Source organism: Pseudoalteromonas sp. CO325X (assembly GCF_004208955.1).
GTDB classification, from domain to species: Bacteria; Pseudomonadota; Gammaproteobacteria; order Enterobacterales; family Alteromonadaceae; genus Pseudoalteromonas; species Pseudoalteromonas ruthenica.
In genome coordinates, this window is the sequence record NZ_SGPG01000004.1 from 1 (window position 1) to 115,343 (window position 115,343).

105 protein-coding genes (1 of these 105 running past the window's edge) are annotated in these 115,343 nt (G+C 48.3%); 55 read left to right on the forward strand and 50 right to left on the reverse strand.

What is annotated here, in order from left to right; translation table 11 throughout:
• The first annotated feature begins 540 nt into the window (after positions 1-540).
• From EXT46_RS01670 to ihfA, 5 genes are all read left to right on the forward strand, one after another.
• Complete coding sequence (locus tag EXT46_RS01670; protein WP_346428451.1) at positions 541-1,587, forward strand: DUF2066 domain-containing protein; 1,047 nt, start codon at positions 541-543, stop codon at positions 1,585-1,587.
• A 6-nt stretch (positions 1,588-1,593) separates the two neighbouring features.
• Positions 1,594-2,295 carry a DnaA regulatory inactivator Hda gene (hda, locus tag EXT46_RS01675; protein WP_026110924.1) on the forward strand — a complete coding sequence of 234 codons (702 nt, stop codon included), beginning with the start codon at positions 1,594-1,596 and terminating at the stop codon, positions 2,293-2,295.
• Between the two features lie 93 nt (positions 2,296-2,388).
• Positions 2,389-3,369 carry a phenylalanine--tRNA ligase subunit alpha gene (pheS, locus tag EXT46_RS01680; RefSeq protein ID WP_022943600.1) on the forward strand — a complete coding sequence of 327 codons (981 nt, stop codon included), beginning with the start codon at positions 2,389-2,391 and terminating at the stop codon, positions 3,367-3,369.
• A gap of 13 nt (positions 3,370-3,382) precedes the next feature.
• The gene (gene pheT, locus EXT46_RS01685; protein WP_130144822.1) at positions 3,383-5,770 is read left to right on the forward strand and encodes a phenylalanine--tRNA ligase subunit beta; all 2,388 of its coding nucleotides are present in this window, start codon (positions 3,383-3,385) and stop codon (positions 5,768-5,770) included.
• Between the two features lie 2 nt (positions 5,771-5,772).
• Positions 5,773-6,072, forward strand: coding sequence for an integration host factor subunit alpha (gene ihfA / locus EXT46_RS01690; protein ID WP_022943602.1), 300 nt, complete (start codon positions 5,773-5,775; stop codon positions 6,070-6,072).
• Positions 6,073-6,118: 46 nt separating this feature from the next.
• On the opposite strand, the gene EXT46_RS01695 is transcribed toward ihfA, so the two are convergent.
• A complete protein-coding gene (locus EXT46_RS01695) occupies positions 6,119-6,913 on the reverse strand; it encodes a DUF2989 domain-containing protein (RefSeq protein ID WP_022943603.1) in 795 nt (264 codons plus the stop codon).
• Between the two features lie 299 nt (positions 6,914-7,212).
• On the opposite strand from EXT46_RS01695, the gene EXT46_RS01700 reads away from it, so the two are divergent.
• The 9 genes from EXT46_RS01700 (at position 7,213) to ccoG (ending at position 18,685) form a co-directional block, all read left to right on the forward strand.
• A complete protein-coding gene (locus tag EXT46_RS01700; RefSeq protein WP_022943604.1) occupies positions 7,213-8,658 on the forward strand; it encodes a glyceraldehyde-3-phosphate dehydrogenase in 1,446 nt (481 codons plus the stop codon).
• A gap of 127 nt (positions 8,659-8,785) precedes the next feature.
• Positions 8,786-9,913: a M14-type cytosolic carboxypeptidase gene (locus EXT46_RS01705; RefSeq protein ID WP_130144824.1), complete on the forward strand. Its 1,128-nt coding sequence runs from the start codon at positions 8,786-8,788 to the stop codon at positions 9,911-9,913.
• Between the two features lie 128 nt (positions 9,914-10,041).
• Positions 10,042-11,709, forward strand: coding sequence for an AGCS family amino acid carrier protein (locus tag EXT46_RS01710; RefSeq protein ID WP_026110926.1), 1,668 nt, complete (start codon positions 10,042-10,044; stop codon positions 11,707-11,709).
• 66 nt (positions 11,710-11,775) lie between these two features.
• Entirely contained in the window at positions 11,776-12,105 is a 330-nt protein-coding gene (locus tag EXT46_RS01715; RefSeq protein WP_022943607.1) for a hypothetical protein, read from the forward strand.
• Positions 12,102-12,383: a DUF1315 family protein gene (locus tag EXT46_RS01720; protein ID WP_022943608.1), complete on the forward strand. Its 282-nt coding sequence runs from the start codon at positions 12,102-12,104 to the stop codon at positions 12,381-12,383. The genes EXT46_RS01715 and EXT46_RS01720 overlap by 4 nt, the downstream gene beginning before the upstream one ends.
• Positions 12,373-15,081 (forward strand): DUF349 domain-containing protein, encoded by a 2,709-nt coding sequence (locus EXT46_RS01725; RefSeq protein ID WP_130144826.1) that lies wholly within the window; start codon positions 12,373-12,375, stop codon positions 15,079-15,081. The genes EXT46_RS01720 and EXT46_RS01725 overlap by 11 nt, the downstream gene beginning before the upstream one ends.
• Positions 15,078-15,641 (forward strand): DUF1439 domain-containing protein, encoded by a 564-nt coding sequence (locus EXT46_RS01730; RefSeq protein ID WP_130144828.1) that lies wholly within the window; start codon positions 15,078-15,080, stop codon positions 15,639-15,641. The genes EXT46_RS01725 and EXT46_RS01730 overlap by 4 nt, the downstream gene beginning before the upstream one ends.
• Before the next feature lie 73 nt (positions 15,642-15,714).
• Positions 15,715-17,142: a sigma 54-interacting transcriptional regulator gene (locus EXT46_RS01735; protein ID WP_130144830.1), complete on the forward strand. Its 1,428-nt coding sequence runs from the start codon at positions 15,715-15,717 to the stop codon at positions 17,140-17,142.
• Positions 17,143-17,305: 163 nt separating this feature from the next.
• Entirely contained in the window at positions 17,306-18,685 is a 1,380-nt protein-coding gene (gene ccoG, locus EXT46_RS01740; RefSeq protein ID WP_130144832.1) for a cytochrome c oxidase accessory protein CcoG, read from the forward strand.
• An 84-nt stretch (positions 18,686-18,769) separates the two neighbouring features.
• Here ccoG and EXT46_RS01745 read toward each other — a convergent pair whose 3' ends face one another.
• Positions 18,770-19,684, reverse strand: coding sequence for a M14 family metallocarboxypeptidase (locus tag EXT46_RS01745; RefSeq protein WP_130144834.1), 915 nt, complete (start codon positions 19,682-19,684; stop codon positions 18,770-18,772).
• Between the two features lie 88 nt (positions 19,685-19,772).
• The gene (locus EXT46_RS01750; protein WP_130144836.1) at positions 19,773-20,192 is read right to left on the reverse strand and encodes a hypothetical protein; all 420 of its coding nucleotides are present in this window, start codon (positions 20,190-20,192) and stop codon (positions 19,773-19,775) included.
• A 184-nt stretch (positions 20,193-20,376) separates the two neighbouring features.
• Here EXT46_RS01750 and EXT46_RS01755 point away from each other — a divergent pair, with 184 nt between their 5' ends.
• From EXT46_RS01755 to EXT46_RS01775, 5 genes are all read left to right on the forward strand, one after another.
• Positions 20,377-20,934 (forward strand): MarR family transcriptional regulator, encoded by a 558-nt coding sequence (locus EXT46_RS01755; RefSeq protein WP_130144838.1) that lies wholly within the window; start codon positions 20,377-20,379, stop codon positions 20,932-20,934.
• 287 nt (positions 20,935-21,221) lie between these two features.
• On the forward strand, positions 21,222-23,381 hold the full coding sequence (locus EXT46_RS01760; protein WP_130144840.1) for a prolyl oligopeptidase family serine peptidase: 2,160 nt from the start codon (positions 21,222-21,224) through the stop codon (positions 23,379-23,381).
• 66 nt (positions 23,382-23,447) lie between these two features.
• Positions 23,448-23,975, forward strand: coding sequence for a GNAT family N-acetyltransferase (locus tag EXT46_RS01765; protein ID WP_130144842.1), 528 nt, complete (start codon positions 23,448-23,450; stop codon positions 23,973-23,975).
• Positions 23,976-24,073: 98 nt separating this feature from the next.
• Positions 24,074-24,637, forward strand: coding sequence for a cytochrome b (locus tag EXT46_RS01770; protein WP_130144844.1), 564 nt, complete (start codon positions 24,074-24,076; stop codon positions 24,635-24,637).
• Positions 24,630-25,208: a YceI family protein gene (locus EXT46_RS01775; RefSeq protein ID WP_130144846.1), complete on the forward strand. Its 579-nt coding sequence runs from the start codon at positions 24,630-24,632 to the stop codon at positions 25,206-25,208. The genes EXT46_RS01770 and EXT46_RS01775 overlap by 8 nt, the downstream gene beginning before the upstream one ends.
• A 10-nt stretch (positions 25,209-25,218) precedes the next feature.
• Here the strand turns inward: EXT46_RS01775 and EXT46_RS01780 are convergent, their stop codons facing one another.
• Positions 25,219-25,914 carry a hypothetical protein gene (locus tag EXT46_RS01780; RefSeq protein ID WP_130144848.1) on the reverse strand — a complete coding sequence of 232 codons (696 nt, stop codon included), beginning with the start codon at positions 25,912-25,914 and terminating at the stop codon, positions 25,219-25,221.
• Between the two features lie 15 nt (positions 25,915-25,929).
• On the reverse strand, positions 25,930-26,115 hold the full coding sequence (locus EXT46_RS01785; protein ID WP_130144850.1) for a hypothetical protein: 186 nt from the start codon (positions 26,113-26,115) through the stop codon (positions 25,930-25,932).
• A 104-nt stretch (positions 26,116-26,219) separates the two neighbouring features.
• Here EXT46_RS01785 and EXT46_RS01790 point away from each other — a divergent pair, with 104 nt between their 5' ends.
• Positions 26,220-26,759, forward strand: coding sequence for a dienelactone hydrolase family protein (locus tag EXT46_RS01790; protein ID WP_165381041.1), 540 nt, complete (start codon positions 26,220-26,222; stop codon positions 26,757-26,759).
• On the opposite strand, the gene EXT46_RS01795 is transcribed toward EXT46_RS01790, so the two are convergent.
• Positions 26,731-27,579 carry a hypothetical protein gene (locus EXT46_RS01795; RefSeq protein WP_130144854.1) on the reverse strand — a complete coding sequence of 283 codons (849 nt, stop codon included), beginning with the start codon at positions 27,577-27,579 and terminating at the stop codon, positions 26,731-26,733. The two genes, EXT46_RS01790 and EXT46_RS01795, sit on opposite strands and share 29 nt — an antisense overlap.
• A 101-nt stretch (positions 27,580-27,680) precedes the next feature.
• Between EXT46_RS01795 and EXT46_RS01800 the strand changes: the two genes are divergently transcribed.
• Positions 27,681-28,880, forward strand: coding sequence for an isocitrate/isopropylmalate family dehydrogenase (locus EXT46_RS01800; protein ID WP_130144856.1), 1,200 nt, complete (start codon positions 27,681-27,683; stop codon positions 28,878-28,880).
• Here EXT46_RS01800 and EXT46_RS01805 read toward each other — a convergent pair.
• Together EXT46_RS01805 and EXT46_RS01810 are read right to left on the reverse strand one after the other, a co-directional pair.
• The gene (locus tag EXT46_RS01805) at positions 28,854-29,243 is read right to left on the reverse strand and encodes a hypothetical protein (RefSeq protein ID WP_130144858.1); all 390 of its coding nucleotides are present in this window, start codon (positions 29,241-29,243) and stop codon (positions 28,854-28,856) included. The two genes, EXT46_RS01800 and EXT46_RS01805, sit on opposite strands and share 27 nt — an antisense overlap.
• Positions 29,244-29,344: 101 nt before the next feature.
• A complete protein-coding gene (locus tag EXT46_RS01810; RefSeq protein ID WP_130144860.1) occupies positions 29,345-30,280 on the reverse strand; it encodes a LysR family transcriptional regulator in 936 nt (311 codons plus the stop codon).
• A 165-nt stretch (positions 30,281-30,445) separates the two neighbouring features.
• Here EXT46_RS01810 and EXT46_RS01815 point away from each other — a divergent pair, with 165 nt between their 5' ends.
• Entirely contained in the window at positions 30,446-30,844 is a 399-nt protein-coding gene (locus EXT46_RS01815; RefSeq protein ID WP_205988197.1) for a hypothetical protein, read from the forward strand.
• Positions 30,845-30,878: 34 nt separating this feature from the next.
• On the opposite strand, the gene EXT46_RS01820 is transcribed toward EXT46_RS01815, so the two are convergent.
• The gene (locus EXT46_RS01820) at positions 30,879-32,123 is read right to left on the reverse strand and encodes a DNA-binding protein (protein ID WP_130144861.1); all 1,245 of its coding nucleotides are present in this window, start codon (positions 32,121-32,123) and stop codon (positions 30,879-30,881) included.
• Positions 32,124-32,298: 175 nt separating this feature from the next.
• Between EXT46_RS01820 and EXT46_RS01825 the strand changes: the two genes are divergently transcribed.
• The gene (locus EXT46_RS01825; RefSeq protein WP_130144863.1) at positions 32,299-33,282 is read left to right on the forward strand and encodes an NAD(P)H-quinone oxidoreductase; all 984 of its coding nucleotides are present in this window, start codon (positions 32,299-32,301) and stop codon (positions 33,280-33,282) included.
• Between the two features lie 48 nt (positions 33,283-33,330).
• Here EXT46_RS01825 and metG read toward each other — a convergent pair whose 3' ends face one another.
• Positions 33,331-35,364: a methionine--tRNA ligase gene (metG, locus tag EXT46_RS01830; protein ID WP_130144865.1), complete on the reverse strand. Its 2,034-nt coding sequence runs from the start codon at positions 35,362-35,364 to the stop codon at positions 33,331-33,333.
• Between the two features lie 172 nt (positions 35,365-35,536).
• Here metG and apbC point away from each other — a divergent pair, with 172 nt between their 5' ends.
• From apbC to EXT46_RS19080, 4 genes are all read left to right on the forward strand, one after another.
• Positions 35,537-36,622, forward strand: coding sequence for an iron-sulfur cluster carrier protein ApbC (gene apbC / locus EXT46_RS01835; protein ID WP_130144867.1), 1,086 nt, complete (start codon positions 35,537-35,539; stop codon positions 36,620-36,622).
• 2 nt (positions 36,623-36,624) lie between these two features.
• Positions 36,625-37,215 carry a dCTP deaminase gene (gene dcd, locus EXT46_RS01840; RefSeq protein ID WP_022943631.1) on the forward strand — a complete coding sequence of 197 codons (591 nt, stop codon included), beginning with the start codon at positions 36,625-36,627 and terminating at the stop codon, positions 37,213-37,215.
• A 90-nt stretch (positions 37,216-37,305) separates the two neighbouring features.
• Positions 37,306-39,144, forward strand: a complete 1,839-nt coding sequence (locus tag EXT46_RS01845; protein WP_130144869.1) for a 7TM diverse intracellular signaling domain-containing protein — start codon at positions 37,306-37,308, stop codon at positions 39,142-39,144.
• 47 nt (positions 39,145-39,191) lie between these two features.
• A complete protein-coding gene (locus tag EXT46_RS19080; protein ID WP_276319713.1) occupies positions 39,192-39,806 on the forward strand; it encodes an EAL domain-containing protein in 615 nt (204 codons plus the stop codon).
• On the opposite strand, the gene EXT46_RS01855 is transcribed toward EXT46_RS19080, so the two are convergent.
• Entirely contained in the window at positions 39,748-40,539 is a 792-nt protein-coding gene (locus EXT46_RS01855) for a CLCA_X family protein (RefSeq protein WP_130144873.1), read from the reverse strand. The two genes, EXT46_RS19080 and EXT46_RS01855, sit on opposite strands and share 59 nt — an antisense overlap.
• Positions 40,536-41,126, reverse strand: coding sequence for a tRNA-uridine aminocarboxypropyltransferase (locus tag EXT46_RS01860; protein ID WP_130144875.1), 591 nt, complete (start codon positions 41,124-41,126; stop codon positions 40,536-40,538). The genes EXT46_RS01855 and EXT46_RS01860 overlap by 4 nt, the downstream gene beginning before the upstream one ends.
• Before the next feature lie 116 nt (positions 41,127-41,242).
• On the opposite strand from EXT46_RS01860, the gene EXT46_RS01865 reads away from it, so the two are divergent.
• The 3 genes from EXT46_RS01865 to EXT46_RS01875 all read left to right on the forward strand — a co-directional run bounded on the left by EXT46_RS01865 (position 41,243) and on the right by EXT46_RS01875 (position 43,908).
• On the forward strand, positions 41,243-41,584 hold the full coding sequence (locus EXT46_RS01865; protein WP_022943635.1) for an Hpt domain-containing protein: 342 nt from the start codon (positions 41,243-41,245) through the stop codon (positions 41,582-41,584).
• 88 nt (positions 41,585-41,672) lie between these two features.
• Positions 41,673-42,890 (forward strand): pyridoxal phosphate-dependent aminotransferase, encoded by a 1,218-nt coding sequence (locus tag EXT46_RS01870; protein WP_022943636.1) that lies wholly within the window; start codon positions 41,673-41,675, stop codon positions 42,888-42,890.
• 127 nt (positions 42,891-43,017) lie between these two features.
• Complete coding sequence (locus EXT46_RS01875; protein WP_165381042.1) at positions 43,018-43,908, forward strand: DMT family transporter; 891 nt, start codon at positions 43,018-43,020, stop codon at positions 43,906-43,908.
• Here EXT46_RS01875 and EXT46_RS01880 read toward each other — a convergent pair.
• The 7 genes from EXT46_RS01880 to EXT46_RS01910 form a co-directional block, all read right to left on the reverse strand.
• On the reverse strand, positions 43,877-44,560 hold the full coding sequence (locus EXT46_RS01880; protein WP_130144879.1) for a M15 family metallopeptidase: 684 nt from the start codon (positions 44,558-44,560) through the stop codon (positions 43,877-43,879). The genes EXT46_RS01875 and EXT46_RS01880 overlap by 32 nt on opposite strands.
• Positions 44,557-45,687: a succinyl-diaminopimelate desuccinylase gene (gene dapE / locus EXT46_RS01885; RefSeq protein WP_205988200.1), complete on the reverse strand. Its 1,131-nt coding sequence runs from the start codon at positions 45,685-45,687 to the stop codon at positions 44,557-44,559. Before dapE ends, EXT46_RS01880 begins: the two co-directional genes overlap by 4 nt.
• On the reverse strand, positions 45,687-46,040 hold the full coding sequence (locus EXT46_RS01890; RefSeq protein WP_130144883.1) for an ArsC family reductase: 354 nt from the start codon (positions 46,038-46,040) through the stop codon (positions 45,687-45,689). Before EXT46_RS01890 ends, dapE begins: the two co-directional genes overlap by 1 nt.
• Before the next feature lie 5 nt (positions 46,041-46,045).
• Entirely contained in the window at positions 46,046-46,540 is a 495-nt protein-coding gene (locus tag EXT46_RS01895; RefSeq protein ID WP_130144885.1) for a PTS glucose transporter subunit IIA, read from the reverse strand.
• Entirely contained in the window at positions 46,537-46,920 is a 384-nt protein-coding gene (locus EXT46_RS01900) for an ACT domain-containing protein (protein ID WP_022943642.1), read from the reverse strand. Before EXT46_RS01900 ends, EXT46_RS01895 begins: the two co-directional genes overlap by 4 nt.
• A 247-nt stretch (positions 46,921-47,167) precedes the next feature.
• Positions 47,168-49,333, reverse strand: coding sequence for a phosphate acetyltransferase (pta, locus tag EXT46_RS01905; protein WP_130144887.1), 2,166 nt, complete (start codon positions 49,331-49,333; stop codon positions 47,168-47,170).
• The gene (locus tag EXT46_RS01910) at positions 49,333-50,535 is read right to left on the reverse strand and encodes an acetate kinase (protein ID WP_130144889.1); all 1,203 of its coding nucleotides are present in this window, start codon (positions 50,533-50,535) and stop codon (positions 49,333-49,335) included. The genes pta and EXT46_RS01910 overlap by 1 nt, the downstream gene beginning before the upstream one ends.
• A gap of 177 nt (positions 50,536-50,712) precedes the next feature.
• Between EXT46_RS01910 and yfbV the strand changes: the two genes are divergently transcribed.
• Positions 50,713-51,159, forward strand: coding sequence for a terminus macrodomain insulation protein YfbV (yfbV, locus tag EXT46_RS01915; RefSeq protein ID WP_022943645.1), 447 nt, complete (start codon positions 50,713-50,715; stop codon positions 51,157-51,159).
• Here yfbV and rlmA read toward each other — a convergent pair.
• From rlmA to xthA, 3 genes are read right to left on the reverse strand one after another with little or no spacing between them, the layout of a single operon-like run.
• On the reverse strand, positions 51,144-51,953 hold the full coding sequence (gene rlmA, locus EXT46_RS01920; protein ID WP_130144891.1) for a 23S rRNA (guanine(745)-N(1))-methyltransferase: 810 nt from the start codon (positions 51,951-51,953) through the stop codon (positions 51,144-51,146). The genes yfbV and rlmA overlap by 16 nt on opposite strands.
• Positions 51,950-52,573 carry an energy-coupling factor ABC transporter permease gene (locus EXT46_RS01925; RefSeq protein WP_130144894.1) on the reverse strand — a complete coding sequence of 208 codons (624 nt, stop codon included), beginning with the start codon at positions 52,571-52,573 and terminating at the stop codon, positions 51,950-51,952. The genes rlmA and EXT46_RS01925 overlap by 4 nt, the downstream gene beginning before the upstream one ends.
• Positions 52,574-52,581: 8 nt before the next feature.
• Entirely contained in the window at positions 52,582-53,385 is an 804-nt protein-coding gene (gene xthA, locus EXT46_RS01930; RefSeq protein WP_130144896.1) for an exodeoxyribonuclease III, read from the reverse strand.
• A 316-nt stretch (positions 53,386-53,701) separates the two neighbouring features.
• On the opposite strand from xthA, the gene EXT46_RS01935 reads away from it, so the two are divergent.
• Entirely contained in the window at positions 53,702-54,139 is a 438-nt protein-coding gene (locus EXT46_RS01935; RefSeq protein ID WP_026110933.1) for a hypothetical protein, read from the forward strand.
• A gap of 114 nt (positions 54,140-54,253) precedes the next feature.
• Here the strand turns inward: EXT46_RS01935 and glsA are convergent, their stop codons facing one another.
• From glsA to EXT46_RS01955, 4 genes are all read right to left on the reverse strand, one after another.
• Positions 54,254-55,261 (reverse strand): glutaminase A, encoded by a 1,008-nt coding sequence (glsA, locus tag EXT46_RS01940; RefSeq protein WP_130144898.1) that lies wholly within the window; start codon positions 55,259-55,261, stop codon positions 54,254-54,256.
• A gap of 141 nt (positions 55,262-55,402) precedes the next feature.
• Positions 55,403-56,791, reverse strand: a complete 1,389-nt coding sequence (locus EXT46_RS01945) for a DcaP family trimeric outer membrane transporter (RefSeq protein ID WP_130144900.1) — start codon at positions 56,789-56,791, stop codon at positions 55,403-55,405.
• 8 nt (positions 56,792-56,799) lie between these two features.
• The gene (locus tag EXT46_RS01950) at positions 56,800-57,891 is read right to left on the reverse strand and encodes a DUF481 domain-containing protein (protein WP_130144902.1); all 1,092 of its coding nucleotides are present in this window, start codon (positions 57,889-57,891) and stop codon (positions 56,800-56,802) included.
• Between the two features lie 90 nt (positions 57,892-57,981).
• Positions 57,982-59,277 carry an anti-phage deoxyguanosine triphosphatase gene (locus EXT46_RS01955; protein ID WP_130144904.1) on the reverse strand — a complete coding sequence of 432 codons (1,296 nt, stop codon included), beginning with the start codon at positions 59,275-59,277 and terminating at the stop codon, positions 57,982-57,984.
• Positions 59,278-59,438: 161 nt separating this feature from the next.
• Here EXT46_RS01955 and EXT46_RS01960 point away from each other — a divergent pair, with 161 nt between their 5' ends.
• A complete protein-coding gene (locus EXT46_RS01960; RefSeq protein WP_130144906.1) occupies positions 59,439-60,254 on the forward strand; it encodes a glucosaminidase domain-containing protein in 816 nt (271 codons plus the stop codon).
• Entirely contained in the window at positions 60,247-60,897 is a 651-nt protein-coding gene (locus EXT46_RS01965; RefSeq protein WP_130144908.1) for a DUF2987 domain-containing protein, read from the forward strand. Before EXT46_RS01960 ends, EXT46_RS01965 begins: the two co-directional genes overlap by 8 nt.
• A 42-nt stretch (positions 60,898-60,939) precedes the next feature.
• On the opposite strand, the gene ttcA is transcribed toward EXT46_RS01965, so the two are convergent.
• The 11 genes from ttcA to ccoN all read right to left on the reverse strand — a co-directional run bounded on the left by ttcA (position 60,940) and on the right by ccoN (position 70,840).
• Positions 60,940-61,851 carry a tRNA 2-thiocytidine(32) synthetase TtcA gene (gene ttcA, locus EXT46_RS01970; RefSeq protein WP_045978666.1) on the reverse strand — a complete coding sequence of 304 codons (912 nt, stop codon included), beginning with the start codon at positions 61,849-61,851 and terminating at the stop codon, positions 60,940-60,942.
• A 121-nt stretch (positions 61,852-61,972) separates the two neighbouring features.
• Positions 61,973-62,896, reverse strand: coding sequence for a universal stress protein UspE (gene uspE, locus EXT46_RS01975; protein WP_045978667.1), 924 nt, complete (start codon positions 62,894-62,896; stop codon positions 61,973-61,975).
• A 103-nt stretch (positions 62,897-62,999) separates the two neighbouring features.
• On the reverse strand, positions 63,000-63,755 hold the full coding sequence (locus tag EXT46_RS01980; RefSeq protein ID WP_022943658.1) for an FNR family transcription factor: 756 nt from the start codon (positions 63,753-63,755) through the stop codon (positions 63,000-63,002).
• Positions 63,756-63,792: 37 nt separating this feature from the next.
• Entirely contained in the window at positions 63,793-64,464 is a 672-nt protein-coding gene (locus EXT46_RS01985; RefSeq protein ID WP_022943659.1) for a sulfite exporter TauE/SafE family protein, read from the reverse strand.
• Entirely contained in the window at positions 64,451-64,624 is a 174-nt protein-coding gene (ccoS, locus tag EXT46_RS01990; RefSeq protein WP_022943660.1) for a cbb3-type cytochrome oxidase assembly protein CcoS, read from the reverse strand. The genes EXT46_RS01985 and ccoS overlap by 14 nt, the downstream gene beginning before the upstream one ends.
• Positions 64,621-67,005, reverse strand: coding sequence for a heavy metal translocating P-type ATPase (locus EXT46_RS01995; RefSeq protein WP_130144910.1), 2,385 nt, complete (start codon positions 67,003-67,005; stop codon positions 64,621-64,623). The genes ccoS and EXT46_RS01995 overlap by 4 nt, the downstream gene beginning before the upstream one ends.
• Positions 67,006-67,497 (reverse strand): FixH family protein, encoded by a 492-nt coding sequence (locus EXT46_RS02000; RefSeq protein ID WP_026110935.1) that lies wholly within the window; start codon positions 67,495-67,497, stop codon positions 67,006-67,008.
• Between the two features lie 122 nt (positions 67,498-67,619).
• On the reverse strand, positions 67,620-68,588 hold the full coding sequence (ccoP, locus tag EXT46_RS02005; RefSeq protein WP_022943663.1) for a cytochrome-c oxidase, cbb3-type subunit III: 969 nt from the start codon (positions 68,586-68,588) through the stop codon (positions 67,620-67,622).
• Entirely contained in the window at positions 68,585-68,770 is a 186-nt protein-coding gene (locus EXT46_RS02010) for a CcoQ/FixQ family Cbb3-type cytochrome c oxidase assembly chaperone (RefSeq protein ID WP_045978669.1), read from the reverse strand. Before EXT46_RS02010 ends, ccoP begins: the two co-directional genes overlap by 4 nt.
• A 5-nt stretch (positions 68,771-68,775) precedes the next feature.
• Complete coding sequence (ccoO, locus tag EXT46_RS02015; protein WP_022943665.1) at positions 68,776-69,396, reverse strand: cytochrome-c oxidase, cbb3-type subunit II; 621 nt, start codon at positions 69,394-69,396, stop codon at positions 68,776-68,778.
• Between the two features lie 10 nt (positions 69,397-69,406).
• Positions 69,407-70,840 carry a cytochrome-c oxidase, cbb3-type subunit I gene (gene ccoN / locus EXT46_RS02020; protein WP_022943666.1) on the reverse strand — a complete coding sequence of 478 codons (1,434 nt, stop codon included), beginning with the start codon at positions 70,838-70,840 and terminating at the stop codon, positions 69,407-69,409.
• A 310-nt stretch (positions 70,841-71,150) separates the two neighbouring features.
• Between ccoN and EXT46_RS02025 the strand changes: the two genes are divergently transcribed.
• The 3 genes from EXT46_RS02025 to EXT46_RS02035 all read left to right on the forward strand — a co-directional run bounded on the left by EXT46_RS02025 (position 71,151) and on the right by EXT46_RS02035 (position 76,437).
• On the forward strand, positions 71,151-71,642 hold the full coding sequence (locus tag EXT46_RS02025) for a hypothetical protein (protein ID WP_130144912.1): 492 nt from the start codon (positions 71,151-71,153) through the stop codon (positions 71,640-71,642).
• A gap of 576 nt (positions 71,643-72,218) precedes the next feature.
• Positions 72,219-74,951, forward strand: coding sequence for a TonB-dependent receptor (locus EXT46_RS02030; protein WP_130144914.1), 2,733 nt, complete (start codon positions 72,219-72,221; stop codon positions 74,949-74,951).
• 112 nt (positions 74,952-75,063) lie between these two features.
• A complete protein-coding gene (locus EXT46_RS02035) occupies positions 75,064-76,437 on the forward strand; it encodes a hypothetical protein (protein ID WP_240701072.1) in 1,374 nt (457 codons plus the stop codon).
• A gap of 12 nt (positions 76,438-76,449) precedes the next feature.
• Here EXT46_RS02035 and EXT46_RS02040 read toward each other — a convergent pair whose 3' ends face one another.
• The 8 genes from EXT46_RS02040 to EXT46_RS02075 form a co-directional block, all read right to left on the reverse strand.
• Positions 76,450-76,701, reverse strand: coding sequence for a hypothetical protein (locus EXT46_RS02040; protein WP_022943670.1), 252 nt, complete (start codon positions 76,699-76,701; stop codon positions 76,450-76,452).
• Positions 76,702-76,720: 19 nt separating this feature from the next.
• Positions 76,721-77,527 (reverse strand): CsiV family protein, encoded by an 807-nt coding sequence (locus EXT46_RS02045; RefSeq protein WP_082079271.1) that lies wholly within the window; start codon positions 77,525-77,527, stop codon positions 76,721-76,723.
• On the reverse strand, positions 77,524-81,000 hold the full coding sequence (mfd, locus tag EXT46_RS02050) for a transcription-repair coupling factor (protein ID WP_130144916.1): 3,477 nt from the start codon (positions 80,998-81,000) through the stop codon (positions 77,524-77,526). Before mfd ends, EXT46_RS02045 begins: the two co-directional genes overlap by 4 nt.
• Before the next feature lie 13 nt (positions 81,001-81,013).
• Entirely contained in the window at positions 81,014-81,913 is a 900-nt protein-coding gene (locus tag EXT46_RS02055) for a carbon-nitrogen hydrolase (protein WP_053911239.1), read from the reverse strand.
• Positions 81,910-82,950 carry an agmatine deiminase family protein gene (locus EXT46_RS02060; protein ID WP_130144918.1) on the reverse strand — a complete coding sequence of 347 codons (1,041 nt, stop codon included), beginning with the start codon at positions 82,948-82,950 and terminating at the stop codon, positions 81,910-81,912. Before EXT46_RS02060 ends, EXT46_RS02055 begins: the two co-directional genes overlap by 4 nt.
• 118 nt (positions 82,951-83,068) lie before the next feature.
• Positions 83,069-83,653 (reverse strand): PilZ domain-containing protein, encoded by a 585-nt coding sequence (locus EXT46_RS02065; protein ID WP_130144920.1) that lies wholly within the window; start codon positions 83,651-83,653, stop codon positions 83,069-83,071.
• Positions 83,654-83,860: 207 nt separating this feature from the next.
• On the reverse strand, positions 83,861-87,034 hold the full coding sequence (locus tag EXT46_RS02070; protein ID WP_130144922.1) for a multidrug efflux RND transporter permease subunit: 3,174 nt from the start codon (positions 87,032-87,034) through the stop codon (positions 83,861-83,863).
• A gap of 8 nt (positions 87,035-87,042) precedes the next feature.
• A complete protein-coding gene (locus EXT46_RS02075) occupies positions 87,043-88,233 on the reverse strand; it encodes an efflux RND transporter periplasmic adaptor subunit (RefSeq protein ID WP_045978677.1) in 1,191 nt (396 codons plus the stop codon).
• 387 nt (positions 88,234-88,620) lie between these two features.
• Here EXT46_RS02075 and EXT46_RS02080 point away from each other — a divergent pair, with 387 nt between their 5' ends.
• On the forward strand, positions 88,621-89,202 hold the full coding sequence (locus EXT46_RS02080) for a TetR/AcrR family transcriptional regulator (RefSeq protein WP_022943758.1): 582 nt from the start codon (positions 88,621-88,623) through the stop codon (positions 89,200-89,202).
• Here EXT46_RS02080 and EXT46_RS02085 read toward each other — a convergent pair.
• Positions 89,189-90,475, reverse strand: a complete 1,287-nt coding sequence (locus EXT46_RS02085; protein ID WP_130144924.1) for a Glu/Leu/Phe/Val dehydrogenase — start codon at positions 90,473-90,475, stop codon at positions 89,189-89,191. The two genes, EXT46_RS02080 and EXT46_RS02085, sit on opposite strands and share 14 nt — an antisense overlap.
• Before the next feature lie 236 nt (positions 90,476-90,711).
• Between EXT46_RS02085 and EXT46_RS02090 the strand changes: the two genes are divergently transcribed.
• From EXT46_RS02090 to EXT46_RS02115, 6 genes are all read left to right on the forward strand, one after another.
• A complete protein-coding gene (locus EXT46_RS02090) occupies positions 90,712-91,143 on the forward strand; it encodes a hypothetical protein (RefSeq protein ID WP_130144927.1) in 432 nt (143 codons plus the stop codon).
• A 76-nt stretch (positions 91,144-91,219) separates the two neighbouring features.
• Positions 91,220-93,049 (forward strand): protein translocase subunit SecD, encoded by a 1,830-nt coding sequence (gene secD, locus EXT46_RS02095; RefSeq protein WP_130144929.1) that lies wholly within the window; start codon positions 91,220-91,222, stop codon positions 93,047-93,049.
• On the forward strand, positions 93,042-93,941 hold the full coding sequence (secF, locus tag EXT46_RS02100; RefSeq protein ID WP_130144931.1) for a protein translocase subunit SecF: 900 nt from the start codon (positions 93,042-93,044) through the stop codon (positions 93,939-93,941). Before secD ends, secF begins: the two co-directional genes overlap by 8 nt.
• 124 nt (positions 93,942-94,065) lie before the next feature.
• Complete coding sequence (locus tag EXT46_RS02105; protein WP_130144933.1) at positions 94,066-95,490, forward strand: alanine/glycine:cation symporter family protein; 1,425 nt, start codon at positions 94,066-94,068, stop codon at positions 95,488-95,490.
• Positions 95,491-95,576: 86 nt separating this feature from the next.
• A complete protein-coding gene (locus EXT46_RS02110; protein WP_130144936.1) occupies positions 95,577-95,894 on the forward strand; it encodes a hypothetical protein in 318 nt (105 codons plus the stop codon).
• 268 nt (positions 95,895-96,162) lie between these two features.
• Positions 96,163-96,603: a nuclear transport factor 2 family protein gene (locus tag EXT46_RS02115; protein WP_130144938.1), complete on the forward strand. Its 441-nt coding sequence runs from the start codon at positions 96,163-96,165 to the stop codon at positions 96,601-96,603.
• Positions 96,604-96,636: 33 nt separating this feature from the next.
• Here the strand turns inward: EXT46_RS02115 and EXT46_RS02120 are convergent, their stop codons facing one another.
• Both EXT46_RS02120 and EXT46_RS02125 read right to left on the reverse strand, forming a co-directional pair.
• Positions 96,637-97,521: a patatin family protein gene (locus EXT46_RS02120; RefSeq protein ID WP_022943766.1), complete on the reverse strand. Its 885-nt coding sequence runs from the start codon at positions 97,519-97,521 to the stop codon at positions 96,637-96,639.
• A 161-nt stretch (positions 97,522-97,682) separates the two neighbouring features.
• The gene (locus tag EXT46_RS02125; RefSeq protein ID WP_130144940.1) at positions 97,683-98,267 is read right to left on the reverse strand and encodes a TetR/AcrR family transcriptional regulator; all 585 of its coding nucleotides are present in this window, start codon (positions 98,265-98,267) and stop codon (positions 97,683-97,685) included.
• A 125-nt stretch (positions 98,268-98,392) separates the two neighbouring features.
• Between EXT46_RS02125 and EXT46_RS02130 the strand changes: the two genes are divergently transcribed.
• Positions 98,393-99,442: an alkene reductase gene (locus EXT46_RS02130; protein ID WP_022943768.1), complete on the forward strand. Its 1,050-nt coding sequence runs from the start codon at positions 98,393-98,395 to the stop codon at positions 99,440-99,442.
• Positions 99,443-99,598: 156 nt separating this feature from the next.
• Here EXT46_RS02130 and EXT46_RS02135 read toward each other — a convergent pair whose 3' ends face one another.
• On the reverse strand, positions 99,599-100,156 hold the full coding sequence (locus EXT46_RS02135) for a DUF6795 domain-containing protein (RefSeq protein ID WP_022943770.1): 558 nt from the start codon (positions 100,154-100,156) through the stop codon (positions 99,599-99,601).
• A gap of 230 nt (positions 100,157-100,386) precedes the next feature.
• On the opposite strand from EXT46_RS02135, the gene recC reads away from it, so the two are divergent.
• The 10 genes from recC to EXT46_RS02185 all read left to right on the forward strand — a co-directional run bounded on the left by recC (position 100,387) and on the right by EXT46_RS02185 (position 113,056).
• Positions 100,387-103,650 (forward strand): exodeoxyribonuclease V subunit gamma, encoded by a 3,264-nt coding sequence (gene recC / locus EXT46_RS02140; protein WP_130144942.1) that lies wholly within the window; start codon positions 100,387-100,389, stop codon positions 103,648-103,650.
• The gene (gene recB, locus EXT46_RS02145) at positions 103,637-107,206 is read left to right on the forward strand and encodes an exodeoxyribonuclease V subunit beta (RefSeq protein ID WP_130144944.1); all 3,570 of its coding nucleotides are present in this window, start codon (positions 103,637-103,639) and stop codon (positions 107,204-107,206) included. Before recC ends, recB begins: the two co-directional genes overlap by 14 nt.
• Positions 107,199-109,031 (forward strand): exodeoxyribonuclease V subunit alpha, encoded by a 1,833-nt coding sequence (gene recD / locus EXT46_RS02150; protein ID WP_130144946.1) that lies wholly within the window; start codon positions 107,199-107,201, stop codon positions 109,029-109,031. Before recB ends, recD begins: the two co-directional genes overlap by 8 nt.
• A gap of 2 nt (positions 109,032-109,033) precedes the next feature.
• A complete protein-coding gene (locus EXT46_RS02155; RefSeq protein ID WP_130144948.1) occupies positions 109,034-109,399 on the forward strand; it encodes a hypothetical protein in 366 nt (121 codons plus the stop codon).
• Positions 109,400-109,457: 58 nt separating this feature from the next.
• Positions 109,458-110,114 carry a DUF2589 domain-containing protein gene (locus EXT46_RS02160; RefSeq protein WP_205988198.1) on the forward strand — a complete coding sequence of 219 codons (657 nt, stop codon included), beginning with the start codon at positions 109,458-109,460 and terminating at the stop codon, positions 110,112-110,114.
• Positions 110,104-110,370, forward strand: coding sequence for a hypothetical protein (locus EXT46_RS02165; RefSeq protein ID WP_130144950.1), 267 nt, complete (start codon positions 110,104-110,106; stop codon positions 110,368-110,370). The genes EXT46_RS02160 and EXT46_RS02165 overlap by 11 nt, the downstream gene beginning before the upstream one ends.
• On the forward strand, positions 110,367-111,011 hold the full coding sequence (locus EXT46_RS02170; RefSeq protein WP_081604450.1) for a DUF2589 domain-containing protein: 645 nt from the start codon (positions 110,367-110,369) through the stop codon (positions 111,009-111,011). Before EXT46_RS02165 ends, EXT46_RS02170 begins: the two co-directional genes overlap by 4 nt.
• Positions 111,012-111,073: 62 nt before the next feature.
• Positions 111,074-111,574, forward strand: coding sequence for an Mpo1-like protein (locus tag EXT46_RS02175; RefSeq protein WP_130144952.1), 501 nt, complete (start codon positions 111,074-111,076; stop codon positions 111,572-111,574).
• Positions 111,571-112,362: an SDR family oxidoreductase gene (locus tag EXT46_RS02180; RefSeq protein ID WP_130144954.1), complete on the forward strand. Its 792-nt coding sequence runs from the start codon at positions 111,571-111,573 to the stop codon at positions 112,360-112,362. Before EXT46_RS02175 ends, EXT46_RS02180 begins: the two co-directional genes overlap by 4 nt.
• Positions 112,363-112,435: 73 nt before the next feature.
• Complete coding sequence (locus EXT46_RS02185) at positions 112,436-113,056, forward strand: TetR family transcriptional regulator (RefSeq protein WP_045978690.1); 621 nt, start codon at positions 112,436-112,438, stop codon at positions 113,054-113,056.
• 27 nt (positions 113,057-113,083) lie between these two features.
• On the opposite strand, the gene EXT46_RS02190 is transcribed toward EXT46_RS02185, so the two are convergent.
• On the reverse strand, positions 113,084-115,343 hold the 3' portion of the coding sequence (locus EXT46_RS02190) for an efflux RND transporter permease subunit (RefSeq protein WP_130144956.1). Its footprint extends 830 nt past the window's final position; 2,260 of the gene's 3,090 nt are visible here — the last part of the coding sequence; the start codon falls outside the window, past its right edge — the gene reads right to left on this strand; its stop codon occupies positions 113,084-113,086.

The window sequence follows — 115,343 nt, forward strand, 5'->3', positions numbered from 1 at the left end:
GCCCATGTGAAAGTAGGTCATCACCAGGCTCCTAATTAGAGAGACCCGTTGCACCAGTGCAGCGGGTTTTTTTATGCCTGTAGAAAAGCGCTCTCCCAAACCGCCTGTAGGCAAGGCTTCAGCCTTGCAGCATCTAGTCAGGATAAATCCTGACCTACAACACAACCAAACAACTAAAAAACCAAATCTGTAGGCAAGGCTTTGAGCCTTGCATACCCCAGTCAGGATAAACCCTGACCTACAACACAGCATCACCGGTCACCACACCTGTAGGCTAGGCTTTTAGCCTTGCAACATCCTAGTCAGGATGAATCCTGACCCACAACACAGCACCACCGGCCACCACACCTGTAGGCAAGGCTTCAGCCTTGCAACATCTAGTCAGGATAAATCCTGACCCACACCACAGGGATACATCAATCACTGTTAATCGCCTATATTCAGGCTCTCTTCATAGCCGTTGTTAATCTTAGCGAACCTTTTGCTTTGTTTTAGTCTTTGCTTTAGGATCAGGGCATTATGATTGAGGTATGAAGCAACGTGATCCGTAATTTATTCCTGCTATGTGCAATGTTTATCGCCTTCTCAAGCCAGGCGATAGAAGTAAAAGGGCTGTACCAGTATCAACAGCCAGTAGATGATAAAACTCGTGCTAGCCGGGTCACGGCAAGTCAGAACGCATTATTAAATGTAGTGATCAAGGTCACGGGTGAGCCTGATGCAACGAACAACCAGGTGGTGCGGGGCGCATTATCTGATATCTCCGATTATATGACTAAATTTGAATACGGCGATAACGAAGGGCAATCATACTTAAACGTGCAATTTGACAGCAACAAGGTCAATACCTTAGTCAGAGAAGCCGGTTTGCCACTGTGGGGCAATCGCCGTCCTTTGGTGGTCATTTGGTTGGCGATTGAAGATGGCTGGCGACGGGAGCTGCTCACTGCTGATACCCACCCGCAAGTCGAGGAGTTACTGTCGGATCGTGCCTCTCGTCGCGGGCTCCCCATTGTTACTCCTTTACTCGACCTTGAAGACAGACAACATGTCGAAGTCACCGACGTCTGGGGAAATTTCAGTGACTCGCTGGACATCGCTTCACAGCGCTATATGGCAGAACGCGTTGTGTCAGCGAGACTCTATAAGGATGAACGCTCCGGAGCGTGGGAGCTCGATTGGCGCTTCACCAATGAAGATCAGTTCGAGGCCACCCGGCACAAGGGCGACAAGCAACAGGTTATTCTCGATATGGTCGACGCTCTAGCCAGTGCCCTTGCCAGTGAGTATGCAATTGATGCGGCTTCTGGTTATGATGCACAGCAGCAGATGCTTAAGCTTTATAACACCACCAGTTTTGTTGATATTGAGTATGCCTTGCGGCGGTTACGTAGCCTAAGTGTGGTCACTGATGCTAACGTCAGTCATGTTGCTAAAAAGTTTATTGAAATAAATGTCAGTCATACTGGCAGTGTTGATGACTTGCGCAAAGCACTGACGCTTGATTCCTATTTTAGTGATTATCGCGACCCAGATAAGTTTTATTACTCCACTAGCAATGACGATCTTGAGTATGCGTGGCAATAACTGATGATGCAGCATTCGCAACTGGCATTGCCTGTTACTTTACCTGATGACGAAACCTACGCCAGTTACTTTGGTGGCGAAGACTCGTTAGAGGTTAATCACTTAAAAGCGGCCTTTGAACACCTGACACAGCAATTTCAATACACCTATTTGTGTGGGTTAGGGGACTCGGGCAAATCGCATTTACTTTATGCTACCTGTATCCATGCCCAAGAGCAGGGCTTGTCCAGTATGCTGCTGTCGTTAAGTGAGGTTCAGCAGTTTGGTGCTCAGGTGTTAGAGGGGCTCGATACTCTCGATGTGGTATGTATCGACGATTTGCACTTAGTCGCCGGTGATGAGGCCTGGGAAAAAGCCTTATTCAACTTTTTTAACCGTTTTAATGAGCCGGGCAAGCTGTTGCTGATTTCCGCCGATTTATTGCCGGACATGCTTAATATTACGCTGCCGGATTTAGAGTCACGGCTGAAATGGGGCACTACCTTACAAATCCGCTCGATGAGCGATGATGATAAGGCTCAAGCATTAACAAATAGAGCGAAAATGCGCGGCTTAGAACTCTCTGATGATTGTGCACGTTTTTTATTGACGCGCTTAAGTCGGGACATGCGCGCACTACTCGATGTATTGGACACACTCGATCATGCCTCTATGGCAGCGCAGCGAAAGCTCACCATTCCGTTTATAAAAGCCACTTTAAAGCTATAGAAAGCACCGCTCAGGGCTAGAATCAGAGCGGCCCTTTGGTTATCATAAGTGGTTAAATAAACACTTTAAATTATCACCCTAGTCAGGTATCCGATGAACTTAGAAGCGATTTTGGCTGACGCCTTAAAGGCGGTTGATTCAGCCAGCGAAATCGCGCACCTAGAAGATGTGCGCGTAAACTACCTTGGAAAGAAAGGTGAAATTACCGGGTTACTGAAAACGCTTGGTAAAATGGCGCCAGAAGAGCGTAAGAGCGCCGGCCAAGTGATTAACCAAGCCAAGCAGCAAGTGACTGAAGCGATCAATGAAAAGCGTGAAGCGCTGAACGCAAAAGCATTAGAGCAGAAGCTGGCAGCAGAAACCATTGATGTCACCTTACCTGGGCGCAATATGGCCAGCGGCGGCATTCATCCCGTTACTCGGACCATCGAACGCATCGAATCTTTCTTCGGGGAGTTGGGTTTTGCGGTGAAGCAAGGGCCCGAGGTGGAAGATGACTTCCACAACTTTGATGCCTTGAACATACCTGCACATCACCCAGCACGCGCGGATCACGATACCTTCTATTTTAATCCCAAGTTGGTATTACGTACGCAAACCAGTGGTGTACAAATACGTACCATGGAAACTGAGCAACCGCCTTTGCGTATTATCTCGCCAGGTCGTGTGTATCGTAACGATTACGATCAAACGCATACACCGATGTTCCATCAGGTTGAAGGTTTGATGGTAGATACAGACGTTAGCTTCACTGAACTCAAGGGCATTTTGCACGATTTTCTTCGTAACTTTTTTGAAGAAGATATGGAAATTCGTTTCCGCCCCTCTTACTTCCCATTCACTGAGCCATCGGCAGAGGTTGATGTTAAAGGTAAAGATGGCAAATGGTTAGAGGTTCTTGGTTGCGGTATGGTGCACCCGAATGTGTTGCGTTCAGTTAATATCGATCCTGAAAAATACACTGGTTTTGCCTTTGGTATGGGGGTAGAGCGCCTTACCATGTTGCGCTATGGCGTTAATGACTTACGCGCATTTTTCGAAAATGATTTGAAATTCCTAAACCAGTTCCGTTAAGAGGTCGTGATAAATGAAATTCAGTGAAAAGTGGTTACGTGAATGGGTGAATCCGGCCATCGATAGCGACGCACTTGCGGAGCAGCTGTCAATGGCGGGACTGGAAGTGGATGCATTAGAACCAGCTGCAGGCCAGTTTAGTGGTGTGGTTGTCGGCGAAGTTGTCGAGTGTGGTCAGCACCCCGATGCCGATAAACTGCGTGTGACGAAAGTAAACGTCGGTGATGATGAGTTACTTGATATTGTGTGCGGCGCACCTAACTGTCGTCAAGGCATCAAAGTGGCAGTGGCGAAGGTCGGCGCGGTATTACCCGGTGATTTTAAAATTAAAAAGGCCAAGCTGCGTGGTCAACCGTCGCATGGCATGTTATGCGCATTTGTAGAGCTAGGTATCAGTGAAGAAGGCGATGGCATTATGGAATTGCCAGCCGATGCGCCCATTGGCACCGATTTACGTGAGTATCTAAGCCTTGATGACCATATTATCGATGTTGATTTAACGCCGAACCGCAGCGATTGTCTGGGTATTAAAGGCTTGGCTCGCGAAGTGGGGGTGCTAAACAACCTGGACGTGAATGAACTGACGATTGCGCCAGTAGCGCCCACCATTGATGATAAAGTCAGCATTGAGCTAGTTAACGAGCAAGGTTGCCCTCGTTACCTTGGTCGCGTAATTAAGGGCATCAATCTTGATGCGCAAACGCCGCTGTGGATGGTTGAGAAATTGCGCCGCAGTGGTATTCGCTCTATTGACCCTGTGGTTGATGTCACTAACTATGTGTTGATTGAGCTGGGCCACCCGATGCATGCGTTTGACTTAGCCGCCATTGACGGTGGTATTAAGGTACGCAGTGCCAATGCCGGTGAACAATTGGTTTTGCTTGATGGCAACACTGCGAAACTCAATGAATCGACGCTAGTGATAGCCGACCATAATAAAGCCTTAGCCATGGCGGGTATCTTTGGTGGTGAGGGCTCTGGGGTCACCGAGAAAACCAGCGATATTTTACTTGAAAGTGCCTTCTTTAACCCTGTCGCTATTGCCGGTCAGGCACGAAGCTATGGGCTGCACACCGACGCTTCGCACCGTTATGAGCGCGGAGTTGATTTTGCGCTGCAACGTGACGCTATGGAACGTGCTACGGCTTTGTTACTTGATATAGTCGGAGGTCAAGCTGGCCCTGTTGTTGAGGCTGTTGCTACAGAGCAGTTACCAAAGGTCACAGCGGTTACTTTACGCCGTGAACGTTTAGACCGTGTGATTGGCTATCATATCGATGATGAAACTGTGACCAATATCCTGCGTCGTTTAGGCCTAGACGTACAATTCAAAAACGGTACTTGGCAGGCCGATGTGCCCAGTTATCGCTTTGATATTCGTATCGAGGAAGACTTAATCGAAGAAGTCGCTCGGGTCTATGGCTACAACAATATTCCTAATGTTGCGCCAATGGCGAAACTTAACATGACAGCTCACAACGAAGCGTCAGTGCCGGTTAAGCGTTTGCGCGATACCTTAGTGACGCGCGGTTATCAAGAAGCCATTACTTATAGCTTTGTTGATCCTAAGGTCCAGGCTGCCATTCATGGCGATGAGCAAGCATTGCATTTACCGCACCCTATTTCAGCCGACATGTCGGTCATGCGTCTGTCGTTGATGCCGGGGTTACTGAATGCCTTGGTGTACAACCAAAATCGTCAGCAATCACGTGTACGCTTGTTTGAGCATGGACTAAAATTCATTGCTGATGAACAAGCTGAAAATGGCGTGCGTCAGCAGGCCGTGTTTGGTGGCATTGTCTCGGGCACAAGTTATGGCGAGCATTGGAATGTACCAAGCCGCGCGGTTGACTTCTATGATGTCAAAGGGGACGTGGAAGCGTTACTGGCGTTATGCAATGACAGTGCGCGCTTTAGTTTCAAAGCACAGCAATGTGATGGTTTGCACCCGGGCCAAAGTGCCGCTATCTTTGTTGATGGGCAGCAGGTCGGTTTTGTTGGTGCTGTGCATCCACAGTTGCAAAAGCAGCTTGGTATTAACGGTGCAGCCTATGTCTTTGAAATTGAAGTAGCCGCAGTGGCTAGCCGTGTTCTTCCAGAAGCTGTAGGAATATCCAAGTTCCCATCGAACCGCCGAGACATCGCGATTTTGGTGGAAGATAAGGTTCATGCTGGTGATGTTTTAGCCACTATAGAAAAAGTTGGCGGAAATCAATTGGTTGACCTAAACTTATTCGATGTGTATAAGGGCAAAGGTATCGAGCCAAATTATAAGAGTTTGGCAATTGCTCTGACACTGCAGGCGGTTGATAGAACGCTCGAAGAGAAAGATATCAACTTAGTTGTCGACAACGTCGTGGCCGCATTGGCCAAAGAGTTTAACGCATCGTTGAGGGACTAGATATGGCGCTTACCAAAGCCGACATAGCTGAACACCTATTTGAGAAGTTGGGGATCAATAAAAAGGATGCCAAAGAACTAGTTGAAGCGTTTTTTGAAGAAATCCGCTCAGCTTTAGAAAATGGGGAGCAAATTAAGCTTTCCGGCTTTGGCAACTTCGATCTTCGTGATAAGAAAGAGCGACCAGGTCGTAACCCCAAAACCGGAGAAGATATTCCTATCTCGGCGCGCCGAGTGGTCACTTTTAGACCCGGACAAAAGCTAAAAACCCGTGTTGAAGTGGGCACTAGCAAATTAAAGTAATAAAAAAGCAGCCTTAAGGCTGCTTTTTACTTTTTATGGGATTTACTTATGAGCGGGGCGAGCGGAATTGTCCGCTCATGATCTGCTCGTAAGTAGTTTGTGCTAAGGTATCTAGGCGCTCTAGGTCATGCCCGTCATCTAAGGCCCTTGCGCGCAAAGGCGCAAAATCAATGTTTTCCACGCCGGCCTGTTTGGCCACCACTGCAAAGGTATACGCCAAATTATACTGTTCTTGCTGATAAAAAATATTGACCAGTGAAGTAAGCACTTCAGGATGGGGCTGTTGTTCAGCACCATTAAGCTCAAGACTACGGTATAAGTGATCCAACGTTTTTTGCGTATCCACTTTCATGTAGTAACTGGCCAGGTAAAACTGTGCATCTCGGCTGTTTTTTACTTTTGTGTCTTCTTGCATCGACAGCAGTTTTTGCAGTGCACTATTATCGTTGTTACGCGACCAGTGAAAATACAGCAGCCCTGGATGATTGCTACCACGGGTTTCATAAAGTAAGCGATTAATTTCTTTTTGTGCCGTGTGATAGCCCTTATAACGTGAGGCGGTCTTTTCTTTAAGCTTTATGTGTTCAATTTTTGAAGCGAGATTGACACATTGGCTGTAGCGTTCAAAGTCTTTTAATAATTGGTATTTTCGCTCCAAAGTCGGCTTTTCATACTCATGAAAGCGACTGATGATCACTTCTGCGCGTTCATGACGGCAGTGACTGTCTGTGTTTAAGTCATTACACATGGCCGGAGTTTGCTCACAGACTTCCCGCACTGTCAGGCTTGAGTCACAGCCGCTCAACGTTGTAACTAAGGCCAAGCCGATAATAAGTCGCATGGTTATTCCTTTTCTTTGTATTAGTGCGCTCACACCATCATGTTATGCGCTGGAATTGACGTTACTTTTCGTCAATGGGTGTAAAACCGCTTTAGTTATTGATTTTATTGTAGCTCAAAGCGTTATAGGGAGACACCTTGTACCCAAGAGTAATGTAGAGGTGGTTATTGCTCGCGCTTTGCATTAGAATATGCCCGCCTGCTAGGAGGTATATTGTCCTTGATCACGCTCTCACTTTGTGATGACACATTCCCTCCTCGGGCTATATCCGTTCAAAACAAATTTCAAAGGCAGAAACAATGACCTCATCTCACGAGCAAGAGTACTTGAACAGCTGGCAAGAACGCCAAGACTACGCTGAAAGTATGCAACCCATCATTGGTAAACTGTATCGCAACCGTGGTATCGAAATTGCCGTTTATGGCCGTCCTCTGGTCAACGCCAGCACCATCGATATTATCAAAGCGCACAAAACCGTGGCGCAATTTGAAGATTCTAAACTACGTCTGCGCGAAAGCTACCCGGTGTTAGAAGCGATCAGCAACATGGAACTTAGCTCTGGCCGTATCGATATTGGTAAATTAGCTTACAGCTTCCTGTATAAAGATGCGGCCAAAGGTCGCTCGTTAGAAGAATTTTTAAAAGACGAGCTTGCAGAAATCACTAATCCAGGTGAGCCAAAAGCACCGCGTGATGTGGTTTTATATGGTTTTGGCCGTATTGGTCGCTTGTTAGCGCGCTTGTTAATCGAAAAGTCAGGCCCGTATGCCGACTTACGTTTACGCGCCATTGTGGTACGTGGTGGTAAAGATGGAGATCTTGAGAAACGTGCTAGCCTATTGCGTCGTGATTCAATTCATGGTCCGTTCAACGGCTCTATCACCGTTGATAATGAGCGTAATGCCATTAAAGCTAACGGCAGCTACATCCAAGTGATTTATGCCAACTCGCCAAGTGAAGTTGATTACACTGCATATGGTATTGAGGATGCGTTAGTTGTCGATAACACTGGTATTTGGAAAGATGAAGCAGGCCTAGGCCAACACCTAGAATCAAAAGGCGCTTCGAAAGTATTATTAACAGCACCGGCAAAAGGCGATATCAAGAACATTGTTTACGGTGTGAACAACCAAGATATCAAACCAGAAGATAAAATTGTGTGTGCTGCAAGCTGTACCACTAATGCCATTACGCCAACGCTAAAAGCCTTAAATGACAAGTTTGGTATTAAAAATGGTCACGTTGAGACCGTACACTCATACACCAACGACCAAAACTTAATTGATAATTACCACAAAGCCGAGCGCCGTGGTCGCGCTGCTGCGCTCAACATGGTTATTACCTCTACTGGTGCGGCGAAAGCTGTATCCAAAGCCTTGCCGGAACTTGAAGGTAAGCTAACCGGTAATGCTATTCGTGTGCCGACACCGAATGTATCAATGGCTATCCTTAACCTTAACTTGGAAAAGGGGACCAGTGTTGAAGAGCTGAATGCCTTCTTACGCGAGACCGCGTTACACTCAGAGCTACGCGATCAAATCGATTACACCGCCTCAACAGAAATCGTCTCTACCGACCTCGTTGGTAGCCGTTACGCCGGTGTGGTGGACTCCCAAGCAACTATCGTTGATGGTGAGCGCGTTGTGCTTTACGTTTGGTATGATAATGAGTTTGGTTACAGCTGTCAGGTTGTGCGTTGTATGCAAGACATGGCTGAAATTGCCCACCCAAGCTTGCCACGCTAATAAAAACCAAGTTAGTTCACAGCCGGTCGCTTTTTAGCGCACCGGCTTTTTTGTTGTTAATTGTTGCTCTGCAGGGGCTGTGCTAGTCTGCGAGCATCACTACTTCTCATGTCTGAAAGGATAAAGTATGAACATCACCAGTAATTTCGATAGTGGTAATATCAAGGTTATCGCCTGTGAATCGCCACTGGATATCCAACTTGAGATTAATAAAGACAATCAGTCCGCGTTTTTTCAATGGTTTCACTTTCGTCTAGAAACCACACCTTTCGTTGAACACTGCTTGCATATTAATAATTTAAAAGAGTCGGCATACCCAGAGGGCTGGGATGGCTACCAAGCCGTTGCGTCCTATGATCGACAAACATGGTTCCGCGTGCCTACGCGTTATGACAACGGCACCCTGATTATCGATTTTGAACCAGAGTGTTCTCAGGTGTTCTTTGCTTATTTTGCTCCTTACAGTTACGAGCGTCATCTTGATTTAATTTATTGGGCGCAAAGTCATGCTATCTGTGATGCTGAAAACCTCGGTACCACCTTGGATGGTCGTGATATGACGGTGTTGCGTATTGGCGAGCCAAGCGATGATAAGAAGGCTATTTGGATCACCGCTCGTCAACACCCGGGTGAAACCATGGCCGAGTGGTTTGTTGAGGGGTTATTGCATAAATTACTCGATGACGAGGACCCTCATGCGGCGAAGCTGCTATCTAAAGCGGTATTCTACATTGTTCCTAATATGAACCCTGATGGCAGCGTGCGTGGTCATCTGCGCACGAATGCTGCTGGTGTTAATCTGAATCGTGAATGGGCCACACCGAGCATGGACCAGAGCCCAGAAGTTTACCTCGTACTAAACAAAATGCGCGAAGTTGGATTGGATATGTATCTCGATATCCACGGTGATGAAGCTCTGCCTTATAACTTTGTTGCTGGCGGCGAGGGGATCCCAAGCTATGACGCTCGCCTCGAGGATTTAGAAAACACCTTTAAAGATGCGCTTTTGACTATAACACCAGAATTCCAAGATGAATTCGGCTATGACAAGGATGCCCCTGGTGAGGCTAACCTAACAGTGGCTTCTTGCGCCGTGGGTGAGGAGTTTAAAGCCTTGGCTTATACCGTAGAGATGCCATTTAAAGACAACGCTAACTTGCCAGATATAGACTACGGCTGGTCAGACAGACGGTCCTATCAGTTTGGGCAAGACACGTTAGCCGCCATTATCGCGGTGGTTGATAAGCTAAGATAACAAAAAGGCGCGTTTAAGCGCCTTTTTTATGCTTCATTTTAATAACAAATGCTTTAACATATTCGCAACCTTGTGAGATGCTGTCATAGTTCGCAGTTAGACATAATAATAAAAGAGGAAATATACCCGTGGATGCCCTAGGAAACTTCTTTGATACCCTCGACTCCATGCTTGGTGGTTCCGTTTGGTTCCCCTATGTATTGCTTGGTGTGGGTTTATTTTTTACGATTTATCTAAAATTCCCTCAGGTTCGCTACTTCAAACATGCCGTGCGCATCGTCTCTGGTAAATATGATAAAAAATCGCACCAGGGTGATACCACGCACTTCCAAGCTCTTTCTACTGCGCTGTCTGGAACAGTGGGCACTGGTAACATCGGTGGTGTTGCTTTGGCCATCTCCATCGGTGGCCCGGCAGCACTGTTTTGGATGTGGATGACGGCATTTTTCGGCATGACCACAAAATTTGTGGAAGTAACGCTATCGCACAAATATCGCGAGAAAACCGAAGATGGCACCATGGCAGGGGGTCCCATGTATTACATGGATAAACGCCTAAACATGAAGTGGTTAGCTATTTTATTTGCCATCGCCACCGTTATTAGCTCCTTTGGTACCGGTAGTCTGCCGCAAATTAATAATATTGCCCAGGGGATGGAAGCCACTTTTGGTTTTGAACCTATGGCCACAGGGGCCGTTCTATCTATCTTACTAGCCTTAGTGATCCTTGGCGGCATTAAACGCATCGCCGCGATTACTTCGAAAATCGTACCGCTAATGGCCGCTGTCTATGTAATTGGCGCGCTCTTGGTCATTTTCTATAACATCGAAAATATAGGCCCTTCGTTTGCTTCGGTATTTACCGAGGCTTTCACAGGCTCAGCCGCTGCCGGTGGTTTCTTGGGTGCCAGCTTTGCTTATGCCTTTAACCGAGGTGTCAACCGAGGTCTGTTTTCAAATGAAGCCGGTCAGGGCTCGGCGCCTATCGCTCACGCGTCAGCCAAAGCCGATGAGCCCGTATCCGAAGGCATGGTGTCAATTTTAGAGCCGTTTATCGACACTATTATCATTTGTACGTTAACCGGTTTAGTGATCTTGTCATCAGGGGTGTGGAACGAGAAATTTGATACACACTTTGAGCGCAGTTCAATGACCGTGCTGCAAGGGAACTACTCAGACCAAAGTGATGAAGACCGTACCGATCTCTACAACTACCTTAACGGTAACGGCAGTGACGTTGCGCCTTACAACGGCACTATCAACGTAATTAACGGCAAAGCTATAAATAAAGATTTCACCATTTTGCACTCACGTTCAGTGGCTGAAGACCTTCGTTTTGGCATTACTGAGCGTCACGTCTACACCGGTGAAGTGGAAGTGAAAGATGGCCAGATAGTCGACGACAGTATCAGTGTGATGGGTAAATCTCTGGTGCACTCCGCCGAGCTGACCACTAAAGCCTTTACGCGCGGCTTCTTGGGCGATAATGGTAAGTATATCGTGTCTATAGGCTTATTGCTGTTTGCCTTCTCCACGGCGATAGCTTGGTCTTACTACGGGGATAGGGCGATGACCTATTTGTTGGGTTCGCGCTCGGTGATGCCGTATCGCGTATTTTATGTTGCCGGTTTCTTTTGGGCGTCATTTGCCGACACCACTTTGGTATGGAAACTTGCCGCCGTAGCCATCGTGGTGATGACCTTGCCGAACTTGTTTGGCATCATGTTACTGCGTAAAGAAATGAAAGACTCCGTAAAAGACTACTGGCAGAAATTGGAAAAAGACAAGAGCAATTAAAACCAGTACAATGAGGCGCCAGAAGGCGCCTTTTTTATGGGCGCGTAGTTGCAAATAGGAGTAAGCATGGCCATCATCTCATGTCCACAGTGCCAAAAGTCGATTTCCGACAAACATCAGTCCTGTCCCCATTGCAATATCGCTCTAGAACAAATGAACGAGCAAGACCAGCGCCGTTTAGCCGCGCGAACTAAACTGCAAAAGCAACAGGGGTTGATGAATCAATCTTTCATTGCTTTGATCTTTTTCCTTGGTGGTTTCTTAGTATTGTATTGGCAGCAGCCCGAGCCTGGCTCATGGCAGCAAAATGCCTGTTACGGCGCTATCGTTCTCGGGTTTATCTGGTATCTAATTAATCGCGTTCGTTTGGTATTTTTGAAAAGAAAGAAGTTATGAATATTGAGCAGTTAGTCCAAGCAATTACTCCGCAAACCTTTGAGCGCCTGCAGTATGGTGCCGCCACTGGTAAATGGCCAGATGGGACACCCCTAAGTGACGAACAAAAACAACAAACGGTGCAGTTGGTCATGTTGTATCAAGCCAAAGTACTTAAAAGCGACGAGCAGTTCACCGTCGGTGAAAATGGTGAGCTAGTACAAAAATCCAAACAAGAACTTAAGAAGCAGTTCAAAGCAGACAATGAGATAGCCAGGTTTAGTGAAAATGATCTTTAAGCAGTTATTCAAACCAAAGTGGAAGCACCCTAATGAGAGCACGCGACTAGGGGCATTGTCTCAGCTCGATAACCAACAACATCATGCTATATTGCAGCAATTGGCCAGCCAAGACCCGAGCAGCAAAGTGCGCTCGGCAGCACTAAAAAAACTCAATGACATCGATTTGTGGTGGCAGGCTTGCCAAAGTGACGCCGAGCCGGGTATTAAGCGCTTGGCCAATCAAAAAGTGGCAGAAGTGCTATTGCATTCACCTCAGGCTTTGTCGAGCGCAGATAAAGAGCGATACTTAGAGCGTTTCGCCAATGAGAAAACGTTAGAGCAACTAGCATTAGCAGAGAAAACCACAGCAACGAAAGTTAAATTAATTAATCGCCTTAATAAACCGCAGCTCACCGAACAGGTGTTCAGAGGTGCAGACGAAGCCTTGCAGCTGCAGTTGTGTCCGTTAGTGATTAATGCCCAGTTAGCAGATAAGTTGGTTAAGCATGCTCAAGGCGAAGCGAAAGCACGGTTGGCACAGGCCATTGAAGAGCAGCAATTAGCAGCGCACATGCCACAACAGGTAGCGCAGCAGAGTAAACTCTTATTGGCGCAGCTGAACGCTTTGCGCGATAAAAACGACTACCAACTGGTCACGACTCAATACACTCAGTTCAGCCATCAGTTTGCTCAACTAGAGACGCAGTGGCTCGATGAAAAATTGCGAGCGCAAAACGATGAGAAATTTGCCGTTTTGAAAAACAAGCTTGAGCGTCATATCGCTATTCTTGGCGAACAATATGAGCGTCAACAGGCGCAACAACAAGCGCAGCAACGCAGTGTGTTGGCATTGGCCAATTTAAGCGCGCTAGCGGAAGAGATCAGCAATGCTATGGCACTGCGTTTCGATGGAAATGAGCAAATTCAAACCGATTGGTTACATGCCAAAGTAGCGCAAGCTGAAGATATGTTACAAAGCCCCGATTTGCAGCCTGGAGCTGAGCTGACTAGTCAGCGCCAAGAGCTCAAGCGTTTATTTAAGCAAGTTGAACAACTTAGTGCTTACGAGCAAGATGTGGAGCAGTTGCGGGGGCAACTAAAGGAATATCAAGCTATGGCTGTTGCTGAAACCTCAGCTCAGCTTGATGCAGCGCTTACGCGTGAGACTGAGCTTGGGAAAGAGATTCAACAGTGTTTGTCGGCCTTACCCAAAGAGCTTGCTGGCGTATGGCGCCAATCATACCAGCAAGCCAAAAAAGCATGGTTTGCGCAGATGCAGCCACTATTAGATACGCAGCAGCAAACCCTTAACCAAGCGCGCAAAAAGGCAAAAGACTTGCGTCGTTTAATTAATCAAGGTCGCTACCGCGTTGCTTTCGGCGTGTTTAATGGTTTAGAGACGCTGTATCAAGAGCTCACTGAGCATTACCGCCAACAAGTCAGTCGAGAATATGAAAGCTTGAAAACAACCTTGAGCGAGGCTGAAGATTGGCACCAGTATGCTGGGCAATCACAGCAAACGCAGTTGCTCGAGGCCGCGCTCGAGCTGGCGCAATCACCTTGTGAAGATGCCAATGAGCGTTTAGCCGCAGTGAAAAAGTTACGTAAAAGCTGGCAACTATTGGGCCCGCACGTAGAGGCGCAAGCCAAGCAAGAGTTTGAACAACAAATCGAAACCGCGTTTGCGCCCTGTCGCGACTATTTTGCTGAGCAGCAGGCACAAAAGGAACAAGCGGTGGCTGAGCGCGAGGCGTTGATTGCGCAGATGCAAACCCTCGATGCTCAAGCACAGCAAGCGGATCATGATATTGTATCTTTAGAAGCCCAATTTAATCAGCTACTAAAGCAGTGGCGCGGCGCTAAACGGTTAGAGAGCAAGCTTTATCATAAGCTCAACAAAGCGTTCAACGAAGCGCAAACGGCGATTGCTGAGCGCGTACAAGATTATTACCAGCATAATGCCAGTGCCAAAGAGGCTCTGCTTGAGCAGGCTCATCAGGCGCAGCAGCAAGATGTGTTTGCCGCCACCCATACATTGAAGGACTTGCAACAACAATGGCAGCAAGTGGGCTTCGCGGGTAAGAGTAAAGAACGTAAATTATGGATAGCGTTTCGACGTATAAATGATGCCGTTTTTGCCCAGCGTGATGAGGCCAAAGAACAGCGCCAGCAGATACATAATGATTTGCTCAATGAGCAACAAACACAGTTAGCGCAACTGCAACAACAACTGAATGCATGTAAGGAAGCTGGGGATTACCAAGAAGTGGTGCATACTGTATCGGCGCTCAATGTAGAGCGGCCGTTGCAGGATATGAAAAAGCAACTACTGGCACAAGCCCAACAGTCGCTACATACACTTCAGGCGGCACAGCGCCATGCGCACTATCGACAGCTACGCAGTGCACTGTCGCAAGGACAGGCGCTTGATAAGCGTTGGTTAAGCGACAGCACGCTAGCATTATCCGCTGAACAATTACTTGTTCGCCTAGAAGTGACAGCTAATATTGACAGTCCATCCAGTGACGCCAGTTTGCGTATGCAAGAGCAAGTGACCATGCTTGATGAAAAGCACCAAGGTGTGGCTTATGGCCTGGATGATTTGCTTATTGCCTGGCTTAACGCCGTTGGGGTTAATGAGCAACATCAATGTCTAGGGGAACAACAACAGCTTAATCGTATTGTTAGCGTGCTCGAAGCCGTGGAGAGTCAATGAAAAAGTTTTTAATCGTCGCCGTTTGGTTACTTAGCTTAGCGGGGTGTGCGTCGCACGCCCCTGTGTCGGTTTATTCGCTCAGTGCAACGCAATTGGAGCAGAACTTGCAATCTAATAGTGAGCGGTTGCAAGGTGAGGTCGAGCTTATGGGCATGCCTATGCGCATGCAAGTGAACGATGTCGGCGTTGATATTGGGCCTAAGCAACACCCTGACAGTGTGCAACTCAATGTTGATAACACTGTATTTGTCCAAGCTTTGGCATTAAAAGTTCCTGTGCGTGTACGCTTGAGTATTGCCGCAAAGCCAGTGTTCAACAATGATGACGACGCGGTTTATCTGCAAGACTTTACCGTTATTAATGCCGACGTTGATGCCATGGGATACCGAGGCAAGTTAGCACCGCTGTCGCAACAGGTGCAAGACATCGTCACGCAAGCACTACGTCAATACCCGGTCTATACCCTCAATAGCCAAGATCCGAAGCAAGCTTTGTTATCGCGCTTTGACCTTGCTCTGGCTGTCAAACCCGGTGAAATTACCCTAACCAGCGGATTATAGTCAGCCGCCTCTGTTTATCTCCTTGCCAAGCGAGTATAGTAACGATATGTCGTTACCTCGCTTGGAATGAGTAATGGAGCAATCACTCAAACACTTTCTTCATGATCCTAGGCTACTGCTTGATGCTGCAGGAGAGGGAATTTATGGCTTTGACCGCGATGGTAATGCGGTCTTTATCAACCCCGCAGCAGAGCGTATGACCGGCTGGCAAGCCAGCGAGCTCCTAGGTCAGCAGATCCACCGTTTTCACCACCATAGCCATGCTGATGGCAGTGATTATCCAGCCTGTGAATGTCCAATCTATCGCACCGTGGTTGACGGCCAACCCCGGACGATTAGCAACGAGGTGTTTTGGCGTAAAGATGGTAGTCAATTCCCAGTGGAATATACCTCCACCCCTATTTATAAAGATCAACAGCTTATTGGTGCTGTGGCGATATTTCGTGACGTATCTCAGCAGCGCAGCACTGAGCAGGCGTTACGCGAAGCACTCTCACGAGTGAATGAGCTTAGCGAACAGTTGCAGGCAGAAAATCGCTACTTACTAGAAGAGATCAATGCGCAGTGGCAAGACAGTGATTTAGTGGGTCAATCGGTAATTTTTCAACAAATGATGCAACAAATTGAGCTGGTGGCTAAAACTGACAGTACGGTACTGATCCTCGGTGAAAATGGCACCGGTAAAGAGCTGATTGCGCGACAGCTACACAATCGCTCCCAGCGTTGCAACGCACCCTTGGTTAAGGTGAACTGTGCGGCTTTTAGTGCGAGCTTAATTGAGTCCGAGTTATTTGGTCATGAGAAAGGTGCGTTTACCGGCGCTCAGCAGCGGCGCAAAGGGCGCTTTGAATTGGCGCATAAAGGCACGTTATTCTTAGATGAGGTCGCAGAGCTGCCGCTAGAGGCGCAAAGCAAGCTGCTGCGAGTATTACAAGAACAAGAGTTCGAGCGGGTCGGGGGGCAGCAAACTCTGAAAGTAGATATTCGCCTTATCGCCGCCACTAACCGCGATTTATGGGCCATGGTTGAACAAGGCAGCTTCCGCATGGACTTGTATTACCGCCTCAATGTCTTTCCGCTGCGGGTGCCAGCGCTGCGCGAGCGCATTGAAGATTTAGAGTTATTAGTGGCGCAGTTACTCAGTAAGCTATCACAGAAGCTGGCCAAGCAATTCACTGGTATCAGTGCGCGCAGCCTTAATCGTCTTAAGTCCTACCACTGGCCGGGCAATGTGCGTGAGCTGCAGAATATTCTCGAACGAGCCGCTATTCTCACGCAAGGCCCAGTTGTGCATATCGATGACATGCAATTATCCGAGGCGACGCGCGAAGAAGGCACAGAGATAAGAACCCTTGATAGTGAGCAGAAGCGCTATATTGAATATGTGTTATCTATGTGCGGTGGACGCATCAATGGTGAAGGTGGAGCCGCGCAACGGCTCGGTTTGGCACCGAGTACACTACGCTCAAAGATGCAAAAATTGGGCGTCTACCGCGAGTAAAAAATAGGCAGGGTGTCGATATATCGACAAGGGTGTCGATATATCGTTATTTTGCGTCCAGGTTCTTTTTTAACTCACTGAAATTTAAAGCTTTTAATGCTTGTTGTTATGGCACAAGACTTGCGAATACCCGCTTGTTCTCAAGCAATGACAAGCAAGTATTATGAAGTTTGATATTAAAGAAGAAGATCTCATCATTAAGCCCTATAAGCAGTCTGGGCCTATTTATGTTCGTGAACAAAAAGGCCGTTACCAACGCATTCGTAGGGTTATGAGTTGGGCATTAATGATTGCCTTTATTGCCCTTCCTTGGATTTCTTACCAAGGCCAGCAGGCGGTGTTGCTGGATGTGGCGCAACAACAATTCCGGATATTCTCTATTACGTTCTTTCCCCAAGATTTTATGATCCTAGCTTGGGTATTTATGGCAGGTGCCTTCGCCTTATTTTTTGTGACTAATTGGCTGGGGCGCGTATGGTGCGGCTATATGTGTCCACAAACGGTGTGGATGTTACTGTTTACCTGGGTCGAGCACCGCATCGAGGGGACCCGCAATCAGCGTATAAAGCTCGACAAACAGCCTTGGGGCTTTAGCAAAGTGATGAAAAAGGCAGCCAAGCATGCAGCTTGGCTGGGCATTGCATTTTTCACCGCAACCACCTTTATGAGCTACTTTATTCCCGCCAAGGAGCTTTATTCACAGTTGCTAGCCTTTACTTGGGGTGGGTTAACCAGCTTTTGGGTGTTTTTATTTGCTTTATGCACCTACGGTAATGCCGGTTGGCTGCGCGAGAAAATGTGTATTTATATGTGTCCTTATTCGCGTTTCCAATCAGTGATGTTTGATAAAGACACCCTGATCGTCAGTTACGACAGTGAACGCGGTGAAACCCGAGGACCGCGCAAGCGTAAAGCTGCACGTGAAGAGCTCGCACTGGGGGATTGTGTTGATTGTAAGCTGTGTGTCGAGGTGTGCCCGGCTGGTATCGATATTCGCAATGGTCTTCAATATGAGTGTATTAACTGTGGTTTATGTATTGATGCCTGCGACCAAACCATGGATAAATTTAACTATCCTCGGGGTCTTATCAGTTACACCAGTGAGCGCCAACAGGAGGGAGGTAAAACCTCTATACTGCGGCTAAAGCTATTGGGCTATGCAGCGATGACGGTGCTGGTATTTGTGGTTATGGCGTGGTGGTTGAGCAGTCGCACACCCTTGGAGGTGTACGTTAGTCGTGATAGGGGCGAGTTGTCGCGTACAGATTATCGAGGCTGGGTTGAGAATCCCTATCGTATCTCGGTGGTCAATAAAACCCAACAGCAGCAAGCGTATCAAATCAGTATTGCTGGCTTAGAAGGGGCGAAGCTGGCGGTGCATGGCGACCTTTCTTTAGCTCCGGGAGAGCAGAAAGAGATCCCCGTGACAGTCAGTATTGATGGCTACGAGCTGGCCAAAAAAGTGAGCACTTTGACGTTTGTTGTTGAGCAAGCGAGCGATCCGAGTACGCAGCAGCGCAAAGAAACACGCTTTTACAAATAAGCACTGTGAGCTACTACGCTCATAAAGGTAAAGAGACAAAAAAAGGGTCACAGAATGTGACCCTTTTTTACGCTGAGTGCCTAATTATAATGCGGCAACAAAGGCAATGGCGCTATTGGCCGCCGCCACTTGGGCATCGATGCAGTTTTGTTCAGTTGCCTGCGGGCTATCTGGGTACACCTCAGTAGTCGTGACGTAAGGCGCTGGCGTTAAGCCCATGCACAAACCTAATTTACGTCCAGCGTATTCAATAACACCCGGTTGCACCAAATCAGCGCCGATAAGCTGGTTATTCTCATCGGCAGGGGCGATATGCGTGACCTTGGCCACGGCATCGATAATCGCGCGCTGAAATGACGCTTGCGGACGCTCGCTGTCGGCGACAAGGTAAAAGCCATCGGGGATATTCCAATTATGGTTTACGATTCCTTCGCGTGCTGCAAGCGCCGGACGAAACTCGGAATTATCGCTGTCAGTGGTTTCGTGCAAATCAATATGCAGCAGAATGTCGCTACTAAAAGGAGCGATAAAGTCTAACAACAACTGCGCTTCAGGCACCGAAGAGCCTTCAAAGAATGAGCGGTTCGGATCATTGGCATCCGGATTCCAGCGGTTAATCGTCTCGTAACCCCAAGGGCTGATGCAGGGCACAACGAGGATATTGAAGTGAGCGCTTTGCGCGGGCTCAACCTGCTTGGCAAAGGCGAGAGCGCCGTGAATACCACTGCTTTCATAGCCGTGCACGCCACCGGTCACTAAGGCAATAGGGCGGCCTTTTTGCCACTGCTTATGCTTCAGTGCGAACAAGGGGTAACTTTGCTCATAGGGTAACTGCCCATACTCAATGATATCCCAGTTGCTGGCTAGTGCCTTAACTTTGGTTACCACTTCATCGGCGTAGCTGCGCTGAACAGTTTGTTGTGCTTGCCATTGTTGACGGTGTTCGCTCGACCATGGTTGTCCAGCGATACCAATTGGATATGTGTGTTGCTCGCTCATAACCCTTCCTTAAACTCTATGGTGATGAGCGCAGCTTAGAGAGGTGTACGTGAAAGTCAACTCTGGCGAGCTGACTTGCACATTCGTGTTAGCTGCCCAGCACCAAGGGATTAAGCTGCTGTTTTACATATCGCAGCGCTTCATCATAACAGCTGAAGATGATATCGCGGGTGTTGCCTTCTAAATGCAGCGATTGACGTACCTTGTCTAGCTGGCTAATGGCAATCGCCGAGTCAATTACAAAGGCCGAAGCTTGACACCCATGAGCACGCATGTGCTTAGCCAGTGCAATCATCTTTTGCTGCGCATCTGGGGTTGCGGCGCTTAAACGCTGAGAGTTGCTAATGTAACCCCAATGGGTCAACGCGTTCTCGTTGATGATTGATTGCAATTGCGATGCGAATGATTCGAGCATGCGGCCATTAATCGCGCCAACAAAAGACGCCGTGACGATTTGTTCTTGCAAGCTGAGCTGATACGAACCATTTGTACCGTTGTAGTTAAACATTCACACTCCTTTTTGAAGAGGCGAGATTTTAATCAATCTACTCGTGATGTAAAGAGGAAAAACGACTATTTTGTCTAAAATTAATACGATTTCTTTGTGGTTTACTCTGGGTTAACATTCACACTTGCGCTATCCCCCATAAATGCTGATAATTTCAGAAAATACAGAAAATAAGGCAGCGCGCATGGAATTGACTGAAAAGATGCAAGCATTCGTCATGCATTGCGGAGAGATGGGAAGCCGCTGGGGGTTTAATCGCACAATAGGGCAAATGTACGCGCTATTGTTACTCAGTGAACAGCCACTCAGTGCGAATGAACTTTCGCAGACGCTTCATATTTCCCGTGGTAACGTCAGTATGGGCATTAAAGAGCTCAATTCGTGGCAGTTGATCGCCACCAAACATAAGCCAGGGGATCGTAAAGAGTACTATCAACCAGCAGGGACGATTTGGCAAATGGCTAATCGCGTGTTTGAGCAGCGCCAAAAACGCGAAATTGACCCAACCTTAAGCCTATTGCGCGATAACCTTCTTGATGAGCCTAATAACCAGGCAGAGCAATACGCCCAGCAGCGTATGCTGGAAATTCATGATTTGTTGGAAATGATCACTCAGTGGGCCGGTGAGCTGCAACGGTTAAGCCCTGAAAAACTCTCAACGTTGATGAAACTGGGAGCGGGGGTTACCAAAATGCTTGATATGCGTGACAAGCTCACTGGTAAATCGACTCCTGAAAGTTAGCTTGGTTGAGTCAGCAGAGGGCAAGGCCGACGTACAGGGTGATTGTTCAAAATTACTCAATGATATAGTTAAATGTCGCTATATAACTAAAAAGTTGAGCAAAAAAGCCAGTTTTGAGTTAATAATAAGTTAACAGACATGCAACCAGCCAGATAGCCAACCTGAATACTCAGGTTGGTTTTCTTTTTTATAGGGCTATTCAACGCGAAACTGTCTCGCTTCGCTGGACAATAGACAGCTAGAGCGCTAATTTAACTTCGATTCTAACAACAAAATACGAAAAAATTATGCTTAAAAAATCTCTCGCAGTTGCGGTATGCATTGCCCTAACGGGATGCAGCGAAAAGCCTGCTTCACAACAGCAAAATGAACAACTAGAACAGCCTGAAAAACAGGTCGCCCAGATAAACTACCCTGACACTCGCAAAGGCGACGTTGTCGATAGTTATTTTGGCGAGCAAGTTGCTGACCCCTATCGTTGGTTAGAAGACGATATGAGCGAAGAGACCGCTAAATGGGTTGAGGCACAAAACCAAGTCACTTTTGACTACCTTGAGCAAATTCCTTACCGAGATGAGCTTAAAGAGCGCCTTAAAGCGCTAATGGATTACGAAAAAGTTAGCGCACCCTTTAAAGAAGGTGACTACACCTACTTTTACAAAAATGACGGCTTGCAAAACCAATATGTACTTTATCGTCAAAAAGCAGAGGGTGAGGCAGAGGTTTTCTTAGACCCTAACACCTTTAGCGAGGATGGCACGACGTCGCTTGCTGGCATTAGCTTTAGTGAGGATGGCTCTTTAGCTGCGTATCAAATCTCAGAGGGTGGCAGTGATTGGCGTAAAGTGATTGTGCTTGATACCGAGAGTAAAAAGCAGCTGGGTGAAACCTTAGTCGATGTTAAGTTCAGCGGTATTTCTTGGTTAGGCAACGACGGCTTTTATTATTCAAGCTATGACAAGCCAGAGGGCAGTGAACTGTCAGCAAAAACAGACCAGCATAAACTGTATTACCACAAGCTAGGTACGGCGCAAAAAGACGATCAACTGATCTTCGGTGGTACCGAGGCGCAAAAGCATCGCTATGTTGGCGCAGCGGTGACTTCGGACGAGCGTTTCTTGGTTATTTCCGCAGCGGTATCTACATCAGGTAATAAGCTCTTTATTAAAGATTTGACAGATGAAAACAGTGAACTGGTCACGGTGATTGATGATATTACCTATGACACCAGTGTCATTGACAACGAAGGTGACAAACTGTTTTTAGTGACCAACAAAGATGCGCCAAACAAGCGTGTGGTTACGGTGGATGCGAAGGACCCAGCTCCTGAAAACTGGCAAGATTTGATCCCTGAAACAGACAATGTACTCAACCTATCAAAGGGCGGCGGTTATTTCTTTGCTCGCTATATGGTCGATGCCATTTCACAAGTTAAACAGTTTGATAAAAGCGGTAAGCTAGTGCGAGAAATCGCGTTACCGGGTGTCGGCACGGCCTCTGGCTTTGGCGGTAAACAAGAGCAACAGACCTTGTATTACACCTTCACTAATTATAAGACTCCGGGCACTATTTTTAGCTTTGATGTACAAAGCGGAGAATCTCAGGTTTATAGAGAGTCAGGTGCTAAATTTGACCCCTCACAGTACGAGTCTAAACAGGTATTCTACACCTCTAAAGACGGCACGAAAGTACCCATGATCATCACCTATAAAAAAGGCACTAAGCTCAACGGTGAGGCGCCTACTATTTTATACGGATATGGTGGCTTTAATATTAGCCTGACGCCGCGCTTTAGCGCCACAACGGCTGCATGGCTTGAGCAGGGCGGAGTATACGCGGTAGCTAATTTACGCGGTGGCGGCGAATACGGTAAAAAATGGCATAAAGCGGGCACCCAGTTAGAAAAACAAAATGTGTTTGATGACTTTATTGCTGCCGCAGAGTTCCTTATCGATAACGACTACACCTCCAGTGAGCGTCTTGCTGTACGTGGCGGTTCAAATGGTGGCTTGTTAGTGGGGGCCGTAATGACCCAGCGCCCTGATTTATTCAAAGTAGCACTCCCAGCGGTTGGTGTTCTTGATATGCTGCGCTACCATACTTTCACCGCAGGTGCGGGATGGGCGTACGACTATGGTACGGCGCAAGATAGCAAAGAAATGTTTAACTACCTAAAAGGCTACTCACCGGTTCACAATGTAAAACCAGGTGTGCACTATCCTGCAACGTTAATTACCACAGGCGATCACGATGATCGTGTGGTTCCAGCGCACTCATACAAGTTCGCTGCAGAGCTTCAAGATAAGCACCAAGGGGAGAATCCAGTGATGATCCGCATTGAAACCAATGCCGGGCATGGCGCTGGCACACCAACCAGTAAAACCATTGAGCAATACGCTGATATTTATGGCTTTACTCTCTACAACCTGGGTATTAAAAAGCTTTAATAACTTATCGCGTTGTACACGTATCGAAGCCGAGCCTAGCGCTCGGCTTTTTTGGAGCACTAGAGCATGTCATTAATGGATTTTCACTCGTCTCGATTGCAACATCAGCCATTGCGAGCAGCACATTGGCCAGTGTTTTATGCCTTACATCAACATCCCGAGGTGATGCGCTATGTCGCGGATATAGGGGATATTGACGAGGTGCAAGAACGCTTTCAACAACGTTTAAACCCTACGAGTACGCAGCCTTGTTGGTATACATGGGCCATCGCAAAGCGAAGCGGTGAGCTTATTGGGGTCACGGGGTTTTATCGTCACAGTGAGCACCTGGCAGAGTTGGGATTTATGCTCCTACCACAATACCAAGGGCAAGGGTTGGGTAGTGAGTCGCTGCATGCGTTGCTTGAGCATGGACACAGTCAGTTTAGTCTGCGCGAATATACAGCCACAGTTACTGCCGGCAACGAGGCGTCACGAGCGCTTTTATTAAAGCAGGGTTTCACTCAGCACTGCCAAGGCTATAACGGCTATTATATCAATGGCGAAGAAGTGGAGGATTGGCTATTTAAGCGCACTTTCAGCGATGGTGAATAAAGTTTTGTGCATTTACGCACACTTAGCATTGCGCCAGCGCCATGTTTTTTTCGCAACGGCTGATTTAAGCTATTAGCAGTTATTAAGGAGAATGAGCGATGTTAAAAAATACTCAATATGGCTATGGATGGATAGCTATATTTCTGCACTGGTTAGTGGCTATAGCTGTGTTCGGGCTGTTTGGATTGGGCTTGTACATGGTTGACTTGAGTTACTACGACAGCTGGTATAAAGGCTCATTGGATTTGCATAAAAGCATCGGGATTACGTTAGCGCTGGTGTTTGCGCTGCGTTTACTGTGGCGTATTACCCAGGTGACTCCGCGTGCGGCTGATCCAACCTTGGTATGGCAAAATCGCCTAGCACACATCGCCCATGGGCTACTCTATGTGTTGTTAGCTGTATTACTGATGACCGGGTATTTAATCTCAACTGCAGATGGGCGCGGTATCGAGGTGTTCTCATTATTCACTGTCCCTTCAATGGGTGAATTCATTGATAATCAAGAGGATATCGCTGGATTAATCCATGAGTATGTGGCTTGGAGCTTAATTATTTTTGCTGCATTACACGCCCTAGCGGCATTAAAACATCACTTTATTAATCGAGATCGCACTTTGACGCGTATGCTCAAAGCGACAAAAGGAGATAATCATGAATAAATCACTTACTAAACTTGCGCTTGGTGCTGCTTTGCTCACATCCAGTTCAGCCGCACTTGCTGCTGATTATGTGATCGATACCAAAGGGGCGCATGCCTTTGTTAACTTTAAAATTCAGCACTTAGGTTATAGTTGGTTATATGGCCGCTTTAATACTTTCTCGGGCGACTTCAGCTATGACGCTGATAAACCTAACGAGTCAAAGATCAATGTGGTAATAGACACCAGCAGTATTGATTCTAACCATGCTGAGCGTGATAAGCACTTGCGTGGTGACGATTTCTTAAATGTTGATGAGCACCCTAAAGCGACTTTCAAAAGCACCGATATCAGCTTTAGCGATGATACTAATGGTAAAGTAACGGGCGAATTTACCCTCAATGGTGTAACCAAAACCATCAGCTTCGATATAGAAAAAATTGGTGAAGGTGATGATCCATGGGGTGGCTACCGCGTCGGCTTTTTAGGGCATACCCAGCTAGCCCTTAAAGACTACAATATTGATTATAACCTCGGACCAGCATCGACTCATGTTGACATCGAGCTATCAATAGAAGGCGTTCGTAAGTAATATTTTCGACTTACTGTGCTTTTAGCCGCGTTTGCAACTGTTGTTGTAAGCGTGGTTTCAATTGTGGTGGCAGCCAGCGCATCATTACTTGCTGGTAGCTATCGGTTGTTGTTATTTTCTCTAATGCGGCGTTGATAATATCAATATGCTCAGATCCCAAGGCGGTATTGCTGCACCCCACGTAGCCGTGACTAATGGCGGCGACCTCGGCGATAGGAAAAATAGCCATTTGCTCTTTCACTCCCATTTTTGATGCCAAGTAGTAATGCTCGCTCGGGTAACCAACGAGCATATCTAGCCGTTCTTTGATCAACATATAAGTCAGGCTGGCGAGTACGTCTTTGCCCGGACGGGTTACTAGGCTGCCGCGTGGACTGTGGTTGATGATGTGGTCAAGTTCTTTGCCATAAGAGCGGTTCATCGGTAACCCTAACCGCAGGCCTTGCTCGGCGAGCAATTGGCTCAGCGATACCGGCTCACCTTCTACCAACCCTAACGTATTAGCAAGCTCCTTACGCATCACCAATGCAGGAGAAAGTCCCACAGTTGAGGCGTTATTAGTGAACAACAGCTTGTCCAGGCGACGCTGGGTTTTGTACAAGGATAAGATACAGTAGGTATTTTGCGGGTTGCTGAGCTCATGGATAGCACGACTGCCTGGGATATGCACATAGTCGAACCGGTAATTAGACAGTTGTTGCTGCAACAGGGCGATGGTTTGCTAATCTCGCCCTTCACCTTGATGTGTATCACTCATAATGTAATAGGGGGCAAAGTCAAACACTAGCCAGCGTATCGTTTGGCGCTCATTTGCTTGTGCTGCGAGTGTGTGCACGAAGGCTAAGAGCAATATAAGTGGATACCGACGCAACATAAAGCTTACTGCATTTATTAATACCTTGTTCATTGAGTGTAGCAGCTTTGTTTATGTTTCAGAATCAAGAACATAAATAAATATAAACTTTATCGTGCTTGCTTTATAATCGTTGTTTGCCTAGCAGGGGCGCGATGATGGCTAAATTACTGTTACTCTCCGATATTTTTTCTAACACGCAGGCGACACAGGCGCTCGCCAAGAGCCTCGATGCGACATTACTATGTGCCAACGACACAGCGTCGCCAGCTACACAGCAACATCAGGCCTATCAGCAGTTCCTTGCAAAAGGTGGCCACGATGAGTATTTGCACCGTGTTATGCAGACCCTTGAGCGCTTTAGGCAGGTTGATGTCATTGGTTTTAGTGCTGGGGCAAGTGCCGCATGGCGCGCGATAAGTCAAAGTCAAAATGTTTCTCGTGCCCTGTTATTTTACCCAACGCAAATAAGGCACCATGTCGATTTAGTGCCAAGCTGTAACACGGACATTATTTTTGCTCGTCATGAAAGTGCATTTGACGTAAAACCGCTGATGGCGAAACTGTCACACCCGCGCATCCATTGCCATCGCAGTGCCTATGAGCATGGCTTTATGAACCCACTTGCATCGAGCTCCAGCGCTCAAGCTCGTGATTACGGCAACGCCCTTATTGCCCAGTGGCGGCGCCGAGGTTAACCTCGTTGATGGTTAAGCGCGCTATTTGGGCATGATTGATAGTAGGAAAGTCACGGCGCAGTCGATAGCGACTATACAAGTTTGAGAACACCCTTGTTCTTGCTATGCCATCAAGGGCACTGATAAATTCTTTGGCGCTGCTGCGTGGGCGAAAGCAGCAGTGATTATAACGGACAATGATATCGCTTAGCCTTAGCTTATGGCGTGCAAGTTCATTTTCTACTTCGATAAAATAGGCCACGCCAGACCAATAAACACGTTGATAGGCTTGGCGTCGCCACATGGTAGCACTGACTTCACTAAGCGGCCCTCGCTGGATGCGTGTGTTAGCTTTACCGCGCGCCAACCCTGCTTGTAGACGGTGTTCGAATTGCCCGCGATTGTATATGCCTGCATGCAGCATAGTGTAGTTTTGCATCAAAGTGGCAAACCCTTCGCTTAACCACCTATCTTCGGCGGGGAGATAGGGCATGTATAAATGCGCCAATTCATGGTAAATAGTCCAGTCTTTGCGTATACGCTTTATATCGGCAAAACGCCCAATTTCGAGCACCACTTGCACCGGTGGCCCGCGCTTTATCTCCCCCCAAGGCACAGCTTCAGTGGTAAACACAGGTTGGCTGATGCTCACGTGAACATGTTTATAATTAAGGGCTCCAAGCTGGTTGTGGGTATTGTCTACTGCGGCATTTACCCACGCTTGTAGCTGTTGTTGGCGCTCATCACTTGCATAGCTTTCGAAGTTCAATTGCCAATGCGTATCTGCACTCGTGCAGGGAGTTAGAAAGGCCAAGACTATGATGGCAACATAAATGCGCATATTAATCCTATGAATGCTAAACAAAGTCACGGTTGATTAGCGAATTGTACTGCTGATTGTTATAACAAGATCTCTGTAAGTTGAACTTTATTACAATCATTATGATGCATAACTTCGAGGTGGGCTATATTGATGGCGATGGTATCGGCCCGGAGATAATGCCGTATGTACGCGCCGTAATTGATCAGGTGATTGCGCATACCTACGATGGTCAGTATGGCATTCACTGGCATTCTTTATTGCTCGGTGAGCAAGCGGCGAGAGAGGGCGATGGCGAATGGTTTCCTCAGGCCACAATTACGCAGCTAAGAGCACTCAAAGTAGCCTTAAAAGGACCGATGAGCAGTGCCATTGGTGGTGGGTTTCGCTCCTTGAACATTGCCTTGCGTGAAGAGCTCGATTTATTTTGTAATATGCGTGTGATTAAAGCACTCGATGGCCTGCCAAGCCCTCTGAAAAACAGTGGCGCTATTGATATGGTGGTCTTTCGTGAGTGCAGTGAGGATAGCTTTGCAAGTATTGAATTGGCCGCTCAAAGCAGTGATGCGTCGCGTTTAATCGAGGTATTGGAGCAGGAGTTAGGTTATTACAAGCTTCGCTTTGCTGATAACTGCGCCTTAGCGATTAAGAACTGCTCGCAAGCCGCGACCGAGCGACTGGTCGCGCAAGCACTCAACTATGCCTTAGCGCATCATCGCACAAAGCTCACTATTGTACATAAGAGTAATGCTTGGCAGCTTACTGAAGGGCAATTCCAACGTTGGGCGCTGGCCTACCTGCAGCAGCATCATGAGGTTACACTAAGCACCTGCAAGCAGTATTATCAGCTACGTAGCAACACTGGCCAAGGTATTGAAGTCGAGTTCATGATGCTCGATCGGGTAATGCAACGCTTACCGCAGTATGCATCAGAGTTTGACGTGTTGGTGTGTAATAATCTCGCAGGGGATTTGATTGCCGACTTAGGGGCGGCGCTGGTCGGAGGGGTAGGCATTATTCCCAGCATTAATTGTAATAACGAGATGGCTATCTTTGAGCCCAGCCATGGTCCATTTCGACGAATCGCAGGCCAGGGTGTTGCCAACCCCTGTGCAACGCTATGGGCGGGTGTGTTATTGCTACAACACTTAGGCCTGGACCAAGCAAGTTCGCAGTTATTTAACGCGCTTAAGCATGTCATCAGCCACTACCCGCAGTTGTTTCAACTCGACACCCGTACTCATAAACTGCCACAGGTGTCCACAGACGAGGTGATCACGGCGATTGAGCAATATCTAAGCCGCAATCGCTCCGCGCAGTAACTGTCGTGCCCGTAAGCGAACCGCATCGTTATTGCCTAATTTCGGTGCCAGCCCTAATTCATCAAGCATGACAAATAAAATGCTTACGGGGACCGGACAGTTGTCTTCATCGAGAATATCTGCAGCACGTGAGTCGACTTGGGCAGCGTTAGGATAGTGCTCGCGCAGGGCATCCAATGTGAGAGTATTATCGCCACAGGCTCGACAATGGCCGCCAAACTCGTCGTTCAGTTGTGCCAGTGCTTGGTAAAATTCTTCAATATGGATGGCATTGCCGCAAGCATCTAACTGAACACGAATAAAGGTATCAAGATCAGCATTAATGTGGATGCAGTCATAGTGGGTGTAGTGTCGTTGTTGCATAGTTGCCTCCGTTATGGCTCATTTTGTCAGCGTCACTATAACTGTATGGGTGAACGTGCTATTTATGAAATGGGTGGTATCCATTATTAGTATTGATGAAATCAATGTGCAAACTTCAGCAGTTGTTGGCGGAGCCAAACATGAGCATTGTTATGATGGACAAGCGGGCTCCAAAGCATGGATACACTGATGGGCACGATGGGAAAGGGCACCGGGCAAATAGCGAGGTTTTGGCTGCTCGTCGCGACGAGATGTTCAGCTAAGCGTTTCGGTAGCGTAGCAATAAGCTGAGAATGTTCGCACAGGCTCGGTATTAAACTATGTTGACGTGCGTACACACGGATATTCCGGTGCTCACCCAGTTGCATGAGCGCCTGGTCAACCCAGCCAAGCTTTTGGGGCTCACGATTTTTGACCAAGGGTTCAGGCCCAAAGCCGCTGCGGTTAAGCCAAATATGTGGTGCTGATAAGTAGTTCTCTAAACAGGTATCCTGTTGTATTGGGTGTGACTGATCGCTCAGGCAACAGTAATTGTCGCGCCACAAGGTTTTTTGATGGAATGAAGACGGTAGACGCATGAAACGGTCTATAGCGATGTCTACCTGACCTTGCTCTAATTCACTGAGAGTGACATCACTGGGATTAACTAAGTCTATGTGGATGTCTGCATAATGACAACAGAGCTCTTTGATCAGGGGAACCAACATCGAACTGACAAGAAATTCATTGGCCATTACTCGGAATGTGTGGCTATTTGTCTTGGCATCAAAAGGCTGCTGTTGTGACGTGATCCCTTGTGCGAGAGCGATGAATTGTTCGAGTTCGGGTTTGAGTGCCAATGCTTTTTGCGTGCAAAGCATGGTGCTGCCGCTGCGTACAAGGAGTGGATCAGCAAATAAGTCACGCAACCGCTTGAGCGCGTTACTCATCGCACTTTGGGTAAGAGCGAGGCGGTTTGCAGCCGCAGACACACTACATTCCTCTATCAACACATTCAAATAGACCAACAAGTTTAAATCAATTTGTCTTAGGTTCATGCTCAGGTCGTACCCCTTATTACTGCTGTTATTTACTCTAGCTTAGCCTGCTTTATATAGCTAACTCACTAGAAAATAACTGCTATTTCCAGCAGTGATAGTGAGCAATTTTCACTTTTACCGACCCTTAAAGGGCCGTATCCTGTAACTAAAAAAGGAAGGTTTATGTTGAAATATATTGTTGGAATTACCTGTGTATTTGTGGCTCATGTCACCGAGGCTCACCCGATAGAGGGGAGCTGGCAATTTGTTAAAGGGGAGTATTACAGTGAGGGGCAGGTGTTCTATGCTGAGGCTCCTGATGTGACTTCAGTAAAAGTCCTAAGTGGCGGCCACTTTAATTACATCACGCAAAAAAATGGCGAATTTCATTATGCCGCTGGTGGGCGGTATGAGATTACAGAAGATGCATTCATAGAGCATGTTGATTATGGCAACATTCCCTCTTTGTTAGGCAAAGAATTGGTTTTTGACTATGAGATAAAAGAGCAGTTATGGCATCACACGCTTTATCAAGAAGGTGAACTGGTAGAGTATGAAGTATGGCAACGAGTTGCTCAGTGAGCACTAAAAAGGCGCTGTAATAGCGCCTTTTATCCTATGCTGACTGGATGGAGTCCATATCATCATCCGAGTTCTTTTTTGCGCTTTCACCGTCTTCCTCAGAACGCAAGCGTTCAAGTTCAGCGTGAGTTTCGGCTAAGCTCAGCTCTAACTCGCCTAGGCGGCTTTGTGCCAAGGTTGCACTTTTAGATAGGCGCTCGAGCGTGGAGCTTGAATTTTGCTTAAGAAAGGTGATTTGTTCTTTCAAGCGTTTATTCTCAGCTACAGTGTCTGCAGACTCGCTGTCCTTAGCCACCAGTTGCTCTTCAAGCTCTTTGATCTTGTGCTGATACTGCTCGTTACTCGCAGTAAGGCGCTCGATGGTAGAGGCAGAGTTGGTTTTTAAGAACCGTACTTGCTCGTGTAACTTCTCATTATCCTGCTTGGCCTGCTCAGCTTCACTTTGAATAGTGCCGAGTTGTTCGCCTTGCTCTTTATTTTGCTCCCGTAACTGACGAATATCTTCGCGTTGGCTAGCTTGGTGCTTGGCGGCTACTGCACTTTGTTCTTTCAGCAGGTTGTTTTCATTTTTCAGCTTATCAACAAGTGGCTGTTGCTCTTCGAGTTGCGCCTGTAATTGGGCAACGCTGGCGTCAAGCTGAGCTTTAAGCTCCTCGAGCTGTTGGTGCTGATGGCTTAACTCATCATGTTGGCGTTGAATTTCATCACGCTCTTGCGCCAAAGCCGCATAGTCGTTGTCAAAATTCTCAATACGCTGTTGCAAGCCTGCAAGTTTCTGCTGATGCTCTTGCTCAGTGTCTTGCGCCTGTTGGTGTAGCTGTTCAATATTCTGTGTTTGTTCAGCCAACTGCGCAGCTTGCTCGTCGAGCTGGCTCTGGCGAGCATCGACCTGCTGTTGGAGTTGTTCATTTTGCTCAGCAAGTTGATCGTAATTTTGTTGTAGATCTTCAAGGCTTTGAATGGCTAATTGCTCAGCCTCACGCATCTCGTCAAGCTGTGCTTGCACGGGCTCGACTTGCGCATCGGCAAAGGCCTGCGTTTGCGCCTTGAAGGCATGGATAAACTGTTCAGAAAACTCGATATCTAAGTCGGTCACTTTGGTAGGCTGTTGACTATCTTGTGGCCGGGCCGAGCGATCCTCGCTACGCCACTGACGGTAATGTTCGAGTACGGTAGCGCGATCTCCATCCACACGCTCGAGCAATGTTGCTAACGTGATTGGTGTACCGGCTTGGTGCAATTCATCGCACACTGCTTTTATTTCACTATATTGTGTCATCAACCTATCCTCCCAACAGACATTTAGGATAGCATTAAAACAGCCAAGAAAAAGTGCTTCTAATAAAAATATCGGAGCTAAAAGATCCTTGGCTGCTCGTAATTACTATTTTAGTTGTAGGTTTGTCCCTTTAAAATTACGTTTACATCATACTACGATCAAACGGTATTACACAATGCTAACAATTGACTTAAACGAAAATAAACAGCTAGTTATAGCGCAAACGCCCACTGTAGCAGCGGCTCGCGGACAAGTGTTAATAAAAGTAAACGCAGCGGGAGTGAATCGCGCCGATCTTTTACAGCGTCAAGGAAAATATCCGCCACCGCCAGGTGATAGTGAGATCCTCGGACTCGAGGTGTGCGGAGAGGTGGTTGCATTGGGTGAGGGCGTAGCGTCGCAATGGTTAGGGCAGCATGTGATGGCGCTTTGCGCGGGTGGGGGATACGGTGAATTTGTAGCAGTCGATGTACGTCATTGTATGGTCAAACCGGCGACATTCTCCAATGCTCAAGGCGCGGCATTTTGTGAGGTGTTTTTAACCGCTTTTGATGCCATTGCACAGTACCCAGAGTTTGGCGCAGAGCACACGGTTTTAGTACATGCTGGTGCGAGCGGTGTGGGCACTGCGGTTATTAGCCTTGCAAAATATTTGCAAGCGCAGGTGGTGGTGACCGTCGGCAGTGATGAAAAGAAACAATTTTGTTTAGCTCATGGCGCAGATAAAGCGATTAATTATCGTCAACACAATTGGCGTGAGGTGATGAAGGCCGAAGGGCTCAGCGCCGATCTCATTATTGATCCTGTTGCCGGTGGGTATTTGAATGACGACTTGTCGGTGCTTAATATGGATGGTCGTATTGTCGTTTTAGCGCTGCTAGGGGGGCGCTATAGTGAGCAATTTGATGGTGCCAAGCTATTGCAAAAGCGAGCTCAGCTGATAGGGTCGACGCTGCGTAATCGTACACCCGATTATAAGGCGAAACTGGTTGATAACCTAAAGCGTACGTTTGGCGATGCATTAAATAGTGGCCACATCGCGCCAGTCATTGATTCTATCTTCCCTTGGGAAGAGGCCATGTCAGCGCATCAAGTTCTAGAAGATAATGCTAATTTAGGCAAAGTGGTGCTTACTCATGAATCGTTAGATGAGCGCTAAAGCAGCCCTAAATTGAAAAGGCCAGCATATGCTGGCCTTTTGGCGGTATTACATAACCCGCATACCGGGTTTGGCGCCATCATGGGGCTCAAGAATATATATATCCTCTTTGCCTGGTCCAGCAGCCAACACCATGCCCTCAGATAGGCCAAAGCGCATTTTTCTTGGCTTAAGGTTTGCGACCATGACCGTGTGCTTGCCAATAAGTTGCTCGGGTGCGTACGCTGATTTTATACCAGCAAAAACCTGACGCTGTGGGCCCCCTAAATCAAGGGTTAGCTTGAGCAACTTGTCAGCACCTTCCACATGCTCTGCATTGGCAATTTTCGCGATGCGTAAGTCCACTTTAGCAAAATCATCAAATTCGATTTCATCGGCAATAGGGTCTTTATCAATCTCACCATTATTGGCATCTGGCGCTGGTGTGGCAGCAGCTGGTGCGAGGCTTTCTTTTGACTGCTCAAGCATGGTGTTCACTTTGTCCATATCGACACGTTGCATTAAGGCTTTAAACTTATTGATCTTATGATCAACCAAAACGGTGTCTACCTTATCCCATGCTAGGTCATCGTTGAGGAAGCTGCTCACTTTTGCGGCCATACCAGGTAGGATAGGGCTTAAGTACGTCATCAGTATGCGGAATAAGTTGATCCCCACACTGCACACATCGTGAGCTTGCTTCGCGGTATTTTCGTCTTTGATTAAGACCCACGGAGCTTGCGCGTCGATGTACTGGTTGGCTTTATCCGCCAGCGCCATGATCAAGCGCACAGCGCGGCCATATTCTCTGGCTTCGTAGTGATCAGCGATGCTTTGGCGTGCAGCGGCAAACTCAGCGATAAGCTCAGCTTCAACGTTATCACTCGAGAGTGTACCGTCGAACTTTTTGGTGATAAACCCGGCGCAGCGGCTCGCTATGTTAACCACCTTACCTACCAAATCAGAATTAACTCGCTGGGCAAAATCTTCGAGATTTAAATCTAAGTCAGTGATGCCACTGCCGAGTTTAGCGGCGAAGTAGTAACGTAGATACTCTGGGTCCAAGTGCTCTAAATAAGTACGCGCTTTAATAAAAGTACCTTTTGACTTAGACATTTTTGCGCCATTGACGGTGACAAAGCCATGAGCAAAGATATTACTTGGTTTTCTGAACCCTGCGCCCTCAAGCATAGCTGGCCAAAATAGGCTGTGGAAATAAATGATGTCCTTACCGATGAAGTGATAGAGTTCGGCGTCTGCGCCTTCTTTCCAGAAAGCATCGAAATCTAAGTCGCTTTTATCACAAAGATTTTTAAAGCTGGCCATGTAACCTATAGGCGCATCCAACCAAACATAGAAATACTTGCCAGGTGCACCGGGGATTTCAAAACCAAAGTAAGGCGCATCACGACTAATATCCCATTGCTGTAGACCATCGGCAAACCATTCATCGAGCTTATTGGCCATCTCTTGTTGAATTGAGCCGGAGTGCAGCCATTGTTTGAGCATGCCCTCAAATTCGGGTAAATCAAAAAAGTAGTGTTCAGAGTCTTTTAGCACTGGAGTGGCGCCGGACATCACCGAGCGCGGTGACTTCAGTTCGGTGGGTGCGTAGGTCGCCCCACAGACATCACAGCTATCACCGTTTTGATCTTCGGCATCACAGCTAGGGCAAGTACCGGTAACAAAACGATCTGGAAGAAAAATACCTTTTTCGGGATCGAACAGTTGTGAGATGGTCCGCTTTTTAATATAGCCCGCATTATCAAGACGGGTATAAATCAATTCACTCAGCGCTTTATTTTCATCTGAGTGCGTGCTGTGGTAATTGTCAAACTCGATGTTAAAGTCAGCAAAGTCACGCTGGCGCTCAACACTGACTTGGGCGACCATTTCCTCAGGGGTAATGCCTTGCTTTTGGGCATTGAGCATAATGGGCGTGCCGTGCGCGTCATCAGCACACACATAGTAGGCGTCATGGCCTTGGGATTTTTGAAAACGGGCCCAGATATCAGTTTGAATATACTCTAACAAATGGCCTAAATGTGTTGGGCCATTGGCGTAAGGCAGGGCGCTTGTTATGAGAATTTTTCTCGTTGCCATAAAGTGCTCATTCCATCTCAGATAGGGTTACTCCCGCTAATATCGGGGCTTATAATGATCATAAGCGTCTCCCGAGTATCAGTGGGGTGAATAGACTGGTGTTAATGCCCCGAATGTTACATAATTTGGCGGCACTTTTCATTACGCTTCGTTAATTATTTATGCAGTTATCATGTTAGGATTTGGTTCAAAAGTGAAATCCGCACTTTTCGGTAGTCACAAGCCAGCAAAATGGCCGTCTCAATATCAACAGTGTTTAGCGTCGTATCGTAGCGCCGCATTTCCAGTCGGGGTTCCCCCAGACGCTATTAGTGGTGACAGTAGCGAGACCCATTGCCATATCAATGCTCCTTTTGCATGTGCTCAAGAGGCAGCGGCGTTGCGTCAGTACATCGCTGAGCATCTTCAACGTGATGTGCGTGTTGACATCGACGTAACACTGCAAGAATCGCCGCGTCTTAAAGCCATTAAGCACATTATTCTCGTGGCCTCTGGCAAAGGTGGGGTTGGCAAGTCGACCTGTGCTGTCAATATGGCGTTGGCGCTTCGCCGAGAGGGATCGAAAGTGGGTATTCTCGATGCCGATATATACGGCCCTTCTATCCCGCTGTTGTTGGGCTTGCAAGGTGAAAAACCTCAGGCTAAGGATGAAAATACTTTGCTGCCATTTGAAGTTCATGGCATCAAAGCACAGTCTATCGGCTTTTTGGTAGACCCCGATGATGCCACCGTCTGGCGCGGGCCGATGGCCTCGCAAGCTCTGTCGCAACTGCTCATGGAAACAGACTGGGGCGAGCTTGACTACTTGTTGGTTGACATGCCTCCAGGTACTGGCGACATTCAATTGACTATGTCACAAAAAGTACCGGCCAGCGCTGCCATTATCGTCACAACACCACAAGACCTAGCCCTTGCCGATGCCCACAAGGGTGTAAAGATGTTTGAAAAAGTGAACGTCCCCATTCTCGGTTTGATAGAAAACATGAGTCAGTTCCAATGCCCGCACTGTGGCGAAACCAGCCACATTTTTGGTGCCGATGGAGCGCAACAGCTGGCACAGCGTTATGGCGTGCCTATATTAGCGCAGCTGCCGCTTGAGATGGGCATTCGTCAATGCTCGGAACAAGGCGCGGACTTGGGTGATGAATATCCTGAGCTAGGCCACTACTTTGCTCATGCGGCGCGTATCAGTGCCAGTGAGCTTTATTACCAACAGGGCGCTAAGCAGCGCGTTGAGATTATTTTTACGGACGACTAACCATGCGTTTATCAGATACCCATATAAAACAGTACTTGGCCGAGCAGCGAATTCAAATTACCCCGACGCCAGGTGAGCAAGCCATCTCTGGCGTCAGCGTTGATTTGCGTTTGGGTAATAAATTTAGAGTATTTCAAGATCATGCCGCCCCGTATGTTGATCTCAGTGGCCCAAAAGCGCAGCTAAACGCGGCTATGGAATCCATTATGAGTGATGAAATCGTGCTGGGTGAAGGAGAAGCCTTTTTCCTTCATCCAGGGGAACTCGCCTTGGCAATCACTTACGAATCGGTGACCTTACCGGCTGATATTGTTGGCTGGCTCGATGGACGGTCATCGCTCGCCCGCTTGGGCTTAATGGTTCATGTGACAGCCCACCGTATCGATCCGGGATGGTCGGGCAATATTGTCCTTGAGTTTTATAATTCAGGCAAGCTGCCGCTGGCGCTGCGCCCGAATATGAAAATTGGTGCCATGAGCTTTGAAACACTCACCAGCCCAGCTGAGAAGCCATATAATGCCCGTGAAGATGCAAAATACAAAGGACAAGACGGTGCCATCGCCAGTCGTATTGGTGATGATGGTCAGCAATAACCCTATGCTGTATTACAAAGTATTTAAATTTCATGGAAAAATCGTGCACCTCTTCCATACTGTACAAGGAAGACGTTGCACGAGGGCTCAATGGTAAAGCTGCATAAACTGAGCGCACATTTGTGGGTCACGGTTATCGTTATGCTGGGATTTTTGGCTCCAGAGCATAGTGGTGCGCTGGCTGATGACCAACAGCATGTCAGCGTCGAGATGATGCAAAGCGAGCAGCCCCTGTCATTAGCTCAGGTAACTCAACAGCCCTTTGTAGGAAGCCGCACGGTAGCGATGGGCGAAGCAATGCTGCTTAATGCGGGAGGGGATTATTGGTTCAAGATTGCTCTGCCTGCTGATAGCTGTCCCAGTGCAAGCTGTTACTTGCGCGCGCAAAACCCCGCCATTTTTAATATCGACTTTTATCTTTTTGATAATGGCCGGTTGCTGAGTCACAGTGCCGCAGGGTCATTGGCTTGGCCACCGGGGCGTGATGTTGGCGCCTCGATGGCCATTAGTGGCGCACAAGACCGTATTGTGTATGTGCACGTGCAAGCGCAGCGCCATGCGCTTTTTGCACTCGAGCATCAAACACAACTCGCATTTAATAAAGAGCAACAGCAGCATTGGTTTGGGTGGTCGTCCTTTTCAGGGTTGATGCTTGGCTTCGTGATCTACTGCGTCGCTGTGTGGCTTGCCTATCGCGCTGGCTACTATGGATTTTTTGCTTTGTACATCGCCAGTAGCAGCATATTTCTACTGGCCCAAGTTGGCATTACTAAATTTTTAACTCCCCAGAGTGTGCACAGCTTTTTGGTTCACTACACGGCGCTTAACGGCGTGATTATATGCATCTCTTTATTACTTTTCTTATCGCGATTACTCAGGCTAGATGAGCGTGCGAAAACCCTGCATAAAGTGTTTATAGGCGCGTTGTGGGTTGGCTGCGTTGCCGCGAGTGTGAGTCCCTTTATGGCGTTGGCTCACCAAGGAGTAATCATGGAGGTGTTGTTTGGTGCAACCCTAGTGTTAGCCATTATTGCTAGTGTCAAATACAGTCCGATGCAGCGCTGGGGCAGGTTATTGGCGTTTAGTTGGCTACCTTTGGCCGCAGTGGTCCTAGCGTTAGCGTTATTTTATCTGCGACCTTATGAAGTGGGTATTTATTTGTACGCCGCGTTTGCCTTTGCCTTAGTATTGAACTGTTTACTGATAGGCTTTGCGATGACGCTGCGAGAGCGTGGGCAAATGATGGCCCATCGCCAGATAGTGTATACAGATTCTGGAACCGCTCTGGCAAATAAGCAGTTACTCAATAAAACCTTGAAGAGCGCTCGTCACGAGGCCATCACGCTGGTTATGTTTAAGCCTCGGGGGTTGGTGCAGTCGCGCGCTAATTTCGGTATTAGTCACGCGGACCGTTACATTAAATCGGTGATCCACCATGTTGAGCACCAACTTGATGGGTTACCGCTATTGGCGCTGGGGCATCAGAATTCTGCTGTGGTGTGTCGCTTTAGTGACGATATTTTTGCTTTAGGGATTTGTGGCACACTGGAGCTCAGCACTATTGAGCAAGTGGTATGCGTGATCAATTCGGTATTTAATGAGGGCGTCGAGATTGATGATACCCATTTGATAGACCAGGTTGACTTTGGGGTTGCGAATTATCCACTTCATGCCCAATCTCATGAGCAATTAGTGCGTTACGCAATGCAAGCTTTATATCGTGACCGGTTACCCGGGCAGTTGTGGCACCTGTACTCTTTGGAAGACAGTATTCGCTCGCAGCGGCGCTTAAGCTTAGCCTCAGATTTAAAAACCGCCATCAGCGATAACCAATTTCGTATTTATTTGCAGCCGCAAATATGTCTGCAAGATCAGAGTGTCTATGGTGCCGAGGTGTTACTGCGTTGGCAACACCCTAAATTGGCTTAATCACCCCCGACCAGTTTATACCCATTGCAGAGTCGGCGGGGCAAATTATGGAAATAACCGAATGGGTGCTAAGTGAATGTATTGCATTGCAGGCTAAACTCCAAGAGTTCGCCCCCAAGCATGTTATATCGATTAATATCTCCGGTCGAGACTTAAGCAATAAGAGTTTGCCGACGCATATTCTCACCTCACTACAAGAGCAACGGGTCGCACCATCGAGCATTATGTTGGAGCTGACAGAGTCGGCGACAATAGGTGGTCAGCGTAACGCTAAAACAGTGTTTGATGAATTCCGGCGCATTGGTGTTAAATTAGCCATTGATGACTTTGGCACCGGCTATTCATCATTGGCATATTTAAGTTACTTAGGCTTTAACGAACTCAAAATCGATAAGCAGTTTGTGCACAATATTGCTGACTCTCCAAAAGATCAGTCAATATGCCAAGCCACCTGCGACCTTGCGCAAAGTCTTCAAGCGATGGTGGTCGCAGAAGGGATTGAGTCACTGAGCGATGCGCAGTACATGCGTAGCTATGGTTGTGACATCGGTCAAGGGTATTATTTTGCTAAACCTATGCCGGTTGCTCAGTACATGCAATGGCTTAGTCAGCATCATGACTTCGGCTTAGGGCTTGACCCAAAATCGCAAAGTAACGGCTGAAATAGGGCGCTAGCAGGCGCGCTTCATCGTCAGTAGGGTAGCCGCCAAGCTTTGCCAACTCACCTTGTTTAGTACCATTGACCAAATACTGGTTTTGCAGCGTATGGCTTTGAATATAATGCTCAAAAGCGCGTGCGCTAAGCTCTTCAGGCATCGCAAAGTAAAGGCGTCCAGCGGAATTATCAAGGTCAATGGCGCGCTTCATGTAATCGGAGCTATGATGCGCGCTGGCATCAAGAAATAAATGCCGGAACAAAGAGTTTAACGCTTGGTTCATGGGGTGTGTATAGATATCTTCGCGCGTCAGCCATAGTTTGCTGGCAAAGGCGAGCCGGCTGACCTGCGAAGTGAACAAAAAGCGGCTAATGTAATGATCAAATGCATGCCACCATTCATGAGCCAATGCACCACAGCCTGCGTTTTTCGCCAATGCCAGGGTCCGGGTGGTACTTTGATAATGGGCTTGGACACCGAGCTGGCCGCCTTGACCGAATGCCAGCGTTAAAGTTTGCCGCAGGCCAATCGCTTCGGGAGGGATGGCTAAAATCTGGGTTAGGTCCGCAAGCGCATCGTACACTAGATTAGCGGCGCGCTGACATTCCTCAGCGCTCACCCAGCGGCCAAGAGATATGGCTCGAAAGCCAAACGTGGCACGCACTTCAGCAAAATCGACATCAACGCCAAAGCGATAATCAGGCCCTCGGCGGTACTTTTTTGCCATTAACTGACTCATGATGAGTACCGCTGACGAACATGCGCAGGCATGTTTTTGAGCTGCTCCTGGACGAACCCAGCCAATAGTTGCTTTAGGGGCTGTGTTGATAGGCCCTCAAGCTGAGCCAAACAATAATTCGTCGCTTCCAACGTCGACAGGCTATCGTCACGGTTTGCTTTACGGATCCGGTACTCGCTTGCAGGTGGCTGCGCGAAAGTCAAACTAGGCAGGGCATGGAGCCAAGGGTTCAACTGCCACAACCGATGTACTTTACTCCAGGTGCCATCGAGTAGAATAATATGCTTGATGGTACCGCGCTGCTCGCTAAGTTGCTCTATGGCGTTTGCTTGCTCACTGGGGTAGACAACCGCAACGCCCTGATCAAGGATGCTTTGCACAGCCAAAAAATCCCCGGGGTTTTCACCGGTACAGACATTAATTCGCTTTAAAGCGAGCTGAAGAAGCGGCGTGGTGCTCTTAGCTTGGCTGAGCTCGTGGGGATGGCGTAAAATCCACACAGTGATGGTATTTTCAACCGCAATAACATATTTACACACGCAGTGAGAGCTTGGGTAGTGACACTGAGTGCACAGATTCCGAGCCATAAATGCCCCATTAAATTGCAAACACCGCTATTGTAATTGCTTTAAGTGCTTGCTCCAAGTTGTCCATTTGCTAATCTCAGCTTATGCTTTAAGAAATAACCTTAGGAATTAGTATCATGGAAATAAAAATAGATGAGAATGCGCTGGTTGCCATGAAAAGTTTATTGGCCGATCAATTTGATGCGACGTTGACCTTTTGCTTTAGTGAATTTACCCGCTTACATGGTGCTTTTTTGCAAAGCTTAGATAGCCAAGATAGTGAAGCGATACGTAACATTCACAGCTTAAAGTCGAATGCGGCGCAATTCGGTGCTATCACCTTAGCAGATACTGCGCGACGTATTGAGCAAGGGTTATCTCAAGGTGAGCGCCAGTCATTACAGCAGGATATTGATAGTTTGGATGAGGTCATCGCCAGTAGCGTCGTGCAAATGAAGCAGTGGCAGCAACAGAGTTGAAATTAATTCATTAATAACCCCCTGTCGCTACTGGTAATTTCCCTTTGGGCCCGATAATCTAACTGAGCATTTCGATTAAGGGGGAAGTATGTCCGAGATACTCAAAAGCCAGAAGTTACAGGGTGTGTGTTACGATATTCGTGGTCCGGTTTTACAAGCCGCAAAGGCCATGGAAGATGAAGGGCAAAAAGTCCTTAAGCTCAATATCGGAAATCCTGCCGCGTTTGGCTTTGACATGCCAGAGGACATGCTCCGAGACATCATCCGTAACCTGAGCTCAGCACAAGGTTATTGCGATTCAAAGGGTTTATACTCGGCGCGTGTAGCCGTATATCAGCATTATCAACAACGCGGCCTACACAACCTTAGTGTTGATAATATCTTTATTGGTAACGGGGTCAGCGAGCTCATCCAAATGGTGACGCAAGCGCTGGTTAACAATGACGATGAAATCCTTATTCCTGCCCCTGATTACCCCTTGTGGAGTGCCTGTGTGACGCTCTCAGGAGGCAAAGCTGTCCATTATCGCTGTGATGAGCAAGCCGATTGGTTTCCTGATATCGACGATATTCGTAGTAAAATCACCAATAAGACCAAGGCGCTGGTATTAATTAACCCCAATAATCCCACCGGGGCTGTGTATAGCAATGCGCTCTTGCATGAACTTATCGCACTCGCTCGCGAGCACAATTTATTACTATTAAGTGATGAGATTTACGAGAAAATCCTATTTGATAATACGCCACATAGCTCTATTGCAGCGTTGTGCGACGATGTCCCGGTGATCACCTTTAATGGCTTGGCGAAAACTTATCGCGCAGCGGGTTTACGTATGGGGTGGATGGTACTAAGCGGGCCCACCAAAAGGATGGCAGACTTAATCAAAGGCCTAGAGATGCTTGCTTCGATGCGCTTATGTGCCAATGTGCCAGCACAAAACGCAATTCAACAAGCGTTAGGGGGCGTGCAATCCATTGATGCGTTAATCGAGCCGGGTGGTCGTTTGTACGAGCAGCGTACTATCGCTTGGCAAGGGTTGAACGATATTGACGGCATTAGTTGTGTCAAACCCAAAGGCGCGTTGTATGGCTTTGCTAAGGTCGATACAAAACGCTTTAATATCACCAATGATGAGACCATGGTGTTAGATTTGCTTACGCAAGAGAAAATTCTGTTGGTGCATGGGCGCGGTTTTAACTGGCCTGAGCCGGATCACTTCCGCATTGTGTTCCTGCCGCACAAAGATGAGTTACGACCAGCGATGGAGCGCATCGGGCGCTTTTTCAGTCGGTATCGGCAAAGCTAGTGGGGGTTATCAAGCCAGCCTATCGTTGGTGTGAAGCACCATTGGGTTTTTAATGCCCTAAGCCGTGAAAAATTTTACCGTTTTTGCCTGTCTGCTACTAAATAATTAAGCACACATGGAAACCACTATGCCCTCACTCTCTCGGTATGCTCCTTGGTTGTATGCGCTGCTGAGCATGCTCGCATTTGCTGCTAATTCCTTACTCAATCGTGAGGCTTTGGCCATGGTGCATATTGATCCGTTGAGCTTTGCCGCCATTCGCACCGTTAGCGGCGCTTTAATGTTAACACTCCTGGTGATGTGCTCTACGGGTCGGCAAGGCCAAAAGAAATCGGTGCGGGCTACAGGGGGCAGTTGGCTCGGGGCAATAAGCTTAACCGTTTACATGTTTGCTTTTTCGATTGCATATATTAGCTTAGATGCTGGCCTAGGCGCCTTGCTACTGTTCAGTGCGGTGCAGTTTTGCATGATCTCTTGGGCCCTGTTACACAAAGAGCGCTTCAGCGCTTTGCAATGGGTGATGCTACTGGTGGCGATGACAGCCTTTTTTATTTTGCTGAGCCCACAGGGCACGGATGTGCATCTAGGGTATAGCGGAATTATGATAGTCGCCGGTGTCGCGTGGGGCAGCTACAGTATACTCGGGCAAGGCCGCAAAGACGCGACCTTGGCAAGTGCAGATAATTTTCAACGTGCGGCAATGCTTTCAGTGCTAATTATGGTTGGAGTGTTGGTATCACAACACACCTTATTTGCTCACCCCAAAGGGCTTGTGCTTGCTTTCGTCTCGGGCGCTATAACGTCAGCGCTCGGGTATGCCTTGTGGTATCGGGTTATCCAGCGCATTAAAGCCAGTCAAGCGGCGGTGATGCAACTCAGCGTACCGCCGCTGGCTATGTTAGGTGGGGCTGTCTTGCTCGGTGAGCGCATTGATGGCACTGCCATGGTCAGTGCCGCCGTATTAGTTGCTGCAATCGGCGTGTTTATTATCGCGCGGCAAAAACAGGGCCAACATTAGTAACAAACTGCGTACACAGGGTATCGAGGTGCGCCATGATTGTCTCATTGCCAGCCACGTCACTGTCGCGCAGGGCATCGGCGATGGTGCTCGGATTCTGCCATGGCAGCAAAATACTGGCGCTGGTTATATGGCTAATGTGCCACGGCTCCGGCGCCACGCCTCCGCGATAACAATCGTAAGGTCGGTAAAAGCCGTACTCGGCCATGTGCTCATCCAACCAATGAGATAACTGAGCAAAAGGCCCTGTGGGTGCATATTCTTGCTGCGTTAATGCCAGCGCATAGTCGTCGCTGACAGCGCCACTGTCCCAGACATCAAAGTCAGTACCAAAATGATGCCGACTGGCACCGGGGAGAGCTGAAAATAACATAATAGCTTGGCATCGTTGCAAAGTATTGAGGTGCGACAACTCAACTACCTGCTCATTGATATCTAATACACTGCGGTGGCCATTAAATTTTGCATTCCAGATAGCAGCTTGGCGTGAGAACGAACGAAACGCCGAGGCTACGCGTAAATCAATACCGTCCTTTGCAGCCCCGCGCTGCAACCGCCTCAAGTCGTGTAGCGCCTCATGGTGGACAGATTGCTGTTGATAACTGACTAAGTGCTCGTCACTTCGCCCTGTGGCACACATCGCTAGATTCATGTGAGTAAACGTTCCAAAATTCCCTCATAAATGAGCGCAAGGTTGTCTAAATCAGCACAACTGACGCATTCGTTCACTTGGTGAATAGTTGCATTACGCGGCCCAAGCTCGACGACTTTTGCCCCTGTGGGGGCGATAAAGCGGCCATCAGAGGTACCGCCGCTGGTTTGCAACTCGGCTTGATAACCCAATTGGCTATGAATTGCCTGTTGGACAGCGTCAATCAGCTCACCCGGCTCAGTGATAAAGGGTTCACCATTGTGCACCCAACTGAGCTCATAGGGGAGCTGGTGTTGTTGTAACAATTGCACAACGCGTTGCTGTAGTTGTGGTGCCGTTACTTCGGTGCTGTAGCGAAAGTTAAATTGCACCTCTAAATCCCCTGGAATTACATTTCCCGCTCCGGTTCCTGCATTGATATTGGAGATTTGCATGCTGGTGGCAGGGAAGTATGCGTTTCCCTCATCCCACTTTTCAGCGCACAAAGCGTCTAGAAAACCAGTGGCGCGATGGACGGGGTTATCGGCTAAATGGGGGTAAGCTACGTGCCCTTGTTTACCTTTCACGGTTAAAAACGCAGTTAATGAGCCACGGCGGCCATTTTTAACGACATCAGCTAGTTTATCTGTGGATGAAGGCTCGCCGACAATACACATGTCTATGTGCTCATTACGTGCTTGCAGTGTGTCGATAACCCGAGTGGTGCCATTAATGAAGGGTCCCTCCTCATCAGAGGTGATAAGAAATGAGATTGAACCTTTATGATTAGGGTGTTTTTTTACGAAACGCTCGGTTGCTACCACCATCGCCGCCAATGACCCTTTCATATCAGCGGCACCGCGCCCGTGTAAATAACCATCGTGCTCTGTGGCCGCAAAGGGTGGGAAATGCCATTGGCTCTCATCGCCGGTAGGTACCACATCGGTGTGCCCGGCAAAGCAGACATTGGGCGACTGATTATTACGTCGTGACCAGGTGTTTAGGGTATCAACAAAAAACATCGGCTCATTGTTAAAGCCCACCTTGGCTAAACGTTCACTGATCACATGCTGGCAACCGGCGTCATCAGGGGTCACCGAGCGCCGGCGCATCAGCTCTTTAGCTAGGTTTATGACATCACTCATAATTAGCTCTTAGCGAACATGTTGTCGTAATCGGCCGCTTTATAGCCAATTAATGCCTGATCGTCAGTGCGTAGAATAGGGCGCTTGATTAATGCTGGATGTTCAACCATTAATGCCATGGCGCTGTCTTTATCAAGCTGCTGTTTTTGCTCATCACTGAGTTGGCGATAGGTGGTGCCTCGTTTATTGACCATGGTTTGCCAGCCAAACAGGGCTTCGAGTTGTGCCACCAGGTCACTGTCGAGACCGTGTTTGCGGTAATCGTGAAATGAATAATCGACGCCCAAACTATCTAAGTGCTTTTTCGCTTTTTTAATGGTGTCGCAATTACTAATGCCGTAAAGAATGATGCTCATGAAATCTACTTCTTGTGATAAATGAATAACAAAGGCTCAGCGCAATGTGCCTGCTTGTGGCTAAATAATATCTCTGCGCTAAAACGTGTTTGGGTCACTATCATAGCGACCCGAGGTGCCGATTTAAACTGGCGTAGGTCAAAGTAAGCGAGTTGCATCCCTTTGCGTACAGGGGTGCAGTTAAGCGCCGATAGTTTTGCCTTGTTCGTCAGCGTGGGCTCATCGCTGTGTAAATGCACTAATATATGCACGCCGTTATTGCTTTTAAAGCGCCATTGTTTGGCACCCATATCAACGCTGAGTAGCTGACCGTCGCAAGGGGCTACCAACTTATGTGAATGCATCTCGATACACACCCCAGCGCCAAGTAAACCATGTGCCATAAGTGCACTGGGCAGGCAATTTAAAGGGTGCACCTGGCCGCTCACAGGAGCACACAGTGTTAGGGTGGGTGAAGGGGGTAACTCAGCTGGCAAGCAAAATTGACTAACTTGGCTCATGAACGAACGGTGTAACCTTCTTTTTTAAGTGTCGACATGGCATTTTTTGCCTGTACGCGTTTAACCAAAATATAGTCTGTATCAAAGGTAGATACAGCAAAAATGGAAATGTTCGCTTGTGCCAACACGCCGGAAATATTAGACAATATACCTGTAAGCGAAAAGCCAAGGGGACCGAGTACTTCAAAGGCCACCCAGCCTGGTTCTTGCTCTAAACTATCAAGCTCAATATCACTGTTGCATACAACGGAAAGCTCTTCAGCTGTTTTGGCAACGAAATAAAACTCGCTTTGGGTAATGGCTTTGGGGATCTCGCTGGTGCTCTCAAAGCTATGAATCGTAAAGTCGTTCGCAAGCAATTGTAGCGTTTGTTTAGCCATAACGATCCCCTTTAAGGTTAAAGTTAACTTATACCGAAAATAACTCGACGGGTCTAGGGACTTTGCTTTTGCTTAGTTAGATTATAAGCAAATCCAACATAAATGGGTATTAAGAGTGGGGTGAGGTAAGGGCCATGGTGACAAAATAAGTTGCTAACAAAAGCTGTGGATAAGTTTGGGGGTAGCGTGGTTAATAGTCTGTAACTTTATGAAAAGGCAGCACTTATTTATGCTGCCTGATTATTGTTCAGGCGTCGCTCAGTTGCTCAGCCGCTTGTTGTGCTTGAATTGCTGTCAGTGCGATGGTGTAGACGATGTCATCCACTAAGGCACCACGGCTTAAGTCATTCACCGGTTTACGCATGCCTTGAAGCATCGGGCCAATACTCACTAACTCGGCGCTTCGTTGTACAGCTTTATAGGTGGTATTGCCGGTATTCAAGTCAGGAAATATAAACACTGTTGCCTGTCCGGCGACCGGGCTATTTGGGGCCTTTTTGCGCGCTACATTTTCCATGATCGCGGCATCATATTGCAGGGGCCCATCAATGATCAGGTCGGGACGTTTTTGTTGCGCTAATTCAGTGGCGGTCCGTACTTTTTCGACGTCGGCGCCCGCGCCCGAGCTACCAGTGCTGTAGCTGATCATCGCCACCCTAGGATCAATGCCAAAAGCGGCCGCTGAATCTGCCGACTGGATAGCAATATCTGCCAATTGCTCCGCCGTTGGGTCTGGGTTAATAGCACAATCGCCATAAACCAGTACTTGATCTGGCAGCAACATGAAAAAGACCGATGATACCAATGATGAGCCTGGCGCCGTTTTAATCAACTGCAGCGGTGGGCGAATGGTGTTGGCCGTGGTATTGACAGCCCCAGACACTAGCCCATCGACTTCGCCTTCGGCTAACATCATGGTACCCAGCACAACGTTATCTTGCAGCAATTCCTCGGCAACAACATGGGTAAGGCCCTTGTTCTTACGAAGCTCAACCATAGGTGCAACGTAGTTAGCGCGGATGCTGTCAGGGTCAACAAGTTGAACATAGTCATTGAGCTCCACGCCCTGTTGCTCAGCGATACGCGCGATCTCTTGAGGGTCGCCTAATAGCACAGTCCGGGCAATGCCGCGCTCACCACAAATAGCCGCAGCCTTGATGGTGCGTGGCTCTTCGCCCTCCGGCAGGACGACGGTTTTGTTGGCTCTACGAGCCTTATCGGTAAGCAAGTAACGGAATGCTGGCGGCGAGAGTTTACGTGTTTTCTGCGAACTTTGCGCCAAGCTATCGAGCCACTGACTATCGATATAGGTGGCTTGGTGCGCCTTAACTTTATCAACGCGCTGCTCATCATCGCAGGGCACTTCAAGGTTAAAGTTATGCAGCAATAATGACGTGCGCCACGTATCGTGCTCGGTAGCCAAAATAGGCAGGCCGGTTTGTTCCATAGCCTGCTGGCACAGCGCCATAATACGGGGCTCAGGTTCAATATCACCGGTGAGCAAAATGGCTCCTATCTTGGTGCCGTTCATCGCCGATAAGCAACCTGCAACTAACACATCTGAACGGTCCCCCGGTGTAACCAGTAACACTCCGGGAGAGATATGGTTAAGTAAGTTAGATACGGTGCGCGCACAAAAGGTTACGCGACGTAAGCGCCGATGCAATAAATCGCCTTGATGAATCACTTTAGCATCAAGATACTGTGCTAAATCGATGGCTCTTGGAGCGACCAGCTCGAAATCCCACGGGATGCTACCAAGCAAGCGAAAGGGTTGCCGGCGAAATAGCGGCATCGAGGCTAAACGGTGCAGCTCATTTTCTAGTTGCTCCGGGTTGAATTGCTCAACCAAGTCGGCCCGTGCTCGGCCTTGTTCATCAAGCGGCGCATTCACTTTGTTAAAGATACAACCAAGCACACGCGGGTGACTGATGCCACCGTAATTGCCAGCGGCTATCTCAATTTTGTCCTCTAACTCCTCTAAAGAGTCATTACTGGGGGTCACTACAAACACAATATCAGCGCCAAGAGTCTGGGCTATTTCTCGGTTCACACGCCCCGCATAAGGTTGGTTTCTGGTTGGTACCATGCCCTCAATGATGGCAATTTCATCATCATGAATTGCACTTTCAAAACGCTCAACGATCTCTTCAAGCAAGGTATTTCCTTTGCCATCGCCAATCATATTTTCAGCGTAGGTCAAAGAAAATGGCTCCGGTGGATTGATGCTAGAGCCGATTTTCACGATCGCAGTCGATTTCTCAGGTCCACACTCGCCACGACGGGGTTGGGCAATGGGCTTAAAGAAGTTTACTTTGATGGCTTTTTGTTCCAAGGCCCTCACTAAGCCCACGGATACAGAGGTAAGGCCGACCCCCGTGGAGACGGGAATTAGCATAATACGACGTGACATTATGATACTCCTTTTGCTAGGCGAGCGGCATCTTGGCAAATCATCCACTCCTCATTGGTGGGGATCACCACCGCCTGAGCACGGCTGGTTGCCGTGGTAATAACGCCTAGGTTGCCAAAGCGGGCCGCAAGGTTACTCTCTGGATCAACATGGATATCTAAAAAGCTTAAATGGGCGAGCACTTTAGCACGAATAATGTCTGAGTTTTCGCCAATGCCACCGGTAAAGATAAGTGCATCGAGACCAGCAAGCGGTACTAAATAAGCAGCAATCTGCTTAGCCAGTCGGTAACAGAAAATATCCAGGGCCAGGGTAGCCTTGGCATTGCCAGCTACATGCGCCTCTTCTATGGTGCGACAGTCATTGGATAATTCGCTGATCCCCAACAAGCCACTTTGCTTGTTGAGTATGTCGCTGACTTCTGCACTGGCATAACCTAGTTGGTTAGTCAGAAAGTCAAACAGTCCCGGGTCGATATCACCACTGCGAGTGCCCATCACCACGCCCTCTAAAGGAGTGAGCCCCATGCTGGTGTCAACACTGCGGCCATTTTTTATCGCACACACCGAGCAGCCATTGCCGAGGTGGGCAGTAATGATGCGGCTGTTATCTGCATCTAATCCAAGCTCTTTAATAGCCATTAAACTCACATACGCATGACTGGTACCATGAAAGCCATAACGTCGCACACCATGGCGCTCATATAATGAGTAAGGCAAGGCATACAAATAAGCATGCTTAGGCATCGTTTGATGGAAGGCGGTATCAAATACGGCAACCTGAACGAGCTCAGGAAATGCCGCCTGTGCAGCACGAATGCCCGTTAGGTTTGCCGGGTTATGCAATGGCGCCAATTGTGCCGTTTGAGTAATGGCATCAATAATATGGGGAGTGATAATCTGCGAGCCAGTGAATTGTTCGCCGCCATGCACCACACGATGACCTACGGCGATTAAATGTTGGCTCAAAGAGAAATTACCAATAAGCGTGACCAGGGTATCGATCGCTGTTTGGTGATCGGCGCCCTTAGGTAAGGCGTTAGTATGCTTGTCGCCAGCAAATTTATACTTTAAGGTGGCGTCGTCACTGTGCAGACGTTCTGCTAATCCAGTGAGTAGTTCATCGCCAGAGTTGGCATCCATAACAGCGAACTTCAAACTTGAGCTGCCACAATTGAGTACGAGGACGTGTTGTACAGACATTAAATAGACCTGTGGTTGAATGTAGGAACGTGAACCCATCAATGAACTTAGTCGGGCGCCAAAAGATTAGCTATAATCCTTAGGTGAACCTAGTGCAAAACTAGACTAAGGTATAATTGATAGGTGATATATATTTTACCTTAATTTCAGACATAGCGTTAGTTGTTAGAGGCGCAAATGCAAAAAAGTCTTATTTCGCAAATACAGCAAGGTCACCAATACACAAAAGTGTGGCCGCTACGGCGTGAGCTAGCGCCGCTGTTTATAGAAAACAGGGTGGTGAATGCCACGGCCTTCGCTATCAAAATCATGCCTGCGGTGGCACTGACAAGTTTAGTGATTCAGCTTCAGGTGTTGGGGCAACAGTTTTTGGGGCCCGCTCTTGCATGCGCCTTACTGATCTTGTCTTTACCGGTGCAAGGTTTATTATGGCTCGGAAAACGTGCTGAGACACCGCTGCCACCAAGTATGGCACTGTGGTATCGTGAACTTCACGAGAAGATGGCGGCACAAGGATATCAAGGAGCACCAGCAAAAACTAAACCTTGCTATATGGAGTTGGCTAAGTTGCTCCGTGATATGTTTGAAAAAATGGACAAAGCCTTTCGTCAGGATATTTTCTGATACACCGTAATGAAAAACTCGGCGTCGATAGTCACCTCATCGGCGCTTGCCAAATCTGCCATTTGAATTTCACTGAACTTCCATGCAAAGGGTGTCATCAGGGCTAAATCTCTGGCTTCTTCTCCAGGTAATGAAATTTGCTGTTGTAACAACTGTTGCCGTTGCCGATTGAATCCGGGCGGTGTGTCAGGAGCAGTGTGCTCGCGCACCTGTTGATATATGAGCGCTTTTAACTGCGCTAAGTGTCTTGGCCCTGGCGAAACAACAATAAGGTGGCCGTTGTCCTGTAACAAGCGTGCGCTTTCATCGGCGAAAATAGGGGCAAATACGCTGCTCACCACACTGGCGCAGCCACTGGCCATGGGCATTTGTTTGGTTGACGCCACGGCAAACTGACAACCAGGGTAGCGCTTGGCTCCATAACGCACGGCAGGTTTTGCAATGTCAATGCCATGAACAAGCTCTGGGTCTTGGAATTGTGCTGCCATCGCTGCGCTATAGTAGCCTTCACCGCAGCCCATATCGACAACATAACCTGTTCCTGAATAACACGCCGAGACTTCTTTTGCCAGCGCATCGCGCATAAATTGGTAGTGGCCCGCATTTAAAAATCGTCTTCGCGCCTGCACCATGTCCTGATTATCTCCAGGTTGTTTGGATTTTTTAAACTGTACCGGGAGCAAGTTGACGTATCCCTCTTTGGCATAGTCAAATTGATGGCCCTTGGCGCACACCAATGCTTGGTTTTGACGTTGCAGCGGTTGCTGGCAAAGAGGACAACAGTAAGCACTCATTGAGAGAGGTATTCCTTATCATAAAAGGTGCGCACCCAGTGTGGCCGATAGATCACCATCAATGTCATGGCCATGCCATTTAGCATCGCTTCGGGAAACCAGATCAGGGCGCTTAAAAATAGGTAGTTTTCAGTGAGCGTTACCCAATCATAACTACCGATAAACCAAAAATAGCCGGCACCGACAAAAATTTTCAGGCAATTAGCCAATGCTGCACACAAAAAGCTACAAACAAAAATATAGATGAACAGATGCCGGGGAAGGGCGTGATACACCACAATAAATAATAAATAGCTAAAATAAATAGGGATCAGCGCCGTCAGTATGATGAAGGTTGCTGCACTTTCAATACTGACCACGGAAAACGCCAGCAACAAGGCCGTTGCTAATACACTGGCCAGTGTCGCTAGGCGCCAGCCTAAGATCAGAGTGACCGCAGTGACGCCAAGAATATGGATATCTAGGCCCGGGAATATACCTGCCTTGATACGCCAAAGTAGTGCCAGTACTAAGGCGCAGGCAAATAAGCCTTTTTGCCGAGCAGGATGCGCTATCAACCCGGTTAAACTGGCTTTATCGATGCTCAGGGCAAGGATAATTGCAAGTATGATATAGCTCATGGCTGCGTTTAAAAAGTGCTCCAAATTGGGGCGTGATCAGAAGGCTTTTCAATGCCTCTTAACTCATAATCAATGCCGCTGTCACTCAGGGTGCTCGCCAATGCCTTGGTCGCCAAAATTACATCAATTCGCAGTCCTCGGTTATCATCGAAGCCTTTCGAACGATAGTCAAACCAAGAAAATTGGTCGTCCGTATCTGGGTGGCATTGGCGATAGGTATCGACCAAGCCCCAGGCCAGCAGTGTATCCAGCCACTCGCGTTCTTGTGGTTGAAATGAGCATTTTCCGGTTTTTAGCCAACGCTTTTTATTCGCTTCACCAATACCGATGTCTAGGTCGGTTGGGGAAATGTTGATATCCCCCATAACGGCTAATTTACTGTCAGCGTGGTAATGGCTATCCAATTCAGTCATCAAATCAGCATAAAACTGTCGTTTATAAGGGAACTTGGTTTCATGATTGATGTTATCGCCTTGCGGGAAATAGCCATTTAGCACCGTAACATCATCACCATGGCTATCTTCCACAGTAACGGCAATCATGCGTTTTTGATGATCATCGGTATCGGTAGTGAAGCCTTTTTTCACCTGCTTAGCGGGGTTTTTAGTTAGCATTGCCACGCCGTAATGACCTTTCTGCCCGTGAAAATACACGTGGTAGCCCATGGCTTCAACATCGGCGACAGGGAATAAGTCGTCATGTACTTTAATCTCCTGAAGGCCAACGACATCAGGGTTGTGTTTTTCCAATAGCGCCTGCAGTTGGTGTAATCTTGCGCGAATGCCATTGATATTAAATGAGATAAGTTTCATGTCCGGAGATCCTTTTGCACTAAATAACGGCGTTGTTGGCAGTATACCAAGCCCGTCGACAAGTAAAAATGGCTACGCTTTTGTTTCGATTAAAAATGCAGTCTTACTGAACGAGTCGACTTTTTTAAGATGATTGAATTGTGAGCAAAAAGTACAGCTATTAAGCATTTGTTACATGATAAATGTGATTACGTATATGAATTGTTAATTCTTTAAAATATTTTTAATTGCATAGCTAATGCAGTTGACATCGTATTTTGTGGATATAAAATTCAGTTCAAATTTTGATCACCCGTTCATTTTTGTGGAGTCTTACATGACCAAACTAACTGCCCTTGTTATCCCTTGTTTATTCGCTACTTCAGCTTTTGCCAGCACAGAGCGTGTTTATTTTGCTAAAAACGACAGTATTGAGTCTCAGGTCTGCGTAGCAGCTGCGAACCAAGGTTTAGCGGCAGCAAAAGAGCTAGGTGCAAAACATGGTATTCGTGTAAGCCGAGTATCTTCTAGCTTGTACTGCAACGGTCAAGATATTCGTGATATCGCTAAAAATGTGACGGTTGAAAACGCAAATAGCGACACTGCAGTGAGCCTTTACGCTAAAAATAATCAGCGAGAAACACAACTATGTTTGGAAGCGGCGCAAAAAGGTTTAAGCACATTAAGCCTACAGAACAAGCGTCTATCTAACCTTCGTTGTAACGGCCAGCCGGTTAAAGAATTTGTTAAGCGTTACCGTAATGCTGCAATCTAATGAGTGATTGAGCTCGCTCAGTCATTTTCCACAAGTTGGATATCAAAACGCACCTTGAAAAAGGTGCGTTTTTCGTTGCATCGTTGATAACTAAGTCAATGCGGATAGGGACAATTAATCAAGATGACTAAATACATTGGCGTTGGCCTTATCGGCGATATAATCTATCGCCCGCTGAGCGCGAACACTGTTGCCAGCCTCATCAAGTTTTGGTGAAAAAGCAGCAATAGCAAACTTGCCTGGCATCACCGCGATAATGCCACCACCGACACCACTTTTGGCCGGTAAGCCTACTTGAAACGCCCAGTCGCCACTGGTTTCATAAAGCCCTGCGGTAGCCATCACCGCCAGCACACGTTGAACATTTTCTGCTGTCATTAGCGCTTCGCCAGTGACTGGGTGCGTGCCACCATTCGCGAGTACGGAAGCCATCATCGCGAGATCTTTGGTCGTCACTCCCACTGAGCATTGACGTGTATAGATATCTAAATTCATATCCACATCACCGTAGAAACGGTCATAAGACTTAAGCAGTTCAGCAATAGCGAGGTTGTGGCCATTGGTTGCCGACTCTGATTGATATACCTCGTTCATCACCGCCAGCTCTCGGCCAGCAAATTGATCATACCAAGTAGCAATCGACTGCCATTTTTGCTGTGTCTTATCACCCTCTAGCAGACTCACTGTGGCCATGGCCCCCGCATTGACCAGTGGATTGACTGAGCGGTCTTGGTTCAGCTCGATGGCAGCAACAGAATTAAATGGCAATCCTGTGGCGTTGACGCCGATTTTATCGACTATTGCTGCGCTGCCTTGCTGCTCCATGGCTAAGGCGAGCGTAAATACCTTCGAAATGGACTGAATTGAAAATGTGGCGTCAATATCCCCTTGAGTGAATACTTGACCATCAGCGGTGACGATAGCAATGGCAAATAAACTGGAGTCCACTTTGGCCAAAGCCGGAATATAATCGGCATTGGCTCCTGCATTGGTATCTTTGTATAAAGCATGAGCAGTATTGAGCACTTGCTCGACCTTCTGTGGGTCATAAGGGCGAGCCAAACAGGCGGTACTGCACAAAATAATGAATGATAAAAAGGCTGAACTTATCCACGTTTTCATTGTTTCACTGTCCTATTAAGGGTGTTGAGCACACACCCGGGCCGATAAAAAGGCCATAACATCAGGGCGGCGATTTAAGCACGCGCCTTATGAACCAAAGATTAAATGCTTGCTAAGCGATAACGCTAGTAAATCATCGCTTCAATACTTAAAGCCAAATGAGGTTTGCAGGCGCAGGTTATCAGCCTGCTCACCGGCAAAATTTTCTACTTCCCCGTATTGTAGCTCCACGCCTAAACGGGACATCATAGTGGGGTTCCAAATAAGGTTAATAGTGCTGTAGAGACTATTATTAAATGCTCTAGCGTGTTGCGTAGCAAGGTTATCAACGTCGACGTAGCTTACCCCTAGGCTAGATGTAAAGCGCTCACTCCATTGCTTATCGAGATACACAAACCCACCACTGATACCGATTGCTTGTAAATCACCGTTGCTGTTTAAGCCTGCATCGCTGCCCCCGGTGATAGTGCTGTATATACTGCAACACGGGTCATTGATATAGCGGGCGATGCCTTCGCCAGTTGCAAATTGGAACTTCAATAAATGTGCCTTATCAAGGGCATAATTGCCGGTGACATTGATACCCCATCCAGTTACCGAGTCTTCTTGGGTCGATGTTTCAAAGCCTAAGCTACGTAGTAATAGGGCGGCTTTTATGTAGCCATCTGCGAAACGCTGCTGATAACTGAGTGTAGCGTCTGGCCAATCGTTCTGCTCATTGAAAGAAAGGATCGTGGGGTCGATATCTCGAGGAAATGCCAAGTCGGCGTCAGAGCGCTCCATGGTCACCATCCATGTTGCCCCCGATGCGCTCTGTTCAGTGCGATAGCGGATTTGTGGCTGACGGGTGAACACCATGGCAGTGGGACCCCAATAATCAATGATGTTGGGGAAGGAATTAATGTCCATAAACCCGGAAAAGGTTTGTCCTGCTCCCCAATTCCCAAGCTCACCCCACAGGTGAGTCAAGTGAAAATCGGCATTACCTTGGTCATCAAACATATCGAATTCAAAGCGCGTGGTCATATCACCATAGTGGGTGGGCGTATGGCTGCGAAACGACAGCTTAGATTGGCCGGCGCTCAACAGCGTGTTGTCGTTGGTGGTGTTGTCATCATAAGCAATAGAAGAGGTTTGAAAGCCGGCACGATTCGTCATTTCGCCGTGATTATAGATAGCATCAAGCCAAATTTGTCCACCTAGTTGCAACGTCGTCGTTGAGTCGCTTAAGCGAATACTTTTGGCGGGGGCGGCAAACCGGTGACTCGGTCGGGTGGTGTCATTAAAGAGCACTTGCTGCGCCTCTATCGCTGAGACCTTGGCATTATTAGCCACTACTTGGGTGCGTTTTTGTTCGCGCTCCAATGCAGCGATTTTTTTATCTTTAGCAGCCAACTGCTTTTCTAGCTCGCTGAGGCGCTGTTCAAGCGCACTGAGACGCTGCTCTATACTTTGTGCATGACTATTGGCGCTGTAGCACAGCGCAGACAAGAGCGCTGCGGTGACAACATTTAATGGCAGAAATTTCATTGGCTCTCCTAAAGTTCAACACCCAAAGAAACAATCATCTTGTAGTCATCCTGCTTGGGAATACTGCCATCGGCATTAGCTACGGGGGAGGCAAGATGATCCCACACCAATGATAAGTCCAAATCTATGTCGTTAGTTATATCGATAGAAGCGCCAGCAAGAGCATGTTGAGCATTACCACCTGAGGCGTTTTCAGCAAAGGTGAAGCGATAGTCAAACTTTAAATCTACATTGGTGCGCCATTCGTAATCCAAATTTGACTCAAAATAAAAAGAGGTGGAGGAATTACTGGTATCTTGCCCCGCAGCGACATCACTAAACTCGGTTCGTTGATAGGCTGGCCCCGCACCGATATCCCATTCCAGTTTATCTGTGTCTATTAAGTAGTAGCCAAAACCAGCACCCAGGGTGTATTTGTTATCGATATTTTGAAAAGGGTCGCGGTAATACTCAAAAAATACCGGGCGAAAATACAGTGAGCTGGTATAAAACCAATCAAAGGTGCCATTCGCTCGGACATTGTTTTCAGTCACCTTATCGTCGTTTGCTGTACGATCTGCCAGCGCGGTAATGAGTAACCGGTTACTGGCCGTCCGACGTTTTATATCAACACTGGCCGAGAGCTCGGTTTGTTCGGTATTCCCTCTGCTTAAATTCGCGCCTACGCCGACCTTGATAGACCAAGCGCTTAGCTCGTCTTCGGCACTAGGAGCAATAGAAACTAAGTCTTGATAGCGATATTGCGAAGGACTGTTTCCCACAACCACATAGCCTCCGGATATATTCAGCGACCCTTGTTGCACAGTGCCGTCATTAAAGCGCACGCTGTGAGAGCGCCCAGATATGACCATATAAATATCTTCTTGATCAATGATCAGGGTATCGAGAATATCGCTTTCAAATTCCACCTTTTTGTCATAGAGCGATTTCAGCTCTCCTTTAAGCCACTCTCCTGAATTTAGGCGTAACCAGTCGTATTTATCGGCTTGTTTGATAACGACCTGACGTTCCTCAAGTAAGGTATCAGGCAACGAACTGATTGTGTTGGCGTTATTGCTAGTACTTATGAGCAACGCCAGTAAGCATAAAGGGTAATGCATTGGTGTCGGTCCTTGAATACTCAGACGTTTTCGTTATTGCTTCATTAGTTTAGACGAACATAAAGCAATTGCTGTGTTCCTATTATGTAGTTAAACACCGATGGTCGGTGCAAACAACCGTTGATAAGTTTTGTATGCATACTCATCGGTCATGCCACTGAGGTAATCGCATAGCACGCGTAAAGGGTTGTCGCCCTGTTGCTCAGCTTTACGATAACTCAATGCGGTTGTCTCCGGCAGCAAGCGTAGGGGATCACTGGCAAATGCGGCAAATAATTCCATGATTAGTTTTTGTCCTTTAAATTCAATTTGCTGCATATGGGGGGCGCGAATAAGGCGTTTATAAATAAAATGTTTGAGTGCGTTTAATAAACTCATGTAAGCGCTGGGCAGGATCACTTGATAGCGCAAAATATCGCACCCACAGCGGCTGTCTGTTTGCTCAAGTCGGGATTGGGTAATGAACAAGTTAACTAACTCACCAATGATGTCTTTGCGCTGCGCTTCACAGCCAAAGAAAAGCCGTTCAGTGATGCGGCTGTCATCTAGCCAAGGACAATCGATTTGAGCAAGTGCTGGCTCGCCATGAGCCTGCCAATCGTGGACAGTGATTTGCTCGGTGGCAATCGCATCTTCAAGATCATGCACCGCATAAGCAATGTCATCTGCCAACTCCATAATGGCCGCATCGAGTGATTTATAACGGGTTTTGTGGCGATATGCATCATACTGCTCATGGCTGGTAAAGCGTTGGCGTTGTGAGTCATCGAGCGGCGCTAAAATCCAATCAAGCAAATCTTGGTCATCATTGTATAAGCCTTTCGCCGGGCGCCAATCGTGCGCTTTTATAAATTGTTGTTTGGCGTTTTGCTCTGGGTGAGTGTGCCAAAGTGTATCAATAAGCGCTGGATACTTTATAAACCCCAGTAAAGTGCGTCGGGTTAGGTTCATGCCGTAGCCCTGAGTGTAGGGCTCTAACTTCGCGACGATTCGCAAGGTTTGCGCATTGCCCTCGAAGCCTCCGTGTTCGCGCATCATATAATTCAGGGCAATTTCACCGCCATGGCCAAATGGTGGATGACCAATATCATGGGCTAAACACAAGGTTTCAAGTAATGACTCATCAGGAAGACAAGTAATATCTGGATGTTGTCGACTGAGATGACGTAATAGACCGCTGCCAATTTGCGAAACTTCCAAAGAGTGGGTTAAGCGAGTGCGATAAAAGTCATTCAGGCCAATACCCATAATTTGGGTTTTGGCTTGCAGGCGGCGAAACGCTGCGGCATGAATAATACGTGAGCGATCCACTTGCCAAGGTGAGCGATTGTCATTAGGGCGGTGTTTGTGTTCATCGGCGCGCCGTTGTTGCCAGATATGCTGCATGGCTTCCTCAATCTGATCCTTTGCACTGTGCAAAGTGTAAACTATAAATAAAACAAAGTCTTTTCAATCACCCGAGTGTTCAGATTGCGTTTTTAAAACAACCATGTTCGCGATATAATGCCGCGTTTTTTGATCTGGCCTTGGGGGCTCGTGGAGGATTCATGATAAAAAAGCTTGGACTGCTAATAACCGTAATAATCTGTGTGACTGCATTGTTGTACCCGTTCATATGGGGAACCCGTGTCGCAGACACCCAGCCACGTGAGGAGCAGCCCACTGTGGAAAAGCCAACAGTGCCGGAAAAACCTCTGCACAACGTTAAGCTACCTAATTTTGCTGCGATAAAGGATGTAAAACAGAAAAAGGCGGCGTTCTTCGACTTTATTCGCGAGCCTATTGAAAAAGCGAATGCTAAGTTACGCTCACAGCGTGCAGTGTTAGAAATTGCCCTGATGATGACCCAATTTGATGAGCCACTTACTGAAGTGCAGATTGATAAAGTCAGCGATATTTTCGCCGAATATGGGCTGGGAGATGAACAAATTAGTGAATTATCACTGCGCCAAGCATTGCGCAGAGTGGATGTGATCCCTAAAGAATTAGTCATGATGCAGGCGGCTAATGAGTCGGCATGGGGCACCTCACGTTTTGCCCGCATCGGACTTAACTTTTTTGGGCAATGGTGCTTTAGTAAGGGCTGCGGTATGGTGCCAAAGCGCCGCAACCAAGGGGCAAAACATGAGGTTGCAGTGTATCAGTCAGTGCAAGAGGCGGTGAATGCCTATTTTTATAATATCAACACCAACAGCGCGTATCGTGAATTACGCGATATTCGCGCCGACTTACGTCAAGCACAACAGCCAATCGATGCCAAGGCACTGACGTATGGGTTGATGTCTTACTCTGAGCGCGGTGAAGCCTATATTGAAGAGCTGCAAGCGATGATTGACCATAACAGGACTTACTTCGATGAATAAATGCCTTTTTATTGCCACACTAATGTGTTCAATGGCTGTGAATGCGCAGCCAACAGATGAGCATGTGGTGATGTCTTACGATGGCTTTTACGACCGTATGGAGGTTGTCAACGAGGGCAATTTCCAACACGCTAAAGTCGGCTTTTACTTAAAAACCTATGAGAATGCAGAAAATTGCGTACTAAAGGAAGGCAAAATCGTGACCGAGCGCGAACGTTTTCCTTTAACTTATGACGATAACGGGCAACTGTTCTTGCCCTTTGACAAGCAACTCGATACCCATAAAGCTATGGTCATCGCCACACCACAATCAGGGCAGTGCCAGTTGAGTATGCAAATTGAAGCACCAGGACCGTTTACACGATTAACCCATGCCCAAGCTTATACCATTGAGCAAGAGTTTGATGATTTAATTGGCGACTTATCTGGCTTTTTTGTCGGTACGCTGATGCCGTTTTTGCTACCTGAACATAAAGGGGTGCAACTACACTTTGCTGATACGCTGCCGGCGAAGGTGCCAGACAGCTGGCAGTGCCAAGGCTTGCAATGCAAGGTGCCGATTGAGCAGCAGTGGCAAGACAATAATAACACCTTAGTAGAAGGCACGCAGATTCACCGAATTACGCCATGGATAGCGCAGTAGAGAAAGGAATAAGGCCGCTTTAAAAGCGGCCTTATTATACTCTTACAGCTCAATGGCTTGAATTTTTACACCACTGTCAGAGTGTTCTTCTTCGGGCACAGTTGGTGTGTCGAACTGGGCTTTATCCAACGCAATATCGCCGCCATCTATTACTTCACCGGTTTGCAGCTGTGCAAAGTTAAACAGCGAAGTATCAGCCATATGTGAGGGCACCACGTTTTGCATGGCGGTAAAGATGCTTTCAATACGCCCAGGTGATTCTTTATGCCACTGCTGCAGCATCGCCTTGATGTTCTGTCTTTGTAAGTTTTCTTGCGAGCCACACAAGTTGCAAGGAATGATTGGAAACTCTTTTTGTTGTGCGTATGCACTGATATCAGCTTCTTTACAATAGGCCAGTGGGCGGATCACCATGTGCTGGCCGTCATCGCTCATTAGCTTGGCTGGCATGCCTTTCATTTTTCCGCCATAGAACATATTTAAAAACAAGGTTTCAATCATGTCATCACGGTGGTGGCCCAGAGCAATTTTAGTTGCTCCGAGCTCTTTAGCGGTGCGATATAAGATACCACGGCGTAAGCGCGAGCACAGCGAGCAGGTGGTTTTACCCTCAGGCACTTTATCTTTAACAATCGAGTACGTGTCTTCTTCAACAATTTTGTACTCAATACCTAAACCATCCAAGTATTCGGGCAGCACATGCTCAGGGAAGCCGGGTTGTTTTTGGTCTAAATTCACCGCAAACAGCTCAAAGCGTACCGGCGCTGAGCGTTGTAGATTTTGTAAAATATCGAGCAGGGTGTAGCTGTCTTTACCGCCGGATAAGCACACCATGATGCGGTCGCCTTCTTCAATCATATTGAAGTCAGCAATGGCTTGACCTGTATGGCGGCGTAGCCGCTTTTGCAGTTTATTGAAGTTATATTGCGCTTTGGCTTGTGCTGAATGCGACACCTAGACACCCTTGTTACGGCTCATTTTAAAGGCGCGTATTATAGGCATACAGTGCAGCGGCATCAAGAAAAAGGCGGCATTAGCGCCGCCCAAATGACAGATAATGTGTAATGGTTGCAGATTAGTCCTCAAGCGGGGAGTGATAGCCATCGGGTTTCAGCGCCAGGACATCACAATCGAGACTATCGATAACATGCTCAGCAGTGTTGCCGACAAGAGCTGCACTAAGACCGGTGCGGCCCACAGTGCCCATCACCACAAGTTCACTGTCGAGTTTTTTCGCAATCCGAGGGATTACATCCTCCGGTAAACCTTCCTCCACATGTTGATGATGCGTAGCGATACCATGTTGAGCACCTAATTCTCGCGTTGAATTGAGATGATGCTCTTTCACCGTTTCGTTGTACTGTGAGGGATTAAACTCCGGGATCTCAATGGCAATATTCACCGGTGTTGCCGGGTAAGCATTAACTAAATGCAGGTCGCCCTGGGCAAGTTGAGCGATAAATTTAGCGTCTTGAACAATGCGTTGATTAAGCGCTTGGTGTTGCTCATCATCACTGGAAGCATTAACCGCAGCCACCACTGCACCGCCAACTGGCCAGTTATGGTCTTTCACTAGCAGTAAAGGAGCCGGGCATTTACGGATCAAGTGCCAATCGGTAGGCGTAAAGATCACCGACTTTAGCGTGTCATGTTGGTGTGTGCCTTTGACGACTAGATCATAATCATGGCCGAGCACTTCGCGAATAATGGCTTCGAAAGGGCGGTTATGCCACACCACTTTGGTGTCAAATTGCACATCTTGGTATTGGTGAGTGAGGGTTTTCAACCACTGCTCTTTTTCACTGAGCACCGCTTTGCGCATGGCTTCGCGCTCTTCGGCACTGAGCATTGTGGTCATTTCATAAGAAAAATCATAGATGGACAGGAACGCGGTGATTTGCGCACCGCTTTTTCGCGCCAGTTCGATAGACCGAGACAAACTCTGTTGCTGCTCCACGGTGGGATCAACCACAGCTAAAATACGTTTAATTTTATCCATTGTGCGCCTCCTGCATTACCAAGCGAATTGTAATATACACCATTTCAGTGTAACGCAATTAACGCAATTGAAAAGGGGGCGCAGTCTGTGAGTTTGAGTTAGATCAATCGCTTGGCAAACTTATCGCAGCCGTGTGGGCCAGGGTTTCATGATCTTCAATGGTGATGAACTTACCGTCCACACGGATGAATCCCCCTTTTTGGAAGCGGCTTAATAAGCGGCTGATGGTCTCAACTGTTAGGCCTAGGTAATTACCAATTTCACCGCGCGTCATAGTGAGACGAAACTCTCTAGCTGAGAAACCACGCTCGCTGAAGCGGCGTGATAAGGTGAACAAGAAAGAGGCCAGGCGCTGCTCAGCCGTTTTTTTGTTTAGCAGCAATAACATCTCTTGGTCGTAGTTAATTTCGTTACTCATTAAGCGCATGATCTGCTGGCGCAGCTTCGGTAACTTCCCTGCTAATTCGTCGAGCGTAGCGAAGGGGATCTCACACACCATAGATGTTTCTAGGGCTTGGGCGAAGCTTTGATGTTTCATGGTTTGAATACCATCAAAACCAACTAAGTCGCCCGCCAGGTGGAATCCGGTGATTTGTTCCTCACCTTGCTCTGATAGAGTAAAGGACTTAAACGAGCCACTGCGCACGGCAAAAATGGACTTCAGTTCGTCTCCAGATTCAAACAGGAAATCCCCCTTGTGCAGCGGTTTTTTGCGCTCAATGATATCGTCGAGACGATCCATTTCATCGCCATTGAGGCTATACGGCAGACACAGTTGGGAAATAGAGCAGTTTGTGCAACTAATGGCACAGTTTGACTTACCTGCGTATTTACCTGAAAGGGTTGGTTTTACGTCCATTTTACTATCCAAGGTGAACTGAATGTTTGTGTTAAATCTACGTCAGTAGAGGTTGGCTTGCAACAATAAGGCTATACAACCCATACCAAAGTAATAGATTACCAAGTGCTAGGCGCACCCATGGGTGATTGAGGCCACGCTTTATAAATTGGGCGCCTAATCCTAATGCCAACATGGCAGGAAGTGTCCCAAGCGCAAAGCATAACATAAATAGTGCGCCATTAATCGCGCTTTGGCTGGTTATAGCCCAAGTTAGCGCGCTGTAAACTAAACCACATGGCAGCCACCCCCAAAGTGCACCATAACCCAGGGCCTTGGGATAGGTATTAATTGGCATTAGGTAGCGGTTTAATTTTACGATATGGCGCCACAAAGCCCATTGTCCGGCTTTTTCAACGGGGCCAAGGGCATTAAATAGCCGCATCACGTACAGGCCAACCAATACCATAAAGACTGCGCTGAATAAGCTTAATACTTGGCTGAGGGTGTTACTCTGCTTGGCAAAGGCAGCACTTAGCCCTCCTACAAGCGCACCCGCTAGGGTATAGCTAAATAGCCGACCTATGTTGTAAGCACTGGCTGCACCGACGGCATTGAGGTCCTTACTGGCCAATTGAAAACTACCGGCGATACCGCCACACATAGCAACGCAGTGGCCGCTGCCGGCAAGGCCCATAAGTAAAGCAGCGATAAAGTTAATCTCGCTCATTGCTCTTGTCGTGCTCTTCTTTGTCGTCCTCAAAGAGAATGCTGTGGCCTTGTTTATCTAAATCGGAAAATTGCTCGCTTTTGACTGCCCAAAAGAAAATGCCGATGGCAATAATCACGAACAAAATAGCGATAGGGATTAACACATAAATAATGCTCATAGGCGTAATAGTCGCAACGAGTTGGTAATAACAATAATGGAGCTGGCAGACATACCTATGACCGCCATCCACGGCGCCACGAGGCCCATCGCTGCCAAAGGTAAGATAGCGCCGTTATAACACAGCGACAGTGCCAAGTTTTGACGAACAATTCGGCGTGTTTTTTTGGCAATGGTGATAAGCTTAGACACCGAACGTAAATCACTGTTTAACAATACCACATCGGCGGTGTTTTTCGAAATATCGGCGCCGCTATCCATCGCAATCGATAAATGTGCGGCGTTAAATACCGGACTGTCATTGACGCCATCGCCAACCATGGCACAGATATCTCCCTGATTATGCCACGATTGCATCAGAGCTAATTTGTCTTGTGGCAGCAGCGCACTGTGACATGCATCTAATTGTAGTTGTTGGCTTAATTGGGCACCTTTATCGGAGGGGTCGCCAGTGAGCATCACGCGCTCAATGCCTTGTTGTTTTAACTCCTGTTGCAGCTCTTGTGCATATTCTCTTACTTTATCTTGTAAAAAGAATGCGGCCACGGCGGATTCATTTACATATAACACCGCCTGCGCGTTTTTAGGTTGCGGGCCTGCAAACCAGCTTGCTTTACCAATGTGCACACGCTGACCTTGCCAAATACCAGCCACTCCATAACCTGTGTGTACTTGAGCATCGGTGATGACTTGTTGGGCAGCAGCACTCGCACTCTCGGTAAACGCTTTGGCTATGGGGTGCTCGGAATACGCTTCTAAAGCGCTGGCCAATGCATGTGCTTGTTGCTCGTCGTAGGCGTTATCTAGTATTTCCGTGTGGTCAATAACAAAGCGCCCTAACGTCAGGGTGCCCGTTTTATCAAAGCCCACCTTGGTGAGCTTGGTGGCTGTCTCTAACACATGAGACTGTTTGATTAACACCCCGCGCTTGGTGAGGTTGGCCACGGCACATGTTAGTGCGGTGGGGATAGCCAAACTCAGTGCACATGGGCAAGTTGCAACCAACACCGCAATGGTGATCCAAAAGGCGTGCTCGGGAGCAATACTGTACCAAGCTACTGCGGTAATCGAGGCAAAAACGAGTAAGCAGGCAACAAACCACTGGGCAACCTTGTCGGTTACTTGGGCAATGCGCGGGCGTTGGCTTAATGCTGAGTGTTGCAGTCTGATGATTTGGTTGACCAAGGTGTTTTGGCCCACTTTGTTGATCTCTATCGTCAATACGCCGTCATGGTTGAGAGTGCCAGCATGGACTTGGTCGCCTACGCGCTTAGTCACAGGGTGGTGCTCGCCGGTCATCATTGACTCATCAACACTGGAATGCCCCGCAATCACCACGCCGTCAGCGGCAATGGTTTCGCCGGCTTTGACGCGTACGATATCACCTAGAGAGAGGAGTTTGGCACTGGTTATATGCTCTTCATTATTCTCTACTTTACGCGCTGTTAGGGGCAGTAATTTTTGCAAGTTAGCGGTAAATTCACTGGCTTTAAGGCGGGCGCGAAACTCTAAATATTTACCCAGTAACAGCAAGAAGGTAAACATACAAATGGATTCGAAATACACTTCGCCTTGCTCCGTCAGTGTGGCATAGCAGCTGGCAAAATAGGCACCAAATATCGCCAAGGATACAGGGACATCCATATTCAGTTGTTTAGCGCGAAGACCACTGATGGCATTGGTTAAAAAGGGCAGTGCAGAGTAAAAAATAACGGGCGTAGCAAGGGTTAAACTGATCCAACGGAAGTATTGCTCGAAGTTCTCCTCCATGCCTGAGAACATGCCAAAGTACATGGCAAAGGCGAACATCATCACCTGCATGGTCATCAGGCCCGCGACGCCAAGGCGACGGATAAAGCTCTTGGCCGTTGCCTGTTTTTGTGCCGCTTCACTATCAGCTTGAAAAGGGTAACTCTTATAACCGATCTCAGCGAGACTGGTGATCAAGGTGCTGAGCTTGACCTGTTCGTCGTTCCACACCACCATAGCGCGATGAGTGGAGGTATTAACATCAACACGTTTTACGCCCTGATGGGCGAGCAACTGCCTTTCAATAAGCCAAGCGCAGGCAGCACAACTGATCCCTTCGACACTGAGCAGCACCTCCTTATCGTCGCCTTGATGAGCCACAAACTCTTGCTGAATACTTTCTTGGTCGTAGCTTTTTATAAGTGCAAGTTGCTCTGGCACGAGCTGTTCGACTTTACCGGCAGACTCTGTGCGATACTTATAATAATCGGTCATGCCTTGGTCAACGATGGTCTGGGCGACAGCTTTACAGCCAATACAACACATGGGCTGCGCATGACCTTGAATGGTGACCGATTCATTAAAGCCAGCCGGAACTGGCTCAAGACAGTGAAAACACGTCTTTGCGCTCATTTACTTATACTCAGGGTCAACTTTTACGGTGCCGTTCAAGGGCAGCTGAATATTTTCTTTTAGCTTCCAGCTGTCATCAAAAGGAGTAATAAACACAGTGTAAGCGCCCTGTGGGATAGGGGAGTCTAATAGCGCTGTGAATTCACCACGGGCATTTTGCGTGAGCCTAAAACGAATATCTTTTTCTTCAATGGTGCGGTGATACAGGCCGATATTGAGCGCTGCAACTTTTGACGCGTCGCCTTTGGTAAAGCGGAACACCACACGCTCTTGGTCAATATCAAGGTCGCCGTGTAAGTAGAGCGCTTTGGCTTTATTAAACTTGCTCAGCTCGAGGTTGATGGCCTTGCCTTTTTTGTAATAATCATCCACTACCATATCAGGGCCGTTGCCAACAGCGAAGGTGATAAGACCGATGCAGGCTATTATTGTCACTAGTGGGAAAAACAACAGAAACCAAGGCCAAAACTGCTTATACCAAGGGGGAGACACTGCTTTCATAACGCACTTCATATTGCCGAATAGTGGCTGCTATTTTACGGTATTAGAACAAAAATTCCCAAAAAAAAGCCTCCAAATTAGGAGGCTTTTTTGATTTCAATTAATCTAAGCGATTATTTTTCCTGAGACAGGCTGTATACGTATGCCGTTAACAGGTGAACTTTGTCCTCGCCAAGAATTTCTTTCCAAGCGGGCATAACACCGGCGCGACCGTTACGTAGCGTCTCTTCTACTGAACGTTTAGAGCCACTACCATACAACCAAATGTTATCGGTGAGGTTAGGCGCCCCAAACGGTAGGTTGTGAGCAACAGAGCCTTTACCATCAGCACCGTGACAGGCAGCACACATAGCGAACTTAGCGGCACCGGCTTCAGCGTCTTTTTGGTTAACTGTACGTCCGGAAAGGCTAAGTACATAGGCGGTCATCTCTTTGATACCTTGGTCACCCAATGCAGCTTCCCAGCTTGGCATGGCTGCTACACGACCGTGCAGTAACGTTTCTTTAATTTTATCTGGCGAGCCACCATATAACCAATCATTATCGGTCAGATTAGGGAAGCCGTCACCGCCACGAGCATCAGAGCCGTGACATTGCGCGCAGTTTTGTAAGAACAAACGTTGACCAATTTCTAACGCCTTTTCATCTGCTGCTAAGTCAAGTACATCACGCTTGGCAAAAGACTCAAAGATTGGGCCATAGCGTTTTTCAGCGGCACGAATTTCATCGTCAAGCTGAATACGGTAGCCATTTTCTTCGGCTTCACTGACGGCTTGCTTTGACTCTTCTAAAGACGTAATGCCTTGGTTCGAGCTTTTCCACTTAAATAGGCCTTCAAAGTTACCTAAACCAGGGTAAGCAGCAAGGTAAAACACTGCCCAAATAAAGGTGGCGAAGAACATGTATGTCCACCATTTTGGTAGTGGGTTATTCACCTCTTCAATGCCATCAAATTCGTGGCCACAACTTTCACCCTCTTTTACACCCACGTAGTTTTTCAAGTTCCAAACTAGTAGAGCAAAAATGAGAGCTAGACAGGCCACTGTTAACACGATGACCCAAATACTCCAAAAGCTAGTCATTTCTCAGACTCCTTTTCCTCATGTGTGATTGTGTTTTGGTGTTTCTTTTCGTCTTCAAACACCGAGTTGGCTGCGTCGTCGAAGCGCTTCTTACTGCGCTTACTGAATGCCCACAACACAATCACGATAAAAAGTACCATTATTACCAGAGTTAAAATGCCTCTGAACGTGCCGTAATCCATAATAATTACTTCAAGTGTGTGCCAAGTTGCTGCAAGTAGGCGATTAAGGCTTCCATTTCGGTTTTGCCTTGCACCGCTTCTTTGGCGCCTTGAATGTCTTCATCCGTATAAGGCACGCCAAAATCCTGGAATACTTCCATTTTCTTAGCCGTTAACTCGCCATCAAGTACGTTTTCATCCAACCAAGGAAAAGCTGGCATGTTTGACTCTGGAACCACTGCGCGTGGGTCCATAAGGTGGGCGTAGTGCCAATCGTCAGAGTAGCGCTCGCCTACACGTGCAAGGTCAGGACCGGTACGTTTTGAGCCCCATTGGAAAGGGTGATCCCATACCGACTCACCAGCCACCGAGTAGTGACCATAGCGCTCTACCTCGTCACGGAAAGGACGGATCATCTGTGAGTGACAGTTGTAACAACCTTCACGAACATAGATATCACGGCCTTCAAGCTCAAGCGCTGTGAGTGGGCGTAGCCCATCTACAGGCTCAGTGGTGTCTTTTTGGAACATCAGCGGGGTGATTTCCACAAGTGCACCAAAGCTAATCGCGAACACCGTTAGGATGGCCATCAGGCCGACGTTCTTTTCAACAATTTCGTGTTTGTTGCTAGAGTTTTTATTGCTCATCATCTACCCCTTAAGCTGGTTGTGCCTGTGTATCGTCAGCGATTGCGCCTTTTTTGGCAGCAATGGTGCGATAACAGTTATAAGCCATAACCAACATACCCGTTACGATGAATACACCGCCTAGGAAACGCATGATGTAGAAGGGATAAGACGCTTCTAGTGATTGTACGAAGCTGTACATTAAGGTGCCGTCTTCGTTCACTGCTCGCCACATTAGACCCTGCATTACACCTGAAATCCACATTGCCACGATGTAAAGTACAACGCCCACAGTGTGTAGCCAGAAATGCGTGTTAACCAGCTTGATGCTGTACATACGACCATGGCCGAACAATGCCGGGATTAGGTGATAGATTGCACCAATAGAAATCATCGCTACCCAACCAAGCGCACCAGAGTGTACGTGACCTACGGTCCAGTCAGTGTAGTGAGATAGGGCGTTTACTGATTTGATAGCCATCATCGGGCCTTCGAAAGTCGACATGCCGTAGAATGACAGTGATACCACCAAGAAACGCAGTACTGGGTCAGTGCGCAATTTGTGCCACGCGCCTGATAGGGTCATGATACCGTTGATCATGCCGCCCCATGAAGGTACGAATAAGATCACCGACATCACCATACCTAGCGACTGTGTCCAGTCTGGCAGAGCAGTGTAGTGTAGGTGGTGAGGACCAGCCCAAATGTATAGAGACACAAGTGCCCAGAAGTGTACAACCGATAAACGGTAAGAGTACACAGGACGCCCCGCTTGTTTAGGAACGAAGTAGTACATCATTCCAAGGAAGCCCGCTGTCAGTAGGAAACCTACTGCGTTGTGGCCATACCACCATTGCACCATGGCATCAACCGCACCGGCATAAATGGAGTATGACTTGGTTAGCGAGACAGGCACGGCCATGCTGTTAACAATGTGTAAAACGGCGACCGTGATAATGAAACCAGCATAGAACCAGTTTGCCACGTAAATGTGTGACACCTTACGCTTGATTAGCGTGCCGAAGAACACCACGGCATACGAGACCCACACGACGGCAATCAGAATATCAATTGGCCACTCAAGCTCAGCGTACTCTTTTGAGCTAGTAATACCCATAGGTAGGGTAATTGCTGCAAGTACGATGACAAGTTGCCAGCCCCAGAACGTGAAGGCCGCGAGTTTGTCGGAGAAAAGACGGGTTTGGCAGGTGCGTTGCACAACGTAGTAAGACGTTGCAAAAAGGGCACTGGTGCCGAAAGCGAAGATAACTGCGTTCGTATGTAACGGACGAAGTCGAGAGTAAGTTAGCCATGGGGTATCGAAGTTCAACGCTGGCCAGGCAAGCTGGGCGGCAATCAGAACACCGACACTCATGCCAACGATGCCCCAAATCACTGTCATAATAGCGAATTGGCGAACAACTTTATAGTTGTACTCAGTTTGTGATGCTACTGTTTGGCTCATTGTCAGGTTTCCGCTGCATTATTATGCGATTAGAAATGAATTACCTATTCTATGCGAATAGGCCCTACTGATTGTGCTCCAAGCCCGCTATCTAAAACCCTCAACACTTTGAGCATTTCAGAAAACACACTCGAAACACGCTTATTATTTTCGGCCGAAATGATAAAATTTTTGACCTTAAAAAGATAGCGCAAATGGCTAAAATAATGACTTCAATCAAATTATCCCAAGAAGTTGGGGAAAATTTAACTGACTTCTGGTGTAATAAAGCATCAGCCGAATAATGTGTTAGCTACAAGTACGTAATACAGTGACAGAATCGATTACTTCACCACGCTTTGAGCGTGAAAAAAAATACCGCCCAAGCGGCCACCCCCTTTGCTCTGGTGTTGGCGTGCTGATCTGCACATTACTGCTTATCGCCGGTTGTGACAGCGACTCGACGACAAGTATAGAAAATCTCAGTACGAATACCAGTTGTTGCGAGTATCAGCAGCAAACACATCAAGACATTACCTTTGCCTTGAGCACTGAACAGGTTCACCCTGAGAACCCGTTCGCGATAAAACTAACACTGCCTGAGCACACTCAAGTAATTAAAGCGCACCTAGAGGGTGTAGGCATGTACATGGGACGTATCCCGGTTTTGTTCAACAAAGTGGACGCGGGCAATTGGGTTGCAAGCACTCAAGTAGGGAGTTGCAGTGAACCAACAATGCGGTGGCAACTTGTTGTTAAAACTGCACAAAACACTCAACCGCAAACTCATCACTTCCAATTTATCTCGACCCCAGCATATTAACTCGACCCCAGCATATTAAAAGGCGAAGGCACTGGCTCACTCGGTGTCGGTAATTTGGTTCGACAAGTCTTTATTGCGCAGCGAATATATGTGTGTCTGTGAAGTGATATGCATAAAAAATCATCCAAACCTGTATTAAATTCATTCAAGTTAAGTGTTTGCATCATTCTCACGTTGATTGCGATCGCTGTGCGCTTATAAAAAATAGTGGAGGTTTTTGAATGGGGTAATAAGTTTGTGTGTATAGGTTGTAAATAATCATTTAAGTTAAAACAATTACTGTCGGTTACATTGAATTACAAAATGCGTACACATAGTTTCATTAGTCAAATAAGTGTATGAAAGTGGGGTGGGTTGCCTGCTTTTGCTGGTTTGTGGGTTGATACATTTATAACATTTCTTTACATGGGTAATGTATCTATATACCTATAGCTTGGGTGGGTTAAAATTAAATCTTTCATTCAGTTATCGTTCATTTAAATAGTCCTAAGTTGCGTCTCGTTATGCAGTACCTTCATATAAAAATGAACTGCTATCGGCCCGATATGGGTAAAAATTCAACAAGTAGGGTTTAATATGAAAAAGACACAACTAGGGCTAGCCGTTGCTGCGGCACTGCCTATGTTCTCAAGTGTTCAAGCAATTGCGGCAGATTCTTCAGCTGAAGCAATTGAAAAAATTCAAGTGACCGGCTCACGCATCAAGCGTGCCGACATGGAAACTGCTAGCCCAGTCACATTGATTGGCGCCGATGACATCAAAGCGATGGGCGCAACCAGCATCGACAGCGTTTTGCAAAAAATGACTGCGACCGGCGGTGCCATGACCAACCCAGGTATCAATAATGGTTCAGGCGGTAACGCGCGTATCGACCTACGTGGTCTTGGTTCTCAGCGTACGCTAGTACTTGTAAATGGTCGTCGTATGATTAACTCTGGTACTGGTGCAGCGTCAACTGTTGACCTTAACACTATCCCAGTATCAATGATTAAATCAGTTGAAGTACTGAAAGATGGCGCATCTGCAGTATACGGTACTGACGCGGTAGCGGGTGTCGTTAACATCATCCTTAAAGACAACTTCGAAGGTCTAGACATGAACCTTAACACTGCGATGAGCGGTGAAGGTGATGCAGAAGAAAGCTCATTCGACATTACACTAGGTAGCTCTTTTGACCGTGGTAACGTTGTAATCGGCATGCAATACACAGATCGTGGTGAAGCATCTCAAGGCGATCGTGATTTCTCTACCTGTCCTCTTGCTGAAGGTGAAAATGGCTTATATTGCACAGGTTCTTCGTACAACGAAGGCGGTCACATTTGGAACGGCAATGGTGAAAAAGGTAAAACTGTTGACGCTGAAGGTGAAGACATTGAAGTTTCACTTATCGACGACAATGGTGTAACTGGTCGTGGCAGTGAATATCATCGTTACGGCAAAGAAGATGCTTACAACTACTCACCAGCTAGCTACCTTTACACGCCAATGGAGCGTTTAAACCTAACTGGTATCGCTACTTATGACCTAACTGATGACACTCGCCTATTCAGTGAGTTCACCTACACCAAGCGTTGGTCAGAGCAACAAATGGCGCCTCAGCCAGTTTGGTTTGACTTTGACTACACAGAGGCGATGGGCGATGCATTGCTAAGCCAAAGCTATGACAAGCGTGTAGACCTTGATGGTGACGGTTACCTAGATAAAGATGCTGATGGTAACTATGTAACTCAAGAAACAAATTACCAATACGGTGACACTATCTCTTACGGCCGCCGTATGAGCGATACTGGTGCACGTTTCTTCGAACAGTCTGTAGACACAGTTCGCGCAGTAATTGGTGCGGAAGGTTTCATTGGCGATTACGCATGGGATGTATCAGCTAACTTTGGTCGTAACGACTCAGTTGATAAGCTAAGCAACCTACACAACGTAGGTTCACTTACTGACAGCATCATGTTTACAAATGACGAAGGTCAAGTTGAAGGTACATTTAACCCGCTTGATCAGGCTGCATGGACTTCTGAAGATTTCCGCAAAAATATTTACACCGAAGTAAACAACGGTGGTAGCCAACTATTCATCTTGTCTGCGTCTGTATCTGGCGAAATGTTCGAAATGCCAGCGGGTTACTCAGCATTTGCTGCAGGTGTTGAGCGTCGTCAGGAAAAAGCGTGGTACACACCTGATTCACTAACAGCTCAGGGTCTGGCTAACGATCCAGCAGTTGAACCTACTTCAGGTGGCTTTGATGTAAACGAAGCGTATGTAGAATTCGCTCTACCACTTCTTGCAGACGTGCCTTTTGCTGAAATGGTTGACCTAAGCGCAGCAATCCGTGCGTTTGACTACAGCACGTTTGGTAGCGATGAAACATGGAAACTAGGTCTTACTTGGAAAGTTAACGAAGAGCTAATGCTACGTAGTGTTGTTTCAACAGCATTCCGTGCGCCAACGGTTGACGAGCTATACTCTGGCGACTCTCCGTCCTTCGAGCAGATTAACTTCTCAGGAGCGCAAGAACAGGCTGAAGTCACTGTAGGTGGTAACCAAGACTTGACTCCTGAAGAAGCTGATACGCTAACTGCAGGCCTAGTATACGAGCCAAGCTGGTTCGAGGGCTTCTCAATGACTTTCGATTACTACGATATCGAAATCGAAAATGCGATTGCTAGCGTGAGCTCAGAGACCATCCTTCAACAGTGTCTTGCAACAACTAAAAACGCGAATAGCGCACTTTGTCAGTCAGCCAACGTTACTATGGACTCAACTGGCCGTGTTAAATTCAATAACAAGCTACAAAATATCGGTTCAGAGCAAACATCTGGCTACGATATTAACCTAGCGTACACGTTTGAAGCAGCAGGTCTTAACTGGCGCACAAGCTTAGACACAACAGTTCTTGATGAGTATGTTGTTGAAGTAGACGGAAAAACCACTGACTATGCTGGCTTAATTACATCAGGCGACGGTGGTTTTGCAGAGTTGAAGTCTAACTTTACTCTAAACATTGCTGGCGATAACTGGGATGTGCAGTATCAAGCTCGTTACATTAACGGTATGGATAGCCAAACCAAAAAATGTTTGGAAAATCCAGCAGCTTGTTATGCACCAACTACGCCAAGCGTGACTTATCATGACTTAAGTGGTTCATACATCGTTTCTGACATGGTTACTTTGACTGGTGGTGTGAACAACTTGTTTGATAAGCAGCCACCGTACTACACAGGTAACAATGACTCAAACACTGACCCGTACACTTATGATGTACTAGGTCGTCGCTTCTTCGCAGGTGTGAACGTTAAGTTCTAAATTGCGCTAAGTTACGAGTGATAAAATGCCCATCAGCTTGCTGATGGGCATTTTTTATGTGTCTAAACAATGGTATAACTAAGTTGAATTCAGCAACCTAGGTGCGGCTACTTTGCATCATCATATTAGCTTCAAACAAGATGAAGGCCTCAGGCTGCAAATCAGTCAATCACTGTTGCCAAAGTCTCATTCGCTCGTGGAGTTGTATCTTTGCATTCCCAATGAAATGGGGATCAATCCTAATACTTTAAGTGAAGAAAGCTTTTATCATAACCATGTAAAAACGCGCATGGCTTATAACGCTAGTGGCATCCACTTGCCTTTGGTGCGCAGTCGTTTTATAAGTAAAAACCGAGGCGATGAGCAAGACTATCGGCAGAACCTCAACTTGTATTGTTATCAGGTAAGGTTGGCGTTAGATACCGATGTTAATGAAGCGTTGGCCATAAAGGAGCCGGATGCATTTTTTATTCGTGTTCAAGCCATGCAACAAGAAACTGAACGGCTGCTAAAGCGTTTACGGCGGTATAAGCCCAAAGAAGAAAAGCTGTTGTCGTTTTTTTACAATGCCGATAACTTTCTTAGTTGGCACGCTGAGCAAGTGATTTTAAAGCTTCTTGATAAGGGACCGAAAAGCAGTGAGCATGCTGTTGAGCGCAAGCAATTACTTCAGTTTTGTGAGGCAGAAAACGGCTACCGCGAACAAAAACGTTATAACTCTGTATCCACTGTGGATGACCCCAATCGGCTAGCGAATAAAATGCATTTGTTGCAACGTTTAATCGAGCATGGGGTGGTACTCAGACGAGAAACGCGAAACTTAAACACCTTATTAAGACGAATGGTTAAAGGCTCAGTCACCGCGATTATGATGGCCTTTGTCATGTTACTGGTGCTGACTGCACGGACCAACTTCACTCAGGTAACTATTGGTTTAGTCGCTTTATTAGGCACCATTTACGGGCTCAGGGAGATCTTTAAAGAAGACATCACGCGTATTATTTGGCGTCGTATTATTATGGGCCGTGCTAAATGGTTACAGTCTTTTTATAACTCCACTACGAAAGTGAAAGTGGCGAAACAAAAGGTCTGGTTGGAATATATAAAACCAACGCGGATCCCCAAAGAGATAGCGGCTATCTTCTCTAAGCGTCGACAGCAAAATAAGCAGGCAGCGCAATGGATGTATATGCGCTTTGAGTGTGATGTGCCCGTGAACACCTTTATGCCAGGCTACGATGCCTTGCACCAAAGCATCAACATTAGCATGGCGCCGATGGTGCGCTACTTACGTAAAGGGGAAGGGCGAGTATACGAGTACAGTGGTAAAAAAATCCGCAAGCATGCCGTTGAAAGGCGTTATCAAATCAATGTGGTACTCGTGACGCGTGATGATAACCACGAGGCTCAGGCCCAGCGCTATAAAATTACCCTCAATCGCTCACAAATTGTTGCCCTGGAAAAAATCGGCTCACCCAATGCGTGAGCCGTGGCCTCGTTACAGCCCTTTTTCTGAATAGAGTGTTACTTTGTCGGAAACTAAGGTTATTTGGATATTCTTGCTTTCAGAGCCCCAAATACAGTTAGTGTGAAGCGCTTTCTTTTCACACGCATCAGCTTCTCCAAGCAGGGCTTCGACTTCGGTTTTATCCATGCCGACAGACAGTTGCTCGTAATTCTCCAGCGTTACTTTCGAGCAGGCACTCAAGGTGAGCACGGTGGCTAAAGAGAGAAAGAGAGATTTTTTCATTGTTTTTCCTCACATTGAATTAATGGTTAAAGCGCCTTATTTGCACCAGCATGCCTAGTTGTGGGTGGTCAAAATAATGGATTTCGCCGGAAATAACACGACGAAATTGCGAGAACTCGCCACTTAAGTGTGTTTCTGTATCCCCTGTCTGACGCAATGTTAACGCCGAGGTAATATAGAGGTAATGGTTTAGATGCACCTTTAAAAAGCCATCTAACTGCCAAATTAAGTTATATTCTGGACGTATTGGGCTCAAAAAATCTGCGCTATTAGGCACATTTTTTGGCACTCGAGCAATTAGCTCACCCCCGTACAAACGGAATTTAGGGGCCGTTCGTTTCGATTGCCCAGGAAAGCGCCAACCTGTGTGCAAAAGCACTTGCCTACCAATGCGCGCCAGTTGATCACGCTTATCGCTAAATTGCAATTGCGATTGGGCTAGCACATAAGGCGTGTCGGTATGTTCATACACCTCACCATCGACGACCTGAGGTAAACGGGTCAGTGCGCTAAAATCCTCTTTGCTGTATTCACACGCTGCGGATACTTGGTTGTCACTTGCAAGCAGAGGTTTGGCAGGCGTAGTGGGTGGGTCAATCTGCCCTGCTAAGCACTGCTTGGTGAGGGTCGTGATATAGCCCTCAGTGATAATATCGTCATTACTGTGATAATCATCGAGCTTGGCATTGTCATTCGCTAAGGTCTCACTGATTAACGCATCAGGTTGGCTAAACACCAACACCTCAATTTCGAACCAGCGCCCATCGGCGGCGTAACTCAGGCTACTAAAACAGGCTGCCATCAGCGTGGCCATTATTCTTATCATTTACTTCCTACCTTGGCTTCGAAATCCGCAATCATCGCGGTGATCAGTTTTAAGCGCTCTTGAGCATTGGCTTCATCAATCATAAAGCGTAACCGATTGGCGCCTTCCATTCTATAGTGCTGTGGATCAGCTTGAATTAAACCAATAATAAACTCGGGGCTAACCTTGGTCTGTTCACTAAATTCAAAGTACCCGCCTTTAGGATTGGCCTCAACCTTAGTGATACCCAAGGCCCCAGCGCGGATTTTCAGTTGCTGCACGGCAAATAAATTCTTGGTGGCATCAGGGAGTAGGCCGAAACGGTCAATAAGTTCGACCTTCAGCTCATCAAGGGCATCAAAATCACTGGCACTGGCGATACGCTTATAAAGCCCCAAGCGTAGATTAACATCACTGATATAATCATTGGGCAATAGCGCGGCGAGTTTAATATCGACTTCGGTGTGTGATTTAATCAGCTTATCTAGGGTGGGTTCTTGGCCATTTTTTAGCGCTTCCACCGCTTGCTCTAACATCTCCATGTACATGCTAAACCCGATGGTCTGGATTTGCCCGCTTTGCTCATCGCCAAGTAGTTCACCGGCGCCGCGAATCTCTAAGTCATGGGTGGCCAAGGTGAAGCCCGCACCGAGGTCTTCAAGGGACTCGATGGCCTCTAAGCGTTTTTGCGCGTCTTTCGACATCGCTTTAGGGCCCGGGGTGAGCAAATAGGCATAGGCCTGATGGTGGCTGCGGCCGACGCGCCCACGCAACTGGTGCAATTGCGCTAAGCCGAGACGATCCGCGCGGTCCATAATAATAGTATTGGCACTGGGGATATCAATGCCGGTCTCTATGATGGTGGTACACACCAACACATTAAAGCGTTGATGGTAAAACTCACTCATAAGGCTTTCTAGTTCACGCTCGCGCATTTGACCGTGGGCGACCGCGACACTGGCCTCAGGCACGACTTTGCGAATATCATCGGCAGTGCGCTCGATGGTTTCAACGTTATTATGGAGGAAATACACCTGACCACCGCGTTTAATTTCCCGCAAAATAGCTTCACGGATCATGTCATCGTCTCGTTGGCGCACAAAGGTCTTCACCGCTAAACGTTTGGCTGGCGGCGTGGCAATAATGGATAAGTCACGCATGCCACTCATGGCCATGTTTAGGGTTCGCGGAATTGGCGTGGCCGTTAGGGTGAGAATATCGACATCTGCACGCAGGGCCTTAATTTTCTCTTTTTGACGCACCCCAAAACGGTGCTCTTCATCGACAATAAGTAAACCAAGGTCGGCGAACTTAATGTTTTCTTGCAACAACTTATGGGTGCCGATAACAATATCGACTTGGCCATCTTTTATTTTGGCTAAGGTGGCATTTTGCTCTTTCGTGGATTTGAACCGTGACAAAATATCGACTTCCACAGGGAAGTCGGCAAAGCGGTCACGGAAGTTCTCAAAGTGCTGCTGCGCCAACAGTGTGGTGGGCACCAATACGGCCACTTGCTTAGAGTCGGCAACGGCAGTATAGGCTGCGCGCATCGCCACTTCGGTTTTACCAAAACCGACATCACCACAGACCAAGCGATCCATGGCATTTTTGCTTTGCATATCGCTGAGCACGGCATCAATAGCATTTTGCTGATCGTCGGTGGCCTCAAACACAAAATTATCGCTGAATTGTCGATAACCGGCATCATCGAGAGCAAACTTATAGCCTGGCTTAGCTTGGCGTTTGGCATAAATATCGAGCAGCTCAGCGGCCACATCACGGACTTTCTCGGCAGCGCGGCGTTTGGCTTTCTCCCAAGCATCAGAGCCAAGTTTATGTAATGGCGCGCTGGCTTCTTCTCCCCCGGAATAACGACTGAGCATATGCAATGCCGATACCGGTACATAGAGCTTGGCGTCATTGGCATACATGATGGTGACGAATTCCGTGGCAACACCTGCTGCGTCCAACGTTTCTAGGCCCACATAGCGGCCCACACCGTGGTCTAAATGGACGATTGGCTGACCTTCTTTGAGTTCCGCTAAGTTGCGGATCAGCGCATCACTGCTGGCCTGGTGTTTATGTTTACGGCGGCGGCGTTGTGACACGCGGATCCCGAGCAGTTCTTGTTCGGTGATTAAACTGACACGGGCATTGTGAGTTAGCACCACGCTTTGCTCAAAAGGTGCCACCAGTAAAGAAATATCCGCGTCGCTGTCTAGACATTGTGCCAAGGTATCAAAGGCGCGGATTTTCAAGCCGCTGGGTTTGAGCAACGTTAGTAGCGCTTCACGACGGCCATCGGATTCTACGCACAGCACGATACGTGCGCCTTGGCGTTTTTGCTCTACGGCGTAATCTAAAAAGGCGCCATAGGGAGGCTGCTTACTATGATCTATGCGTACCTCGGGCAATGGCTCGCAGGGAAGATTAAAGTAGCCGGCTTTGGTTGGCAGCTTCGCTTGCGATAAATCGATGCGCGGGTAGGCTTTGCACTGCTGATTCAACTCTTCAATGGGCAAGTAGAGCTGGTTAGGTGGTAACAGCGGTCGCAGAGGGTCCACCTTGCGGCTTTCATAGCGGCTGTGCACATCATCTAAAAACTGCTGGGCACCATGTTGGGTATCGCCCATATGCATAAATACCGCTTGCTCGGGTAGATAATCAAATAAGGTGCCCAAGTGCTCAAAAAATAGCGGCAGGTAGTACTCAATACCCGCGGGCAGGGCGCCTTTGCTGACTTGCATATAAACCGAGTCTTGCTCGGCACTGGCACCGAAGGCTTCGCGGTATTGGATACGAAAACGTTCAATGTCGCTATCCGTGGTGCCAAATTCATGCGCCGGTAATAAATTGATGTGGCTTATATTATCGCTAGAGCGCTGGCTGTCGACATCAAAGTAACTCATGCTGTCTATTTCATCGTCGAACAAATCAAAACGCACAGGCGCGTTTTGACCCATTGCGAATAAGTCGACCACCGAGCCGCGCACCGCATACTCACCATGGGCCATCACCTGCTGAGTATGGATGTAACCGGCATCATCAAGCTGTTTGCGCAGCTTGTCGATGTTAAGCGTGTCACCAACCTGATAAACAATGGCATTGCCGTAAATAAATTCTTTCGGCGCAGCACGCAGCATGAGTGTGGCAACGGGCACAATCAGCACGCCGTGGCTGATATTGTTCAAACGACTGAGGGTATGCAGCCGGGTAGAGACAATGTCTTGATGAGGTGAGAAATGATCATAAGGCAATGTTTCCCAATCAGGAAACACCATCACTTCATCACGGCTCAAGGTAGCATGTAATTCATGCTCTAGCTTCAACGCACTGGGGGTGTCCGGTGTCACTAACACCACTAACTGCTGATGTTGCTTAACCGCTTCGCCAATGCTTAAAGCGAGGGCACTGCCATGTAGCTGGCCCCACTTTATTTTGTCTTGTTGTGTCTTTACCCAAGGCAATTCAATGAACTGCGCTAACTGCATGGAATACTCCGTTTTAATCGCGATAAAGTTTGGTTAAATCACCATAATGATCGATGCGGCGATCGCGTAGGTAGGGCCAAATGCGACGGACTTTTTCACCGCGCTGTAAATCAAGCTCTGCCACTAATACTTCGGGTTTATCATCACAGGCTTTAGCCAGTAACTCGCCCTGCGGCCCGGCGATAAATGAGTGACCCCAGAAATCGATCCCGGCGCTGTGCCCGCTTGGGTCGGCCTCAAAGCCGGTGCGGTTGGCACTGATAACATAGACACCATTGGCCACTGCGTGGGCGCGCTGAGAAATAACCCAGGCATCTTGCTGGCGTTGTTGCTCAGCAGCGTCATCATTTTTATCCCAGCCAATGGCGGTCGGGTAAATCAAGATTTCAGCGCCTTTAGTGGCCATTAATCGCGCTGCCTCTGGAAACCATTGATCCCAACACACCAACACCCCTAAGGTGCCAAGCGAGGTTTTTATTGGCTCAAACCCTAAATCACCGGGCGTGAAGTAAAACTTCTCATAAAACCCGGGGTCATCAGGAATATGCATTTTGCGATACTTACCAGCAATACTGCCATCCGTTTCCAGCACCACGGCGGTGTTGTGGTACAAGCCGGCAGCGCGACGCTCGAATAGTGAGGCAACGATCACCACCCCAAGCTCTTTTGCAAGCTCGCCAAAGACTTGCGTGCTCTGACCAGGTATGGTCTCAGCCAAATCAAATTGCTCGACATCTTCGCTTTGACAAAAATATAAGCCAGTATGAAGCTCCTGCAGGACCACCAGTTGGGCGCCTTGCGCGGCTGCTTCACGAATGCCGTTAATAGACTGTGTTAGGTTGTAATCACGCTCGGCGGTATTTTGCTGTTGCACCAAGGCAACGCGCAATGATTGTTGGGTTGGGGCGCTCATTGTTCCTCCAAAAAGCCATGCGGTAGTTGCATGGTTATACAGTGTAAGCTGCCAAATTGTTCAATCAGCGCGCGACAATCGATACCCATCACCTCACGCTCAGGATACGCCTTGGCGATTTGCTTAAGCGCCACGGCATCATGTGGGTCGTTATAGGTTGGCACCAACACCGCGCCATTGATAATTAAATAATTCGCATAGGTGGCCGGTAAGCGCTGACCCTCGGCGTTGGTGATGGGCCTGGGCCAGGGGAGGGCAATAAGGTGATAAGGCTCATTATCGAGCCCTCTTAGTGCCACGAGCTCCTCACGCATCGCGCCCAAAGCCTGATAGTGCTCATCGTTAGGGTCGTCGCAATGCACGTAAACCAGCACATTATTTGGAGCAAAACGCACTAAAGTATCAATGTGGGAGTCGGTATCATCGCCAGCTAAGTAGCCGTGCTCTAACCACAGGATTTTTTGTGCTCCTAGTAGTTGCGCTAAGGTGCTGTCGATTTGTGCGGCCGATAACTGTTGGTTGCGATTCTCATTGTGAACACATTGACGGGTACTCAACAGCACCCCATGCTCGTTGATTTCAACGGCGCCGCCTTCAAGGATAAATTCGCTGCGCTCTACGTTTACTTGAGCGCTAAGGGCCTGAGCGAATACTTGCTGGTTAATGGCGTTGTCTTTCTCGGCTGCATATTTACCGCCCCAAGCGGTAAACTGACAGTCGAGGGCTTTTAGCCCAGTGCCATTACTTAGGGTCAGTGGGCCATGGTCACGCGCCCACGTATCGTTGCACTGAGCGCGGACAAAACGCACCTGATTCAAATCGGTGTGTTGTGCTGTCAATCGAGAGCGAATATGGGCTTCAAGGGCTTCATTGTCGACAACGATAAGCAGCTCTTGACGTTGGCTAATATGATCGCACAGCGCTAAATACACGCTCTCAACAGCCGCCAAATTCGCCGCCCAATCAGTATTCGAATGCGGCCAGGTTAACATCACGGCATCCTGCTGATGCCACTCAGGGAGGAGTCTAAACGTCATTTCAATGAATCACAGAAAAACAAGCCGCTAGTTTAGCACTTACAGCTTGAATGTCAGCTAAATAAGACGCGGAATTATTATCATAGAGCACCGCCAGAAACGGGTAGGTATCTAAGCGTTAATTTTCGCGTTGCTGTTCATGGCGCTTTTTCAGTTGTCGAGTCTGAGCGTGTAAACTGGCACGTACGAGAAGCTCTTGGTCTTGCTCGCGAATGGTAGCAAAAAGAATCTTGTGCAAGCAGCCATCACTCTGGGTATCAATCTCAATGACTTCGCCATAGCAATAGATGGCGGCGGCCTCTTGCTCTAAAAACAACTTACACCGCACATACTGGCCAACCTCCATTGGCTGTTCACGTCGTAAGGTAAACCCTGAGCCACCATAGCTTTGGCAGCGTTCATTGGGTTGGTCGGTACTTTCCTGCATTAAAATATGGCTAAGAATGAGATCGATTTTACGGGACTGCAGTGATAAGTAGTGGGCGAGTTCATTGGCGGTTTCACCGAGCAGTCGCAGCGGTCGAAGCGCTGATTGTTCGAGCGTATTGACTTCATTGGCGAGCCGAAAAAGTGGCGGGATATCGCGCTCTAAAGCGTCGGCATCGGTGGGAACGAGGGCGGATTCTATGCTCTCTACGACGACATTCACGCTTTCTTGAATTTGAAAAAACTCGGCGAATAACTCGCTTTTTTCATTGCTCATGTTGCTCACTTATCTCAACCACATTACTTAAAAGACCTTATCGGCACCGTCATTATTGCACAGCACTATGAGCAGCGCTGCTATTAAGCCTTACCCTACTGCCGAAAGTAAGTTTTAACTTGCTGATTTTTCTATAGTAGCTGTCATTGACAAGATTTAAAAGAAAAGGCGCTATAACAGCGCCTTTGAGAGACTTTTTGGCAGGGGCTAAAGTAGGCCCTCGTCAGTTTCTACCTGCTCCTTTTTATGTTGAGCTGCGATTTCCTCGCTCAGTGCTTGGCGTGAGCGCTTTTCACCAATACGGCGCTCAGTGAGCCAATAGAAGAACAGTGGGACAAAGAACACGGCTAGGAAGGTCGCGGCCATCATCCCGCCCATCACCCCGGTTCCCACACTATGACGGGCTCCGGCGCCAGCACCAGAGCTCAACACTAAGGGCACAACGCCAAGAATGAAGGCCAATGAGGTCATAATTATGGGGCGAAAACGCAGCCGGGCTGCTTCTAATGCGGCGGCGGCAGCGCTCCAACCTTGCTGATATTTGAGTAAGGCATACTCAACAATCAAAATAGCGTTTTTGCCTGCTAAGCCCAGTAGGGTGACCAGACCAATTTGGAAGTAGACATCATTTGTGAGCCCTGCCACCCAAATTGAAATCAGTGCGCCAAAGGTACCAAAAGGCAAAGCCAGCATCACCGATAAGGGCAGTGACCAACGCTCGTATAAGGCTGCAAGAATCAAAAACACCATGATCACCGCTAATCCTAATGCTAATCCGGTGGTGCCAGAACTGCGTTTTTCTTGAAACGCGGTGCCAGTCCAGTCATAGGTCATACCCGCTGGCAGCACTTGCTCGGCGATACGTTCGATTTCGGCAATCGCTTGTCCGGAGCTGTAACCTGGCGCAGCTTCACCGAGTAACTTAACGGCGGGTAAATTATTATACCGACTCAAGCTATCCGGCCCCCGGGTAAATTCCACCGTGGTGAAAGCCGACATCGGCACCATGTCACCAGAGTGACTCTTGACGTAGATTCGGCCTATGTCTTGCGGCTGCATACGATATTCGGCATCAGCAGACATCAATACTTGCCATGCACGTCCAAACTTATTGAAATCATTAACATAGTAAGTGCCCAGCGTACCGGCCAGCGTATTGAAAGCATCATTAATATTGACTCCCATAGCTCGCGCTTGCTCCCGGTCTATATCCACTTTAAGCTGTGGAGCGTCGGGGCGCCACAAGGTTTGCACGCTGCCGACAATCGGGCTTTTTTGCGCTTCATTCATAACCAGCTGCATGGCTTGTTGAAGCTTTTCTGGGCCACCAGCGCCTTTATTTTGAATGTAAAACTCAAAACCACCGGTGGTGCCTAAACCGAAGATAGCGGGGGGGTTAAAAGCCAGCACCAAGGCTTCATTGATGTGTGCGGTTTTGCCAAACAACTCTGCCACTAAGGCCTTGGTATCGACCTCGCGGTCATCCCAATGGGTTTGCGTAACAAATAAGGTTGCGGCGGAGTTTTTATAGCCGCCCCCGATAAAGTCAAAGCCAGTAAAAGCGGCGACATTTTCGTTGGCTGGGTTGGATTTAACCGCCGCGACCACTTCGTCAACCACCGCTGCGGTGCGCTCTAGTGATGAACCATCCGGTAGAAAAACAGCGGCAATGTAGAAGCCTTGATCTTCATCGGGCACCAAGGAGCTCGGCGTTTTTTGCCAAATGCCAACGGTTGCGCTGACCATGGCTATCATTAACACCAGCCCAAGCACGCCACGACGCACCATAAACCCGACCGCGCCCACATACTTATGGGTCACAGCGCTGAAGAACTTATTAAACCAAATGAAGAAACCGGCTGTTTGTTTATGCTCATGCTTTAAAATCATCACACACAGCGCCGGAGTCATGGTTAACGCCACCACACCAGAGAGACTCACAGAGATAGAGATGGTAATCGCAAATTGGCGGAAAAGTTCACCGGTTAGTCCGCCCAGAAAAGCAATCGGCACGAACACTGAACACAGCACCAAAACAATGGCTACCACTGGCCCAGAAACCTCTCGCATCGCCTTGATAGCTGCTTCGTGAGCACTGACATGCTCTTCGTGCATAATGCGCTCAACATTTTCAAGCACCACGATGGCGTCATCAACCACAATACCTATAGATAACACCATGCCAAATAGCGTCAGCGTATTGATGGAATAACCCAACATATACATGCCAGCAAAGGTGCCTAATAACGAGACCGGGACCGCTAACGTAGGGATCAGTGTGGCACGCCAGTTCTGTAAAAATAAGAACACCACCAGAAATACCAATAGCATGGCCTCGGCCAGGGTTTTTACCACCTCACGAATGGACACCTCGACAAAGCGGGTGGTGTCGTAGGAGACCACATGCTCAAGACCCATAGGGAACTGCGGTTTGAACTCAGCCATCACGCCATTGACTTCTTTCGCTACGTCCAGCGCGTTTGCGCCGGGCTGCAGAAATATCCCCAACAGCACCGCTTCTTTGCCATTGACGGTGCCGTTAAAGTTGTAATCCTTGGAGCCGAGCTCAACTCGCGCAACGTCTTTAAGGCGCAGGCTGCTGCCATCGGGATTCGAGCGGACAATAATATTCTCGAATTCTTGTGGCTCAGACATGCGCCCGCGTGCGGTGACACTATAAACCAAAGATTGCGGTGATTTGGAAGTCGGGGTCGCACCAATTTTACCCGCCGCATATTGCGAGTTTTGCACCCGAATCGCATTGGCCACTTCATCCACGGTGACGCCCAATTGGCTCATTAAGTCAGGACGTAACCAGATACGCATGGCGTAATCTTTAGCGCCAAATATTTGTACATTGGTAGTGCCAGGGATGCGTTTAATACGATCGAGAATGTTAAGGGTGACATAGTTCGACGTCCACAATGATGAGCGAGACCCATCAGGGGAGTAAAACGCGTGCACTTGCAAAAAGCTCGACGAGCCCTTTTGCACCACCACGCCTTGCCGTCGAGTCTCCTCTGGTAAGCGAGCCTCAACCTGTTTCACGCGGTTGTTCACATCCACAGCGGCTTGGTCGACATCAGTGCCGATTTCAAAGGTCACCTCGATGGTGGTTGCGCCGGCGCTGCTGGAGGTTGAAGACATATACATCATGCCCTCAACACCGGTAATGGCATTTTCGATTGGCGCCGCCACGGTTTGCTCCAAAACTTCGGCGGAAGCGCCAGGGTAACTGGCTGTGACTTGCACTACAGGAGGGGCAATTTCCGGATACTGAGCTATGGGTAGGGCACGCATGGCAGCTAAACCAGCAAGGACAATGACAATGCTGATCACAAAAGCAAAAATCGGCCTATCAATAAAATAACGAGAGAACATAATGCTGCTTATCCCTGCTGTTGCTGATTAGACACGGTAATGGGCATACCTGGGAAGAAAATGCGCGCCATGCCTTCGACAACAATTTCATCTCCGGCATTAATGCCGCTGCGAATAATCCATAAGTTCTCAGTCTTGTCACCGTTTTGTTTACGATACCATTCGCCCACTTGCACTGGAGCGGGACGAGCGATGGTTGCACCTTGTTCATTTTTGCCGACAACGTACACAAACTTGCCGGTGCCATTATCCAACACCGCACGTTGGGGCACCACGAAGGTGTTGTTACGCACCGCGCCGATAAGCTCTACTTGCACGAACTGACCAGGACGCAAACTAAATTCAGGATTGGGCACAATAGCCTGAAACTCTGAGGTGCCGGTATTAGGGTTAATGCGCACATCAGTAAAGTTAACCTCGCCACCGTGATGGTACTCACTGCCATCTTGCAAACGCAGACGTGTTTGCCATTGGCCGTCTTCAGGTAAACTCAATTCGCCCTTTTTCTGCGCCTGGCGCATCATAAGTTGCTCACGTTCTGAGAGGCCAAAACGCACTCTGACAGGGTCTAATTCGGTAATATAGGTCAGCAGTAACTCGGGCCCTGGCACGAAGGTACCCTCAGAGACTAACTCTCGGCCCATTACCCCGGCAACGGGCGCTTTCACTTGGGCATAGTCCAAGTTTAATTTTGCCTCACGCAGCTGCACTTTGCTGGCCTGTAAATCAGCGGTGGCGATTTGAACACTGGAAATGGCGTTATCATAATCGCGCTGTGATACTGATTTGTCTTCGCGTAATTTTTTCAGCCGCTTGGTTTCTCGCTGCGCTTGCTCTAACCGCGCTTGTGCGGCATTGACAGCCGCTTGGGCTTGCTCATAAGCGAGCTGGTAGGGGGCAAGGTCAATAGTGAACAGGGATTGGCCGGCATCGACCGTTTGACCTTCAGAGAAGTTTCGAGACTCCAGCACGCCACTGACCCGAGCACGTATCTCCACCTCTTTCGAGCCTGATACCGTGGCTGGTACAGAGATAATAAAAGGCGCATCCACCGCTTTGGCGGTGATGGTTTCGACTTGGGCATTAGGCATGCCCCCTTGTGATTGTTGTGCTGGCTGCTCACAGGCACTTAACAATAATAAAGAGCTGAACACCAGTGTAACTGGACGTAATACAGTAGTAATAGAATAACGACGCATGAGTGAAGCGTTTCCCTTTGCAAATTGAATGATATGGGTCAGACGTTGTTATAGCGTGCTCTCGCAGGCGAGTTGCCAAGCCACACCGAGGTGACAATTCGCGGTTATTCTATGCGGGCGCAGGCTTTTTTTGGTGCATGTCATGCGCTCAAGTGTATCGGCATTACTGTGCATGAGCACAACATTGAAGACACAAATCGTGGCACGACCGCCAACGCTCAGTGTAGATGACAGCCGAAAATTTTTACATATTTAATTACGGGTGTTAGCACTGAGTAAACGAAAGTGTATACTTATTTTCATCTCAGGTATACATCTTCGTTTACTATTGCTGCGAATAATCATTGGTTCCGTTATACTGCGCAGCAAATCGTTGAGGGGCGGAATATGAGTAGTAATAAGCAGCAGGCGGTGATCACCGCTGCTATCGCATTATTTGCACAACACGGCCTTGCAGGTACCACTATGGAAGCGGTGGCGGGCAAGGCAAAGGTATCAAAGCGCACGTTGTATAAATATTACTCCAGTAAAGAGCATTTATTTGATGGTGTGGTGGACCTACTCATAGAGCGTATTCGTCCACTGCAAGAAAACCATTTTTGCGCGCAAACCCCGATAAAAGAGCAATTGCAAGCACAGGCCCATGTCGGCTTACGATTGACCCAAGACAAAGACTACCTGACCCTGTCGCGCATTGTTATGATTGAATCGTTGCGTTCGAAAAAGCGCGCAGCCAAGCTGCAAGAGCGGTTTCAAAGTTTTGAGCAAGGTTTGCACTCATGGTTTTATGAGGCGCAGCAGCAAGGTGCTTTGGGTGAAACGCCCGCCGAAATTGCTGCTGCCGTGTTCTACGGGGGCATGAAAAAGTTGGCATATTGGGAGCAGCTCATCAAGTGGAAACCGCCGGTGGAAAAAGAAAAGCTCGACCAGTTAGTCGAGCTTACCTGTCGGATGTTCACTCGCCATTAAAATAATCGGGTGTGCCATGTGCTTCAATACCGTCACTGAGGCGCTTGAGTGCGACGGCATAGACCGCATCGCGAAAATCGAGTTCTTGGCGCTGTACTTGCTCGTTAGCGCGCGCAAATGCACGGCGCATCACTTGCTCTAGCTCTTGCTCAACACGCTCTCGCGACCATTGGTAACCGCAGCGGTTTTGTACCCACTCGAAGTAGCTGACAGTCACACCACCGGCGTTGGCCAAAATATCAGGGATCACAATGACACCCTGTTGTTTTAGTATACTGTCGGCATCACTGGTCACTGGGCCATTGGCTATCTCAACGATATACCGTGCTTTAACTTGCTCAGCATTATCAGCGGTGATCACGCCGCCTAATGCAGCGGGAATTAAAATATCGACATGGCAGTGAAGCAGCTCCTCATTAGAGAGGGTGTCGTAGTCCTGACTTTCACACACTGAGCCTTCACAATAGACCGCTTTAAGCTCTTTATGTTCTTGCTTTTGCTGATAGACGCTATCAACGTTGAGACCTTCTTGGCGATAAATAGCTCCTTTAGAATCACTAACGGCCACTACTTTATAGCCATCGTTGGCGAGTAAACGGGCAACATGATAACCGCCGTTACCAAAGCCTTGTACTGCCACTGTGGTTTGCTGAGGGTCGAGATTGTCACGCTTTTCTAATTCTTTAATACATAGGTAAGCGCCGCGCCCAGTGGCATCGTCGCGGCCAATACTGCCGCCGAGAGCCAATGGTTTACCAGTGATCACGCCGGGATTCTTAACCCGGGTAATTTTTTCATACTCATCCATCATCCAGCCCATAATAAGGGCATTGGTATACACATCCGGTGCTGGAATATCACGCTCAGGGCCAATAAAATCGGCCATAGAGCGCACATAGGCGCGTGATAAGCGTTCAAGTTCAAAAGGAGATAAGGTTTTCGGGTCGACACTCACACCGCCTTTAGCGCCTCCAAATGGAATATCGACGACAGCGCATTTGAGCGTCATCCACAGCGCTAAGGCTTGTACTTCTTCGCTGTCAACTTCGGGGTGGAAGCGAATACCGCCTTTGGTCGGGCCGAGCACATTGTTGTGCTGGCAACGGTAGCCAGGGAAATACTGAACATGGCCATCATCCATACGCACTTCAACGTTCACGTGCATCATTGCCTGCGCGTGACTGAGCGTGTTGAGAACTTGTTGTGAGCACTGGATGGCATCCCCGATGCGTTTTAATCGTGTCACTGCGTCGTCAAAAGTTGTGCTACTCATTGGGCCTCCATTGGCATCATTCGATTTTGCTTAAGAGCAAGGTCGAACTATTTAGAGCAATTATTTTTAGTACCTAAATCAAACGTCTATATAGCGTTTGTGGTTCACTTTTTAAGGTTATTTAATCTCTGGGATTGAAATAGATAAAATCAACCCTATCTCTAAGAGGCATTCAATATCGGCAACTGGCCGAGCATAAATATAAGTACAAGGCACCCATGCGCAACGGTATAATTATGGTCATCGTGTTAATGACGCTGCTTTTGAGCAGTGCGTCCGCGCTCGCCCATACCCATACCCATACCACGACAGCCGAATCATCGCTCTGCTCGCTGATGGTGCAAGAACCCATGCAGTGCAGCTTTGATGATATCAGCGCCGATGGCGCCTCAGAGCACCAGCGCCCAGCACCGCATCCCGCGCAATTGCCAGAGCGCGCTATGCGTACTCACCCCAGCTATTTTTTACACCCGGAGCAACAACCACTTTACTTGCTGGCGTACACATTGGCGCAGCACACTGCGCCGTTTAAACAGCGCTTTAAGGCGCCACCCGCCAGCCATTTTGAACCTTGGTATATCGCCAGGGAGCAGAAAAAATGTGGCCTTATCAATCACTGTCAGGCCGCGAACTTAACCTATCGTAGCCGGCTTCACTACGAGTCTTAAGTTAAATCGACCTTCGTTCTATTAATACCGAAATCAAGATTTAACACGCTTGCTGAGCAAGCGAAAAGGACTCACAATGAGACAACAACCTCACTCGCAAGAGCGAGCCAAAGGCGCGTCGGCGCTGAGCAGACAGCTGCGCTTATTTACTGTTATTAGTGTTATTTTAGTACTTTTTCTTAGTGCGCTTCCCAATATCTACCCTGATCATGCTGTAGTGCATGTGGCGTCTGTGCACACCCACAGCGACACCGTTAATATTAAAACAGAGTTGACAGAGGCTGGTTTTACTCTCGCAAAGGCGCACTATGATGCCGGCGAGCAACGCTTTGATATCCGTTTAACTGATCCCGCACGCAGTGCCGAAGCCGCACGTATATTGCGTGGGCATGGGCATGAGCAGGTCAAAGTTGTCAGCCAAAGCAGCACACCACAGTGGCTGCAAAGTTTGGGGTTAGCGCCGATGAAGCTCGGTCTGGACTTAGGGGGAGGGGTGCTATTCGTATTGCAAGTGGATACTGACCAAGCACTCGCCACACGGTTAAAGAGCATTGCCGAAGAGGCCAATACGCTGAGAGTTAAAGCGCGTTTACGGGGCATAAAAATACACGCACCGCAAAATAACGAAGTACGCTTAGTGGCAGCGCCGACCAACCAAGCGCACTTACAGCAATTGGTTGACAAGCTGCAAGGGGGTTATCCGAAACTGGATATCAGTAGAGCGCGCCAAGGTAGCTTAGAAATAGTATCCTTACGCTACCTGGATGCGCAGCAACAGCAACTCGCTCAGGCAAACATGACTCAAGCGTTGGCTACTTTGCGCTCGCGCATCGAGGAGCTAGGCATAACCGAAGCCGTGGTGCAACGCCAAGGCGAGCGGGCTATTCGTATTGAGTTACCCGGCGTGCAAGACCCCAGTGAAGCAAAACGTATTATTGGTGCCACTGCACAGCTTTCTTTTCACGGCCTGCAAGAAATTGGCGGTAAGCGGGTGCGCACTGAGCAAGGGCACAGTATTGCCATAGAGAGTAAAGCAATATTCACGGGTGCAGATATCACCGGTGCTCAAGCCGGCCGAGATGAAATGGGGCAGCCGATGGTGCAGTTGCAACTATCCTCAGCGGGGGGAGATAAAATTAATCGGTTCTCGCGTGCGCACATAGGTCAACCCATGGCTACCTTGTACAGTGAATATGTAGCGGATGCCCAAGGTGAGGTGCGAATGCGCGAGCAGGTGATATCTGTGGCGACCATTAACGAAGCCTTGGGAACGCGTTTTAGTATTACCGGGCTGGGTACCTGGCAACGGGCTCAAGACTTAGCCTTAGTATTGCGCGCAGGCTCATTAGAAGCACCCATTACCATAGTCAAAGAGCAAACCATGACCCCCAGCCTCGGTAAGCAAAACATAGAGAACGGTTTTAACGCTTTGTTATTGGGCTTAGCGCTAACATTGTCGTTTATGCTGCTGTGGTACCGGCGTTTAGGGGTTGTCGCCAACCTTGCATTAGCAATTAACCTAATTGCTTTGGTGGGGCTAATGTCATTGCTACCCGGCGTGGTATTAACGCTACCTGGGATTGCCGGGTTAGTGCTGACTATTGGTATGGCGGTGGATACCAACGTCATTATATTTGAGCGTATCAAGGAGGAACTGCGCTTAGGCAGAACCCGCTTACAAGCTCTTAAACGTGGCTATCAAGGCGCGATGAGCAGTATTATTGATGCCAACTTAACGACATTTATCAGTGCCTTAGTGCTTATCGGTGTGGGCTATGGCCCAGTTAAAGGCTTTGCCATTACGTTAGCGCTGGGCATTCTCACCAGTGTATTTAGCGGTGTATTGGTGTCTTCTTACTTGTCACACTGGTTGTTCGCAGCGGCGAAGGAGGTGCGTCATGGCTAATTATTTAACACGATTACGCCATCTGGGAATGGCGATCAGTATGCTTATGCTGGTACTCGCCGGCACTGTGATTGCCATCAAAGGAGTACCGCTTGGCCAGGATTTTACCGGCGGTTATGTGCATCAATTTCAGGCGCCTGAGGCGCTCACTCAACAGCAACTACAACACCAATTAGAGGGCTTACTGAGTGGCGATTTTCAATTAAGTGCACACAGTGATAATCAATACCAATTGTTTCAACCACCGAGCGAAGGGCAGAGCAACCCCAAGTGGCTCGATACCTGGGTCAGTGACAACGCATTGGTGCTACTGGATAGCAGCTTTTTAGGTGCACAGGCCGGTGACGAGCTCATCGACCAGGGGCTGATGGCGTTGTTATTCGCAACCCTAGCGGTGATGCTGTATTTAGTCTGTCGCTTTGAATGGCGTTTAGCGCTGGCGGCCACCTTGGCGTTGGTGCATGACGTTGCACTGACACTGGCGGTGCTGGTGCTTTTTGACATTCCTTTCACCTTAACCGTGTTAGCTGCCATCCTTGCCATCATTGGCTATTCGCTCAATGACTCCATTGTCATCGGTGATAAGGTGCGTGAGATTGTCCGCGCGAAGCCTGCACAATCAGTGGCGCTGAGTATCAATACCGCCATTGCCGCATCCATGAGTCGTACACTTATTACCTCAATGACCACACTGGCGACGATTGTCAGTATCTGGACTTTGGCAGGGCCGCCTCTGCAAGGGTTTGCCATCACCTTGTTTGTGGGTGTGCTGGTGGGCACTTGGTCATCGGTGTTCATTAGTGCCACCGTGCCGCATTGGTTAGGGCTTAGCGCCGAAAACTACACCAATCAAGACAGTGATGAGGTAAAACGTCAACTCGCTCAACCTTAGCGTTACTGCCTATCTAGGAGGCTTAGCCTCCTAGATTATATCCCGCCTAAAGTCGCATTTTTATCTCCATAGCCTAGTATAAAGTGAAATAAACAAGCAGTTTTACAAGCACTTGGAGTGAACATTGCTAGAGTCATTGATAGCCAGCGTAAATGCGCTGTTATGGGGAGAAGGGCAGATCCTTATTTATTTACTGCTCTTTGCTGGTGTGTGGTTTTCGATTTCGCTCAGAGGGATTCAGCTCACTTACTTTACCCATATGTTCGCGCTATTAAGAACCAGTGCTCAGGCGGATAAAAACCAAATAAGCTCATTTCAAGCGCTGTGTACCGGCCTAAGCGCTCGTGTGGGCACTGGCAATCTCGCCGGGGTGGCAGTGGCTATTTCTTTGGGTGGCAGTGGTGCCGTGTTCTGGATGTGGGTGATTGCCATACTCGGTATGGCCACCGGCTTTGCCGAAAGCGTACTAGGGCAAGTGTATAAGGTACGTGATAGCCAAGGCGAGTTTCGCGGCGGCCCTGCGTACTACATTCAAATGGGACTGGGCCAAAAATGGTTAGCCATTGCTTTCGCGCTGTGTTTGTTTCTCGGTTATGGCTTTAGCTTTAGTGCCATGCAAACCAATACTATCACCGATGCGTTGCACCATGCCTTTGGCGTGGACCGATTTTATACCGGTTTGGTTATCACCTTAGTCACAGGCAGTATCATCGCCGGCGGCTTTAAGGCTATTGCCCGTTTCGCAGAGCGGGTGGTGCCGCTAATGGGGTTAGTTTTTGTGTTTAGTGCCCTGGTGGTGACGATGGTCAATTATGAACGGGTGCCGGCGATGCTCAGTGATATTTTGCACAGTGCGCTCGGCCTGCAAGAAGCGGGAGCAGGGGCGCTCGGAGCGGCGATTAAAAATGGTATTCAGCGCGGCCTTTATTCCAATGAGGCTGGAGCCGGGAGTGTCCCCCACGCAGCGGGTGCGGCAACGCCAACACCGAATCACCCAGCTACACAAGGGTATATACAAATGCTGGGGGTGTTTTTCGACACTATAGTGCTATGCAGCTGCACGGCAGTGATTATATTAATGGCGGATATCCCCATCAGCGGCGATATGGAGGGCATTCGCCTTACCCAGGATGCCATGACCGCGCATATGGCCGATGCCGGTGTGTATTTTGTTGCGGCGGCAATCACCTTGTTTGCATTTACCTCAGTGGTGGCAAACTTCGCCTATGCCGAGAGCAACTTGCACCTTTTTGCACTGGATAATCGTATGGGCAGAGGCCTGTACATGCTCAGTTATCTAGCGATGATGTTATGGGGAGCCACTGCCAAGCTTGAGCAAGTATGGAGTTTAGCCGATATGGCCTTAGGCTTGATGACATTGGTCAATATCGTCGCGATTGTGCAGCTTACGCCGACAATTAAACGCGTTACATCAGACTACCACCGCCAGCGTAAGCAGGGTAAAGCACCTGAATTTTGCGTAGCAAAGGTCAAAATACAGGGGCAAACAGAGTCAGGAATTTGGCAAGAGAAAAGTATAGATAACTGAGCTAAAAGCATTTTACGTTATTCATGGCAATTTTTGTTACACTCACGGCTTTGATGACTGTCGCCGTTAAGGTGTTAAGGAAAACCATGAGTAAACTACGAATTAGTCGTGATAGTGGCTATGCAGATAGAGCTAGAAAGTACACGGTTATGTGTGAAGGTAAGGCGTTGGGTAAAATTGGTAATGGCGAAAGTGTTGAGTTTGATGTGCCACCAGGCGAAAAAGAAGTTTATTTAAAAGTGGACTGGTGCCGCTCTAATAAAGTGCGTATTAACGTGCCAACAGAAGGGACGGCGCGCCTAAGCGGAGGTTCAAACTTACGTGGTCCGCGAATTATGCTCGCCATTGTTTACGTACTTTTTAAGCCGCATGATTACCTATGGCTAACTGCGCAAGCAGACTAGCCGTTCAACCTTCCTCTGTTTTTAGGTGGTGATGGCTAGCGCTGTCATTACCTAATAGGGCGATGATTAAAAACGCCGCTCAGACCTGGGTTTTTGTCGATAAATTTCATTCAGATTAATTAAAACAACTGTTAATGAAATCCACTGCTCATCGGATGTTTTTGAGTTTATTCTAAGCTGGCAACATGCAACCCCAACCCTTAAAACGAGCGCTGTAGGCTCATTTTACAACATGGAGCGGGTTACTTTTTAAGCATAAGAGGCAGCGATGAAGCTAATACTCATTACACTCATGATTTTATTTAGCACCAGTACACTGGCTGAAGGCCAACTGACCAAAAACAAACAACTGGTCATCGATTTTTATACCGATGTGGTACTAGCTGAAGACGCAACACATATCGATAAGTACCTAGGTCCGCGCTATATTCAACACAACCCCATGGTCGCAGATGGTAAAGAAGGCCTGCGGGCGTTATTGCGCAGCTTACCTAAACGAGATACAAGCGCCGGACCCAGTGGTGAGATAGTGCGGGTGATAGCTGAGAGCGACTTGGTGGTATTACACGTTAAAAGTTACCATTGGCCACAGCCGAATGGCGGTGCCATTGTTGATATATTTCGTGTGGAAAATGGCAAAATTGTTGAGCACTGGGATGTCATTCAAGCTATCCCTGAGCAAGCCAAAAATACCAATACCATGTTTTAGCTTTAACAATAAGCAGCGCAACCCGAGGCCTAATTATACTGCCTCAGGTTGTGGCTCGGGCTCTTTCCATCGATTGACTGCTTTTAAGCCAACTTCAAAACCGAGGCGATAGTCCTCTTCTAAAGTCTCGATACTTGAGCCTAACACCATAGATTGTAATGGCCGAGTTGGGGCGATTTGAACCACGTTAACACCTTCAGGTGGTGACCTCATAAACTCAACAGCCTCGGCGTAGCGCTGTTGATAGTGATGATAAATTTCAAACATCCGTGGCGATTGGTTGATGCGCCTCATAATAGGTTTAAGCCTCTCCAACACCGGCATCTTGCCATCATCATGAGCTTCAACTGTGCGGATCACCCAAATGGTTTTCGCGCCTTTTTCATGAGCCCACCGCACCGGCAGGGGGTCGGCAACGCCACCATCCATCATGCCATGACCTTCGACTTTTACGCCGGGACGATACAAAAATGGGATGGCGCTTGAGGCTTTTAGGTGCGCAAACATATTTTCATGCCAAGTATGTAAGTAATGCGGCTCAAACGAGTCGTAGTGACTAGCCACCGCATAAAAATTACTCTCAGGCGTGAGGTTATTAGGCTCAGTGGGGAAGCGCACCTTGCCATTGTGCTCTACTTGATGAAAATACCAGTCTAGGTCAATGACGTTACCACCGGTGAAAAACCGGGCCGGTCGAAAAAACTGTTGCTCTGTGGTGAGGTGCTCAATCGCTGTTTGTGCATATTGGCGTGCCCGAGCACAGTAAGCTGCTAGATTTTGGGCGCCTGCAGAAACGCCGACTTTTAAATCGAAGGGCGCAAATTTCTTTTCTAGGAAAGCATCGAGTACGCCGGCGGTAAAAATGCCTTTTTGTCCACCGCCTTCGGCAATGAGTGCGGAGCGTATATGTGTCGTCATATTGTACTCTTCTATTAATTATTAATGTGTGAAGAGGTACACATTTCACCAAAACCAATTACGTGCAGAGGTTTTCGCCGTCAGCTTTGGTCAATTGTGTTTCATCCCCCACTGAATGTGGAATATTAGCTGTATTATGGGCGATAGCGATGAATTTCAAGTTAATCAACAATAATAGCGGCTAAAAGTTGTTCGCCCATTTGTGTTAACAAGGCTTCATCTGGCTGTGTAAACGCATAGGTGCGCATGCCGTAAATGCCCATGGCCAAAAAGCGCGCTAGCTTCATCGCGTCATCTTGGTTCACGGCTTCACCTTGGTGCTGAGCGCGGCGAATTTGCGCAGCTAGGTTCTGCTCTAACTGCTTGAGGTTTTGTGCAAGAATATTGGCTACTTCCGGATCTTGGCCTTCAATTTCATTTAAAGAGCGGGTGAGTAAACATACCTTCGCACAGGTCTTTTGCACGCACTCAGTGACCGTGTTGGCGATAAATTCACGCAAACTATCAACAACCGGGCGTTGGGCGTCAAAAATGGTGTCGAACGCTTGTTGTTTTTGCTGATGGTAGTGACTCACCGCCTCGATAAACAGACCTTTTTTACTGCCAAATGCGCAATAAATAGAGCCTGGATGCAACCCCGTTGCTTGGGTTAGTTTTTGCATACTGGCTTTGCTGTAACCATGCTCCATAAAGGTTTGCATGGCTTGTTGTAAAACGTGGGCTCGGTCAAATTCGGCGCTGCGCATAAAAACGACATGATGCTGCTAACTAAGATAACGAACATGGTACCATTTATTTTCAATATTTACTTGAATTAGCATTCAACAATCCATACGTTGAATATACATTCAAAAAAATAAATATGCTTTATATGACCGATCTTCTTTTACAACCTTATGCTTTAAATGACGAACTGACTCTTAAAAATCGTATTCTTATGGCGCCGCTTACGCGCTGTATGGCGGATGATAATCTCGTACCAACGGAAAAAATGGCGGCCTATTACGCTCGTCGCGCTGATGCTGGGTTGATCATTAGTGAAGCCACGATTATTCGCCCTGATGCCCAGGGCTATCCGAATGTCCCGGGTATATTCACCAGTGAGCAAATACAAGGTTGGCGCAATGTCACTGAGCAAGTGCATGACCAAGGAGGCAAGATATTTTGCCAACTATGGCATGTTGGCCGTGTCGCTCATCCACACTTTTTTGCAGGAGATGTGCTCGGTGCCAGTGCGATTGGTATCGAAGGCACTGTGCCGCGCATGCGTGAATTAAGTTACCAAACACCAAAAGCCGCGAGTGAAGCGCAAATCGAACAGCTTGTGGCTGATTATGCTAAAGCGGCAGAAAACGCGATAGAGGCTGGTTTTGACGGCGTTGAGATCCATGGTGCCAATGGCTACCTGATTGATCAATTCCTGCACCACAGTAGCAACCAACGCAACGACAACTATGGCGGCAATGCTGCCAATCGCGCACGTTTTGCACTTGAGGTGGTCGACGCTGTGGTCGCGCGTGTGGGTGCTGCGAAAGTGGGTTTACGGTTATCCCCTGGGGCGTACTTCCTGCTCGATGAGGGCGATGAGCAAGATACCGCCGTGTTCGACTATTTACTGGAGCAGCTTAACCATCGAAATCTTGCGTATCTGCACTTGGGTATTTTCGATGACAGCATGCGTTTCCCTTATCTTGGTGGCAACGGCAGTGCCTCGCAATATCTACGTAAACATTATAACGGGAACTTGGTAGGTGTTGGCAGTTATACGCCGGAGCAAGGCGCTGAGGCAATCAGTAATGAAGAGTTCGATTTACTTGCCTTAGGTCGTCCTTTTATTGCCAACCCCGATTTGGTCGCCAAAGTGAAAGCGCAAAAACCACTCACGCCATACACTGATGATATGTTGGCTGAACTTTACTAAAAAGACTGCGCTAGCTTTGCAGTGCCGCTATTTTTTTGGTGGTGAGCGAAGAAAATGCAAAAATATGACCCTTGTCATGAATTTGCAATTTTGGCGCTTTACTATGAGTGGCAAGTAATGACGTATGTGTTGCTTGAACTCTGATTAGACCCCGACTTAGCCGCTGATAACAGCGGCTTTTTTTTGTGCCGATTTTTGCACATGTAAATCACATATCGAGTAGACATTCACGGGCAGGCTAGGGCGGCGCTTATCGCTGATGTTGAATTCATTTTCAGCGGAGAGCAAATTACACTGCAACTGCGATAGGGTTTCTTGTAGCACGAAGTTGTCTAATTCATGGTCAATGGCGGTGTACCATAACACGTACTGTTGGCCTTGGTAGCGCACACTGATGTCCTGCCATAAGCGCTCCGGAGGCTCGCCAAAAACAGGATGCTCTGTGGTCATGGGGGCAAAGTAAAAGTGTCCGCTGCTGTCTGTTTTCGCGCGGCTAACGAATTGCTGATCGCCCACCGATAAGGTGCGGGTAATTTCGACATTGGCCAGCTCAGAGCCGCCCAAAGCAAGCTTCCCCTTCACTTGCGGGGATAGGGTTTGAGATTGGGTCACTAAATCAGAGATAAGTGGGCGATGTTGCCCAAAATCACCAAGCAGCGTCACTGAGCAAGCAAGTAAGCCGGCACAAAAAAGGCTGAAAGCAATCAATCGCATTGGCACGCTCCTGTGTGCTAATTCATTCCATTGTGGTTATAACTTAATCTATGTTCCTAAAATATGCAAATTCAAGATGTTACCGAATATTTTGCTATTAACTTAGGTGCAACAATGATGCCGCTTAACAATAACCAATAAGGTGAAAATACACTGTGATGTCAACCTAGTGCCCGTCATTAAAATTGCGTACACTGGCTATCTAGGCATTCCAATAATACCGATAACGCATGCTGCATATAATACAGTCAAACCGTATGGAGATTCTCAGCGCCCAGCTCTGTGCGTTGCTGGCGAATACCAGCAGTTCTAATATTTTCCATAAAGAGCAAGTATTGGTGCATTCTCCAGGAATGTCACAATGGTTGAAGCTTGAGCTTACAGCGCAGTTAGGCGTATGTGCACAGGTCGACTTTCCATTACCTTCGAGTTTTATCTGGTCTTTGTACCAGCAAGCTTTGCCTGATGTTCCGCCAGAGTCGTCGTTTAACAAAGCCAATATGACATGGAAGCTCTACGAACTGTTGCCGCAAAAATTAACACAGGCTCATTACCAACCCCTGATGCGCTACCTTGATGGTGACGATGATGGTCACAAACGCTATGCCCTGTGTGAAAAAATTGCCGATGTGTTCGATCATTATCTAATGTATCGACCACAGTGGTTGGCTAGTTGGCAAGCGGGTGAAGATCAACTAGATGACGTTGATATTAGCCATGCACCTTGGCAGCCCGATCTTTGGCGTGCTTTAGTCGCGCGTGTTCAAGAGCTGGAGCAAAGCCCATACCACCGCGCCAATATGCACCAAGAGTTACTGGATGCACTGGCGGCGGGGCAGTTGCAACTGCCGCCACGTATTTGCTTGTTTGGTATCTCCGCTTTGGCGCAATCGCAGCTAGCGATCTTTCAGGCGCTCAGTGAGCACACGGATGTGTTGATATTTCTGTTCAACCCCAGTGAACATTATTGGGGCGATATCGTCGATGAGAAAACTCTGGCTAAAATACACACCCGATATCAGCGTAAGCCTAATGTCGACGCGGCTGAATCTGAGCAACAATATTTTATCGTCGGTAATCCGTTATTGGCATCATGGGGTAAGCTTGGCCGCGATTACCTAGAGCAACTGCTGCAATTAGATGGCAAGTGGCTGGATGGTTTCGATGATGAATTTGCGCCGCATTTATTGGGTCGTCTGCAGCAAGAGGTATATGAATTAGCTTTCAAAGGGGAAAGCTTAGCGCAAGACCCACACTGGTTTATCAGTGAGCAGGGCAAGATAGCATTGGCGCAACAAGATCACTCCCTGTTAATAAGTAATTGCCACACTGCTTTGCGCGAAGTGGAGTGCTTACACGACCATCTACTTGCTGAGTTTGCCCGCGATCCAACTCTACCACCCAAAGACATCATTGTGATGATGCCAGATGTCGGGCAGTACAGCGCCTTTATTGAAGCAGTGTTTGGTGGCGCTAAAGGCGAGCGCCATATTCCCTATGCCATTGCCGACTTATCCATTGCCCAAGAGCAGCCTATTGTTAATGCCTTGGTGAGCTTGGTGAATCTACCCTTTAGCCGCTTTGGTGTCAGTGAATTGATGGATTTATTATACATTGAGGCCATTAGTCAGCATTTCGGCTTTGTCGCCAGCGAACTCGAGCAGTGCCAAGTGTGGCTTGAGCAAGTCGGGGTGAAGTGGGGAATTGATGGCGCGCACAAACAAGAATTCAACCTGCCAAGTATTGATCTCAACACCTGGCGTTTGGGAATAAAGCGATTATTGTTAGGCATCGCGGCCACCGATGCCCCTTATCATGGGGTCTATCCGGCTGACGCAGTTGAGGGCATGGCCAGTGATACATTGAGCAAACTCTTGGCCTTTATCAATGTGTTGTTGCAGGCCAAGCAGGCACTTAGTGGTGATGCAAGCTTATTGGATAAGTGTACCAGCTTGCGCGCAATTGCCAGTGAAGTGATGGCAGTAGAGCATTTAAGCGCCGCAGACTTAGCCTTGTTAGATGGCCTCTATAGTGACATTGAAAAGCACTATGATAATGGTGACTATCAAGGGCTCATCTCGGCACGGATCTTCGCCACCTTGATTCAACAAGGTGTCGAACAAAAAGGCGTGGGGCAGCGGTTTTTAATCGGTAAAGTTAACTTTTGTACGCTGATGCCGATGCGCGCCGTGCCCTTTAAAAAGGTCTGTATCTTGGGGCTGAACGATGCCGATTACCCACGCAGTGTACAGCCTATTGGTTTTGACCTGGTGCCTTACAGCCAGCGACGCAAAGGCGATCGCTCACGTCGCCTAGACGACCGCTATTTATTTTTAGAGGCCTTGCTGAGCGCCAGAGATAGCCTATATCTTAGTTATATCGGTCGCTCTAGCCGCGATAACAGTCCCCGTATGCCCTCGGTATTAGTCAGTGAGCTGTGCGAATATTTAGACCGCAGCTTTTGCTGGCAAGACAGCGATGATACGTTCACAAGCCGATTAGTGATAGAGCATCATCTGCAGCCGTTTCATCCGCAGTATTATCAAAAGGACAGCCGTTGGCAAAGCTTTAATCCGGTGTGGGCCTTGCCGTTAACAGCCGCTCAAGAGCAAAAACAACAGCTTCAGCCTTTGGCTGTCACAGCGCCACAACTGTGCGAGCTCGACACCTTAATGCAATGTGCTACTCGCCCACAACGTTATTTCTACCAACAAGTACTTGGGGTGCGCATAGATGGCATTGATGCACACGATGAAGATATCGAGCATTTCGATTTAGATGCCTTATCGCGTTATCAATTACTCGATGAGCTGCTTGAAGGACAATTGCACGGTAGCGCTCCGAGTGATGAGGAAATTATCCAGCGCGGGGTGCTGCCCCAAGGTGTGTTATCGACATTGACCTTGCAGCAACTGCGTAGTCGTATCAGCCCACTGGCAGAGCAGGTTCAGCTGCGTACGCAAGGGCAAATGGCGCAAATGCTGGAAGTGGATATCACGGTTTCTGGAGTGCGCCTGCAAGGTTGGTTAGCGCACCTCTATGGCAGTCAACAGGTGTTTTATCGCAGCGCCAGTATTAAAGCGAAGGATAGAATTCAAGGGTTTATTTATCACTTACTCGCGCAGCTGTGTGGGGAGGCGGTCACCACCGTGGTGATGGGCTTAGACGAGCAAGTGTCTTTTGCCCCGATGAATGCCGAGCGTGCTGAGCAATTATTAGCACCCTGGCTAGAACTGTTTACTAGCAGCCATCAAAGCAGTGTGGCATTTTTCCCCGTCAGTGCTTGGGTATGGATACAAAGCCAAGATATGAATAAAGCCAATATTAAGTTCGTCGGCAGCCCGTATGTGGGGGTCGCCGAGCGCAGTGACCCTTACATCGCCACTGACTTTGCCGACCTTTTTCAGTGCGAGCAGGAATTCTGTGACTGGAGTACGCGATTGTTGCAACCCATAGCGCAATTAGGCGAGGAGCAACGCTATGCAGACGCTTAACCCTGTCACCCTTGCCTTTGATGGACAACAGCTTATTGAGGCCAGTGCCGGAACCGGTAAAACCTATACCATCACCGGGTTGTATTTACGCTACTTATTAGGCCTGTATGAAGATGCTAAGGGCAACCAAGGCGAGCCGCTGACGGTCGAGCAAATATTGGTGGTGACCTTTACCGAGGCCGCTACCAGTGAAATCAAAGACCGGGTGCGCTCGCGCATTAGCATGGCAAAAAACATGCTGCTAGGGGAGCACAGCAGCGATGCGCTATTGCGTGACTTGATAGCGCAGCTTGACGACCGTCAACAGGCATTTAATCGTCTGGATATGGCGGCGAAATCCTTGGATGAAAGTGCCATTTACACCATTCATGGGTTTTGTCAGCGCATGCTTAAACAACATGCGTTTGAATCAAACATGGCCTTTAATTTGCGCTTCACCCTGGATGAGAGTGAGCTGCATGAGCAGGCGGTGTTCGATTTTTGGCGACAGTTTGTGTATCCGCTGCGTGCAGAGCAAGCGCAGGCGGTCCTCGCTCATTACAGCTCGCCACATAGCCTGCTAAAAGAGCTGCGTGCGCTCATTAATCGCAAGCAGCTGCAGTTACAACCGCACATTGATGACCCCGAGGCTGAGCTGACCCAATTGTGGCATTGCCAAAGCGAATACCTCAAGGCTTTGCCCCAATTCAAACAGGCACTGCGCGAGGGCGATTTTTTCAATGCCATTGCCGCCAGCGATATCAAAGGCAATGCCAAACCTAAGCATAAAAGTAATTTGGCGGGCTTGGCAGAGTTTAGCGACAATGATGACACCCAGTTGAGTTTAGGTGCGGCCAAACACTCCTTTAGCTTATGGAGTGCGCAAAGCCTTGAGGACCCCAGTATTTATAAGAAAAATGGCCAACCTTTTTCTCACCCTTTGGTGGTGGAATTTGAACGTATGGCGCAGCTTAGCCTAGGCCTGGGTGAGCGCCTTGCGCAGGTGATATGTGTCTTGGCGCTCGCCTATGTGCGCCGCCATGTGCAGAGCAACAAAGCACGCACCGGCATTATCGCCCCCGATGACCTGCTTAGTCAGCTCTATGATGCGTTGCACAATGACAGCGACAACCAGCTGCAACAGCAAATTCGCCGCCAATACCCGGTGGCGATGATCGATGAGTTCCAAGACACCGATCCCATTCAGTATGGTATTTTCAGCACTATTTATCGTCCCAGCGATGAGCAGTTCACTAACCTCACCATGATAGGGGATCCCAAGCAGGCCATTTATGGTTTTCGCGGCGCCGATATTTTTACCTATATCGATGCTAAGCAACAACTGGGCGCGCAACAGCAGTATACTTTGGCAAAAAACTTCCGCTCGGCGACGCCATTAGTGGAAAGCGTCAATAACTTATTCAGCAGCCACCCGCAGAGCTTTATCTTTAACGACGCCATTCCCTATCAAGAAGTGCAAGCGAATGGCAAAGATAAAGCGCTGCTCTATAAAGGCGAGGCGCTCGGTGCCATGGATTTTGTCTTTTATGGCAGCGGTGCTGAGGTGTTATCGAAAGAACAAGGGCAAAGCGCCTTGGCCGAGGCATTTGCAAAGCGGGTTCACTTTTTGTTGGCTGCGGCGCAACAAGGAGACTTGCTGCTAGGTGAGACGCCCCCGTGCGCCGGCGATTTTTGCATCTTGGTACGCGATAGGGGCGAAGCGGCACTGATGAAACAGGCGCTTACCCGCCAAGGTGTTGCCAGTGTTTATCTAGCCCGCGAAAGTGTGTTTAAGCAACCGCTGGCGCAACATCTTTACCGCTTGTTGGCGATTATACACGGCCCTTATGATGAGCGCGCACTGCGCGGCTTGCTGGCGGGGCCATTTTATAACTTCAATAGCGCCCAACTGCTGGCACTGAGCGATGATGCCGAACAGTGGCAGCAACAATTGCAGCACTTCGCCGAGCTCAAGCGGCGTTGGTACCGCGATGGCGCGTTGGCAATGCTCGAGCAGCTGTTATGGCAAAATCAATTACCGCAAGTGTGGGCCGAGCAAGGGTGGGATGTTGAGCGCCTATTAACGGATTTTCGTCATCTCGGTGAAATTCTCCAACATAAGCAACTTGAACTGGATGGCACGGCGCGGTTGCTGAAGTATTTTCACCAGCAATTGACCCGTGATAGCAGTGAGGGTGACAGCGCCCAACTGCGTTTGGAGTCTGATGCCCAGCTGGTGCAAATCGTGACCATGCATGCTTCTAAAGGGTTAGAATACCCCATTGTGTTTATGCCGTTTGCGGTCAATTTCCGCAGCGCCAGCGCCGCTTATTATCACCACCAAGGACAGCTGTACTTAGATTTATCTAAACAGCAAGAGAACCTTGCGCGCGCCGAGCGCGAGCGCTTAGCCGAGGACTTAAGGTTATTGTATGTGGCCTTGACCCGGCCCATCTATCATTGTGCTTTAGGGCTTTATAATTTGGGCAAACATAAACGCTCGCAACTGCTGCAAAGCGCGCTAGGGTACTTGTTGTTTCCGGGCGCTGAGGGCACGGAGAATGTTCGTGAGCTGCTGCAGGCTCGACTCGCGCCTTACCCGGACATGAGTTTAACCGATGCTGATCATTATCAATCGGGTGAGAATCTGGTGCAGGAAAACGCGACCGTTGAGCGCCAGGTGCGCGCCCAGCAAGCGGTTATTGAGCGTAACTGGCGGGCCACCAGCTTTAGCGCCTTGAGCTTCAAGCACAGTGATTATCATGGTACCAGCCACAGTGGCGGTGATGATGAGGATCACCGTTTGCAGCAAAGTTTAGTGCTTAAGCAGGCATCCCCTCTAGCGCAGCTAACGGCTTATGATTTTCCCAAAGGCCCGGGGCCTGGCAGTGCACTGCACGATATACTCGAGCAAATCTCTTTTCGCGGCGTGCTCGCCGGCGAGGCGCAAGCCATGGCAGAGCTTGAGCAAGTGATCACCCATACCCTGCATAAATACGCACTGGATGAGAGCTGGCACGCGCTGCTGTGTAGCTGGATGGCGGCGATTATGCGCTGCCCCATACTCGAGTCAGGGCTTTATTTGGGGCAGTTACAAAGCGATGATTGTTTAGTGGAGATGGAATTTCATCTCGCGCTCAATGAGCTTGATGCCCAACATTTTAATGCCACCATGATAAGCCTGTTTGGCTATGACTTTGGTCTTGATTTTGAACGTGTTAAAGGCGTGCTAAAAGGCTTTATTGATTTAATCTTTTGCTATCAGGGGTGCTATTACGTGCTTGATTACAAATCGAATTACCTCGGTGAGAGCGCCGATGATTATAACGATGAAGCCTTAACGCACGCCATGAATGCCCATAGCTATCATGTCCAAGGGGCGATTTATATGGTGGCATTGCACCGCTTGCTGGCGGCGCGATTGCCTGATTATGACCCCGCTAAGCACCTAGGTGGCATGGTGTATACCTTTTTACGAGCGATGCCCGAGGGACACGGAGTGTACTATCGGCCATTCAGTGTTGCTGAAATCGACACCTTAGACGGGCTTTTCGCCAAAGGAGCGCACTATGCTTGAGGTACTGTTAGAACAGCGTAAAGTGCGTACCGTGGATGTCGAGTTGGCGGCGTTACTCGTCGATGAGCAGCAACCGCCTTACAGCGAGGGGTTTTATATTATCCTGCTGTTGCTCAAAGCTATGCATGAGCAGCATACCTGCTTAGATTTGCACAGTGTGAACTGGGACAACCCCTTTGAGCTCGATACCCGCGCGCCAGTGCCCGCGTTTTTTGCGCCTGACTTTGATGCCCTCGGCTGCCTTAATGCCTTGCCTTGCACTGGGGCTGAAAAACCGCTGCGCATACATGGGCAGCGCGTCTATCTGGCGCGCTATGATGGCTATGAAGCGCAGTTAACCGCGCGCTTTTTGCAGTTAGCTAAGCAGCCTTTGGAGCTTGACTTGCCCGCGCTCAAAGCGCTATTGACGCATTACTTTAACAATCAAAACAGCGAACCTGATTGGCAGAAAGTGGCCTGTGCTCTGGCGGCCACCAGTAAGTTTTGTGTGATCACCGGCGGTCCGGGCACCGGTAAAACCACCACGGTGACGCGTTTGTTGGCGATTTTACAATCGCTCTATGCCCAAGCCCCTTTGCACATTGAACTGGTTGCTCCAACCGGCAAAGCAGCAGCACGCCTAAGCGAGTCTATTCAAGGAGCAAAAGGCGACTTAGCCGAGACCGATCAGGCGGTATTAGAGAGTATTCCCGAACAAGCGCAAACCTTGCATCGGTTGTTAGGCACGGTGCCCATGTCCAATCATTTTCGCCATCACCGGGGTAATCCGGTGCATGCTGATTTAGTGATTGTCGACGAAGCGTCCATGGTCGATATTAGCCTAATGAGCAAATTGGTAGACGCCTTAGCACCGCACACTCGATTGATTTTATTGGGCGATAAAGACCAGCTGAGTTCAGTGGACACGGGCAATATCATGGCTGATATTTGCAGTGAATGTATCCTTGGCCAACTGCCGCACTACAGTGACCAGCGCGCCGAGCAACTCGGCTATTTATGCGGTGAGCATTCTTATCACAGTGGCCAGCAATCACCTTATGCGTTAACCGATCATGTTGCCTTTTTGCAGCACAGCTATCGCTTCGATGGCGACAGCGGCATAGGCCAACTGGCGTATGCAATTAACACAGCCGATAGCAAAAAAGCACGGTACCTGCTGCAAAGCCGCGCCAGCGATATTAGTTATTACCCTTTGGATGAGGGGTTTTACAGCGCGCTCATTGCCCGCTGCGCCGAGCAGTACAGCCACTACTTAGCATTGATTGCAGCCGGGGCAACGCCCGCGCAGGTGCATGACGCATTTGCCCGCTTCCAGTTACTTGCCGCACTACGAGAGGGGCCCTTTGGTGTGCATGCGCTTAACCAACGCATTGAATATCACCTCGCTCAGCAAGGGAAAATCAATGTGCAGCAGCGCTTTTATATCGGTATGCCGTTGATGATCACTCAGAACGACTATCAGCTTCACCTGTTTAATGGTGATATTGGCATTATTATGGCGGATGACAACGGCGAGCCTCAGGCCGTTTTTATGGGCGCGCAGGGCGAGGCCAGGGCATTCTATCCGGGGCGTTTACCGCATTTTGATAAAGTTTTTGCTACGACCATTCACAAATCACAAGGCTCTGAGTTTGCCCATACCGCCATGGTGCTGCCGCCGCTGCATCGGGGCGGCCAAGGACTTAATCGCCAGTTGGTGTATACCGGTGTGACCCGTGCCAAGGCGCATATTGAATTGATCTGTGATGCGCGCACCTTGGCCTATGCCATCGCCACGCCAGTGCGCCGGGCATCGGGGTTGTATCAGCGTTTATGTGAGTGTTAGCGATGTGGTTTTATGTCATTTTAGCGGTGGTGCTTATTAAAACCTCGTTATTGGGGTTAGGTGTGGTTTCCATGGCCATTGCGCTGTGCGCATGGCTACTGTTGCGCTTAGGAGTGGTGGCTATTCATCCGAGTATGAAGCAAGGGTTTAGGCGGTTATTTAAAGTCGCGTTTGTTTTGCATCTTAGCGTTTATGTGGCGCTAATACTCAAGCTGCTGCTGATCGACTCCTTCGACGATATCCCGGCCTTTATTGTCGGCCACTTACTGATACACCACCTGATGTCAGCCGTCATCGGCGCCACGGTGATCTTTATGCTTATCCGGCGATACTTTTATTACAAGGGCTTACATAAGAGCACGAGTTAAGCCAGCGACTCCTAGTTTTTAATGGCAATAGCGCAAATAGGAACAAAAGGAGAGAACTATGGCTATCGATACAGGACTCGTTGGCTCGGTAATTAATGCCTTGCCATTGGATCGCATGATAGGGGGGCCATTGCATGCAATGATCACCGCCCAAGTACAGGCAAGTCGGGCTTACGCCGAATTTTTGATGACCGTGTGCATTAAAGATGGCAAGGCGGTGAACGTTGAGTTCGAATACGATGAAACCCAAGTGGACACCGAAGGTAACTTCAAGGGTACCATACGTAAAACTATGCGGGTGCCGCTACTTGCAGCGATCACCCACCCCAATATTTGTGTCGAAGAAGGGTCAATTGACTTTGAACTGGAAGTGACACAATCAGAAGAAAGCCACAGCGAAACCAGTGGTGAGGGTGGCTTCGAGGCAAAAATGGGCTGGGGTCCATTCTCGGTTAAAGTGCATGGCAAGGTGTCTCATAAGTCGGAGCAAACCCGTAAAACCGACACCCGAGCTAAATATTCAATTCATACCGCAGTAAAACGCCAAGGGCCGCCTGAAGCATTAATGCGCGTTATTGATTTTCTCACCGATGCGGCTACCAAGCCCGTGGTTATTGGTGAGGGTAAACCCTCTGCTACTGATGCCTTACCTGCGGACACGAAAGCTGAAATCGCACCGCCTTCTGATAAAAATGGTAAAAAGGGTGGCAACTAAAGTGCAACTAAAAAATGCTTGGCGGCGGTGCTGGCAGGCCATCAGTGCATTGTGGCCAATACCAAGCCGGTATTGGTCTACGCACTGTCACACCAAACAGACCAATGTGGTGCTGTTACATTCCGAGCACTCTGGGCGCGCAGGTGATACGCGTGCCTATGTTAACGTGCAGCTGCATGCTCAAAGTCATTTTCTCAACACTGAGTTATTACAGCGGCTGCGCACTCCCAATGTCATTGATAGTAAGGACTTATGATGTTTGGCAAAGAAAAGATGAATGCGCAAATGCTCACCGATATCACTCGGGGGATCCACCATGCGGTGAACACCACCGGGACCATGATATCGCAACAATATGTGATGCAATTGCAGCAGTTCTTCGATACTCAAGAGGATGGCTCGCTAGCGGCGAAAATGGTGAAAGTGCAAGTCGACGAGCAACACGATATGTATGTGCCGCTTATTGCTTTAGTACAGCCGCAAGGCATAGCCTTAGACAAAATGCGTTTTGATATGTCGATTCAAATCAGTGAAAGCGAGTTGAAACGGGCGACGCACCAAGTGGATGGGTTTAATGCCGAGCGAGTGGCATTCAAGGTGAACCTTTCGCCGAAAACCAGCGACAGCAACCGCCGGCGAACCGATATTGTCGATGTGGAGATGCAGTTTACGCGTTGTGAAGCACCAGAGGGAATGCATCGGCTCATTGAACAATACGCCAATATGATCCAGCCCTTTAAAAACGGTGAGCCAGTGTCTGATGAGCCTAATTCTCCACCGGGGCAGGGACCATTAAAGAGCGCCGCTGCGAGTGAGCGCAAGCCCAATTTAGTACGCATGAATACCCATGCCACTGGTAATCTTGATGAGGGCGAGCGAGACGAGCCAAAAATATAGGCAAGTTAGGGGTTTTACTCTAAACTGAGCACAAGGTTAATAATAAAAAAGGTGCTAACACCATGAAAACCTTGGTTACCCAATTAAGTAATTACGCTCGTTATCATCGTGATAAACGCAATATATACACCCACTTTATCGGCATACCCTTAATCGTGTATGCCTTGCTGGTGCTGCTCTCTCGTCCGAGTTTTACCGTTTTAGCGCTCAGCCTCACTCCCGCTGTGTTGGTCGTGAGTATTACCTGCCTTTATTATTTAAAGCTATCCCTCAGGCTAGGCCTGCTGATGAGCGCATTGTTGGTGCTGAGTCTGCTCGGGGCTGCGCCCGTGGCAATGCTTAGCACGTGGCTGTGGCTGTCCGTTGGTATCGGATTATTCGTCGTGGGCTGGGTATTTCAATTTGTCGGTCACTATTACGAAGGCAAAAAACCTGCCTTCGTGGATGATTTAATCGGCTTGGTTATTGGGCCCTTATTTGTTGTCGTTGAAGCCTTATTTTTAATGGGGCTTTGCAAAGAGCTGCAAGCGCAAATTGAACACCAAGCAGGAGCAATAAAATGAACTTAGATGGCAAACGGGTGTGGTTAAGCGGCGCATCATCGGGCATTGGTGAGGAGCTGGCTAAACAACTTGCGGCCAAAGGCGCTAAGCTGGTGTTATCGGCGCGCAACGAGCAAGCCCTTGAGCAGGTGAAAAATAGCTTGATGGGGCAGGGACACGTTGTCTTACCTTTGGATTTGAGCGCCGCTGAGAGCCTACTCAAAGAGCTCCCCGAGCAGCTCGCAGCCATCGGTGATATTGATATTTTGATTAATAATGGCGGAGTGTCGCAACGTAGCTTGTTTGCCGACACCGACTTTGCTACTTACCAGCAATTAATGGCGGTCAACTACTTTGGCACTGTGGCCCTGACTAAACTGGTGGTTGCGCAAATGCAGGCTCGAAAGCAGGGGATGATCGTGGCAATAAGCAGCGTCGCGGGCAAAGTGGGCTCTAAGTTTCGCTCCGGTTATTCCGGCTCCAAATATGCGGTGGTCGGCTTTATGGATTGCATTCGCGCCGAGCTTGCCGCTGACGGCATTCATTGCCTCACCGTGTGTCCTGGCTCGGTGCAAACCCGCATTGCTCATAACTCCTTAAACGAGAAAGGGGTGGCGCAAAATCACAGTGAACAGTCGATTGAAAACGGTATGCCGGTAAGCGCCTGTGTGCAAGGAATCATCACCGCGATTGAAAAGCAAAAGCAAGAAGTGGTGATTGGCCAAGGCTTAAGTTATTGGGCACCGACCATCAAGCGTTTTTTCCCCAGGTTATTTAATCGCCTAACCGCTCGGCTGGAGTATCGATAACACCGCGATGGCTGTTGGTTCAGGTAGCAACTATGTTAATATTGCGATCATTATTTCCTAATCGAGCAAGGCCATGGTCAGGCGTTCTAAGGCTGATGCCGAACAAACCCGCAGTGCTATTTTAGATGCCGCTGAGCATCAGTTTTACCAGCATGGTGTGTCACGTACCACCTTGGCACATATTGCTAGCGCCGCAGGCGTCACGCGCGGCGCAATCTATTGGCATTTTGACAACAAAGCCGATCTGTTCAACGCCATGTTAGACCGTATTCGTCTGCCGTTTCGACAAATGCTCAGTGAGCTGCAAAGTGCCAATGATCTGAGCGCTTTGGCGCAAATAAAAGACGTGATGCATCGCGCCTTGGTGATAGTGCAACAAGACCCTCAGTATCATCGCGTGCTAACGGTGGTGTTCCATCGCTGTGAGTATGTTGACGAGCTTAACCCCGCAGTACAACAACAAGAACAACTCAATCAAGAAGTGCAGGACACGCTCACGCTGGCGTTCGCCAGAGCATTGGAAAATGGTGAGCTTAACCCGGCTATTGAGCCGCGAGTCGCGGCAGCGGCGATGAATTCCCTCGTCGGTGGCCTTATCAGTAAATTTCTGCAACACCCAGGTTATATTGACCTTATCGAGCAAGCGCAAGCCCTCCTTGATACCTTGTTTTTAGGCATAAAAAAGCCGGACTAAAAAGTCCGGCTTTGGGGTTGGGTGCAGTTACTTTCGAACAAAGAGCTTTTGCACCACGAGATAAAACACGGGAACTAAAAAGATAGCCAAGAAGGTGGCACTGAGCATGCCGCCAAGGACGCCAATACCAAAGGCATTGCGACTGGCTGAGCCGGCACCGGAGCTTATCGCCAATGGCAAAACCCCGAGCGAGAACGCCAGTGAGGTCATGATGATGGGTCGTAAACGCAAGCGCACGGCTTCGAGCGTGGCGTTGATCACCGAGCGACCTTGTTGCTGTAAATCTTTGGCAAATTCGACGATGAGAATCGCGTTCTTAGATGCCAAGCCCATGGTGGTTAGCAAGCCCACTTGGAAATACACGTCGTTCTGAAGACCGAACAAGAAGGCGGCACTGAGCGCCCCGATGATCCCCAGCGGCACCACCATAATCACTGAAAATGGAATAGCCCAGCTCTCGTATAGGGCGGCTAAACATAAGAACACCACCAAAATCGACAACGCATAGAGCATCGGCGCCTGGGAGCCAGACATTTTCTCCTGGTAAGAGGTGCCGGTCCATTCAAAGTCAATGCCCGGTGGCAATTGAGCAACCAGCTCGGCCATGGTTTGCATCGCCACGCCGGAGCTGTATCCCGGTGCTGGCTGACCTTGAATTTCCATGGCTGAGATGCCGTTGTAACGCTCTAAGCGTTGCGGGCCATACACCCAGCGGCTGGTGGCAAAGGTATCAAAGGACACCATTTCACCTTCGTTATTGCGCACATACCAATGGCTTAAATCTTCCGGGGTCATGCGGTACTCGGCATCGGCTTGCACATAAACCTTTTTAACACGGCCTCGGTCGGTGAAGTCATTGACGTAACGCGAGCCCCAGCCAATAGACAACGCTTGGTTTATCTCGCTAATCGAGACTCCTAACGCTTGCGCTTTAAGCTGGTCGATATCCACCTGTAACTGCGCCGCATCTTCCATGCCGTTAGGGCGCACAGCCATCAGCTCTGGGCGCTGCGCCGCCATTCCCAGCAGTTGATTGCGGGCCTGCAGTAGCGCGTCATGGCCTAAGGCGCCCCTATCTTGCAAGAACAGGTTGAAGCCAGTGGCTTGTCCTAGCTCTTGAATAGGAGGCAAGTTAAAGGCAAAAATTTGCGCCTCTTTAATGGTAGAAAAATACCCCATCGACCGGCCGATAGTGGCCTGTACGCTTTGGCTGTCGTCGCGCTCACTCCAATCTTTTAGGCGCACAAAGGCAAGGCCGACGTTTTGTCCTCGTCCGGCAAAGCTAAAGCCGCTGACGGTGAACACCGAGCGTACTGAGTCTTCGCCGTGATAATAATCGGCGACCTTAGTCATTATTTCTTCGGTACGCTCTTGGCTGGCACCGCTTGGCAGCTGCACCATGGTTAAAAAGATACCTTGGTCCTCATCGGGCAAGAATGACGAGGGCAGACGGGCAAACATCAATGCCATCACTGCGATAATCGCGCCATATAATGCCATTGAGCGCACCGGACGCTTAAGCAGGCCACCTACTGCCCCTTGGTAACCATCGTTAGAGCGATCAAAGGTACGGTTAAACCAACCGAAGAAGCCGCCTTTTTCCAAATGGTCGCCTTTGATGGGTTTCAAAATGGTGGCACACAGGGCCGGCGTGAAAATAATCGCCACCAACACCGATAACGCCATGGCTGAAACGATAGTAATAGAGAACTGCTTATAGATAGCCCCAGTTGCGCCGCCAAAAAAGGCCATCGGCACAAATACGGCAGAGAGCACCAAGCCTATGCCCACTAAGGCGCCGGTGATTTGTCCCATGGACTTGCGCGTTGCTTCCACAGGCCCCAAGCCTTCCTCGCTCATGACCCGCTCAACGTTCTCGACCACAACAATGGCATCATCCACCAACAAGCCGATGGCCAGCACCATACCAAACATGGTGAGGGTGTTTATCGAAAAGCCCATCGCCGACATTATGCCAAAGGTACCGAGCAAGACCACAGGAATCGCTAGGGTCGGAATTAAGGTGGCGCGAAAGTTCTGCAAGAACAAATACATCACCACAAACACTAACAGCACGGCTTCAAACAGTGTTTGCACCACTGAGCTGATAGAAAGCTCAACGAACGGCGTGGTGTCGTAGGGCACTTCAATCTTGAGCCCTTCTGGGAAATAAGGCTTTAGTTCGTCAAGGCGAGCGCGCACTGCTTCGGCGGTATCGAGGGCATTGGCTCCGGTGGCCAACTCGATGGCGATCCCCGTTGCTTGCATGCCGTTATAGCGCGCCATA

Excerpts from the sequence above, each read along its gene's own strand:
- ccoG (WP_130144832.1), top strand. The coding sequence starts at position 17,306 with ATGAAGTTTGATATTAAAGAAGAAGATCTCATCATTAAGCCCTATAAG.
- EXT46_RS19080 (WP_276319713.1), top strand. The coding sequence starts at position 39,192 with ATGGAAATAACCGAATGGGTGCTAAGTGAATGTATTGCATTGCAGGCT.
- EXT46_RS01955 (WP_130144904.1), bottom strand. The coding sequence starts at position 59,277 with ATGCAGCATATCTGGCAACAACGGCGCGCCGATGAACACAAACACCGC.
- pta (WP_130144887.1), bottom strand. The coding sequence starts at position 49,333 with ATGTCACGTCGTATTATGCTAATTCCCGTCTCCACGGGGGTCGGCCTT.
- EXT46_RS01695 (WP_022943603.1), bottom strand. The coding sequence starts at position 6,913 with ATGCGACTTATTATCGGCTTGGCCTTAGTTACAACGTTGAGCGGCTGT.
- EXT46_RS02065 (WP_130144920.1), bottom strand. The coding sequence starts at position 83,653 with ATGAGCAATGAAAAAAGCGAGTTATTCGCCGAGTTTTTTCAAATTCAA.
- EXT46_RS01995 (WP_130144910.1), bottom strand. The coding sequence starts at position 67,005 with ATGAGCGCAAAGACGTGTTTTCACTGTCTTGAGCCAGTTCCGGCTGGC.
- EXT46_RS01795 (WP_130144854.1), bottom strand. The coding sequence starts at position 27,579 with ATGCGCATTTATGTTGCCATCATAGTCTTGGCCTTTCTAACTCCCTGC.
- EXT46_RS01705 (WP_130144824.1), top strand. The coding sequence starts at position 8,786 with ATGAACATCACCAGTAATTTCGATAGTGGTAATATCAAGGTTATCGCC.
- EXT46_RS01925 (WP_130144894.1), bottom strand. The coding sequence starts at position 52,573 with ATGAGCTATATCATACTTGCAATTATCCTTGCCCTGAGCATCGATAAA.
- EXT46_RS02115 (WP_130144938.1), top strand. The coding sequence starts at position 96,163 with ATGAAGCTAATACTCATTACACTCATGATTTTATTTAGCACCAGTACA.
- uspE (WP_045978667.1), bottom strand. The coding sequence starts at position 62,896 with ATGGATAAAATTAAACGTATTTTAGCTGTGGTTGATCCCACCGTGGAG.
- EXT46_RS02010 (WP_045978669.1), bottom strand. The coding sequence starts at position 68,770 with ATGGATTACGGCACGTTCAGAGGCATTTTAACTCTGGTAATAATGGTA.
- secF (WP_130144931.1), top strand. The coding sequence starts at position 93,042 with ATGGCTAATTATTTAACACGATTACGCCATCTGGGAATGGCGATCAGT.
- EXT46_RS01755 (WP_130144838.1), top strand. The coding sequence starts at position 20,377 with ATGGAATTGACTGAAAAGATGCAAGCATTCGTCATGCATTGCGGAGAG.
- EXT46_RS02160 (WP_205988198.1), top strand. The coding sequence starts at position 109,458 with ATGGCTATCGATACAGGACTCGTTGGCTCGGTAATTAATGCCTTGCCA.
- EXT46_RS01785 (WP_130144850.1), bottom strand. The coding sequence starts at position 26,115 with ATGAACAAGGTATTAATAAATGCAGTAAGCTTTATGTTGCGTCGGTAT.
- recB (WP_130144944.1), top strand. The coding sequence starts at position 103,637 with ATGCAGACGCTTAACCCTGTCACCCTTGCCTTTGATGGACAACAGCTT.
- EXT46_RS01910 (WP_130144889.1), bottom strand. The coding sequence starts at position 50,535 with ATGTCTGTACAACACGTCCTCGTACTCAATTGTGGCAGCTCAAGTTTG.
- EXT46_RS02130 (WP_022943768.1), top strand. The coding sequence starts at position 98,393 with ATGACCGATCTTCTTTTACAACCTTATGCTTTAAATGACGAACTGACT.
- EXT46_RS02135 (WP_022943770.1), bottom strand. The coding sequence starts at position 100,156 with ATGCGATTGATTGCTTTCAGCCTTTTTTGTGCCGGCTTACTTGCTTGC.
- xthA (WP_130144896.1), bottom strand. The coding sequence starts at position 53,385 with ATGAAACTTATCTCATTTAATATCAATGGCATTCGCGCAAGATTACAC.
- EXT46_RS02060 (WP_130144918.1), bottom strand. The coding sequence starts at position 82,950 with ATGACGTTTAGACTCCTCCCTGAGTGGCATCAGCAGGATGCCGTGATG.
- dcd (WP_022943631.1), top strand. The coding sequence starts at position 36,625 with ATGCGTTTATCAGATACCCATATAAAACAGTACTTGGCCGAGCAGCGA.
- mfd (WP_130144916.1), bottom strand. The coding sequence starts at position 81,000 with ATGCAGTTAGCGCAGTTCATTGAATTGCCTTGGGTAAAGACACAACAA.
- EXT46_RS02085 (WP_130144924.1), bottom strand. The coding sequence starts at position 90,475 with ATGAGTAGCACAACTTTTGACGACGCAGTGACACGATTAAAACGCATC.
- EXT46_RS01960 (WP_130144906.1), top strand. The coding sequence starts at position 59,439 with ATGATAAAAAAGCTTGGACTGCTAATAACCGTAATAATCTGTGTGACT.
- EXT46_RS01770 (WP_130144844.1), top strand. The coding sequence starts at position 24,074 with ATGTTAAAAAATACTCAATATGGCTATGGATGGATAGCTATATTTCTG.
- EXT46_RS01870 (WP_022943636.1), top strand. The coding sequence starts at position 41,673 with ATGTCCGAGATACTCAAAAGCCAGAAGTTACAGGGTGTGTGTTACGAT.
- recD (WP_130144946.1), top strand. The coding sequence starts at position 107,199 with ATGCTTGAGGTACTGTTAGAACAGCGTAAAGTGCGTACCGTGGATGTC.
- EXT46_RS01805 (WP_130144858.1), bottom strand. The coding sequence starts at position 29,243 with ATGCAACAACGACACTACACCCACTATGACTGCATCCACATTAATGCT.
- EXT46_RS01865 (WP_022943635.1), top strand. The coding sequence starts at position 41,243 with ATGGAAATAAAAATAGATGAGAATGCGCTGGTTGCCATGAAAAGTTTA.
- EXT46_RS01880 (WP_130144879.1), bottom strand. The coding sequence starts at position 44,560 with ATGAATCTAGCGATGTGTGCCACAGGGCGAAGTGACGAGCACTTAGTC.
- EXT46_RS01900 (WP_022943642.1), bottom strand. The coding sequence starts at position 46,920 with ATGGCTAAACAAACGCTACAATTGCTTGCGAACGACTTTACGATTCAT.
- EXT46_RS01985 (WP_022943659.1), bottom strand. The coding sequence starts at position 64,464 with ATGAGCGAGATTAACTTTATCGCTGCTTTACTTATGGGCCTTGCCGGC.
- apbC (WP_130144867.1), top strand. The coding sequence starts at position 35,537 with ATGTTAGGATTTGGTTCAAAAGTGAAATCCGCACTTTTCGGTAGTCAC.
- EXT46_RS01950 (WP_130144902.1), bottom strand. The coding sequence starts at position 57,891 with ATGCATTACCCTTTATGCTTACTGGCGTTGCTCATAAGTACTAGCAAT.
- EXT46_RS02175 (WP_130144952.1), top strand. The coding sequence starts at position 111,074 with ATGAAAACCTTGGTTACCCAATTAAGTAATTACGCTCGTTATCATCGT.
- ccoN (WP_022943666.1), bottom strand. The coding sequence starts at position 70,840 with ATGAGCCAAACAGTAGCATCACAAACTGAGTACAACTATAAAGTTGTT.
- EXT46_RS01980 (WP_022943658.1), bottom strand. The coding sequence starts at position 63,755 with ATGGACGTAAAACCAACCCTTTCAGGTAAATACGCAGGTAAGTCAAAC.
- EXT46_RS01875 (WP_165381042.1), top strand. The coding sequence starts at position 43,018 with ATGCCCTCACTCTCTCGGTATGCTCCTTGGTTGTATGCGCTGCTGAGC.
- yfbV (WP_022943645.1), top strand. The coding sequence starts at position 50,713 with ATGCAAAAAAGTCTTATTTCGCAAATACAGCAAGGTCACCAATACACA.
- EXT46_RS02110 (WP_130144936.1), top strand. The coding sequence starts at position 95,577 with ATGAGTAAACTACGAATTAGTCGTGATAGTGGCTATGCAGATAGAGCT.
- EXT46_RS02155 (WP_130144948.1), top strand. The coding sequence starts at position 109,034 with ATGTGGTTTTATGTCATTTTAGCGGTGGTGCTTATTAAAACCTCGTTA.
- EXT46_RS02040 (WP_022943670.1), bottom strand. The coding sequence starts at position 76,701 with ATGAAAAAATCTCTCTTTCTCTCTTTAGCCACCGTGCTCACCTTGAGT.
- EXT46_RS01725 (WP_130144826.1), top strand. The coding sequence starts at position 12,373 with ATGATCTTTAAGCAGTTATTCAAACCAAAGTGGAAGCACCCTAATGAG.
- glsA (WP_130144898.1), bottom strand. The coding sequence starts at position 55,261 with ATGAAAACGTGGATAAGTTCAGCCTTTTTATCATTCATTATTTTGTGC.
- ccoO (WP_022943665.1), bottom strand. The coding sequence starts at position 69,396 with ATGAGCAATAAAAACTCTAGCAACAAACACGAAATTGTTGAAAAGAAC.
- EXT46_RS01820 (WP_130144861.1), bottom strand. The coding sequence starts at position 32,123 with ATGACACAATATAGTGAAATAAAAGCAGTGTGCGATGAATTGCACCAA.
- EXT46_RS01715 (WP_022943607.1), top strand. The coding sequence starts at position 11,776 with ATGGCCATCATCTCATGTCCACAGTGCCAAAAGTCGATTTCCGACAAA.
- recC (WP_130144942.1), top strand. The coding sequence starts at position 100,387 with ATGCTGCATATAATACAGTCAAACCGTATGGAGATTCTCAGCGCCCAG.
- EXT46_RS02185 (WP_045978690.1), top strand. The coding sequence starts at position 112,436 with ATGGTCAGGCGTTCTAAGGCTGATGCCGAACAAACCCGCAGTGCTATT.
- EXT46_RS02080 (WP_022943758.1), top strand. The coding sequence starts at position 88,621 with ATGAGTAGTAATAAGCAGCAGGCGGTGATCACCGCTGCTATCGCATTA.
- EXT46_RS01765 (WP_130144842.1), top strand. The coding sequence starts at position 23,448 with ATGTCATTAATGGATTTTCACTCGTCTCGATTGCAACATCAGCCATTG.
- EXT46_RS02125 (WP_130144940.1), bottom strand. The coding sequence starts at position 98,267 with ATGCGCAGCGCCGAATTTGACCGAGCCCACGTTTTACAACAAGCCATG.
- hda (WP_026110924.1), top strand. The coding sequence starts at position 1,594 with ATGCAGCATTCGCAACTGGCATTGCCTGTTACTTTACCTGATGACGAA.
- metG (WP_130144865.1), bottom strand. The coding sequence starts at position 35,364 with ATGGCAACGAGAAAAATTCTCATAACAAGCGCCCTGCCTTACGCCAAT.
- ccoP (WP_022943663.1), bottom strand. The coding sequence starts at position 68,588 with ATGACTAGCTTTTGGAGTATTTGGGTCATCGTGTTAACAGTGGCCTGT.
- EXT46_RS01855 (WP_130144873.1), bottom strand. The coding sequence starts at position 40,539 with ATGAGTCAGTTAATGGCAAAAAAGTACCGCCGAGGGCCTGATTATCGC.
- EXT46_RS01730 (WP_130144828.1), top strand. The coding sequence starts at position 15,078 with ATGAAAAAGTTTTTAATCGTCGCCGTTTGGTTACTTAGCTTAGCGGGG.
- EXT46_RS01815 (WP_205988197.1), top strand. The coding sequence starts at position 30,446 with ATGTTGAAATATATTGTTGGAATTACCTGTGTATTTGTGGCTCATGTC.
- EXT46_RS01825 (WP_130144863.1), top strand. The coding sequence starts at position 32,299 with ATGCTAACAATTGACTTAAACGAAAATAAACAGCTAGTTATAGCGCAA.
- EXT46_RS02180 (WP_130144954.1), top strand. The coding sequence starts at position 111,571 with ATGAACTTAGATGGCAAACGGGTGTGGTTAAGCGGCGCATCATCGGGC.
- EXT46_RS02070 (WP_130144922.1), bottom strand. The coding sequence starts at position 87,034 with ATGTTCTCTCGTTATTTTATTGATAGGCCGATTTTTGCTTTTGTGATC.
- rlmA (WP_130144891.1), bottom strand. The coding sequence starts at position 51,953 with ATGAGTGCTTACTGTTGTCCTCTTTGCCAGCAACCGCTGCAACGTCAA.
- EXT46_RS01790 (WP_165381041.1), top strand. The coding sequence starts at position 26,220 with ATGGCTAAATTACTGTTACTCTCCGATATTTTTTCTAACACGCAGGCG.
- EXT46_RS02045 (WP_082079271.1), bottom strand. The coding sequence starts at position 77,527 with ATGATAAGAATAATGGCCACGCTGATGGCAGCCTGTTTTAGTAGCCTG.
- EXT46_RS02170 (WP_081604450.1), top strand. The coding sequence starts at position 110,367 with ATGATGTTTGGCAAAGAAAAGATGAATGCGCAAATGCTCACCGATATC.
- ccoS (WP_022943660.1), bottom strand. The coding sequence starts at position 64,624 with ATGAGCATTATTTATGTGTTAATCCCTATCGCTATTTTGTTCGTGATT.
- pheT (WP_130144822.1), top strand. The coding sequence starts at position 3,383 with ATGAAATTCAGTGAAAAGTGGTTACGTGAATGGGTGAATCCGGCCATC.
- EXT46_RS01775 (WP_130144846.1), top strand. The coding sequence starts at position 24,630 with ATGAATAAATCACTTACTAAACTTGCGCTTGGTGCTGCTTTGCTCACA.
- secD (WP_130144929.1), top strand. The coding sequence starts at position 91,220 with ATGAGACAACAACCTCACTCGCAAGAGCGAGCCAAAGGCGCGTCGGCG.
- EXT46_RS01890 (WP_130144883.1), bottom strand. The coding sequence starts at position 46,040 with ATGAGCATCATTCTTTACGGCATTAGTAATTGCGACACCATTAAAAAA.
- EXT46_RS01895 (WP_130144885.1), bottom strand. The coding sequence starts at position 46,540 with ATGAGCCAAGTTAGTCAATTTTGCTTGCCAGCTGAGTTACCCCCTTCA.
- EXT46_RS01800 (WP_130144856.1), top strand. The coding sequence starts at position 27,681 with ATGATGCATAACTTCGAGGTGGGCTATATTGATGGCGATGGTATCGGC.
- pheS (WP_022943600.1), top strand. The coding sequence starts at position 2,389 with ATGAACTTAGAAGCGATTTTGGCTGACGCCTTAAAGGCGGTTGATTCA.
- EXT46_RS01750 (WP_130144836.1), bottom strand. The coding sequence starts at position 20,192 with ATGTTTAACTACAACGGTACAAATGGTTCGTATCAGCTCAGCTTGCAA.
- EXT46_RS01735 (WP_130144830.1), top strand. The coding sequence starts at position 15,715 with ATGGAGCAATCACTCAAACACTTTCTTCATGATCCTAGGCTACTGCTT.
- EXT46_RS01965 (WP_130144908.1), top strand. The coding sequence starts at position 60,247 with ATGAATAAATGCCTTTTTATTGCCACACTAATGTGTTCAATGGCTGTG.
- EXT46_RS01700 (WP_022943604.1), top strand. The coding sequence starts at position 7,213 with ATGACCTCATCTCACGAGCAAGAGTACTTGAACAGCTGGCAAGAACGC.
- EXT46_RS01810 (WP_130144860.1), bottom strand. The coding sequence starts at position 30,280 with ATGAACCTAAGACAAATTGATTTAAACTTGTTGGTCTATTTGAATGTG.
- EXT46_RS01745 (WP_130144834.1), bottom strand. The coding sequence starts at position 19,684 with ATGAGCGAGCAACACACATATCCAATTGGTATCGCTGGACAACCATGG.
- EXT46_RS02075 (WP_045978677.1), bottom strand. The coding sequence starts at position 88,233 with ATGCGTCGTTATTCTATTACTACTGTATTACGTCCAGTTACACTGGTG.
- ihfA (WP_022943602.1), top strand. The coding sequence starts at position 5,773 with ATGGCGCTTACCAAAGCCGACATAGCTGAACACCTATTTGAGAAGTTG.
- EXT46_RS01760 (WP_130144840.1), top strand. The coding sequence starts at position 21,222 with ATGCTTAAAAAATCTCTCGCAGTTGCGGTATGCATTGCCCTAACGGGA.
- EXT46_RS02120 (WP_022943766.1), bottom strand. The coding sequence starts at position 97,521 with ATGACGACACATATACGCTCCGCACTCATTGCCGAAGGCGGTGGACAA.
- EXT46_RS02055 (WP_053911239.1), bottom strand. The coding sequence starts at position 81,913 with ATGAGCGCCCCAACCCAACAATCATTGCGCGTTGCCTTGGTGCAACAG.
- EXT46_RS01945 (WP_130144900.1), bottom strand. The coding sequence starts at position 56,791 with ATGAAATTTCTGCCATTAAATGTTGTCACCGCAGCGCTCTTGTCTGCG.
- EXT46_RS01720 (WP_022943608.1), top strand. The coding sequence starts at position 12,102 with ATGAATATTGAGCAGTTAGTCCAAGCAATTACTCCGCAAACCTTTGAG.
- EXT46_RS02030 (WP_130144914.1), top strand. The coding sequence starts at position 72,219 with ATGAAAAAGACACAACTAGGGCTAGCCGTTGCTGCGGCACTGCCTATG.
- EXT46_RS01860 (WP_130144875.1), bottom strand. The coding sequence starts at position 41,126 with ATGGCTCGGAATCTGTGCACTCAGTGTCACTACCCAAGCTCTCACTGC.
- EXT46_RS02090 (WP_130144927.1), top strand. The coding sequence starts at position 90,712 with ATGGTCATCGTGTTAATGACGCTGCTTTTGAGCAGTGCGTCCGCGCTC.
- EXT46_RS01935 (WP_026110933.1), top strand. The coding sequence starts at position 53,702 with ATGACCAAACTAACTGCCCTTGTTATCCCTTGTTTATTCGCTACTTCA.
- EXT46_RS01845 (WP_130144869.1), top strand. The coding sequence starts at position 37,306 with ATGGTAAAGCTGCATAAACTGAGCGCACATTTGTGGGTCACGGTTATC.